The organism is Dokdonia sp. (assembly GCF_039945015.1).
In the GTDB taxonomy this organism is placed as follows: Bacteria; Bacteroidota; Bacteroidia; order Flavobacteriales; family Flavobacteriaceae; genus Dokdonia.
Genome location: NZ_JBDUXP010000020.1, coordinates 1 through 115,343, shown reverse-complemented (window position 1 = coordinate 115,343; position 115,343 = coordinate 1). Strand labels below are relative to the sequence as shown.

Below are 115,343 nucleotides of genomic sequence, written 5' to 3'. Positions count from 1 at the left end.
GCAATCCGTTGATCATCTTTTTGTGTAGACACATTTGCAAAACCGCCTAAATTTAAACAGTAATCATACTCACTAAATAATAACTGATCTCCTATAGGAACCAAAGGAGCTCCTTGCCCTCCCATTGTTACATCTTGCACTCTAAAATCACACACTACTTTACATTTTGTAATCTGTGCTATTTCTGGGAGGTTTCCTATTTGTAATGTATAACCATCATCAGGTTGATGAATAATAGTATGTCCATGAGAGCAAATTGCATCAATAGTTGCCTTATCAATAGTATTCTTTTCTATAAACGTATGAATAGCTTCTCCCAAATACTGAGTATATTCTTTATTTATATGTACTAATTCATCAGCAGTGTTATGTACAGCATTTTGTAATTTTTGCATCCAAATATCTGGATAAGGTACTGTTTCTGCTACTCTAATGACAGCACTATATGTTGGTTTTAATGTGATATCTATATGTGCAAAATCGATACCGTCTAAGCTTGTTCCGCTCATCACACCTATTACATTATAGTTTTTTCTTTGCATGCCATTAAAATTATTGAGAAAAATGCAAGAATCTAGTATCTTTGCAATCTATTTTTACACAATTCTTAAATAAATACCATATTATGGATTTTAGCCTAACCGAAGAACATATATTAATACGTGATGCAGCTCGTGATTTTGCCAGAACAGAATTACTTCCTGGTGTTATAGAACGTGATGAGAAACAGCACTTTCCAGCTGAACTTGTCAAAAAAATGGGAGACTTAGGCTTTCTGGGTATTATGGTAGATCCTGCATATGGAGGAAGTGGTATGGATGCTATTTCATATGTCCTTATTATGGAAGAATTATCTAAGATAGATGCATCTGCCTCAGTTATTGTCTCTGTAAACAATTCATTAGTATGCTACGGTTTAGAATCATATGGTAATGAAGCACAAAAACAAAAATACCTTACAAAACTAGCTACTGGTGAGTTTGTAGGAGCATTTTGTTTAAGTGAGCCAGAGGCTGGATCTGATGCAACTTCTCAAGCAACGACTGCTATAGATAAAGGAGATCACTACCTATTAAATGGAACTAAAAACTGGATTACAAATGGTGGTCGTTCTGATGTGTATCTTGTAATTGCTCAAACAGACAGAGAAAAAGGACACCGTGGTATTAATGCTTTTATAATAGAAAAAGGAATGCCTGGTTTTGAAATAGGTCCAAAAGAAGATAAATTAGGGATACGCGGAAGTGATACGCATACATTACAATTTAATGATGTGAAAGTACCTAAAGAGAATCGTATAGGAGAAGATGGCTTTGGATTTAAGTTTGCTATGAAAACACTTTCTGGTGGACGTATTGGAATCGCAGCTCAAGCATTAGGAATTGCTTCTGGAGCTTATGAACTAGCGCTTAAATATTCTAAAGAGCGTAAAGCTTTTGGAACTGAGATATGTAATCATCAAGCTATTGCTTTTAAACTAGCCGATATGTATACAGAAATCTCTGCTGCACGTCATCTAGTGATGAATGCTGCTTGGGATAAAGATCAAGGAAACAATTATGATCGCTCAAGTGCAATGGCAAAACTATACGCTTCAAAAGTAGCTATGGAACACTCTGTAGAAGCCGTACAAATACACGGTGGAAATGGTTTTGTTAAAGAATATCACGTAGAACGTTTAATGCGTGATGCAAAAATTACTCAGATTTATGAAGGAACTTCAGAAATTCAAAAAATCGTGATTTCTAGAAGTTTGATCAAAGAATAATAAACATAATCTATACGCTTTCGCGAAAGCGTATACTATAATAATATCAAAGCGAATCTCTAAAAGATTCGCTTTTTTAATGGCTTAATTTTTGATACCTACCGCATTACACCTAACAATCAAAAAAATGACAGTAACCATCAAAAAATCATTGCTTTCTTTTCTATATATAACGAGTCTTTTACTGTCTATGTTTTCTTGTAAAAAAGAGCTTCCTAATCAAGAAAACAAAAATGAAGAAGAAAAAGCAGAAAAAGAGGTAATACCTAAATTGCAAGATGTCTATTTATTTGGGGCGTCAAACAACGTTAACGACCTAGAATCCGTAAGTCTTTTGGATTTTTCATTATTAGCAGGCTTACGCGCTCCTCACTACACAAAAGAGATGCGAGGAGATACTTTAGAAATTAAATTACCTGGCATTACGCAATCGCAAATCATAGAACTTATGTCTTTTGGAGAGTCCGATTTTTATAATACGCGCCTGCTTATCCATCCTGAAGATTCTATTTATTTCCATTTGGAAAACGGGAAAGTTACATTTTCAAAAACGCGTTCGAGTGAAAATAACTTCTTCGAAAATATAACGACTCCTGAAACTCAATGGCCCAATTTTAATGGAGATGTTTCAGAGTATAAAAAAGATATTGAAGCAATGCGTGATACTCGTAAAAAAATATTTGACACCTATGTAAAAGAGCATTCGGAAGTTTCAAAAACATTTATAGATATGGTACATGCCGAAATGAAATACGAATATCTATTACAACTAGCAAATCCTAGATCTATAACGCATTCTTCTACGGCTTCAATAAGTAACTTCAATAATGTTGATGGGCTTCTTTCTACATTACAATCTTCTCAATATGATTTTGAAAAAGGGATGTTAGATCTTGCTTCTTATTATGATCAGGTAACTATTGAGGATTTTCAAAAACCTGAGTACATAAACAATGATTACTTTAAGCGCTCTTTAACACAACTTATACGGCATTATTTTGCAGAGTATGAGTATCTCAATTACTCAAAAGAAACATTTCTAGCAGAAAAAGAGTTTATCACTAAAAATCTAGATGGAGAACTCAAAACCTATGCTTTAGGAAGGTTGATTTATGATTACAACAAAAAAGGGTTTGGACGAGGTGCAAAAGATTTAGAAATCATGCGTACTAGCATTTCTGAATTTAAATCAAGAACAGACAAAGATTTGTACCTTGAAAATATACACACTATAGAGACAGCTCTTGAAATTATGGAATCTGGCATTCCTAATCATATCTTAACAGAAAAACTACTTACCACAACACTAGATACCATAACCGTTGGAGAATTATTACAAAGCACCAAGGGCAATATACGCACCATAGATTTTTGGGCAAGTTGGTGTGCGCCTTGTATCAAAGAAATGAAAACCACAAAAACATTTAAAGATGAGTTAGCTACTCAATATGGTGCCGATTGGATATACATCTCTGCCGATGAGATTCAAGAAAACTGGATAAAGAAAACAAAAAAATTACAACCATATATTCCCGAAGACAAACACTATCGTTTTGTCTATCCCTTTAAATCAAAACTACTTAAAATTTTAAAGGCAAGAGATAAAAATAAAATTTACGTACCACGTTATACAATCTTAGACAGCGATAATAATGTTGCACTTGCAATTGCCCCTTTCCCTTCAGACAGTATTACTTTTAAGAAAAATATTCAAGAAATTGTTGGGGAGTAATCGTGTTTTCCTAAGTACACTCCTGCTGGCCGAGCAGACGAGTTTGCAAAAACGCACTATACATCTTCATAAAAAATTAATTTACATCTTGCATTCCTACTAGGGTTATCCTGACCTGCACTAAAAAAAATCTCCTTTCTTGTCATATTTTTCTACCTTCTGTCACTAAGGTAGTAGAAGGTTAAAAAATAATAAGTGAATCAACAAGAAAACCAAGCGTTTGAAAAACTCTTAGAAGACAACAAAGGGAAAATCTATAGGATTTGTCGAATATATGCGATCTCTCCTATAGAGCCTCAAGATCTTTTTCAAGAAGTAATCTATCAGGTTTGGAAATCTTTTTCAAGTTTTAAGGAACAGGCTACTATAAGTACCTGGGTATACCGAATTGCAATAAACGTTTGCTTGCGATCTAAATTAAAATTTGAAAAGAATAGTTTAAAAACGATTCGTTTTGACGCTATACAATTCATGGCTTCTCAAGATACTTCTGACCAAATAGAGGATGAAAAATATCAATTTCTCAGAGATTGTATTTCTTCACTACCTGAAGGCGATCAATCTATCGTCATACTATACCTAGAAGAAGTTGCTTATAAAGAAATTGCTGTAATTACGGGATTAACAGAAAATCACATTGCTGTAAAAATGAAGCGTATACGCAAGTTATTATTTGACTGTATCACTCCAAAATTGAATTAATTATGATAGAACAAGAACTTAAAGATATTTGGAGAAACTCTTCAGAAACTAAAAAAATACAATTTGACATGACACAATTATTAACAAATTTTAAAACAGGGATGGAAAGCAGAGAACGCATTGTTCGGGTAAGAGATCGAAGAGAAATCTTTGGGGCCATTATAGGTATTTTAGGTTTTGGATATATAGCATATCACACCCCTTTCTTAGTGGCAAAAACGGGTGCCATCCTTCTTATTGCATCGTATATATTTTATATATTCAAATTACGAGCAAATAGAAAAAGTAAGCATACACAAGATTTATTTCTATCTATCGAAGAGCAATTGCAACATCAAAAGCAATTTATGGTAAACCAAACAAAATTATTAGGCTCTGTTTTATACTGGATGGTACTTCCAATGTTTGTATCATATATGATATATGTATGGGGAGTAGGAGATCCATCTCAATATGAAATTCCTTCTATATTATTAGAAGCCCTTCCTATAAATCTACGCAGTAAACTTATATGGAGTATCGTTATGATTATTTTATCGATATATGTTGTATGGATGAATAAACGAGCGGTAGTCGTAAACTGGAAACCACTCATAAAGCAGATAGATACCATTATAGATCAATTAAAAAAATAATTCCTATTTTGACCTATATATGAGCCCTAAACAAGAAATACACCCAGACTTCTTACATTATTTAAAACATAAAGATGAAGAACTCATACAATTGTATACTGATGTAAGAACCTTTATTTTGGATTTGTATCCGGATAGTTATGAATTATTATATCATACACATGCATTAACATCGCTCTATACGGTAACAAAAAAAATGGGAGATGCATTTTGTATGATTCCTATATATACCAATCATCTTAATTTAGGTTTTAATAAAGGGACCCTTCTAGATGACCCACATCAACTATTACAAGGAACAGGAAAATGGATGCGACATATTCCTATTACAACTAGAACCGATTATGACACCGATGAGGTACGTACGCTATTAGAACAAGCCATACAGATATCTATAAAGGATGCTAACCTAAAAACTCCTTTACAAGGAACTATCATCTCAAAAATAAAGCGCTAATCATTATTTTTTAAAAGAGTACCTGCACTCTTCATTTATTTACTTTTTTAAAGTTTTAAAAGCCTTTTAGCTGCATGCTATTTTTCATATTTATCGTACTTTCGTAAGGCAAACAAAACCATCCTTGTGGGTAAAGGAATTGTCTATATGCTTATTGCCGCATTCGCCTTTGCGTGGATGAATCTTCTGGCAAAATACCTAGATGATTTTCACCCTTTACAAGTTGTTTTCTTTAGAGCCTTTGGAACCTTTATATTCATCTTTCCTTATATGCTTATTAAGAAAGTCCCAGTTATCGGGAAGCATGTACTCTGGTTAAGTCTTAGAGGTGTTCTTAGTTTTGTATCTCTTGCATTATTCTTTAAAGTTGTTCAAGATATACCGTTAGGGTCTGCAGTAGCTTTACGATATACAGCTCCTATTTTTAGTGTGATTTTTGCATATTTTTTCTTAAAGGAAGTTGTAAAACTAGGGCAATGGATAAGTCTTATTATCTCTATTGCTGGGGCTTTTATTATGAAGGGAGTTGACTTTAGAATAGATTCAACAAGTTTTATTCTTATTATGTTTTCATCACTCCTAGTAGGTGGCGTTTTTGCAATTGTACGTTATTTAGGATCACGCGAGCATTTCCTAACTATCATTAACTATTTTATGGTTTTTTCGATTGTGGGGAGTTTGTTTTTTATTCAGTATTGGCGTATGCCTATAGGTCAAGAATGGTGGTGGGTTTCTATTATTGGAGTATTGGGTCTTATAGGCCAGGTATTCTTAACACGTGCTTTTCAACTTGCAGATACAAGTACAGTGGCTCCTATTAAGTATATGGAACTTGTATATGCATTACTTTTTGGTTTTTTCTTATTTGATGAGAGTTATACCCTATGGCCTATCGTTGGGATGACACTGGTTGTATTAGGAATGCTTCTCAACGTTTGGATCAAAAGGAAAGGGTAATTTTATGGGTACGCTTTCGCGAAAGCGTATAAAACCTTCTTATAGATCTAATTGATAAGGAAGGTACAAATGTACTTTAGTCCCTTGTGATATATCTTCAATAGTATAAAGCGCCTTTGATTTATAACTCTTTGCATACAAGGCTAAGCGTTCTTTAAGAATGGTACCAGACAATGATTGATGACCTAATGTATGTTCTTTACTCTTCATTGTACTAGAATAGCCTACACCATTATCTTCTATTGAAAAATAGAGTACTTGATCTTTCAGTTTCTGATCAACTGTAATGGTTATATTCTCATCGTCTTTACCCTGAAAACCATGATCAATCGCATTTTCTATAAAAGGTTGTAAAAACATAGGGGGAATTAAGATTTCCTCTTTATTAAGAGTACCTATTACTTGAATCTCAAATGTAAATTTCTTTGAAAAATTAGATTGTAATTCTAGGTAGGACGTAATGGTTTCCAACTCTTCTTCAAGAGAAATAAATTCCTCTCGAGAATTCTCCAATATAGAACGTAATAAATTTCCCAATCTTGAAATATACGGTATCGTCTGATCTGACTTTTTTTGAACTAAACCACTCACAGAATTTAAGGCATTAAATAAAAAATGAGGATTGAGTTGAGAACGTAATAAACGTTGTTCTAGATTAGAGGTTTTGTAATGATTTTGTAATCTACGCTGACGATAAAATAAATAACCTAATCCTATAAAAGAAAGTAAGAGTCCGCCTAATATCCAGTTAATCGTATTACGTTGCTTTATAATTGTTTCTTGACTTTGTGTTGTTTTTTCTAGTGAGGCAATAGAAATATCTTTCTCTTTGGTTTTATACTTTACTTCAATATTATCTAGATTAATTTCCGATTGTTTCTTATAGAAATCTTCTAGAAATCTATTAGATTCCTGAGACATCGCTTTTAATTCAGTTATATTGTTTGTCTTTTGGTAAGCTTCTCCTAGTACAAGATAAACCTGCATTAACTGTTCTTTTTCTTCTTTAGAGATTCTTTCTTTTTCATTAATTGCTTCCTTAATACTATTTAAATATTTAATAGAAATATATACATCACCTTCATATAACTCAATAACTCCCTTTAAAAGATTAAGTTGATCAATCGTTGAACTTTGGGTTTCAATAGTATCATCATAATGATTTATAGCTTTTTTATAATAAAACAATGTGGAATCAACATTATTTTCATAATAATGTATATCGCCTAAGTTATTATACAGCACCCATAAATTTCTTTTATAGTTAGATGTTTCTGATCGTTTAATTGCTTCTGAAAAGTATAATCTTGCTTTTTCAATAGCATAAGACTTTGAATAAATTGTTCCAATTCTGGTATATGTAGTGACTGCAGATCTTGCCAAAGTCATAAAAAGAGAATCTTTTGTAGTATCTAAATAATAATCTAATGCGATACTATCATTCCCTATATCCAAATGGTTATTTGCGATAGCAGTAACGATAAAGCTCTTCCATTTATAAGGGTATTTTTTAGTATAATCTAGTGCTATCTGATTACTCTCTATAGCCTCTTCAAATCGTTGTAAAAAACCTAAAGCCCTCCCTTTATAGTAGTAACTATACAGCAACATTTCTTCTTCAAACTCTCTTTTATTTTTTGAATTTTTATATGCTTGTATTCCTCTATCTGCATACTCTACTACAGAGTCATATTGCTTTTTATCAGAAAACTCGATTGCTCTATAAAAATTATAATATATCCAACCAGAAAGTTTATTATTAGACTCCAGCATTTTTTTTAACTCAGAAGCGCTCTTTAATTCTTTAATTCTTCTCCTATGATGAGTTACAATAGTATCTATCATTGCTTGTGTGTAGACAACTTCAGGATCAAAAACTTCTTGGGTAGTTTCCTGAGAAAAGGATATATTAGTTATACAGAAGAATATCAAAAAAAATAACACCTTTACTTTCATTTTGGAATATTTTATAATTTATGAGTCGCCAAATTAACGCAATAATCATTGAAGATAATATAGAAGCTCAGGAATATTTGTCGCATATCGTGCAAAATCATTTCCCTACCATTCGTATTTTAGGATGTGCAACTTCTGTAGAGCAATCTATACAGTTAATTAATAAGACTGATCCAGAATTGGTATTTATGGATATAGAACTTACGGATGGATTGTCTTTTGAAATTTTTGACACGATCAAGGTCCCATCATTTGAAGTGATTTTTATCACCGCTTTTGAAAACTTTATGCAAAAGGCACTTGAGCATTTTGCGCTGAGTTATATTACAAAGCCTATAGACATTCCTAAATTAATTGCAGCTATTCACCATTATTTACAGTTAAAACAACGACTATTTACTATAGAAAAGTTTGAGTTACTAAGAGATCTGACACAAAATAAAAATGGAAAACTCCTTATTCAGACCACCAATGAACATGTACTTATAAAAATAGAAACCATCATAAAACTAGAGGCTGAAGGAAATTACACGTATATATTCCTAGATGATGGAAGAAAGTTATTAGCATCTAAAGCCATGAAATATTATGAATCATTACTTCCTGAGGTTTCCTTCTTTAAAGCACATCGATCTACCATCATAAACATTAATTACATTGCTTCTATTTATAAAAAAGAAACTATTATTTTAACCAACAGTGACAAGGTTCATGTTTCTGTACGGAATAAAGGAAAGCTTATGAAACTTATACAAATGCTTTCATAAACCCAAAAATAAAACACCATCCTTATAGAATTAAAATAGCGTAGTACTCTAAAATAGCAGCTCACTCTATTTTTAATTTTCGCTACATATGTAAGACTATCAATCTTCGATGAGATACGGTAGCCAAAGCTCTACTCGTGTCCCTCCTCCAGTAACTATATCCCCTATAACATAGTGTGCTTTCTTCTTAAATGCTCTTGCATATAGATCTAATCGCTCCTTAAGAATCGTTCCTGATAATGATTGATGTCCAAATGCTTGCTCTTTATTCTTCATCGCATTAGAATATCCTATCCCATTATCTTCTATTATAAAATAAAGGACTTGATCTTTTGATTTTTGTTCAACTGTAATCGTTATTTTTTCATCGTCTTTGCCTTGAAAACCATGATCAATCGCATTCTCTATAAAAGGCTGTAAAAACATAGGTGGAATCAACAACTCTTCTTTATTTAGATCACTAATTATTTCAACATCAAACGTGAATTTCTTTGAAAAATCAGATTGTAATTCTAGATAGGAAGTAATGGTCTCCAATTCTTCAACCAGTGTAATAAACTCTTCACGGGAATTCTCCAATATAGAACGTAATAGATTCCCTAATCTTGAAATATATGGTATGGTTTGATCTGATTTCTTTTGAACCAAACCACTTACAGAATTAAGTGCATTAAATAAAAAATGAGGATTTAGTTGAGAGCGTAATAAACGTTGTTCTAGGTTAGAGGTTTTATAGTGATTTTGTAATCTACGCTGACGATAAAATAAATAACCTAATCCTATAAAAGAAAGTAAAAGCCCTCCTAATATCCAGTTAATCGTATTACGTTGCTGTATGATTGTTTCTTGACTTTGTGTTGTTGCTTCTAATGAAGCAATAGAAATATCTTTCTCTTTGGTTTTATACTTTATTTCAAGGTCATTAAAATTTGTTATTAACTGTTCATTATAAAACTCTTCGAGAAATCTATTAGACTCTTCTAATACCTTCGTTAGACCTACCGTATTATTCGTTTTTTCATAGGCATCTCCTAGCGTACTATAGACATTCATTAATAAATCTTTTTCATCTTTACTTTTAGGCATTTCATCATAGTACATTATAATTTCATTAAAATAATCAATTGCATGATTAGCATCATTCTCATATAATGCAATAGTCCCTTTTAAATAATTGAGTATATTAATAGCAGATATCTGAGAGTCAATAAAATCATCTTGGAAATCAATAGTTTTTTTATAATAAAACAATGTAGAATCAACATTTTTTTCATCCTTATATATATCGCCTAAATTATGATACAATGCCCATAAATTTTCAGTATAACCAGACTCTTTAGAACGCTTAATTGCTTTAAAAAAATACAATTTCGCTTTTTCTATCATATTAAATTTTGAATAAATTACTCCAATTCTTGTATATGAAGTTACTGCAGATCTATCTATAGACATAAAAAGAGAATCCCGAGAAATTTCAAAATAATAATCTAATGCAATACTATCATTCCCAATTTCTAAATGATTATTTGCTATAGCAGCAACAATAAAACTTCTCCACTTATATGGGTATTTCTTAGTATAATCTAGTGCTTTTTGATTGCTCTCAATCGCCTCTTCAAACCTTTGTAAATGCCATAAAGACTTTCCTTTATAAAAATGTGTTTCTAATAAAATTGCTTCATCAAATTCTCTTTTAATTTTTGAATTTTCATAAAACTGTATCCCTTTGTTGGCATAAATCACTGAAGAATCATGTATTCTCCCTAAGCTTTGCTCTTTTGCTTTAAAGTAATAATAATAGGACCATCCAGATAATTTATTATTGGAACTCAATATTTTCTTTAAACCTGAGTAATCTTTAATTTTTCTAGCATTTTTTCTACAATAGACTAAAATAGTATCTACCATTTGTTGCGTATACACAGTCTCTGAATGAAAAACTTCTGGGCTAACTTCTTGAGAAAAAGATAATGTAGTTACACCTGTGAATATCCAGATAAATAACATCTTTAATTTCATCTATTTTTTTGTTCAAATTAACGCAATAATAATTGAAGATAATATAGAAGCTCAGGAATATTTGTCGCATATCGTGCAGAATCATTTTCCTAACATTCATGTATTAGGTTACGCAATTTCTATTACAGAATCTATACAGTTAATTAATCAACAATGACAAAGTTCATATCTCTATACGGAATAAAGGAAAGCTTATGGAACTTATACACTTGCTCTCATAAATTCAAAAATGAAGTGCCATATATAATATACACATAATTAAAATAGCGTAGTACTCTAAAAAGTAACTCACTCTATTTGTAACTTTTGCTATGTTATCAATCTTCAATAAGATACGGCAACCACAATGCTACTTTTGTTCCTCCATCAGTAGCTAGATCTCCAATGACATATCTCGCTTTTTTCTTAAATGCTCTTGCATATAGATCTAAACGTTCCTTGAGAATTTGACCAGATAATGATTGATGACCAAACGCTTGCTCTTTGCTCTTGATCGCATTAGAATACCCTATCCCATTATCTTCTATTATAAAATAGAGGACTTGATCTTTTAATTTTTGTTCAATCGTAATGGTTATTTTTTCATCGTCTTTGCCTTGAAAACCATGATCAATTGCATTTTCTATAAAAGGCTGTAAAAACATAGGTGGAATCAACAACTCCTCTTTATTAAGAGTACCTATTATTTCAATATCAAAAGTAAATTTCTTTGAAAAATTAGATTGTAATTCCAGATAGGAAGTAATGGTCTCCAATTCTTCAGCCAGTGTAATAAACTCTTCACGGGAATTCTCCAATATAGATCGTAATAGATTCCCCAACCTTGAAATATACGGTATCGTTTGATCTGATTTCTTTTGCACCAAACCACTTACAGAATTAAGTGCATTAAATAAAAAATGAGGATTGAGTTGAGAGCGTAATAAACGTTGTTCTAGATTGGACGCTTTATATTGATGCTGTAATTTACGTTGATAATAAACAATATATCCTAAGATACCTAGGACCCCCATCCCTATCACTGTATTGAGTAACCAGGCACGCTGTTTATTTACCTTGACGTTTTCTTGTTCTAGTTCTTCAGTTCCAAAACGAATACGTGCAAATTGATCTTGAAAACGCTTTTCTATCTTTCGTAAACTATCATTTATACGGATATACTCTTTGCTGTACTTTAGAGCTTCTTTGGGTTCATCGATTTCTGTTAATAACTCTAAAGAATTTACAATTCCCTTATTATAAGATATATTTTTAGAAACCATTAATGATTTTTTAACAAAATAATTAGCTGAGTCATTTTTTTTATTTTTCGTATAGTATCTTGCAAGACTTAATTGATTAAGAATCACTCCTTTTATATTCTGAAGACTATCGTGTATTTGTATAAATCTCTTATATAATTTAGGATAGTTTGCATTTTCTCCTAAAAAAAATCTTGCTCTTGTGAGATTACACGATAAACCTGTATGATCTCTTAGTCTTTTATACTGTAAACTATCATACCTAAGTCCTTGCTTATAATAACTAATCGCTGTTGAATATTCACCTAATTTCGAATAGATTGTACCAATATTGTTTAAAGTGGCTGCATTAAGAATATTATTCTTCTTAAGTTTTTCTCGTAATTCAAAAACCTTCTTATACTCTATAATTGCTTCTTCATAATTTTCTAAACTTTTTGAAATTATGCCAAGATTATTATGAGCTGAAGCTAAATGTCTTTTATCCTCTATCTTTTCAAAATATTTAATTGAGTTAACCGTATTTGCTTCTGAACCTACTAAATCGCCCACATTCTTTTGTACAATTGCCATTGCAAGATATACTTGACCTATATTTAAATCACTACTATATTTACGATAGAGCTTGCTAGATTTATAAAAATACACGTATGCGCTATCTAATTTACCAGTAACTGAATAATAACGTGCTATATTATAATACGCATGCCCCAAACCTAAAGAATCTTGGGTACGTAAAGACAAGTCTTTAATTTCATTATTAATCTTAAAGTATGTATCCTGCTTATCAATTACTAAATAAGCTATAGATAATCTTCGTAAATGCTCCCTTTTAAGTGTATCTTCCTTCTTCTTCTCTATTACAGAGTATAAACTATCATATAACCTAAGTTTATCAGGTACAGGGATGTTTTTTTTTCTTATATCAAGTATCAGACTCCAAATTTCATTCTTCTGTATTTGAGTTTCTAAGTCAGTGTCTTGCGAGCATGAAAATATAAAGACAGAAAGTAATGCAAAAACCACGCATATGCTTGGTTTAGAAAATGTGTGTTTTAAGTAATTCATTCGTTCGGTTAAAAAACATTTTTTGAGTTTCCCTAAAATAAGGTAAACGTTTTGAGATAGGAACTCTTATTTAAATGAATATACATAGAATACGCATTTTTATAAAAAACATGAAACCTCTCCTTAAAAATATGCATACACTTATCCAAAAAATCATATCGCTTATCACAACAATACAAACGCTTACATTTTATGTGTAAAATAGGAGTTCATATCTGTTTAATTTTGACATAAGAAATCAGGGATAAACAGGGGAATTATGTATTAACAGTTTAAAAGTAAATCTAGATTATTGGCGTGTGGTGCGCCGCTGAGAAAGAGCTATCAGAAAAAAAAAGATCGATGGCTCTTTTGATATTTATATAAATTACAATTGTTTTAAAAGGTCATCTGTAAAAGCCTGTAATACTTCTTGAGATTGTGTAATCTCATCATCAATACTAGAATCAGAAACCATATCCTTAGTTGTAGCAAATGTTTTCACGTACCAATCACTCCAAGTATTGAGTATTTCTATCTGACTCTCTTTAGACTCCCCACTTACAATAGCGCTCTTACTTAACTCAAATTCTATAATTAATCGATTTTTGGCAACTGCCATTATTTCATCTAAAATCTGACCTGCCGTTACCTCATTGCTATTAAGTAATGTATAAGCACTAACTAATGCAGCAGTTCCTACGTTCCTCATCGTTTCTTGAGATACCTTATCTATTCGATCATTATCTGTATGATAAAACTGATCTGTAAAATGCCATAATAAGATCCCTGGCAAATCTGCATTTAGAAAAGGTGTATGATCACTACCTCCTTCAAAAGGATTTGTTCTCACTTCCCAGTTTGCTCGTTTTCCTTGATTTTGAAATACATTAATTATAAAGTCATTGAGATAATGAGGTCTCATATCTTCTAACTTCATTTGCTCTCCGCCCCACTCCGAATGTTTATCATTTCCTCGAGTCCAGATAGCACTTGGATCTGGCATTTTCTCAATTAAGAAAGTTCCTCCAGTGACTGAAGTATTCTCCCCCACCATATCTAAACTAATCCCCCAATTAATATCAGATGTTCGTTTTTCTTTTTCCTTTATATAACGACGTGTAGAAATAATCTCATCTCCCCATAAAAATGTCAACGTACGTTTAAGGTTTACTTTTTTGTTTTTAATAAGATTTGCAGTAATTAGTGCCATTTCTAGTTGTGTTCCTACTCCAGTTGCATTATCATTTGCTCCTGGTTCCTGGATATGCGCACTAAGAACAAGACTTTCTTTTGGCAATTCTGCCCCTCTTACAGTAGCTACAACCGTAAGCTCTTCTGATGGATATATCTTAGTTTTGATTGTTGCATTTACGTTTACACTTCCTTCAGATAAAGCTTTTTTCAGCCTTTCTTTTGCTTCGTATGACAATGCAATTCCCCAAGCCTTCACCTCTTCATCATACGGAATACTTCTAAACTGAATAGAAGTTACATTTTTCTCTGGTTGTAGATATGCAGGGTTATTATATGTAATTATTCCCAATGCACCACCTTTTACAATAGCAGGGTTATACAATCTATATCCACTCATTTCGGAAAAAACAATCTTTCCTTTTACATCATTCTTTATGAAATCATTTTCATCTTTGATATATACAACTTCTGCAGTAATACCTTCAGAAAGTGTCGAACTTGCATACTGGTAGATCATATTCCTATTGGTCTTATATTGTAGCAACGGTGTTTCTTCTCCTACAATACTAAGACTGGCATCTACAGGCTCCCAAGTTGGTCTTTCCATAGACCGTTTCTCTATCCTATAGGTAAGCATATCTTTATCAGTGGCTTTAGATTCTTCTATATAACCAGCTGTTTCTAGTTTTTCAGTAATTCTATATACTGTTTTATTAAACCCTGTATTACCAGCAACTCTCCAAAATTGCTCAACAAAAGCGGTCGTTTCCATAGCGACATCTCCTTTAAACTCTGGAGTCACCATGTCAAAATAAGCATCAGTAACACTGTTTAAATCTTTCTCTTGAGAACATGCAGAAATTGTACTGCTTATCACTATAAAAATGGCAACAAATTGAAGGTATTTCATAAACGCAGTATCTATTCTTTAATGGCTTCCCTTTTATTTAAAAGAACAGGAGTTCCGTATCCTAATTGCTCTAGTTTTTTAAGTTGTGTTTTTGCATCTCCTACGACAAGATAAATCATCTTATTGGGATTTAGGTATTTATCAGAAAGTGTTTGTATATCTTCTACTGTCATTTCATTTACGGTAGCTTCACGTTGCTTTGCATAATCTACAGGAAGATTAAGTTCTGCTATATTAGAAAGCATTCCAAGTTTTGCTCTTGCTGTTTCAAATGCACGTGCATTACTCTTTATCAAGAAGCTTTTTGAAACCTCAAGGTCATTTTCTGTATAATTCTTTCCATAGTTCTCTAGTATTTCTTTTACTAAGGCTGCACTTTCATAGGTTACATTAGAACGCACCCCACTAGAAATTGTAAATGCTCCAGGAAGAGCCGTTCCGTTAAAATTTGATCGGATGCCATAAGTATACCCTTTTCCTTCCCTTAATTGTTGTGTGAGTTGGGAAGCAAAGCCTCCGCCTCCTAGTCGGTAATTCATCACACGAGCTGGATAATAATCTGGATCTGTCGCAGCTAATGCTGGGTACCCAAAACGAAGTACTGATTGTTTTGCTCCTGGTACATCATAAAAATATATGGTAGATTGCTCTGGACGCGCTGGAACTTCATAGGTAGGAATCACAACTTTTGTCGCTTCCATTTTTGAATTTACACCTGCTAATGATTGGGTCACTCTATTTTGGTTTATAGCTCCTACCACATACATTTTACCTACAGTTGGGGAAATGTTTTTATAAAATGTTTTTAGATCATCTATAGTGATTGCTGTAACAGATGCTAACGTACCTAGGCTATTATGCGATAGAATATGTTTATCTCCATAAATAAGCTTTGCATATTCATTTGCTGCAACACTATTAGGGTTTGCTTGTTGTTGTACAATCTGACTCTTAACGCTTTCCTTGATAAGGTCAAATTCTTCACTATCCCATCGTGGTTGAAGTAGAGTTTCTTCTACTAAAGCAATGGTTGCTTCATAGTTTTTTGCTAATGTATTTCCAGAAACGATAATACTTTCGTCTGTTGCAAATACATTAATAGAAGCTCCTAAGCTTTCTATAGCTTCTTCTAGTTGTGCTGTTGTTTTTGTTGTTGTCCCTTTAGTCATTAAACGAGCAAGAAGGTTAGACACTCCTATTTTAGCAGGGTTCTCTAGTAATAACCCTCCTTCAAAGCTTAATTGGAATTGCACTAATGGTACTTCATCATTTTCTATTCCGTATATTTTTAATCCAGCATCAAGTGATGATTCCCATACTGTAGGGATATTAAGTGCTGGGCTCGTACCATATGGAGGCTCTACAGAACGATCAAAAGAAGATGGTGTTTTCTCATAGGTAGCAACAATACTTGCATCAAAAGCTTCTTCGGCGCCCTCTACAATCTTTTCTTCTGCAACTTCTGCTGGTTCAGAACCTTCTAATGCAACATCTATTTGCCCATTAGGCACAAAACTTGTTGCAATATAGTTCTGTCCTTTAATATATGTATTATATACACGGACAACATCTTCTGTAGTAACTGCTAGTATATTTTCTATATCTTTTTCTATATATCCAGGATCGCCAGCAAATACTTCATATTGAGCTAACTGAAACCCTTTTCCGAGAACGCTTGATAAACCACTATAAAAATTAGTTTCTTGCCCAGCTTTAATTCGATCTAATGCAGATTGTGGGATTCCTTCTAATTCAAATTTCGCGAAAGCGTCATTAATTCCATTGGCTATTTCATCTAAGTCTTTCCCTCCAAAAGCGCGAACTTGTGTACGATACTGTCCAGCAAGCTCTGTCCCATAGTTATACATAGTCACTCCAGAAGTTAATTTCTTATCATCAACTAACACTTGATTAAAAGGTGCTTGCTTACCATCAGATAAATAGGTTGCAAGTATATCTAATGCATAGGAATCTTTATGGTATACAGGAACTGTAGGCCAAGTCATCGTAAGTTGAGGTACACGAGCAAAATTATCTTCGTAATACAACTTTTTGGTTTGTGCAACAGATGTAGGTTGCTTTACAAGAGCTGGTACTTCTGCTCCTCTTTTGATCTCATCAAAATACTTATGTACCCATTCTTTTGCTTGTGCAGGATCAAAATCTCCAGCAATCGTTAATACTGTATTATTAGGTGTGTACCAACGATTATAAAAATCCTTTACATCTTGTAAAGTTGCATTTTGTAAATCTTCTAGAGACCCTATAACTTGCCAATTGTACGGGTGTCCTTCTGGATATAGATTCTTATCTACGACATATTGCACATGACCATATGGACGGTTATCTACACTTTGACGTTTTTCATTTTTAACCACTTGTTTCTCTTTGGCAAGCACAGGATCTGTCACTGTATTTATAAAATACCCCAATTTATCTGCTTCTGCCCAAATCATTTTTTCTAAAGCATCTTTTGGTACTGTCTGAAAATAGTTTGTTCTATCTCTACTCGTAGATCCATTTGCTCCTGATCCTCCAATGCGAGCACTCATTTTATCTAGCCCTCCTTTTCCTAAGTTTTCTGACTCTAAAAATAATAAGTGTTCAAATAAATGTGCAAATCCAGTACGTCCTTCTATTTCTCTTGCAGATCCTACATGTGCTGTTAAAGCAACGGCAACTACTGGGTCTGAGGTATCTTTATGTAAAATAACGGTAAGTCCATTATCTAATGTAAACTTCTCAAAAGGGACATTAAATTCCTGACTCTCTGACTCTTGTGTTAAAGTAGCACCTTTCTCTTTGCAAGAAAAGATGGAAGTCACTAAAAATATGACTGTAAGTAGCTTTATTGTCTTCATAATGGTATACTGTAGAATTTAGAGTTCGAAGATAATTAAAAAGAGAAAAGTCCTATGTTAAGACTACTACAAAACAGCTACTTTTATAATAAATTATACTTGATTTTTAAATTAAAACATATTTTTACTCAACATGAATTCATAATTTATACTTTATATCTGTCATTCTCATTTAAAAGTTTTCAAATGAAAAAATATAATTTGCCATATCTATTAGTCATCTTTTTTTCTTTAAGTATCACCTCTTGTACAAATGAATTAAGGAATTATCAAAATATAGCTTCTGATTATCAGATAATACCTAAACCATTAAAATTAGAACCTTCTCCAGGTAGATTCTTAATTCAAGAAAACACGATGATCATTGGTGATGCTGTTTTATCAAATGAAATTGAATACCTATCAGAAATGCTACAAATAGCTACTGGATATACCATCGCTACATCAAATAATAGTGACAACCACCAAAATAAGAATAGTATCACTCTTACACTTGACAAATCATTATCTGAGGAAGAAAGTTATTTACTTTCTATAACACCAGATAGAATTTTAATATCAGGAAAATCTGCAGCGGGTATTTTTTATGGGATACAGTCATTAAGACAACTCATGCCTTTTACAATAGAATCTAATCAAGAAAATAGTACGGATATAACAATTCCATCTGTACATATAGAAGATCAACCTTCATATGTATATCGAGGAATGCATCTAGATGTTGGTAGGCATTTTTTTCCAGTCGATTTTATTAAAAAATATATAGACCTAATCGCATTACATAAAATGAATACGTTTCATTGGCACCTTACCGAAGATCAAGGTTGGCGTATTGAAATAAAAAAATATCCAAAGCTCACCGAAATAGGATCAAAACGAAAGGAGACTATTCTTGAAAAGAATTTTGATCCTTACAAAGGAGATGGAAAGCCATATGCAGGCTTTTACACACAAGAAGAAATAAAAGACATCGTTGCTTATGCAGCTAGCAGACATATAACCGTTATTCCAGAAATAGAGTTACCGGGACATTCCTTAGCAGCCATAGCATCCTATCCCGAATTAGGAAATACGAATGAAAGACACGAGGTAGGCACACGATGGGGCGTCTATGAACACATATATGCGCCAACAGAAGAAACCTTTCAATTTTTGGAAAATGTCTTAACAGAAGTTATTGCTCTTTTTCCTAGTAAACTTATTCATATAGGGGGCGATGAGGCTCCAAAAAAAGAATGGAAAGAAAGTAAAATAGCTCAAGAATTGATTAAAAAAGAAGGGTTAAAAGACGAACACGAACTTCAAAGTTATTTTATAAAACGTATTGAGAAATTTTTAAATAGCAAAGGACGAGATATTATAGGTTGGGATGAAATCCTAGAAGGAGGATTAGCTCCTAATGCTACAGTAATGTCATGGCGAGGTATTCAAGGTGGAATAGATGCTGCACGACAGCATCACAACGTTATTATGACACCTGGGTCACATTGTTATTTTGATCATTACCAAGTAGATAAAGATATGCAGTCCAAAGAACCACTAGCTATTGGGGGGTATACTTCTGTAGAGAAAGTATATTCATATGAACCTACTCCCAAAGAATTAAGTACTGAATTACAAAAATACATTTTAGGCGCTCAAGGAAACGTATGGACAGAATATATGAAAACGACTGAGCATGTAGAATATATGGTATTACCAAGAATGACTGCACTATCTGAAGTCCTATGGTCTTCCCCAGAATCAAAAGATTGGAATGACTTTAAAGCAAGATTACAGACACTTAAAAAGAGATATAATACTATGGGGTTTAACTATGCTCCTCATGGATTTACCTCAGAATAACAACACAAAAGCGTTACTTATATTTAGCAAGAAAAAACTGTTGCAATTTATAAAAGATAAATCCTAAAAGACTACCCACAATCATTCCTGTAAGTACATCTCCTGGATAATGCACTCCTACATAAATACGGCTATACCCTACAAAGGCTGCCCATAACAATAATATAAAGATGAGGTAACGATACTTAGATTGTAATGCTAATCCTGCAAAGACAGCTGTGGCCATACTACTGGTTGCATGTCCAGAAAAATATCCATAACGACCACAACGAGGCGCTATAAATCGCATGGTTTCTTCCCAAGAAAATAGTTTACAAGGGCGTGGTCTTTGAATATAATTTTTAAAAAAATCTGAAAGTTGATCTGTACAAGTAATCATCGCTGCGACTACAACCATGGTAATCAACAATCCTTTTACACCATACTTCTGATACATAAAAAATAGAAGTAATGCATATAAGGGAATAGATGATAACTTATTTGTAACCACGAGCCAAAAACCGTCCCATGTTTCTGTTCCTAATCCATTAAGAAAGAGAAAGAGTTCTTGATCGTATTCTATCAGAGTTTCCATACGAGTAATTATGCGTCTTCGTATTTTGCTATCTCAGCATCATAAAAAGCAGTTGCCTCTTTAATTGCATTTTCGGTTTCAGTAGCAAGCTCTCCTTCATCTTGTTTATCAAACTCCTCAAACCACTCTATTTCATCTTTTGTAAGATCTATAATAAATCTAGGGAACTCTGTATGTATTACAAAAATAGCATCAGAATGCTCAGAATTATCTCCTATAAGAAATTTTGGAATCGTCATTTTTTATATATTATTTTTATTATTAAAATCAATCTTTTTTATCATCTACTTCGATTGTTTTTAAGCTAGCTGGCGCTCCATGAATCAATTTTTTGCTAAGGTAATTAAATCTAAAATAGAGCATCACTGCAGATGCGGTTAATCCGGCTAGTAACCCTAACCATATACCTTGAGCACCCATTTGATCTTCTTTACCTAAATACCAACTTACAGGAAAGCCAATAACCCAGTAGGCTATAAAGCATATACCTGTAGGAATATTAACATCTTGTAATCCTCTTAATGCTCCTAATATCGTTACTTGAATCCCATCACTTAATTGAAATAGTGCTGCGACAACAAGTAATTGAGAGGCTATCAAGAGTACTTCCCCATTATCTATATATATCATAGGAAAAATATCTTTAAAAAGAATAAAGGCAACTGCAAATACCGCTTCAATTAAAAAGACGAGTACAAAAATTGAAATAGCAATACGTCGTAAATTAGGGAAGTCCTTTTTCCCTTTTTGATTCCCTACTCGTATAGTCGCTGTCACTCCAAAACCTACAGCAACCATAAAGGTCATAGAAATGAGGTTAAGTGCTATTTGATTTGCTGCTTGCGCGTTTGTTCCTAAAATTCCTGATAAGAAAATAGCAGCTGTAAAAATCCCTATCTCAAAAAGCATCTGTAATGCTGTAGGAAAGCCTAAACGAAATAGCTCTCGAAACTCTGACCACTTAATATGTGATAGGTTTGAAATCTGAAAATAAGGTTTGAATTTACGCTTTCGCGAAAGCATAAACATTAATAATCCCAACATAACAAAACGAGAGATCAAAGTACCCCATGCAGCACCTTCTACCTCAAGCCTCGGGAACACCCAAATACCATAGATTAAGAAATAATTAAAAATTACATTAATAACATTTGCTACCAATGTAGCATACATTGCATAACGTGTTTGAGACAAACCATCTGCAAACTGTTTAAATGCCTGAAATATCATTAAAGGAATCATAGAAAAAGCAACAATCTCTAGATATGGTATTGCAAGAGCTACAACCTCTTCTGGTTGATCAAGATAATATAGGATTGGCTTTGCTACTAATAATGCAAGAAATAATAAAATCCCATTTACAGTACACATAATTACCCCATGATGGAAATGTAATCGTCCTTTTTTAGTGTCGTTTGCTCCATCGGTCTCTGCAATTAATGGTGTAATCGCAAATGAAAAACCAATCCCTAATGCCAAGGCTATAAAGACTAAACTATTCCCTAAACTTACCGCAGCAAGTTGAGCAGCACCAAGACGTCCCACCATTAAGTTATCGACAAAAGCTACCAAGATATGACCTAGTTGCCCTAAAGCTATAGGAGCAGCTATGATGGTGTTTTGCCAAAATTCTTTGGAATATCTATTAAATTGCATTATTTTTTTACTCCTAATTATTTATTTTTTTAGCCTAAAAAGCTACCCGATTTTACCTCATCAAAAATAAGACTTGCAAGTGAACTTATAGACTCCCTTCTTACTAACTTATCATTATTTTTTTACGTTATATTTATAGGCAGTTATGCTTAGAGTTCAATTACATAAAAACACAGGAAAAAATGTTATTCTAAAATGTATTAGACAAGACAATAGTATTACTTGGTCTAAACTTCATCCAAATACAGAATATCATGATCTTGCGCATATGGTGATAGAAGAAGTACTTCTTTTTAAAAATTCCTTTTTTGGAATGATATCAAATGGTATCAACATATCAGATTTTGAATTACCAGAACATCAAAAACCCGAAGCATTAAAAGGAAACAATCTTCCTAAAGAATCTCTTGTCACAGAGCATTTAGTAAATTTATTGATGATAGAACACTTTAACGCTACATCTTACATTGATTTTCTAAATCAAGCGCAACATATTCTAACAGAAAATAAATTACCTTTTCCTACTGTACTTACTGAGGAAAAACTTGCGACGATACGTAAAGAATACAAACTATTAATTAACTCTTGGCATGCCATAGAAAATGGTAAACACCTAGAAAAAACATTTGAATTATGATTACAGATCCTAAAGAAATAGACCAAACATTACGTACTATTATAAAGGCACATCTAGGTCCATTACAACTCAGAAAAGATGACGAAAGCGGTTTAGAAGCGGCAGGTACAATTCCTACAATGCAAGGAAAACAAAAAGTAGATGGTATCTATTTTGCCAGTGTAATGCCAAAACCCAAAGATGCACGTCTTTACTTTTTTCCTATCTATACGGATGCTACTCATTTTGAAAATATAGCTCCCGAATTACGTAAATGCCTTAAAGGAAAAAGCTGTTTTCATATCAAAAAATTAGATAAAGGTTTACAAGAAGAAATAACCAAAATGATCGTTACTGGAATTAAAGTATATCAAGAAAAAGGGATATTAACTGCCTAACATACAGATTACAACGCATAAAAAAGTGCTTTTCCTTTAAAATAGTACGTAAAAACCATACTATCTTTAAATATTTTCTTGTAATTCTAATTTTCTTCATTAAAAAATGCAAAAATCATAGCTACTTTAGTGTAAAACAGTACTAAAGGAATGGGTTTTCTATATAAATCATTATTTTTGGGAAAAATTACGACTATGAAATTCAGATTAAATAGCCTATTTCTCTTCTTACTCTTTACCTCTTTTTTCTTAAATGCACAAGTGGGTGTAGGTACCATAGTTCCAAACGGAAAACTAACAATAGATGCTAGTGCAGATACGACTGCCGCATTAGAGTTAGTACCGCAAGCAACTCCAACGACAAACCTTGCCAACGGTCAACTTGCTGTAATAGGTGATAAATTATATATGTATGACCTTACTCGAACTGCATGGTTAAGCGTTGAGAGTACCGCTATTCAATTTGGACGTAATGGTGATACAGCTACAAACAATTTACTATACGGAGGTAATATGGCAAGCGCCACATCTGGTGCTTTGATGCCTTTAGACGGAACGATTGTAGCGATCACAGCTATAGCCGCCTCTGGAGATGATACAGACATTAACATTAGAGCTAGAGATGTTACTAACACAAATTCTGTAAATGAAACATTTACCTTAGCAAGTCTTCGTTACACAGATACTGCTGCAAATTTTGATTTTAGCGCTGGTGATTATATTACTGCAAGAGGAAGAGATGGAGCAACTACTGCTCAAGATGTCACTGTTATCGTTTGGGTGAAATGGAGACAATAAAGTTTTAATACAGACACAAAAAAAGGGAGCAAATTTGCTCCCTTTTTTTGTGTTCGATATCTATCAAATTATTCCTTAATAGGTACTGTAATTAATTTTCCAGGTTTCTGTATATAGTTATCCATCATGTAGATTAAACTAGTCATGGTAGCCGCTCCTAGTTCAAGTTCTCTTTTATTAACCGCATCAAAAGTATCATTTGCAGCATGATGATGATCAAAATAACGTTGAGAATCTGGTCTTAATCCAGCAAGTACAGTTCCATCTCCTTTAAGAGGTCCTATATCTGCTCCACTTCCTCCTCTTACAAAAGAGTGTATATAATAAGGCTCAAATAAAGGCTTCCAACTCAATATCTCATTAAAATTACGGTCATCACTATCAAAAGAAAATCCGCGAGGTGTAAAACCACCTGAATCACTTTCTAATGCAAATACGTGTTTCTCATTTTTATTTTCTGCAACCTCTGCATATTTACGTCCACCTCGCAAACCATTCTCTTCATTCATAAAAAGAACAACGCGTATACTATGTTTTGGTTTATAGTCGATTGCTTTCATAATACGCAGTACTTCCATACTTTGAACAACACCAGCACCATCATCATGTGAACCATCTCCTAGATCCCAAGAATCTAAATGTCCACCTACAACCATGTATCTATTTGGATATTCACTTCCAGTAATTTCCCCTATTACATTATAAGATTGTACATCTGGAAGATTTTTACAAGACATCGAAAAAGAAAACTTTGTCGCTGGATTTAATTTAAGTAATGTGCTTAGTAAATCGGCACCATTTGTACTTATTGCCGCTGCGGGGATACGTTGTGCTTGGGTTAAATTTCCATAGGACATAGACCCAGTATGTGGGTAATCATCCTGACTATGTGTTACCGATCGTACAATTACTCCAACAGCCCCGTAGGTAGCTGCTGCCTCTGCTCCACTATAACGTTGATCTACACATCCACCATATGCTTCAAAAGTATTTATCACATCCGATTGCATTGGTCTATTAAAAAACACGACTTTTCCTCCTATATTTGCTGCTCCCAGACGCTCTATTTCTTCTATACTATGCACTTCAATTACGGGTGCTTTAACGTTGCCGTTAGGTGTTGCTACAGAACCTCCTAAAGCACAAATAGGCACTTGCGTTGTTTCTCCTAACCCTGTTTCTATAAATGCATATTCAGGCAATCCACGAACCCATTTAGGTACCATAACTGGCTGTAACCACACCTTATCCAATCCTACACTATCTAATTGTTCTTTGGTCCATTCGACGGCTTTCTCTGCTCCTAAACTACCGCTTAATCGTGATCCTATTTGATTTGATAAATGACTAAGCCATTCATAGCTATTTCCGTCTTTTAAAGCGGTATCGTATATTTTTCTAATTTGTATGGAGTCTTTTTGCGCTTTCGCGAAAGCGGATACACCAAAAATCAAAATTAAAACTAGTAGTCTTTTTAACATTATTCTGAATTTATTCATTATTTAATTGAGACTTATATTCTTCTATGTTTGCTTTTGTCTTTGCATCCAATTCTGGTTCTTGAATATCTTCATAAGCACTTAATTGCTCTAATAAGATACTCGCTACTGCTAGTCTAGCAGCCGGTTTATTATCTGCTGGAATTACATACCAAGGGGCATGAGGTTTGGATGTACGATTAATAGCGTCTTCATAATAACGTTGATAGTCGTCCCATAGTTTACGTTCTTTCAAATCACCTGCAGAAAATTTCCAATTTTTTTCTTTTTTTTCTAAACGTCGTATTAATCTATTTTTTTGTTCTTCTTTAGAAAGATGCAAAAAGAACTTATAAATAAGAGTTCCGTTTTCTGATATATGCTTCTCAAAGTTATTAATCTGATTAAAACGCGTATCCCAAAAAGCCGCATCTATATCATCTATCGATGTGACATTTGGTAAATTTTCTCCTAAAATATATTCTGGATGTACTCTCGTGACAAGCACATTTTCATAATGAGTACGATTAAATACACCAAATTTTCCTCGTTGAGGTAATGCAATATAATGTCTCCATAAATAATCATGACCAAGCTCTAAAGATGTAGGTACTTTAAAACTATGTACTACGACCCCTCTTACATTAAAATCTTTAAAAACCTCACGTATTAAACTGTCTTTCCCAGAGGTATCCATTCCTTGTAAGCATATTAAAACACTGTACTTCCCATGAGCATATATAGTATCTTGAAGCTTTCCTAATTTTTTACGCACCTTACGTAAGGTACGCTCTAGTTCTTCTTCTGAAAGTTCAGATATTTTAGCTCCTTCTGTATCTTTAAGAGTTATTTTTTTATCAACTCGATAATCATTCGCTTTTTTCATATTGCCTAAAAATATCAACTTTATTTTAATTTTAATGCAATATAGTGTTGTTAAACCTTATGACATCTTAAAATTCTTAACGATTTATTCATATATTAGCTTAATTATAATCATAACAATATAACAACATGAAAAAAACTACTTTATTTTTACTTGCATTTATTGCTGGTATTACTCTTAATGCACAAGAAAGTATTTCGTCCGCAGGATTTGAAATTACTTCTAACATTAATGCGCCTTCAACTACTCAAAATGCTCAAGTAGCTTGTACTACAGAAATAGTTAGTACTAGTATTGATATGGGATTTGGTAACTTAAATGCTACTGAAGTAGCAGATAATTTTGTAATTCCAGATGGGGAGAGATTTGAGGTTTCAACTATTACTGTTTTTGTAATTGCAAATAATGGCGGTGCTGCAGATATATTTTCTGACGTGACTATACGTTTTTACGATAGCGCTGGAGAATTTCCTGGTGCTTTAATTACAGAAGATGTGATTGTTCCTGGAGGTTTTACAAATCTAGGAGCTGTAAATGGAGATCTTGATGCATATCAATTAGACTTAACACTTACTACCCCTGTAGAGTTATTAGGTGCAGATGGATCTGAAACAACATATTGGTTTAGTGTTTTTGGGCCAAACTTCACATCTGCTAGTAATTTCTTAGAAACTACTGATGAGACTGCAGATACTGTAGTTACTTCTTTTAAAGATGGAGCTGATCCAGCAGCAGCTTGGAGCAATATTAATAATGGAGCTTTCCTTCCTCCTGGAGTAGCATATTCTTTAGCTGGAGATTGTAACCCTCTTTCTACAGACGACAACGTTTTTGCAGATAACATCTCTCTTTTCCCTAACCCTACAAATGGAGACTTGAATATTAACTTTACAAGAAACTTTGGTGCTGCTACTGTTACTGTTATCAATATTAATGGTCAAGTAGTATTGACTTCTTCTATAGAAGCTATTGGTAACAATACAATCGCTACAAGCAAACTTGCAAATGGAGTATACTTTGCACAAATTACTGCAGAGAATTCAAATGCTACTGTTAAGTTTATTAAAAGTTAAAAATTACTTTTTTTCATAATAGTAATTTTATAAACAAAAAGTTCCGAGATATTCATCTCGGAACTTTTTGTTTATAATCGTAATCTTCCCCTAAATTAAAAAGATTTATAAGATTGCTAAAAAGTAATCATAGTTCTATTAATAAAGTACTCTTATATTTAGCACCTAGATTATTCAAAATCAATATTATGAAAAAATTATTATTAACATTATTATGTATAGGTACTATATTATCTTGTTCTAAAGAAGAAATAGATATAGATGACGCCAATAACTTCTCTAGTGATTTTAAAACATCAACAAGGATGATGAGTACTTGTTTTTTTGCATCTAATCCTACTTTAACTTCTAATCAATTCGGAAATGCTGCTATTTTAATGTGGGACTTAACAAATGTAATCTTTGATGAAGATATTATTTTCACAACTAATCAAATAGAGGTTAGAGTATATGATGTTGAGTTTTGCAAAGGAGTGATTAACGTCGATCCTACAATTACATTTCATGACATTCCTGATATTTTAAATAGTCCAACAGGCACCTTAACTTTATTTTTTGGTCAAGACTTCGATGAAAAATGTTTTGAATGGAGGATCAATACTATAGGAGGAATATCAACTGATACTAGCCCATTCCAATCTGTTGATACATGTAGTAATAACACACCGTTTTTCTTACATATGGTACAGTGATTCAAATAAAAGGCTCCGAAATATTATCTCGGAGCTTTTTATTTATACATCGATTCTTATTATAAATATTAATCAGATGAATCTTTTGAAATATCATCATTAGAATTTGAATTACTATGAGTTTACTCTAGGAAGAAAACCTAAGTATAACCAAACAGGTATATAAATTTATTTTATACAATTACTTGCTTGCAAATAGCTTCACATCTCCCTCAGAAACTTCTGTACCACTTAAAATAATGAGACGCTCTACGACATTACGCAATTCTCGAATATTTCCTGTCCAATCATAATCTTGTAATAACTTTATAGCTTTATCGGAAAATTTCTTTTCTGATGTACCCTGTTCTCCTGATATCTTTTTTGCAAAATGGTGTATTAATAATGGAATATCATCTCTACGATCATTAAGTGCTGGAACCTGAATAAGAATCACCGCAAGTCTGTGATATAGATCTTCTCTAAATCTTCCCTCTTCAATTTCTTTTTTAAGATTCTTATTTGTTGCTGCAACTACACGTACATTTACTTTAATATCTTTATCACTTCCTACACGTTGCACACGACTTTCTTGTAATGCTCGTAACACCTTTGCTTGTGCAGAAAGACTCATATCACCTATCTCATCTAAGAAGATTGTCCCTGAATTTGCAGCTTCAAATTTTCCTGCTCTATCCTTATTTGCCGATGTAAAAGCACCTTTTACATGACCAAATAATTCACTCTCTATTAACTCAGATGGAATTGCTGCGCAGTTTACTTCTATCAAAGGCCCATTAGATCGCTCACTCTTTTCATGTAACCAATGCGCTACTAGTTCTTTCCCTGTTCCATTTGGTCCCGTTATAAGTACACGCGCATCAGTAGCTGCTACTTTTTCAATCATTTCTTTAATCTGAGTAATCGCTGCACTATTACCTATCATCTCATATTTCTTACTCACTTTCTTTTTGAGTAATTTATTTTCGACAACAAGGTTTTTCTTATCTAAAGCGTTACGTACTGTATTTAAAAGTCTATTTAAATCTGGCGGTTTAGAAATATAATCAAAAGCACCTAGACGCATTGTATTAACCGCTGTATCTAGATCTCCATGTCCAGAAATCATAACCATTGGTGTTTCTGGTTTTAGTTTTTTTGCAGCTTCTAGCACTTCGACCCCATCCATTTTAGGCATTTTAATATCACAAAGTACTAGGTCATAATCAGTTTCTCTAATCTTATTTATGCCCTCCAATCCATCTTCGGCTTCTTCTACTTGGTAATCTTTACTTTCTTCAGAAAGAATTTTTGAAAGCACTCTGCGTATTGCAGCTTCGTCTTCTATTATTAATATTTTAGGCATATTACATTGTTTTATATAGCTACAGAATCAAATACTATTCCTTTTTGTTATACACATGTATATCTCTTTGTGGGAATGGTATAGAAATATTGTTTTCTCTAAATAGCGTGTCTATTTTATATCTTAAATCACTTTTTATATGTGGATCTGCAAAACTATTACTTGTAAAAAAATACAAACTAAATTGCAATGAAGATTCTCCAAAATCTTCAAACAGTACAAAAGGTTTAGGCCTCTTAAGTATTCCTTCTTGACCTTCTAAACTTTTAATAAGTAGTTCTGAGACAAATCGTGTATCACTCCCATAAGCAACTCCAACAGAAACACTCTCCCTTGTTGTTTTATGATTTTGCGTCCAGTTGTATACTTTTTCTGTAAGAAACTTGTGATTAGGGATTACAATAACTTTATCATCTCTTGTTAAAGCCCTTGTCGTTCTTAACTTTATATCAAACACACGACCTACTTTCCCATCATCAAACTCAATAATATCTCCTATATGTAATGTTTGATCTAGTATAATAAAAATCCCCGAAAGTACATCTTGAAAAAGCGTTTGCAGTGCAAAACCTAAACCTACAAATAATGCAGCAGATGCTGTCAAAAATACAGTGACATCTACACCAGAAGCGCTCAATACAGCAATAACAACAAGTATATATATCAGATATCTTAAAAACGCAAAAATGCTATTAAATTTATTGCGATCATCTTCTGGTAGTTTTTTAGATACAAGCTTTCGCGAAAGCCCAAGTAGACGCTTTACAATAATAAATGAAACAATTATAAGTAAAAAAGTTCCTATCGTAATGTGGATTTTTTCTTTTCCAGAGCCAAAGTGAAGTCCCCAATTAAGAAACTCCTTAATACTCCCCCAAACATCTTGAGTGATTACATCTTTTACTTTATCTACCGTATCTTCTTGAATCATATTAATATTTCAACCATTTAAAGAGTTCTTTATACGTAGGTTTTTTACCGTACATTAATATCCCTACACGATATATTTTTGATCCAAACCAAACTGTAAATACAAAAGAGGCTATTAACAACGATACTGACAAGGCAATTTGCCAGGTCGGTACTTCAAATGGGATACGCATCAACATGACAATAGGTGAAGTAAGAGGAATGATAGAGAACACTGTTGCTACAGTACCATGTGGATTATCTATCACCGCAAAAAAGCCTACATAAATAGCAAGCATTAATGGCATGATAATAGGTAACATAAATTGCTGCGTATCTGTCTCATTATCTACGGCAGCTCCAATAGCTGCATAAATAGAACTATACAGAAAATAACCTCCTATAAAATAGATAAGGAATCCAAATACAAGCTGTAACAATGGAAGCTTTTTTGCCTCTTCAATCACTTGGATAAGCATGTTTTGATCCTTGAGTATTTCTTGAACCTCCGTATTCGTCATATTTTCTGTCATACTAGGATCAATTCCTACTATAAGTTGTAATACCACAAGTAATATCCCACCTAACACTACCCAAATAGAAAATTGTGTAATTCCTGCCATCGTAGTACCTAGGATTTTCCCCATCATTAACTGGAAGGGTTTTACCGAAGAAATAATAACTTCTATAATACGATTGGTCTTCTCTTCTATGACACTACGCATTACCATATTTCCATAGATAATAATAAACATCATAAGTAAATAACCCGCTGCTCCTCCAAACCCTGCTTTCACCCAACTACTCACTTTTGATGATTTTTCTCCAGTATAGTTTTCTATAGCTAAGTCTATATTTGTATCTGCGTTTTCTATAACCTTAAGATCAATTCCATTATCAATTAAGGTTTGATTGGTCAATTTATTTTCTATCTTTTCTTCAATAGCATCTACAAGTCCAAAAGAAGGAGTTTCTTTTCCATAAAACCTTACCTGAGATACCATATCCTCTCTATTTTTAGGGATATGAATAAGCCCAAAATAACCAGATTCTTCTGAAACTTCTTTTGCAGTTTCTAGCCCTTGATCAGACAAGTTGATATATGTTGTTTGATCTGTATTCCCAAATTCTGATTCAAACAATCCTGAATCATCTACAAAAGCGATGACACGTTTTGTGTCACTATTTAATTGTGTGAGATAGGTAATTAATAAAATCATCCCTACAACGATAAGCGGACTCAAAAAAGTCATAATTAAGAATGACTTATTGCGAACCCTCGCTTTATATTCCCGCTTTATAATTAATGACAATACGCTCATAAACTCTTATTTACGGTTTGGATAAAAATATCATTTACACTAGGAATCACTTCTGTAAAATGAGTGACTTGTCCATAGGATTGTAATTCTTGTAATAATGCATTAGGGCTTCCGGCATCTCCTAATTTAATACGCAATTTTAATTCATCTCCCAATGATTTGAATGTTGCAGATGTGCTATCAAACTTTGTAGTTATTTCTGATTCTGCTTTCGCGAAAGCGGACTTCTCCATCTCCACCCCTACTTCAAATGTATTGTTTCTGTACTGACGTTTGATCGTATTAATCTCGCCGTCTAAAATTTTATTTGATTTATGAATAAGTGCAATATGATCACATAGTTCTTCTACAGATTCCATACGATGTGTTGAAAAAATCACGGTCGCGCCCTCTTCTCGTAACTGAAGAATCTCGTCTTTGATGAGGTTTGCATTAATAGGATCAAAACCACTAAAGGGTTCATCAAAAATAAGTAGTTTAGGATTGTGCATCACTGTTACTACAAATTGAATTTTTTGCGCTTGCCCTTTTGACAACTCTTCAATTTTCTTTCCCCACCAAGCGCCTATTTCTAACTTTTCAAACCAGTGTTTTGCTCTTTTTTGCGCCTCCGCTTTATCTAGACCTTTCAATTGTGCTAGATATAGCACCTGCTCTCCTACCTTCATCGACTTGTATAAGCCACGTTCTTCTGGCATATAGCCTATATCACGTATATGATGTTGTTGTAATGGAGCGCCATCTAAGGTTACACTTCCCGTATCGGGCATAGTAATCTGATTAATGATACGTATAAGCGTTGTTTTACCCGCACCATTAGGTCCTAGAAGTCCAAAAATACTTCCTTGAGGTACGTCGATAGATACTCCGTTAAGTGCAGTAAAATCTCCAAATTTCTTAGAAACCGTATCTGCAACAAGTAATGAATTCATAGTTAATCTTTAGCGGGCTAAAGATAGGAATAAGAAGGCAGAGCTTGTACCTACTTCACAGTTTTTTAGGACGTAGATTAATTACTGCAATTTCCGTCTATAATGTCTTGCATTGTGGGGTTGTAAGCGTTATTATTAATTACTAAATCCTCAACAACACCATTTATAATTAAATCTTCAATAGCACAAAAATCTGTGAGCATTTCATTATTATTAATCCATAAAGAATTAATTTCTGTAATATTTTCTAAACCAGCTAAGTCAGTTATCACTGGATTTATATCTATAGCCAAAATTTCATTTACTGTTTGCAGTCCTAATAATCCATCTAAAGAGGTAAAGAGATTGTCTAGCTGTAAAAAGACATTATCTGCTGTTGTAATATTATGCAAACCTTCTAAACTTGAACCTTGATATTGATTTATATTAATAGAACCTATACTATTTAAATTAGAAAGAAAAGACAAATCATTAAGCGCCTGTGGAGCTGAGTTAGAACATCCTGCTAACCTTAAAGATTCCAAATATTGTGGGATTATATTTGCTAATATAGAAGCATCTTCAATAAGTAAATTACATACAAGTGATAAACGTCCTCCTTCTTGGATTTGAGCATTCTCGAGACCACTATAACTTTCTAAATTTGTATTTCGCAATAAAAAAATATTTCCAACTGATGTTACATTTGACAATGCTTCAATTGAAGTTAATTCATAATTATCTTCGAATTGAATACTACCTGGCAAACTTGTTAAATTTTCAAGTCCATTAAGATTTGTTAATTGTGTAGCTCCTAATTGAAATATACCTCCTATTGTATTGAGATTGTTTAAGGTTTCAAGAGAAGTACCTCCAAAAATAATTAGATTCCCAGTTATTTCTGCATGTCCCAAAGCTCCAAAAGCATCAATTTCTGCCTGTGTTGCTAAAAAAACATCTCCTTCAAAAACCCCTCCTTGTTGTTCACAAGTACTCAATGTTCCAAAATTAGTTATTTCAGAAGTTATAGGTACAGGTAATAGTCCTGTATCTTCATTTTGGTTCTGATCTATGATTATCATACTATATGAAGTCTGAGCGCAATATGTAAACGTATAGTCCAATACACCATTTTCAATCGCAAAAGGGATCCCTGTAACTTGTCCAGAACCATCTACTAATAATCCAATACCATTCTCAAGAGGCATTCCGTCACAATTGGTAACTGCACCTATGAGTGTTGTTTGATCAACGGTTCCTGTGGGTACAGTTATCACTATTAAAGTATCTGCACTATACGGACCTAATTGTGCTTCATAAATTTGCTCATTGGCACAATCATCAACTCCAAACACTTTTATAGTTATACTTTCATTTGCTGGGAATAATCCACACTCACTTCCATCTTGATTTGTTAATCCTTCAAAAATAACCTGTCCTGTTTCATTACGAATGATTTGTATGGGAATTGCTGCAAGTTCTCCATTATTATCTTGCAAAACCACACAAGCTTCTATGTAATCTATAGGCAAATCACAATTCCACCAAGTAAAATGAGTGACCTCACCTACATATCTATTTCCAACTTTTACAGCCTCGCCTTGTTCTTTCCAGTACCCAACATTTTCGTCAAAAAACCAAAGAGGGATACTCTCTGGTGCTATTGCTATTTGTGTATTATCAACTGGGAATTCAATTGTCGCTGGTGAGTCTTCTGCAATATTAAGTAGATCTCCATTGGGTGAAAATAAATTTACAGCCACCATTCCATACGTTTCCAAACTTCGAGCTTCATTATTCAAATTCTGTGCAAACAACATGCCTGGCATTTGCTCAAAAGTTTCTCTTTGATTCGGTTTTAAATAATGCATAGACACCTCAACTTGACCTGTATACGGATTGTTATTCTCATCTACAAAATCTCCTGTAAAAGAAACACTACTTTCTCCCAAAATTGCTATGCTAGACTCTCCTGCTTGAACAGTAGCAACTATATTCTTCTCTAACAAAGTAACTTGGATATCATTTATTGTATTTATATCGGGAATGAGTGCTCTAGATCCCGAGATATAACCATCTTTACTTACTCTTAAAAAAGCAAAATGCTCAAAAGCGATAGCATCTTGAATAGTAAAAACACCATTATTGTCTGTTTCTGCTATAGTGTTTCCTATTCTAATTTGTGCTCCTAAAACCCCCTCGCCAGACTCATCTATAACACGACCTGCAAAATCTACAATAATAGGTTCTCCAAAATTTGCTGTTTGAAAACTTATATCATTCTGTTCATTTATAGGTTCGGGTATGATATTTTCAAAATCATCTTTATCACAAGAAAATAGAGAAAAGATACATAAGGCACTTAAAAAAAGAATACAATTTTTCATAAAAGGAATGTCATTAGTTATACACTTTAATTGTTTTTAAAAAGAAATTAATTACTACAATTTCCATCTATGAAATCTTGCATGGTAGGGTTGAAAGCATTAAAAAGTATTTCAACGTCTTCCTCTGAAAGGTTAGTTATACTATTTTGAATAGCACAAAGATCATTAAGAATAGGGTTATAACTAGCATTAATACTACCTGTTATTGATGATACATTTTCTAAACCATCTAATGATTCTAATTGATCATTTTGAGATATAAAAACAAAAAGAATGTCACTTGTCACATTACTTAATCCTTGGAGGTTTGTAAGATTTGGAGTTAACCAAACTGAAAGACGATTTACAGAGGTTATATTTTCTAAACCATTAAGGTTTGAACCTTGAAAATTTTTAAGTCGTAACCAATCTACCTCTGTCACATTACTTAAAAATGTTAATGATGTAAATGGTTGTGATTCTGGAGGAGGAAGTCCATTACAGCCTAAAAAAGCACTACACTGATAAAAAAATTCTTGGAATCTTATAACTTCCATAACAGAAGGAAGTCCTGCTTGAATAGCATCTAGATTTTCTAACATATCATTTCCTTCGATGAAAAGACTACCACCAGAGGCGATAGAAATGTTTTCCAATCCTTGTAATGTTTCTATCTCTCTAAAACTATTAATTTCGAGTAACGTTATTGTTGAGTTTATATCACTAAAAGCATCTAGCGATGTGATGTTAGAATTCCCAATTAAACTTAATGCTCCAGTAACACTTGTGAGACTCTGTAAACCATCTAGACTTGTAATATCATAAAGATTGTGTATGTTTAAATCTCCTCCTACAATTTCGATGGTAGATAAACTACTCAAACTAGAGATAGGATCTGGATTTTCAAACTGAGTACTAAGAATTAGGTTGCCTGTTATTTCTGTATATGCCATAGCACCAAAATCCTCTACAGCTTGTTGTGTAACTAATTCGGCATCGCCATTAAAAATATTAGCTATAGGTTCTTGAATAAGATCATCTGTCGCACAAGAATACGTACATACAAATGCAAGTATTGCAATATATTTTTTAAGCATGATGGTTGGTTTAGTGTTAATCTAGTTATTAAAACGAATATCAGAAATTAACAAGAAGGGTAAGGACAAGCCGATAAATGTTTCCTCTATAACAAAAAACAATATGATGCGTACGTTAAACAAAAGGTGTAAAAAACAAAACCCACCCTTGACAAAAGTCTAGGATGGGAAAAAAATTGCTATGAAAAAGAAAAATAACGTTAAATAGTGTTTAACGTTATTCAAATATAACTTTTTTTTATAAACCTATAGTTAAAACCTTTAGAAAAATTGACAATTTTTTAATAAGGCTTATGAAAACATATCCTTTACTTTCTCAAAGAAAGATTTATCTTCTTTCTCAGGATTAGGTGTAAAATTCTCGTCTTTTGCCATTTTCTCAAAGAACTGTTTTTGTTCTTTGGTTAATGTTTTTGGAGTCCACACATTTACATGTACAAGTAAATCTCCTTTTCCATATCCATTTATAGATGGAATTCCTTTGCTTCTAAGGCGAAGTATTTTACCACTTTGTACTCCAGCTTCTACTTTGATACGTACTTTTCCTGTCACAGTATCAATTTCTTTTGAACTACCTAAAACAGCCTCACTTATACTGATGTATAGGTCATAATGTAAATTATCACCTTCTCTTTGTAAGTGGTCATGATCTAACTCTTCTATCGCAACAAGTAAATCTCCTGAGATACCATTACCTGGCGCATCATTACCACGTCCTTGAACTTTAAGTTGCATTCCATCTACAACTCCAGCTGGAATTTTGATACTTACTGTTTCCTCTTCTACAACAAGTCCTTGAGCATCTGCTCCATCTGGACGTTTATCAATACTCTGTCCAGCTCCTCCACAAGTTGAACAAGGCGCCGATGTTTGCATACGTCCTAATATAGTATTCTGAACTCGTGTTACTTGTCCAGCTCCTTTACAGGTTTCACAGGTTTTATAAGTAACACCTGCGGCTTGTTTTTTACGCTTTACCTTAATTTTCTTCTCTACACCATTTGCAATTTCTTCCAAAGTCAGTTTTACACGTATACGAAGGTTACTTCCTTTAACACGTCGTTGACCTCCGCCAAAACCACCAAAACCACCAAAACCGCCGCCTCCGCCGCCGCCAAAAGCGCCGCCGAAAATATCTCCAAACTGACTAAAGATATCATCCATGTTCATACCGCCACCGCCAAAGCCGCCGCCACCTTCAAAGGCTTGATGACCATATTGATCATAACGAGCCTTTTTTTGCTCATCGCTTAATACTTCATAAGCTTCTGCCGCTTTCTTAAACTTCTCTTCTGCTGTAGAATCTCCAGGGTTTTTGTCTGGATGAAACTCAATCGCTTTCTTGCGATATGCCTTTTTAATCTCAGCTTGAGAAGCTCCTTTTGATATCCCTAGTATGTCGTAAAAATCTTCTTTCATATGCATTACCCAGCATGACTGAGTATTTTATTAAATCTTATATCGTCACCAGATAAACTAGTCACTTTTTTATGAGGTATATATCACTTTTGTTCTCCAACAAACACTAGAATATACTACAACTTAACTTCTTATTTCCCAGTTACTACTTTAGGAAAACGAATAATCTTATCTCCTAAACTGTATCCCTTTTCTATAACATCTACAATCTTACCTACCATCTTCTTGTTAGGCGCAGGTATCTGTGTAATTGCCTCGTGCAACTCTGCATCAAAGGCATCTCCTGCTTTTACTTTTGTCTCTTCAAGACCTTTAGATTTTAATGTTTCTCGCAATTTATTACTTATGAGACTTACTCCCTTTGCAAGTTCTTTATCTTTTGCTTTTTCAATCTCATTCATTGCACGATCAAAATCATCTATCACTGGTAACAAAGACTGTATAACTTCCTGTCCAGCAGTTTTAAATAACTCTAAACGTTCTTTTGTTGTACGACGTTTATAGTTTTCAAATTCTGCAAAAAGCCTAAGGAACTTATCCTTTTCTGTAGAAAGTTCATTTTTTAATTGATCTACCTCGCTTAACTCAGTTTCTGTCTCTTGTTGCGCTTCTGTTGCTATATCTTCTGGTTGATTCCCATCAACTTGAATATCTTCTATTTCTTGTGTGTTATCTTTTTTTGCCATAATTGGTCACTACTTCAATTTCCAATTGAAAAGGCAAAAGTACTGCCAATTCTTATAAAATGTCAAAATGTCACAATAGATGCTTTTCTTTAACATCTTATGTATACTAAGTAATGACATGAACATACTTTTTCGCTTTAAGCGAAAAAACACTTCTATAAATACCTGTTTTTTAATCATAAAAAAGCCATTTCAAATAGAAATGGCTTTTTGTCATTTTAATACCTATTATATTTCTGAACTTTATAATAAGTCCTCTATCGCTTTTTCAATAGAGGTATATCCAAAAACAAAACCTGTTTCTTCTATTTTTTCTGAAGACACCATTTGGCTTTGTAAAGCGATAGTTCCCATTTCTCCTAGAAGCATTTTAAGAATCACTTTGGGAACATTTGGCAAGAATAGTGGTTTTTTTAATCTTTGAGCGACTGCTCTTGTCAATTTTTCATTTGTCACAGGGTTAGGAGCCACTCCATTATAAACACCAATTAATTCGTTTGTAAGTACATGAACATATAAGCGTGCTATATCATCTATATGAATCCATGATTGCCATTGCTTTCCAGTTCCGAGAGGTGCGCCTGCATACAGCTTTACCGGTTTGGTTATTTTGGCAAGAGCGCCTTCACGACCATCCAAAACAATACCCATACGAATAATACTCGTTGCAATATCTAGTTGCTGAAACTCAATCGCTGCCTGTTCCCATTCCTGAACAACTTCTCCCAAAAAGTCTGTGGCATAATTTGGGTATTTTTCATTATAAAACTTGGTAGGAGATGAAGGATAACATCCTATCCCACTTGCAGAGATGATATGTTTTACTGTAGATGGGTTTCCATGATCACGGAATCGTTCAAGTGTATCAAATAATAAACCTGCACTCTTAATACGGCTCTCTTTTATGATTTTCTTATTAGAGACTGTCCATTTTTGAGCAATAGAAGCTCCGGCTAGATGTATAATAGATTGCACTCCTTCAAAACATGCTTCATCTATTTCTCCTTGAGCTGGATTCCAATAGAATCCTTTATAATCTTTTTTTGAGATAATTTTTTTCTTAGACGTCGTGAGATAATGCACAACAATGCCTTGTTTTAAACATTCTTGTGTGATAGCCTTCCCTACGAGTCCTGTTGCTCCAGTTATAAGTACTTTCATGCTTTATAAAGATACATACAGAATCTATAGTATAGATTATATTTATAGGAATCTTAACAGCCTATTCTTTACCATCTACATAATCCTGTAGATATGCATACCGTTCTGTCAATTTTCCGTCTTGAGTCATAAGAGCTCGTCCTAAAATACCATCTTTATCGTTATTATAAAAAGAAGGGATCACGTACTTCATAAACATCTCTCCAAAGCCTTCACTTGCATCTTTAGGAAGTTCACAAGGCAAGTTATCTACTGCCATGACAGCTATAGTTCCTGGCGCGTCTATACTCGTTTCTTTTTCTGTAATTGGATCATATCCATAAAAAGGATCTGCAATCGTAGATGGGCGTATAGTAGATGCCACAGGACCATCTATATCACAAGACACATCTGCAACTAGGTGTATTTTAAAATCTGGATGTTTTGCATCTTCGCGTGTAAATAAGAAAGGAGCACCATCTCCATAAAAGTGACCAGCTATAAAGTAATCTGTCACTTTTGCATACTGCATAAAATCGCTTTCATAAGGAGAAGGATCATCATAAAAAGCATATTTATCTCCTACAGTTCCATCTTTACGCCTTGTATACTCCATCACATCTATAAGACAATATACAGGTTCATCAAAATCTTGAGAGAGATATTCTTCATCTGTCACTTCTCTAATCTTAAGGTGGTCTAAAATTTCTTTTGCTCCTTTTGCTACTTTTCCAGTTCCGGAAAGTGCTATTTTCATCACAGGAAGTGCGATTTTATCAAGCTCCTGTTTTACCTCTTCTAGATCTCCTAAGTGTTCTACTTTAGGTAATTTAAAAATCCCATCACGAATCCCTAATAACCTAAAACCATTATAAGCACCTACCAATCCTGCATAACGTCCAAAACCTATTAATCTTGCTCCATTTTCTTTAACGATCACTTCGTGATCATACATTTCTATATTTTTTTCTAGAATAGCACGTAATAACTTTCTGTTATACGGTTGTTTCTTGATAGTATGACTAAAAAAGAAATATTTTTTATGAGGTATAAGTGCTTCTATTGGCACTTCTTTTACCCCTATCATCACATCTGCAGAAGTTACATCATGTAATACGTCAAATCCATTATTTTTATAGGCATCATCAGAAAAAATTCGAATATCTGATGACTCTACTACAAACGTTGCTTCAGGAGATTGTGTACGAGTTTCTGCAAGCATGTCTGGAGAAAATACGACTCTACGATCTGGTGGATTTTTACGTTCTTTAATGATGGCAAACTTCATAGATATAACTTTTATTTTCGGTTTATTTGTCAGGTCTTTATTTTGGTACACCTTTTGACGTTAATTTAGAGAGCAAATATATGGGTTTAAGTCCTATATTTGCAGACTTGTTTTGTTTCCGCTTTCGCGAAAGCATAAACAGTATGTTTCAAGTTTTATTTTAAGATTTGATATTTGTTCTTTTTAATATTGGGGTCGATTTGGTTTTGACAGCGAGATTAACCAAATAGTAAGCACGCCGAGCGCTGGGATATAGCTCGTAAATATCATATTTCAAACTTTTTAAACGGCGAGAACAACTACGCCCTAGCTGCATAATCCGAATTATAGTAGGATAATGCCTCGGTCTACAAGGTAGACAAGCAGGAAGTCACTCGAGAGCCTTGGTTTACGGCAATCGATATAGTGACTTCGTAAAAGTAAACCTAGCCTTTGCAGGGTCTTGATGCAATAGCGAATCTTAATCGAGAATAAGGTAATCCTTGGTAGTTTCTGACCGGTGATTGCACGAAAATTAATTAGAAACTAAACGTGTAGAAAGCTGTTTTGTTACTTGTTTGGACGGCGGTTCGAGTCCGCCCGACTCCACATTATATTATAAAGCCCCTATATTTTATAGGGGCTTTTATTTTTATTGTACAACCAAATTTATTTATTCAGTGCTGTCTTTAAAAACTGTAAACTACTTCCTTCTGATAAATGTATAATTTTCATTTCTCCATTTTCTTTAATTATTTTACGTAATCTTTCATTATGCTTATTTCCTAAACTAACACTTTTGAAGGCTGGTCTACTTGTTACTGATGCTCTCCATAAAATGGATTGCCATAATTTTCTATATTCAACAATTTACTTTTCAATAGAATTTAAGAGCTTTAATTTGCTTTAAAGACATTAAACGAATAGAATCATTATTTTCTTTTTTCAGCTTCTCTACTCTCTCTCTCGTAATATTGCTTTTACTTCTCAAATTTCTTCCTTTTCACAACCAATAATAAAGATTGTTACGGTTACTAAAAAAATATGCCCTTCATTTTATTCTTGTTTTTTAAAGTTTAATTGGTTCAAATTTGAATCTTTTATTTATAAAGATTCAAATTTGCTATTGGTAGAATTTACATCAAGACTCATAACCTCTATTTTTCAATTATTTGATAAAGCTTTCACCAAATCTTTCAAAGTGGCACGTATATCCATTAGGGTTTTTAACCAAATAATCTTGATGATAATCTTCGGCTTTCCAAAATGTAGACCAAGGCTCTAATGTTGTAGCTACTTTACCTTGCCATTTTCCAGAAGCGTCAACAAGTTGTATGATTTCTTCAGCTTCAGATTTCTCTTCTTCATTTTGAAAAAATATTGCCGAACGGTAACTTGAACCTCTATCATTACCTTGTCTATCTACCGTTGTTGGGTTATGCATTCTATAAAAATAATCTAATAAGGCTTTAAATGAAGTTTCTGTCGGGTCATACGTTATTTCTATCCCTTCTGCATGACCTGGATGATTTCTATAGGTTGGATTATCGTTTTCTCCTCCTTGGTAGCCTACTTCAGTATCTACCACTCCTGGGCGTTTTCTAAAGAGATCTTCCATTCCCCAAAAACAACCACCTGCTATGTATGCTTTTTTATATGTGTTCATAGTTTTATGTTTATTATTATTCTTTACAAAATATAACCAAACAACAGTTTCACACGGTCATATACTTCCTCTAATTAGATGTATTTTCCTCACTATTTTTGTTTCTATTTTAAAGCAAAGGATTTTATTTTTTTATTCTATAATATTTTTCCAATAATCATCTCTGTTTTTTACTGCTTTAATATAAGAGCAAATAGCAACAGCTTTATGAGCTTCTTCGGTTAATTTCTCAAATGTTTTTAGTACCAATTCTTTACCAATTCCTTTTCCTCTTAAATTATAAGGCACTTCAGAATGCACTAAATACATTTTATCATTTTTAAAAACATACTCTACTTTAGCCTCTTCGCCGTTTATATTTAAAGTATATTTTTTATTCTCTTTATCGTGTTTTAACTCTAACATACTTGGTATCAATTTATGCATCCATTTTAGGATATCTTCTTTATATGGATTGCGTAGTTTCTTCTTTCCAATAGTTATGGTTGGAAAGTTTAATTTCCTATTTTCATAGAGGTTACGAAGCTCTTCTGCGTGAGCCTTATTGGCCTCTACATCTAAAAACTCATATGGCAGACCTATTTTATCAAGTACCAACTGATAATAGCGAGTTTTATGACAATGGTCTGCACCATACAATTTGATTTTTGGAACGTTTCTTAACATTTTTATTTTACACTTTTTAATACCTCTATTGCTGCATCTACATTTAAGTGAAAATCTGCAAACACGATATTGTTATTTTGATCTATAAGGATAAACCAAGGTGTGCCTCCCGTTTGGTAATTTGTCATTACTTTTGAACGCGATTTTCCGTCATCTCCAGCATCGTGTCCAAATGGAATTTTTAAATCGTACTTTTTTTGCGCCTCTACCATTTTATCATACGTATTGGCATGATGTCCTTCAAAAACGGTCTGTATCGCTACAAAGGCAACCTTATCATTTCCTTCTAATGCATCTACCATTTTTTGAAGATTAGGTAATCCAACACTATGACAGCCAGGGCACCAACTTTGAAAACAGTATACGACTTTAAACTTTCCATCAAAATCAGATAGCTTTACTTGTTCTGTTTTGTTTCCATTAGCATCAATCCAATCTTTCACGTCAAATTCTGGTGCTTTAACTATTTGTTCTTGGGCAGTTTCTCTGTTCATTTTTTTATGTTTTTTTAGATGTTTTAGACACCAAAATACTTGGTAGCATTGCTAGCACAAGGATTAGTAATAATCTCATCTTTATAAAATTTCAAGTAAAGTTAGGGCGTTGCATTAACGCCCTTATATTTTATATATAATAGAACTCATAGAAGTTCTCTTAAGCGGTAACAGTTTTTAATCTATTAGCGTGCATTTTACGAAGTTTTACCAATTTTGGTGTTATTACTGCAGTACAATACCCTTGCGATTGATTATTTGCATAATAATCTTGATGATAGGCTTCTGCAGCGTGAAACTTCTCTGATTCACTAATTTCTGTTGTTATAGAGTTCTCAAAATAAGGTGCTAATTGTTTTACAACCTCTTCTGCAATTTCTTTTTGTTCATTATCGTGATAGTAAATAACTGAACGATATTGTGAACCTACATCTACACCTTGTTGATTTGATGTTGTTGGATTATGACTGGTCATAAAAATCACCAACAGTTCCTCATAGCTAATGATGCTAGCGTCAAAATTTGCTTGTATCACCTCTGCGTGTCCTGTTCTACCAGAACAAACTTCTCTATAAGTTGGCGTTCCTGGAACTGTACCTCCAGTATAGCCAGAAACCACGTTCTCTACACCTTCTATTTGATTAAAAATAGCCTCAATACACCAAAAACACCCTCCTCCAACTGTTATAGTTTGTAAATTATTTGCTTTCATAATTAATCATTTTATTTATTCGTTAGCATTTGTGTCCAAACGCATTGCTTCCGAATTGATACAATAACGTAATCCACTTGGTGCTGGTCCATCAGGAAAAACGTGTCCTTGATGTGCATCGCAAGTATTACACATAACCTCAACGCGAGTCATCCCAAAAGAATCATCTTTTTCATACTTAATAGCATTCTCTTTTATAGGTTGTGTAAAACTTGGCCACCCTGTACCTGAACTAAATTTAATTGTAGAATCAAACAAAGGTGTATCACAACATACACAATTATATTTCCCCTCATCATATATACTACAAAGTGCTCCAGAATGTGCTCTTTCTGTTCCTTTTTTACGTGTAATTCTAAATTGTTCTGGAGTCAATAATTCGCGCCATTCTGCTTCGGTTTTTTCAACACGTTTATCTGGTGTTGGATTCCCTTTTACTGCAAAATGAATGACATCTTTCCACGTTAGTTTTTTGTTGTCCATTATAGTTTCCTTTCTTGTTTTAATTATGGGACAAAATTACGGTAAGAGTCTTATTTTCTACATATCAATTTCTCACATGGTTATATACATTTTCCTCACAATTAACAATTCAGGCGGTTAACCCACTAAAATAACAAGTCTTAAATATTTAATCAAAAACTAATCAATATAGAATAAAAACTCTCATATATTGCGTAAATATAGAGCATAAACATAATTGAATAGATTTACAACTTACCTCAAAAAATATACATTTTACTAAAAATTAAGAGTTACAATCTTTGTATTGTTTTGGTGAGAGCCCTACCTGAGTTTTAAAGAATTTTGAAAAATGAGAAGCCTCTTCAAACCCTAAACTATAGGTTATTTCGTTGATATTCTTATCAGAAAAATCTAATAATCGTTTGCCTTCTAATACAATACGTTCTGTAATAATTTTTAAGGGTGATTTATTAAAATACCGTGCAAATAAATTGGATAATGATTTTGGTGTAAGATTCATTAAATCGGCATAATCACTTACTTTGTGTTTTTCTCTAAAATGCATTTCTACTAGCAAATTAAACTTCCTAATCGTATCTAATTTCTCCTGTGGCATATCTTCTACTGGTAACACTTTTCTTGCAATCCTAACCGATTTTATAAGTAGTCTCTTTAAAAGTACTAAAAGCATTTCGCCCTGTATATGATCTATTGTTTCAAACTCTTCAACAAAAAAGTCATATAATAAATTAAAACTTCGTTGCTCTTTTTCATTAAGTCCTACAACTATTGGCGAGGATGAACCTAAAAATAAAAATCCGTTGCAAGACACCTCACTATCATGATCTCTAATACAATAAAACTCTCTTGTAAATGTATAGACAATAACGTCTTTATTTTCAATAGTAACATCGAGTTTATTTAATGGTGAAGCAAAAAGCAGGTAGTTCTTTTTTAAAAACACGCGATAACCATCTACACCAATAGTAACATCATCGCTCATTGTCCAGATTATTTTAAACAATCCATCCCGTTTTTTTGGTGCTGTATAACTTAACTCTTTAAGATCTATCAAGTTAAATTGACTATTATCTTTTCCTTTGTAATTGAACTCCATAAATGAAAGATAAACAATAATGGACTTGCAACAAAAATCAGAAAATGAGCTAAATAATTATACTACTTGACTCACTTAAAATTAATCGTAATATCTTCATTTAAAAAAGTTCAAAACGCTACCTACCCTACTCCACGATGGAGTACCCTTGTGTTATCAATAAAAGGCATAATCAAAATTGATTAGGATTTTTTTGTTTTAAGATTGCCTGACTCATAGTACGCTTTCGCGAAAGCGTATAAAACATCCTTTTTTTTAGATTATAAACTTTGATTATATTTCGTCTTTCTAACCTCAAAACGACAGACCTCTTTTTACTTGATGTCTTCAGACGAATTATTGTATGCCAATTCTTAAAACCATTACCCTTCATAATACGCATGGGCTTCGCTTAGAAATATGTAATTATGGAGCAACCATTACCGCCTTATACATCCCTAATAAACAGAAAGGAGAGACCAATGTTATTGTGGGACTAGATACCGCCCAAGCATACACAACAACGCCCTACACAGACTATGGCATATGTCTTGGTGCAAGTATAGGCAGGTATGCTGGACGTATTTCTGATTCAAAAAAAGAAACACTTCTTACAAATGATGAATTTACGTATACAGATGGAGTTCATTTGCATGGAGGTACCCATGGATTTGATCAAAAGTATTGGAACATTGAAGAACAAGAAGATCATACAACGGTTACATTATCCTATCTGAGTGTGCATATGGAAGAAGGGTATCCTGGCAATTTAAAAGTAGTTGTTACCTACACATTAACAGAAGACAATGAAGTAGTCATTACATATACAGCGACAACAGATGCAACAACGTATCTCAACTTAACCAATCATGCATATTTTAATCTTGACGGTGAGAGAAATGTCCTAGATCATACACTTCGCATTTCTAGTGATCAATATCTAGAGGTTTTGCCTAATTTAATTCCGACTGGTACTTTAAAAGAAACAGCATATACTCGTTTTGACCGCAAAGAAGTTTCGCAAATTGGACGTCCTGATTTTTTAGGATATGATGATACATTTGTCCTAAACGATCACCCTATTAAAGCATCTTTATTCTCGGCAAAGACAGGTATTCATATGGATGTATATACCAACCAACCAGGCATGGTGGTCTATACGCCCAAACAACTTCCTGAGATTCCATATAAAGAACAAGCTATCTATGGCCCTTTTTCTGCGATCTGTTTTGAAACACAAAATTTTCCAGACGCTCCTCATCACCCTCATTTTCCCTCTGCATTACTTCATCCAGAAGAAACCTATAGTAATGAGAGTCGTTTTGTATTTACACTTATTGGGTAATCTAGTTCTAGAAAACAATACAACACACTCATAATTCTGTAATATCTATTTCAAGTATATTATATATAAAAAAGAAAAGCGGGCTTTACGCCCGCTTTCTCATATTTTCTGTTCGATACTATAGTTGATCTCCAGGAGCTGTACAAATACAAGCTATACACGTTTGTGTATGATGACACTCTTCATCAGAGTGGCAAATGTTTCTAGGAATCCATCCTCCTTCTATTTGTCGTTACGTTGCATTGTCTAATTCTTGAGCTCCTTTTAATTTTAAAATTGATTGTAACATAATTTTTACTATTTTTTGATTATTACTATTCTAAAAATAATAAAAATTATCTGATAATCAACATGTTACGGTTTACCCATACTAATAATAAATAATTCAATAATACATAATGGACTGCAAATCAAATAATTATATTTAATTGATAATCAATTGATTAAATAATTTTGTCCTATAAATCAACATAGTATAACCGTTCTATTTTAATATTTTTCAAAATCTTCTAAATTACTCTTATGGTCTACGGTCAGCAATAAAATATATATCTTCCTCTATATTATATCCAAGTTCAACATGACCATTTCGATAAGAAATACTTGTTGCAATACCATCACTGTCAAAAATCGTAACATGTCTTAACGCGTTACTATGACCATCTACATCTCTACCATAATCTTCTGCAGCATAAGGAAAACTGACTAACCAAGTGTCTTTGCCAATTACAATATATTCCCCAGCATCAAATCTCACTGTGGGCTCCTCGTAATCCTCTCCCCAATATCCAATATCTTTAAGAACTTTCTCTGCTAATGTTATTGCATAATCTTCTGTATAATTCATTGTTTTATTTCTTTTTTATGATATCCTCAATATCTTGATTAATAATTGGATTTCCTCCCGCTCTCCAAACAGTCTTTTTGTAATAATCATAAGAATCTATCAACTCCTGTTTAGTCCATTTTGACTTATTTTTAAGTATTTTAAACCATACACTTTCTTCATGGCTCCAATTAGGAGTTCTTTTATATTGTTCAATTCCTAATCTATCAAGGTCTTCAAGATGCCATACCTCGTGCTGTACTGTTAATTGGGTACTCTTTGGTCTTAAAAACATTATAGGTGGAGGTCCTGGGTTAAAAGATCCTTGTGTATTATCCAAATTCCATCTTTTCAACCTTTTCTTAAATCTAGGAACATTTCTAACTACTTCAACTTTTAAACCTAGATTCTTATATCTAAGCTGAATATCTCTCTTAAATTTGAGTAATTCAGATCTTGTAAGTAGAATACCTCCATCTTTATTACTTTTTTTATTTCTGAACAATTCATCAATATCATCAGAAGTTCTAGTAAAAAGGTCATCAATATTTCTTGATGAAAGCTCTATAGTATCATCTACCTGCTTACGTAATCCTTTTATCCCTCTAGCAGCTCTTTTTACTACCTGAACTCCAGCGTATATAGTAATAATAGTTTCAAAAACCTTAAAGATATCTTCTCCAAGATTTTTAGTGATTACATACTTTGCTTGTGAGCTATCATAGCGTTTACTTATTTTCTCAAAGAATTTTGCTAGTTGCGCATATATATAACTAAAAAAACCAACTTCTTTTAGTTTTTCAAATTCTTTACGTACTGCTTCAAAAACCTGTTCAGAATCACCGCTTAAGAATCCTGCAAAAAAACTAATTATATCTACTAAACTAGCAATAAAATGAATCACTCCATTATAAACTCCTACAAAAAAAGCGTTTAATGTAAATCCTGAGTCAATAAACGATGCAATAAAGTTTTCTAATCCCTCTTTTACAAAATTAATAATGCCTTTAAAAAAATCATAAACCTCTCTAAATATATTTATAAGAATCGTATTCTTTGTCGTGTCTTTAAAGACAATAACATCAGGTTTTCCCTTTAATGTATTGATATTTAGATAATCTGATATAACGGTATCAAAAACCTCAAACTGCTTAATAACTCCATTAAAAAAGAGACCTACCTCTTGAGAAGCTTCTGCTACAGGAAAAATAGGTGTATATTTTGCATCACTTTTAAGATCCCCCGATGCCGTATAGGGTTGCCAGTACTTCTCATCCTCTATCTTAAGCGTACGGATCTCTCTTGCCAAGCTACTGAGAATAGGTTTCCAAAATTCTTGTAAATCTTTTATAAGCTCTTTCTTAATCAGATCTCCTATAAAACTACGTTTAAAGAAATTACTTCTTGGGTTTTCTAGATAATGTGTAAAGGCATCTGAGAGCGCTTTTCTTAAGGCAGAAACATCAGAAGTAGACTCCGTAAAGCTTCTTACAAATTTATCTACATACTCTTGATACAAACGACTATCATCTTCTATCGCTTTTACAACGTCATCTCCAATCACAAACCCCACAATTTCAACAAGATTAGAATACCGTATGTTTGCCAGTCGCAAATCTTCTTTTTCAGGTTTATTATAATCAATAGGTCTTTTATCACCTACAACTAGATACAGTTTGATAACATCATCTGGCACCACTTCATTCTCAAACTTCACTTTTATGTTTCTAGCCGTATCGCTTACAGTCACTACATAACGCACAGATAATGACGTATCTTCTAGGAGTTCATCATCTTTATAAATAGCGGTATCCCAAGAAGCTCCAAATCTACTATTTGCAAAACGACTCGGAAACTCTGGAAAAGATCTCCCATTCGGTCCAACAGCTATAGCATCTAGCGCACTATTTCCAGTTTCTGGAAAGCTAAGAAATCTTACTTCCTCCCTATTTAAATCATCAAAAATATTCATATCATTATCATTCAATTTTTAATTATCACCTTTAATCAAACATATGTAAACATTACGCACCTCTCCCACTTCGAGATACAGTTATGTATTCTATATAAAACAAAGGCATTGTTATATACCCTTGGCAAATCAATGCCATGAAGATGTTACCTTCTATATGTGGTGCTTATTGTATATCAAATGAGTGGGATACCATCTGATTCTTATTTTCAGAAAACGTTTCTAAGAATAATTACTGTAAAGAAACAATTAAATTTTTAATATTATGTTATATAAATACAACTTTTTACAAAATTAATAAATATTTAAGAAATTAATGGTTTTATAGCTACTTCAAAAATAGGTTCTTAAAATGCGTTATTGATTCTTTTCTAAGTACGCTTTCGCGAAAGCGAACCCAACCTCACCCCCTATGAAACCTCAACAACTTCAACACACAGATCATAATATCTTATATATCAGTTTATAGATTCACATTTTATTTTTATTACTAACAAGATTTTACGTAAATTCCTTCTATGAAACAATCAATCATTATTAAAATAACAGCCTATAAATCAGTATATACCATAGACAAAAGAAAATCTGAGTAAATAACAAAAGTGATTTTCAAGTTGCTATCTTCTACGCTTATAAAAGCTAGCCTCCCCTTTTAAGTAGCAATGTCAAAAACCAATCAATCAAAAACCAATCAGAATTCTTTCGTCCGCGGACTATGAGTACTTATTATTCGTATCAAAACATACCTTCACAATCATTTGGCGGTAAAGCCGATGGTTTGATTTCGCTTTCGCGAAAAGGGTTTCGTGTGCCTCCTTTTTATATTATACCTAATCATACCATTCAAGACATCATTACAGAAAAAGTATCAATAGCATCCTTATGTGACGAATGGATAGAAAATGTTACCCCAGAAAAAGAATCCTTATGGGCAGTACGATCTAGTGCTGAGGTCGAAGATGGTAAAGACAAATCCTATGCAGGAATTTTTACGACCGAGATTAATTGCAAACCTGATGAACTAGTAGCTGCTTTTAATAGCGTAATTGCTGGTTTTAAAAACGCCCAAACTGAGCATACAGCATATCATGAAACTGAAGACTTCGGATTTAATATCGTGTTACAAGAAATGATTTGTGGCGAATTCTCTGGTGTTGGATTTTCTGTCAATCCGCTTGAGCAAGTGAGCGAACATCCGATCATCAATATCATTCCTGGATTAGGACTCAAATTGGTTTCTGGTGAAGAAAATGCGATGATGATCAATCTTGGAAAACCGTTCGAAATCATCTCAGAAGATGAGCACTATCATGGTGAACTTTATGGACTGTCTTCAAATTACAAAAGCATTACACTAACCAAGGATGCACTTTTTAAAAAAGTATCTCCGTATCTAAAAGAACTTAGAGAAAGCTTACTTAAAATCGATCAATTACAAGGACATCCCGTAGATACCGAGTTTACGATTTGCGATAATAAAGTATACTGGTTACAAGTACGTCCTATCACCACATTGATCCCTAGAGGAGATTATACTGTGTGGGATAATTCTAATATGGATGTAAATTATCCAGGTGTTGTCATGCCACTTACCATTTCTTTTGTACAACACTCGTATAGCAATGCATACATACAAATGTGTACATTTCTAGGCGCTGGAAATTCCTTTATAAAAAAGAATCATTCCTTATTTAAAAATACGATAGGTGCTATAAAAGGAGGGATGTATTATAATGTGACGGCATATCAACAACTCTTATACCAAATGCCTTTTGGGAAAAAGACAAGCAAACTATTTCCAAAAATGCTTGGTGCCGAAGATGCAACATTTCAAAAACCATCTCAATCGGCTTCATTTATAGCATACATACGATTATTCTTAAATCTTATTAGAAGTGTCCTATTCTTTGGACATTATAAAAAGAGATATACTGCGCAGTATGATAGTATTCAAGAACGGTTTGACAACACTTCTTTAGAAACACAATCGCATGCTGATTTAATCACCCATTTTACGACACTAGAAGCCGAGTTAGGTACGTATTGGTATGCTCCTATCCTCAATAGTCTGTTCAGTATGATAGCCTATAACAGTCTTACTAAGATCATATCTCGATCTAAATTACATCAGGAGTATCCTAATTTCTTAAACGATTCTTTGATGGGAAGTGGTCAGGTAGTTTCTATGGAGATTGTACATACGTTACAAGATCTCACACATCGTTTGCATCAAAATCTTGAAGTAAAAAAAGTAATTCTTGAAAAGGAAAGTGCTCAGGTATTGCCCTATCTTCAGGAGTACCATCCTGACTATTTTGAGAATATCATGTCATACATTCGCAAATACGGAGAACGTTCTGACGAAGGAGAATTAAAAATTGAGACTGTAAATTACAGAGAAGACCCCACCACTTTTGTTGCCTTTCTTAAATCAAATCTATCAGTTCCTCAGTACTCGATAGAAAACAAAAACAAGTTTGATTATCTAGATGTTCTTAAAAAAACATACAGAACTAATCCTATCAAATTATTCTTATTTAAAATGGGAGTCAAGTTCACGATCAAGCGTGTAAGAGATCGGGAGAACTTTCGGTTTATACGCACCAAAACCTTTGACATTGTTCGTCAGATTTACAGAGAGATTGACAGGAAGCTGATACAAAACAATACGATTCTAGCTTCTGGAGATTCGTTATATCTTCATTTTGAAGAACTCATGGATCCAGATCAATATGCATCTCAATACAAAGAACATATTCGTGAGCGAAAAGCAACCTATGCCACTTATCAAGACACAGAACATTCGATACGATATCACAAAGTCAATAACGAATTATACCCTATTGCAGAGAAGCAATCTACTTCAAAAAATGGACTAGATGGTGTTGCGTGTAGCAGTGGTATTACCGAAGGAGAAGTTATATTAGTCACTCCTGAAAATATTCATGAGTTAGACATCTCAGGAAAGATTTTGGTAGCACCTTTTTTCGAACCTGGATGGGTGGGATTATTTTCCAGAGCCGAAGGCATTATTTCCGAACGTGGGAGTTTGCTTTCGCATACCTCTATCCTATGTCGTGAGATGGGAATTCCAGCGATTATAGGTGCAAAAAACAGTACTCAAAATTTGAGTAACGGAGAAAGAATAAAAATGAATGGAGCCACAGGTTCTATAGAAAAAATAGATCATTAATGAATACATTTAAACTCACAGCATTACTGAGTCATATCCAATTGACACCTCAAGAATTGGAGATGTGTAAAGCAGCATTAAAGCCGCTACAATCCAGTATTGATGATCAGCATGCATTTTATGAATATTGCCTTCAATGGAAACTAGCGCCTTGGCTCTATCTACAACTCCAGAAACATGGATTCATCTCATTCTTTGATAAGAAGGTGATCGCACGATTTGAGAATACTTACCAAGAAGTAAAGTTAGAAAACGAGAATAGGAATGTCATTGCAAAGCAATTTCTACAAGCCTTTCACGATCATAACATCGATGTCATTATCCTAAAAGGAAATGCTTTTACACAGACATTTTATGGCGATGTAGGATATAAGAAAATGAATGATTTTGATATTTTAATCAAGTTTGAAGATTGGCCAAAAATCGAGCAGATTTATTACGACTTAGGGTATATCCCTTTAGGATTTGGATGGAGTGGAGAAAAACAAAAACCAGCCAAATATAGCCATACAAGTCTCCCTTTTATTAGCACTGATTTTAAGTGTATCATAGGAACACAATGGGGGTTAAAATCACCTACCACACATTTTACGGTAGATACCAAAGAAATCTGGGATACAGCAGTACCCTTGGATTTTTATGGAATTCCTTGTAAGCAACTCTCTCCAGAATACAACCTCATCCATTTGATATTACACTTGGGAGTTTTCAAATGTGGTACCCGTGATTGTATGGATCTTTATAATTTGATTCAGTCGACGCCTATTGATACAGAAAAACTCTTTGCGATTATAGAAAAATCAAAAGCAATTCAGAAATCTCGATATGCCTTAGAAATGTGTCGTCTGTGTTCTGACTATATTCCAGAAGAATGGATTCAGAGATTACCCGAAGGAAAGCCATCATTTATCAATACACGGTTACGCAAACGACTTGTGATGTTTGAAGAAGTAGGTGACATGCACGGATCATACAATGATTATTTTCAGGACATTGAAAAAAATGTAATTTATTACAATCTCTTTCCGCAGTTTCATAAAAGAATCTACTTCTTTGCAAAAATATTACGTCTTCTTTATTTCCCAGAGATTAAGTTTGCGTTGAAGTTTATTGACAAATCACATCAACCGACACTCCTTAATAAGTTAAAAGCAAGATTGCTCGGACCATGGTTTTCATTCTCTATGATTGCGCAAGAAATTGGCTGGAAAGTCACCATCTTACTTTTTGTAAAACTATGTATTGACACTCTTATATCCCCACTAAATTATTTTACCTCTAAAGAATCGTATTTTCAATACCTGAAGAAGAAAGGCATTGAAGCACATCAAATTAAAAAACTAGTACAGAATGTCCAATAAGAAGCCAACTATCATTTGTGTTACAGGTCCTGATGGCTCAGGAAAATCAACCCTTGTTGAACACCTCGTACATGCATTACCACATGCAAAAGAAGTCACGATATGGGATGCATTGGATAATAAAGATGCAGCTCTTTTTAGCAGCAAAAAAGATGTAGATACGTACCTATGCATTCTCTCGCCAGAAGCAAGATTATTATTCATGGCACATGCGTTGCGATATGCTGTAGATACTGCTTTAGCATCAGGAATAGAAACCATCTTACTCAATGCTTATTATTATAAATACTTTGCATCAGAGGCAGCAATGGGCGCTGACCAACATTTAATAGATACGCTAGCCGCTACATTTCCAACACCAGATAAAACCATCTTCCTTTCGCTCTCGCCAGAAATAAGTGCTTCTAGAAAAAAGTATTTGTCAAAATATGAATGTGGATGTAGAGAAGCTACTGTAGAAAATTTTATTGATTTTCAGAAGAAAGCAGATAAGGAATTTGAAACTTATATCCAACCAGATTGGCATATTCTGAATGCAGAAAATTCTCCTGAAACTTTAAAAGAACAAGCACTTCAAATCATAGCGCCATGATCAAAACAATTCTCATTACAGGTTTGGATGGTTCTGGCAAAAGCACCTTATTTTCTAAACTAGAAGCAGCGCAACTTGATCACGTGACATTGATCACCTTACCTCATGTAGATGCGCAAACATTACCTGATATTTCTCCATTAAAGCATCCGATACAGCTTTTGAATGCGATGAGTCAGGAAGCCGATGAGAACCATTGGAGTGATCTCAAAGCTTTGGCACTTTTCTGTTCGATGGTGTTGTTTAACCAACTCGTCAAAGAACAAACCACAACAGCCACTCGGTATATCATCTGTGAGCGACATCCGTTGATTGATACCTTTGTGTATGCACAATTTTATCTGCCACGTCTAAGTTCTGGTGGGATGAAACCAGAACAAATTGGGTATTACAATACAAAATACGAGGCGTTATTTTCTTTTATTTTAGAACAACTCCCTGTCGGGAAAAATGATACAGGTGCAATCGCCATGTTTACGTTTATCAAGACCTTTTTTGCGGGTAAAACATCCCCAGATGAAGACACCGCAAACTTATTTCACGCAAGTGTACCAAACCATATTTTCTTTTTAAAAGCAGATCCCGAAATCCTTATGGAAAGAATCTCTTCTAGAAAAGTGATGGAGCCTCATGAAAAGGTAGGCGTGCTATCTCATTTTAACACTGCCTACGACACCTTATTTAAAACGATAGCACAAGATCACCAAACAACGATCGAGAACATTGACGCGGCATCATTTGACAACCTGAATGCTTTTTACACAAGACTAACGACCGAAATTATCACCTAATATGGAAAATTATCCTATCGTTCCCGGTAGAGGATTAGTAACTCCTTATTCTACCAAATTACGTTTAGAATATCTAAACAAGGAAGCATATGATACCACTCAAGTATCTATGTCTGGATTGTCCCATACGGAGGTTCAAAATAAGATTGAGTCCTATATTGGTTCGGTGGAGATTCCTATTGGATTGGTGGGGCCTTTATTACATCTTCAAGATGGTGTAGAAGAATTAGTGTATGCGGGTGCGGCGACTTTGGAAGGTGCGCTTGTGGCGAGTATGAATCGAGGCGCCAAAGCAGCGAGTTTAAGTGGTGGTATTACGACTACCTTTGTACATCAACGGATGGTGCGTTGTCCGATGTTTATTTTTCAAACTCCAGAAGATGCTTTAGCATTTGCCAAGTGGCTTCCCTCCCATTTTGAGGATATCAAAAAAGAAGCCGAACAACATTCCAACCATGCACAATTGGTGGCTATAGATCCGGTCATTATAGACAATACCGTGCATACTCGCTTTTACTACACCACAGGCGATGCTTCTGGGCAGAATATGTCAACAACTTGTACGTGGCATGCGATGCTTTTTATTGTCGAAAAATTTACCGAAGAAACACAGATTGAGATAAAAAATTATGTCATTGAAGGCAATGGGTCTTCAGATAAAAAGGTCTCGAAGCATGCGGTTGAAAAAGGAAGAGGGATTCGTATCGTTGCTGAATGTTATTTAAAAGAAACTGTCATAGAAAAAGTACTCCGTACAACCTCTGATAAGTTGATGGAATGTTTTACTCCTTCGGTAGCGCTTACAAAGATAGATGGGATGTTTAGCTACAATATCAATGTAGCCAATGCGATTGCTGCCATATTTGCAGCAACGGGACAAGATTTAGGGTGTCTTCATGAATCCTCTGTGGGGATCTTACAGCTAGATAAAAAAGCCGATGGACTCCTATTTACACTTACGCTACCTACATTGGTCGTGGGTACCGTGGGTGGTGGTACTTCGCTCCCAAAACAAAACGAAATGTTACGTCTCATGAAATGTGAAGGCAATGGGAATGTACAGCGATTTGCACAACTCATTACCGCATTTGCACTCTCTTTAGAGATCTCCACCTTTGCAGCTATTGTAAGTGGGGAGTTTGCAAAAGCACATGAGAAACTAGGAAGAAACAAGCCTGTGAATTGGCTCACGAGATCAGAATTAACACCAGAATTCATTAGCCGTATTATGGGGCAAACTAATCCCAAGTACAAAGAACTTTCGATTCATTTTGATCAAAAGGATATGGAGAATGGTATCATTACCAATCTCACCGGAAGAACCTCAAAAAAAATGATGGGCTTCTTTCCGTTTCAAGCAAAAAATGAACATATAGATGTTTCGTTATTAATCAAATCCAAAGCATTGGATATGGATGTGATTAAAGGCTTGCACAGTATGGCAGCCTCTATTGATCCTTCTTTGTCCGATCTGATTTATAGATATCGTCATCAGACGGAATATTTTAATTGCCACGTCAAGGAATTGTTTGTCTATGAGGATTTACATACGCATGGATTTACAAATACACCCACTTATTACGGCAAGAAGGAAAACGTCAACCGAGAGTTATTCTTGATCATCATGGAATATCTAGACAGCGATGCCATGTCTCATTTTAATAGCGAGAATAAACCTGAATTATGGGAACCAACTGACATAGAACACATGATTGCTGAGGTTACCTCAGTACATAAACATTATCATACGCGTATCGATACGATTGACGATTTGCTGATACAGCCTTTTCAAGCTTCAAAAGCTAGCGAACTCTATCGAAAGCTCATTGACATTATCACCAAAGAAGAGGATGATCCTGTCCGTAAAAACCAATTTAAAAGCCTCAACGGTTTCCTCACAGATATCACTGATCATACGCCAAGTACTTCCTTACCGATCTGTGTGATTCATAATGATTTTAATCCTAGAAATGCAGGAATTCGTTCCAATGGAGAAGTCTGTATCTATGATTGGGAATTGGCAGTGAAGAATATTCCACATCGTGATATTGTCGAGTTTCTGGCATTCACCTTGGAAGCACCTCTGGATACCAATCAACTACAAAGTTATCTTGAATTTCATGCCGCATTATGGGATCGTGACCTCAATGATGCTGCCTGGATGTATGGGTATGTCTATGCCTTAAAAGAGTTTTTAGTCTGTCGTATGTCCCTCTATAAAGCTGCTGAAATCTTGATGAAATTAAAATTTCCAGACCGAGTGATTGATACTTGTTTTACAATGATTGCCTATATCAAAGAAGCCTATCCTATAGTAACAGAAAAGGCGCGTACATGATGCCGTCTGCCAAGAAATATCTATATATATTTTTAGGATGCTTCTTTATCGTCTTATCCTATTTTGGGATCATTATGCCTGGTATTCCCGCCATTCCTTTTATCCTCCTCGCAGGATGGTGTTTCTTACAGAGTTCTGAACGCCTCTATAACTGGATGCTTAAACGGAAATACATAGGTCCTATGCTCCAAAAATACTTCTCAGGTGAGAAGGTATCCAAAGGCGCCATTTGGTTTGTCATCTCGCAATTGTGGCTCTCTGTTATTATTTCGCTCTTTGTGTTTCCGCTGAACACCATTGCCAAAGTCAGTATTGTGGTTATTGGGGTATTGAGTAGTATTGTTATTTACCGATTGTTGGATAGGAAGTCAGGAAAAGAGTAGATTGTTGTTTTTTTACGCTTTCGCGAAAATATACTCAACACACCATAGAACTACTCGTCATTTCGACAGAGTGAGGCACGAGCGACGAGAAATCTCATAACAATGAACACTTCAAAACCACTATTCTCTTAGCAACTTGTGTGATCTCTCCTAAGGTCGAGATGACTCTTGGTGTTTTCTTGAGTACACCTCTGCCTGTCGGCAGACAAGTTCGCGAAAGTGTAAGTAGGAATGTTTTTAAATAGATTATAAATAAGACATTATCGGGCGTTACTTCTGTTCTATTTAAACCCCATAATTTGAGTATTATTAATTATTAATTTTTTATCTATGTTAAAAAATATATTAAATCTCGACGGGATTCAGTCGTTAAGTAAAAATGAACTATTAGCTGTTAATGGAGGTGATTATACAATAGGATGTACTTTTCCTGATGGATTAGGGTATGAACTAACATACGCTTATGGTTCAGAGGGTAATGCGGTAGATGCACTCTTATATTGCCTTGACAATGGAGGTGAATACACACTAGTAATAACTTCTGCTCCCGATTAAGGTTTTGTCGAGAAAAATAGCATATTTAATGGTTGTCAAGCATGAATACTACATGTCGTTTCGACAGAGCGAGGAACGAGTGACTAGCCAGCCTGCCGTAGACAGGAAATCTCATAACAATACGTATTGAGCTTCTTGTGTGATCTCTCCGAGAGTTTATCCTGAGCTTGTCGAAGGGTCGAGATGACTATAATTCGTCATTTCGACAGAGCGAGGAACGAGCGACGAGAAATCGCATAACAGTAAGCACTCCAAAACTACTTAAGAAACGTTATGTTGCTCCATCAGCCTTTGTTAAAAGTCTCGGAAGAAAAACCCGAGTCCCTAAATACCCTTCAATAAAACCTATAATAAGAAAATACATAATTAGAGACACTACATAAGCAGAAGAATCTCCTAGTAAATTTATAGAATCACTAATATTTTCAGAGATAGTGATTAACCATTTATATAATTTTTCGACTTCTACAAGACCAATTCCAATAATCATTTTTGTAAACCAATCAGATATCTCTTCTAAATTAGTATTGGCTATATAACTGACATTTCTTGTTTGTTCTATTTCATCTTTAGGTATGCCTTCATCTATTTCATTTTTTTTAGGAATCCCAAACAAAAGCCCTCCAAGTCCTCCACATAAGAAAGATGCACCTCCTACAAGTAGTAACATACTTATAGCTCTATATTTTAAATTTATATCTGGTGCTGTTAGAGAATATAAGATAATTAATAGAACACCTATACTCGGTAGTAAAATAGTTAAAAGTCTTACTGTTTTTTTACTTAATGCATTCATGACTAAAAAATTAAATTAATATTGATTGACTCATAGTTAAAAGCCTATGATATGGTATTACTTGAACTATAGGAGTCCCGTTTATATGTTGTAATTCGCCATTCCAAACTTTTTGATATAATGTTTTTAGATCTGATTTATCAGATGCTGTAAGTTCAGATTCATGACCATAATTCATAATACTAAAAGGCTTATGCTCTCCGTATATTTCACTAGCCCATCTAGTCTCACTTATATTGGCAAAAAAATGTCTTAATCCAAAAATATGCCCAATCTCATGAATGAAAGTATCTACTTGCTCTTTTTTACTTTGTGTAAACATTTTAGGGTAAATCGTTAATTCATGACGTCCACTATCTGGAAAAAAAGCACTAGCAAGTGTACAACCAGCATTATTACAATTATCCGAATGTCTTATCACAATTTCAAAATCCCAAACATCTTCATGTTCACTAAATTTAATAGGTGCTGCATCTCCCCATTTTAGTAACGCTTCTGCAAAAAGTTCTCTTATAGCATTCTTTGCTCCTTCTGGGTTATGAAAATAGGTCAAAGAATTTCTATTAAACCTCCATCTAAGATTTACTTCTTTAGCCCATAAAGGGATAAACCCTTCTGAAGCATGAACCACTATCTCTGCTGGATTCATATTTTTAGGGGTAGCATACCCTTTAGAATCTGTTAGACATACACTTTTTGAGTATACATGTATATCAGTTTGAGCTACTTTAAAAGCATCATTTATTTCTCTTGGAGAAAAGACACTCTTTTTTCTTTTACTAGTAGTTACTGTTGCCATAATCAATTTATTTTTAATGTACTACCTCAAAGTAACTCGTATATAACAGCGCAATCAATACCCATTACAAGGTATATTTAAGAGATTATATATAGAACCTCTTAAACATGAGAGTAAAATGATATATTTTCATGCTATCTCCCTCTTTACTATAATGAATTCAGCCCAGGCGCTTCCCTTTTCTCAAAAGAGAAGGAACTTATTTAGGAGTTAAACATGAGTTTCCCCTCTAGTAAGAGGGGAGTAAGGGGTGTGTACTCATTGAGAAAGATATATAGTACCTAACACTAATTATCAACACCTCTCTATCCTTCCTTTCTAGGAGGGAATTATATGTATTTCTCTATTAGCTAAGAACTAACAGCTATTTTATAAGATAAAACTCACTTAGACTAGTATATAAATATCTATTTTTACAACACTCCCCTATCCCATCCATTTTGTATATTTGATCCTATGAACGTACGTTTGACCAAAGAGCAAAAAATACAAGTGCTCAACTCTAAAGATATCTACTTTGTGATGCAACAGGTATTGTTGCGAGAAAACAAAATACGAAGAAACCAAGAACACTTTTGGGTGGTAGGTCTAGACAACAATCATAAAGTCCTTTTTATAGAATTAATTGGTCTCGGTGCTGTAAACCGTGTGAATGCCGACCCGCCAGATGTGTTTAGAATGGGGATTTATAAACTAGCGGTCAAGATGATTTTAGTTCATAATCATCCGAGTGGTGTTCTAGATATCTCAAAAAACGACTCCAACTTTACCGACCGTATGTATAAAGTGGGAAAACTCATTAATATAGAAGTCGTAGACCACCTCATCATTACCGAAGAATCTTATACTAGTTTTGCAGACAAGGGTGTGATGAACCAACTCAAAGAATCTGGACTCTTTGAAGTGGTAGGTCCAGAGAAAAAGGCACTTGAAGAATGGAAAATCGATATTGAAAGAAAACAGGCGGTTAGGCAAAACAAACTAGATATTGCCAAGAAAATGAAGAAGGATGGTGTTGCGATTGATATTATAAAGAAGTATACTGGGTTGAGTATTTTTGCTATTGGGAAGCTGTAGGGGTTTGTTTGTAATCGTGTTTGAGTTGGGTTCTATTACAAATTTAATCACGATCTTAACTCTATCATCAGTTTTTCAACTATTTGTTTATAAGCATTATTTATTGACATATATCCTCCTTTTCCCCAATCTTCTAGGGCTAAAATAGCTTCAGCACCATTTGCATTGTAATAAGGCAAAAATTGAAATCTACTCAAATCAGAACTTCCATCTCCTTTGAAACTTTCATCTAATATCGGCCATTGATTCCAAGTACATTCTCGTACTAAAACACACATAATTTTTTTTGAAGGATCATTTTTTGCTAACTCAATTCCTTTTTGCACCTCATTATCAACAATATAATCAGAGGCCATAAAACTAGCTGAAACCATAAAGATCATAATATCAGCTTCATCTAATTCTTCCTTAATTTGTTTATCCCACTCTCCTGCCCTTATTTTTGAGCAATCCCACGCATTAACTAAACTAGATCTTTCTAATGGTTTTAAATGAATTAATAGGTCGTTTTTAAAATCGACATCTTTACGAGAATAAGAAATAAATATTTTTTTCACGTTCGTTTCTGGTTTTGTTTTATTAAAAATTTTACCCAAAAAAGATTGTTCAACTTCTGGAAAGTTATCTTTACTTAAACTAAGAGTATCTTTAAAATAGGAATTGTACTTACTGTACTCTATTTTAACTTTTTGATAGGTTTTAACCCATTTTCTTATACTTAACAATTTTCCTAATTTCAAACAAGAAGATTTATTTAAAGAGCGTTTAATGACATCAAGAAAAGCAATTAGTGAATTTTCTGAAAATTCATCAAAATCTATAAATAATTGAATAATATTTTCTGATAGGTTTTCTTTATTAGGTACACTAATAAATAAGTTCTTATTTTCTATTTCTTTTATTAATTCTATTTCAAGAGTTATAGAAGATAAATCTAAAAGTTTTTTATTCAAACACTCTTGTGCTGTAGATTTAAGAAAATTAGACAAAGTTTCCCCTTTAAAGTAATTCCAAATTTTATTCCTGTTTTTATAATCGCTAATATCAGAGTATCTTGATTGGGAAATTAACAACAACAACTCCTCAGGGATATCATTACCAAATATTAAACTTTCTAATAGTGAAAAGAGTGTCTTTTTTGGAGACTTAAACCCTTTAAAAACATCAACAGTAGTATATCTAGAATTCCAAATTTCTAACCAAGTTAAATTATTCACATCCAAACTATTAATCAAGAGTGGGTTCTCTGATGTTAATTTTGCGGATAATTTAATTAATCGTCTCTCAGGGTTTTCCACAACTTGTTTAATAAAGCTATCTGAAGGAAAATTATTACAAATAAATTCTAAACCTTTAGTATATGTTTTGACTGTATCAATTTTCAACTGTAATGCTAATGCTTCTGATAATAAAAATATTTTAACAACAACACTTGCGTGTAATAAGTACCATTTCTTTTTAATTGATAAATTAATTAACTCAAAACCTAATTTATCGTTTAGTTTTTGCGGAAAATGCTGGGCAATATTTTGCTCCACTTTCTCATCATTTGGAATATAATTTTTAATAAGATCTAATTTCGAGATATCCTTTGTAATCAAGTTCCAAAACATTTTTGAATGCTTTTCACTCCAATCATTAAAACATTCCATTAAACCATTATCTATAACATCCTTCCACCATTTTTGAACGTCTTTATTTATAACTGAAATAAATAATTGTTCAACCTCTGTCTCAAAATTCCAATTTTGGAGTATTATTTTTATTCCTTTTTTAATAGAAGTTATTTCTTCAATATGCTTTATCTCAACATTTCGAAATGCCAGAATATTATTGATATCACCTCTTTTAAGTTTGGAGTTCGTTTTTTCAATAATTTCTTTTTTCAACTTTTTCCCAGATTCTTTGCTAGGAAGTAATTGTGCTAGAAGTTCTATTGAATTTAGCAAATTATCGAAACTATCGTCGTTAAGGAATTTATTTAGTAAAACAACTTTTTTTATATCAAAAAATGAAGAAATGTTAATCTCTAATTCTAATATATAATTTTTAATTGGGTTATTTTTAGATACAATTTCAATTAAATATTTAATATCGTCAGAGTATTCCTCAACAAAAAGATCTTGTTCATTTATAACAAAATATTTTTCCCATTTACCTTTTAATCCAACAGGGGAATAAACAATTTGCTCATTAGTTTGTTCAATATCTTTAGGTCCAAAACTAACTCGAAACTGAAATTTAGATTTTAATATAGGGCTTAAATTATTCCAAACTATCGATATTGTTTCTACAAACTTTTCTTGGCCTAACCATACAATAGGCATTTTGCTATTCAGTAAACCATAAGCTACTTTTTTTGCCTTATCTAAATTTCCCGATTTATTAGTAACTCCATTTTCTGATTCTATTTCAATAGATGTTACTAAATATTCTTTATTAATTTCATTTGGTAATAAATCAAAGAGATTAGACAAGTCATTAACATGCTCTAAGTCATAGTTTTTGATAAACAAACTATAAGAATAAACAAAACCACTTCTTTGCGCTGAAGAATCAGGAAAACTCTTAATTAGGACATAGTATTCACTAGTCGAAATTGCAGAGCAATAAAAATTATAGGAAGGAAAAGAAGTGTGACCTGATGGTAAATCAGTTTTTAATGATATCTGATTTGGTGTTTTAGATGATTCAAAAGAATGTTTTAAAAGTGAATGACCCCGATCTTTTTCACCAAACACAGCTTGTTCTAATTTAATTTTCATCCAAAACAATTTTTAATATTGAAGTTAGATCATTGTTTTTCTCTCCATTTGAGTTAATTATAAACCCTTCCTCTTCAAATAAGTATTCTTCATCACCATTATTTTTATCAAGAGACCTTCCTTGAGATGAAATACCTATTACTTTAAGCGATGTTTTGACCCAATTTTGTATCAAAAATTCATAAAATAAAGGCAGATGTTCTTTTAATAATTCATTAGGCTTTTTTTCTTCTTTATTCTCAATCTCGTCCCAACAAGTAAGTGTTACAATTAATTCAAGATTGCTTATCTGAGATGTAAAACCAATTTCTTTATAGAATAAGAGCATTTGAATTAACTCAATATAATATGCCTGATCAGAAGGTAGCTTTTCTTCTATTTCATCTTTACTCTTTTGTTCACCACTCTGGACAATTTTTGTAAATTTTTGAATGGGATCATAAGATTTGTTTAAATCACTCAATCTTATAAACAAAATCCATTCATTTGAATTTTGGATTGCAGAATACCAATTGTTACCTAATCGTCTATTCTCAACCAAGTGGTTTATTTGTTCACCTCCATAGTCAGGATATATGAGTTTTAGAGATTTTTGATCTGCATGTATTGATAATTCAATTTTATCATAGTCACCAACTGGAGTATGTTCTAAAGCTTTCCCTTCGGCATATCTTGAAGTAACTTTATCTAATGCTATTTTATTTTCTGGAGTTTTTAAAAGCTTAGCAAAATTCCCTTCTTCGGCATATTCTAATCGATTATATAGTTGTCCAAAAAAACCTGATTTACCAGAATTTGGTTTACCTACAACTAATATTGAAATATTTTCTTTACTCATAATTCCCCTCTATATGAAATAAAAAAATCATCACTTTTAGAACTTGAAAATTCAAATACTGTCGATTCTTTTTTTGAAATAATTTTTTCTAGTAACCAAGCCACTGACTTCAGAATATTTTTATGATATGAATTTCCCTTTCCGTGATGGATACTAACCTGAAACTCCTTTTTAATAGGGATTTTACCAATTTCATTTGAAATTATTCGTTTGATTGAATCTTTAATTTCACTAAATAAATCCGCTTTACTCCATATAATAGCAACAGGTCTTCCTTTTAAATCATTCAACAATCTATTAATCAGAGCTCTTGTTTTAAGTCTATATTTTCCAGGTTCATTAACAAGTGCTTCACAATCAATAAAAAGAAAAAAACCTCTTGAGTTTTCATGAATCCAATTTGCATTACCTGTACCCGTACCACTAACATCACTAGACCAATTTGTAAACCATTCTCCTGGAACATCTGTAAACATTAAATCAAAAAGAGATTGATTATTCAATAAACCTAAATGTAATAAACCTACATCTCTTCCTCCAAAACTACTTGTATGTGGGGGGAATTCTGATTTATTCCCAGATTGATAACGTAAATAATTAGCGATATACTCCCATCCTAATATTGAATACGAATTAGAAAAATTCCAATCTTTAATAAATTGTCCATCATTAAGTAAAAGATATAGTAATCCTAAAAATGTTGTTTTACCTGAATTAGCTTCTCCAATCGATCCAAAAAGCATGGAATTAGTTCTTTCAGTAAGAACATTAATGTCATCCATTCCCATTGAACTACCTGACCAGGAAAGTAAATGCGAATTACCTTCGGGAACATCAAATTCTTCTTTTGTATTAGATTCAGTTTTACCACTCTTCCAATGTGAACAATCCTTTTTATGAGTATGCCCTACTGGACAACGTAAATCATCATAGCAACTATTTCTTGAGCAATCTCCAGTCATAATAAACTTAGTTTAATGAAACTCTATATGCTTGAAATTCATGAAATAACCACACTGCTAATTCTTCAACTTTAAGATTGTTTTTAGAATCAATACCTAAGTTAGCCTTCAACTTTTCTGAACCTGTAACTTCATCATTTCCTAGAGCTGTAATATAATTAAGTAATGATATTCTACTATCAGAATAAGTATGTTTTATTCCTAAATTTTGTAAATACTCTTTATGTTTACTTAAATTTTTAATGAACGTATCAAATGAGTATTCTTGTTCAGAAAGTTTTATATTTCTCAAGGTTTCTTTAAGAATATAATCAACACTTACTGGATAGTTTTGAGTAACTATAGTGTACAGATCAAAAGCTATAACTAGCGCCAATATTTCTATAGGAATATCACGATAACTTTTTTTCATAGAAGGAGAATAAAGAGATTCTTTCCACCATAATAATTGACTTCTATTGTTTACAGAAGAAACCCCTCTTATTGCTTGAGAACTTATTTTTTCAAAAAAAGGAGTAAGACCAGACATATATTCATTTATCTGTGTAGATATTTCGTTTAAAGTATCACTTTGTCTTTTTATTGAGTTTTTAACAAATTTTGAAATACTTTCTGTTCCAGAATCATTTATATTATTAACCCATGGTCCTATATCACTACCATACACATAATTATGACCAGTATTTCCTTTATAACTAAATGCAGCTTTAAATTCTTCTTTAAAAGTATTAATGTGGGACTGAATGTTTTTAGATGATTTTATCTTTAAATCAAAATCATTTATATCATCAATTGTAATACCATTAATTAAAGACCATTCTTTTATAGCCTCTTTCTCTACAATTTCTCCTATTTCAGTTAGCATATTGTGTAATAACTCTTCTTCATTGCCTAAAGAATAGTAATTTATGACGTTACTCCCTATGTACCAAAATATTCTTGCATAATCTATATCGTTTAACGCTCTAGTGTAGAGTGATTCTAAAATAACTGCTCGCAGAATAGTTCTTGGCGTATCATTTGATTGTGAAAGAACAGTAGGGGATTGTTTTATTACACGAGTTTTCGTTTTTTCAAGACAAATTTCATTTGCATCTATATTCGGATCAAACGCACAAAGGACGTAACTTGATACATTTTCTTTTTTCTTTAATTCATTTTGAGAAAGATTAGTTGCTGCGTCTTTTAATTTTTGAAATTCATCATCATTTTTTAATTGTATTAATTGAGAATCAATAAACTTTTGTAAAATAGTACTCATATATTATTAATGCTTTTATAATAAATAATTAAATTGATTTTAATATAAAGGAGAATTTAAATATACTAAGTTTTGTAGGAATTAATTTCAACAAAAATTATAAATATTTGATTATCAATTAATATAAAGCTAATCTCATATTTTTATGTTTCCTTGTATATTATAGTAAAAGAGTATCTCCATCACAAACTCTAAAAATAACTCACCCCCAACAACAACCCTTACGGAAAACCGTAAACACAAAATAAACTTCACCACAACCCTCTTTCGCGAACCTGCCTCACCGGCAGGCAGGAGCGAACATAACAAAACCTCAAATCACCCCAACAACCACCAATTCTTAAGTAAAAAACAACCCTAAGAAAATCAACACCCCTATTTTAAAGCAAACCACAATGTTTATTGTTATATTTAAGCATCTTTGATGATAGATACCATTGTAGACTCGTATATCATATAAACACGACCATAATCATTCATATTCCCATGTTAAATAGATTCCTATGACTATACTATATCATTCACGAGATTTAGACGGTTGGTGTAGTGCTGCCATTGTACAAAAGTGGTTTTATGAGCAAGACCGTCAGGATCCGGAAACCTTACAACTCATAGGTTGGGATTATGGAGATCCCATCCCCATCATTGAGAAGGGAGAACCTGTTGTGGTCGTAGATATTTCTTTTGAAGCAGAGGTTATGAGCCAACTCAACAACACAAATAACCTGATTTGGATTGATCATCATATTTCGGCTATCCGAGACATGGAAGCGCATACTATTCACCCTAAAGGGAAAAGGGATGCTAATTTTGCTGCTTGTGAACTAGCGTGGACTTATTTTTTTGAAGACCCCATGCCAGAATTTGTAAGGCTTCTTGGTCGTTACGATTGTCTAGCTTATAAAGACATGGAGGAGGCTCAACAAATACTAGAGTTTCAGTATGCAGCCAGAGCGTATTTTAAAAATCCTGAAGATTGTTTTCACATGCTACAACAGCATCCTGATGCCTCTATAAAAACCATCCCAGAGTTATTCAAACTAGGAAAAGGCATTTACAATTACCTATGTACTGAAGCTGCATTAGATTATAAAAATAGATTTACCATTGATTTTGACGGCTATACATTTGCTGCTTTTAATAAGAAGAGATTCAATCCTATCCATTTTGGAATAGCGTACCATAACGACACAACAGACGATGGTTATTATTACGATGGGGTTTGTAGTTTTTGGTTACATAACGGGAAATGGAACTTTAGTCTTTACAATGACAATGGCTTAGTAGATTGTTCTGAAATATGTAAAAAACGTGGCGGTGGCGGTCATGCCGAAGCGGCAGGGTTTCAACTAGATATTCATGAGATTGCTGCTCTTATTAAAAAGACTTTATAGTTATCGTCGAGATGACTGTCGTTGTCATTTCGACAGAGCGAGGCACGAGCGACGAGCCTGCCTGCCGTAGGTAGGAAATCTCACACAATGAATACTTCAACAACTTGTATTCTCTTAGTTTCTTGTGTGATCTCTCCGAGAGTTTATCCTGAGCTTGTCGAAGGGTTGAGATGACGCTTGGTTTCTTTCTGTATACGCTTTCGCGAAAGCGTATATCTCAAAACCCCAATTATAAGAACTTGCCTAAATTCTTATTGACTGTTTTCATCGGTTCATTAAAAAAACAGCCACCTCCATTGATTCTTTTTCTTCTTTATAAAGGACACGCTTACATTCGTGTTCATTATGATAGACATCAACACCTTAGGATATCGGTATTCCAAGAAAACGCAAATTTTTAGTGACCTCAACGTGACTTTTTCGCCTGGGAATATTTATGGATTACTAGGAAAGAATGGGGCTGGGAAATCCACGCTTATTAAGAATATGACGGGGATGCTTTTTCCCACAGAAGGAAGCTGTGAGGTATTTGGTGCTACGCCTAAAAAAAGAGACGTTCACTTTTTAAAAGACTTATTTTTTGTTCCTGAAGAATACTACTTACCTAATGTCACTATCCAAGAACTCGTCAAGATCTATAAAAACTTTTACCCCCATTTTGATTGCAACCAATTTGACACCTATACCAAGGAGTTTAAGATTGATCCACGTACAAAGACTAGCCAATTGTCTTTAGGACAGAAGAAGAAAATCTTATTAGGTTTTGCCCTATCTGCCAACACTAAGGTTTTGATCATGGATGAGCCTACCAATGGGCTGGATATTCCGTCTAAAATCACGTTTCGAAATATGATCAAAGATTCTTTTAAAAAAGACCGTATTGTCATCATCACTTCGCATCAAGTCCGTGATCTCGACGAATTGATAAACGCCATCATCATTATGGATCAAGGTCAAATTCTACTAGATCATGATAAAGAACATATCGCACACCGATTACATTTTGAACTGTCAGACACACCAGAAAACGAATCCCAAGTCATCTATCAAGAGAAAGTAAGTACTGGATTTGCGTCCATCAAAGAAAATACCGCCAACACCACTGGTTATGTAGACATCGAGTTATTGTTTAACGCCGTACTCGCAGATCATAGTAATATCACGGCTGTATTAAATCACCCTTCGGGCTAACAGATTCAGGATCGCTACGCTTCAAGAATCAGGAAACAAGACCTTACCTGTCCTAAGTCCTAAGTCCTAAGTCCTAAGTTTATATATAAAAATTAAATCACATCTCTAGAAACATAATCAATAAACATCTATGCACATTTCAACCATATCATTATTAATCAAACGGCAATTCCGAGAGCATTCTAGGATGTACGGTATTGGGCTGTTAGTTCTTCTTGCGTTCTTGTTTTTTATGTTTCTCATCGTGCATCAATGGCAAGACAGTTTTTCTGGAGCCGTACAAAATGGCGTGTTTATCATCGGTTTATTTGTGGGTGGTGGCGTGTTTTCCAATGCGATGTTCCACGAGTTTTCGAGTCCGCAAAGTGGCATGTGGTTATTGAGTATCCCAGCAACGCACGCAGAAAAAGTAGTGACGAGTATTCTTATTTCTGTAGTATTTTTTCTGGCGATATACATTCCGCTGTTTTACCTCGCCGATGTTTTATACCTAACATTTACAGGTACATTTTCCATAGAAGCTATCCTAAATCCTTTTAAAGACAACTTCTATCAGTTCTTCTTTTTGTATTTCATCTTTAATGGAATCATGCTACTAGGCAGTGTCATGTTCAACAAACACAGTTTTATCAAAACCCTACTCGCAAGTGTCTTACTTTTTATAGCCTTCAATTACGTCAACGGATTGATCCTAGGGCTTCTTATTCCAGAAGCGTCGGTGGTGTCGAGTATTCCTTTTGACAGCTTTTTGTTTTCGCATCAAGGAGAAAATGTAACGGTCTTCTTAACTGAAAAAACAGAACTATGGACTTCCCTATTTGTAAAGGTCGTGTTACCGGTCTCCATTTGGGTCGCAGTATGGTTACAACTAAAAGAAAAAGAGATTTAGACGATGAAAAAAGGCAATCTATTTTTAGTGATTTTTGGTCTTATCCTATTGACGGGTATGTATGCCACCAATCACACATTGGCAAATGAGTATCAGAACATTGATCTCACAGATCGGTATAAGAATTACGTATCTATCCCATCGGAAGCCTATTCGGTGTTGGCAATTTCTGGAAGTAATGGCTATCCCATAGAAATTGCACATGCCCAAACAGACGCCATTAAAGTACTTCGTTCTAGAGTAGATCATTTTAAAAGCAACCTTATAAATGACACCCTATTTATCGAGTTTACCGGCTCCAATATTCCTATGGAACAACGATTCCATTCGGATACTCCGTCAGGAATTATCATTGAGAAAAATACACTGTCGAGTATCTTGAACATCAATACGCATCAACGTATTTCTGGCTTTTCAAACCAAGATCTAACGCTGATTCTAGAAGGAAATGCATTTATCGAAGTCAGCAATTGTGATGTACACACCCTAGACATTGACATGAAACATCGTAGTCAGATTGGATTTTCGCACAAGAACACTGTCGATTCTTTACACATAAAAATGGTAAATACTTCCATTGCGAGGCTTCAAGAAATAGAGTTTAGAGCGATACAACATACCCTAAGTGATAGTATAACTGTGGTATTGTCTAAGGGTGTTTTTAATAGGGTTTTGGAATAAAAATAAAAGCTCCTCACCTCTTTGAGGGGAGGTGGCTGAATTGAAGGAGGAGATTTAGACGGAGGGGAGTTTTACTTTATTCTTCTAGTCCTCAAAGAGGGGATAAAAATAGGTTTCTTGTTCATTTTCTTTGCTTGTCCAAAGAAAACGAACCAAAAGAAAAGACACTTTTTCTTAGGTCTTTTTTCGCTTAAAGCGAAAAATCACAAAGAGTTCCCTAAATTTTTTCCAAGGCTTCAAAAATTTTTAACGGGAACACATTGTTAGACTGGAGAAAAAGAAGAAAAACACACTAACAGATGTATTTGTTTTTAGAATAATATAATTTAGAATCATCCGCTTTCAAGGAACATCGTGACGCAGAAGTTTATACTGAGCATAGCCGAAGTACGAAAGCGTATATAGAAAGATTAAACTTAAAAAAGTATCTTGTTAAAAGATTATGACATTAGATGATATCATAGAAAAAAGAAACACCGCTAGAATTCCTAGAATAGTATCGCATGTGCTTTTTTGGATGGTGCTTTATACCAGTTCGTGTTTTTTAATTAAAGCATCGCTAGGTCCATATACAGAAACGCCTTTAAGTTACTTGACACCTTTGCGAAATACGATAGGGCTTGCCTTGGTATTTTATCCGTTAATGTATGTTTTTGTCCCTCGGTTTCTGAAACAAAAACGATGGCTTGCGTTTATTCTTTCCCTAGCTGGACTTACACTTCTCTATATTTTTATAGAAGCTCTAGGCGAAAAATTGGTCTTTCATTTTTGTGATAGCTGTCGTACCATGGCAGCAGAAAAGAATCCTGATTACTTGAGTGTGATCCAGAAAAGTCTCGGTGATAATATCTTATTTAAAGCGTCTAATTTCGGATTATTTTTTAATCTATTTTCGAGTCTTATCTTACCCATTGCCATCAAAAGTAGTGTAGGTTATTATCAGGTACATAATAGGAATCTACAACTAGAAAAAGAGAAAGTGCAACTAGAACTCAACTTTCTAAAAGCGCAGGTGAACCCACACTTTTTATTCAACACCTTAAATAATCTGTATGGACTCATCATTCACAAGCGTGTAGACGAGTCGGCAGAAACAGTGACACGGCTTTCAGATTTTATGCGATATTCTTTGGATAATGCACATAAAAAAGAGATCTCCCTTTCTGAGGAAATCACACTCATCCAAAATTATATAGAACTCGAAAAGCTTCGTTTAAATCATACCCAAGTTTCTTTTACTACGGATATTGATAACGAGCATAAAAGCTTGCCTCCGTTATTGTTTATCCCGCTTATTGAAAATGCGTTTAAGTATTCGGTAGATAAAAAAGATACAGACATTCACATAGATTTAAAGGTACAGGATAACGAACTCCGCTTTACCATTCGGAATACATTTGATCCTCATAAAAGGAATCATGACATGGGTGGTTTAGGGCTATCCAATCTACAGAAACGTCTGGATGTTTATTTTTCAGACACCTATGTGTATGATGTAACGATGGAAGATTCGGTATATACAGCTTATTTAAAACTTGTTTTAGCATGAATATGATACGCGCTTTAATTGTAGATGATGAACCTCTTGCCAGAGAGATTATTGAGACGCATATTTCCAAAATCCCGAATTGGACAGTTACTGCAACCTGTATCAATGCAGAGGAAGCGTATGAAGCGCTTTTAACGCATGAGATTGATGTGGTGTTTCTAGATATCCAAATGCCTGTCATTTCTGGCGTGGAGTTTTTGCAGTCGTTACGTAATCCGCCTTTGATTATTTTTACTACTGCTTATAGTGAGTATGCCGTACAAGGGTTTGAATTAAATGCTGTGGATTATCTATTAAAGCCTATTGCCTTTGGCCGTTTTTCTCAAGCCATCGAAAAAGCAACGACAAAACTAGCCACACAACACGAAGACCCAAAAACAGATCCAAAAGAGGTCACCTATGTTTTTGTGAAGCACGACGGGAAATTAGTAAAGATTAATTTTGCAGACATCCTCTACATAAAAGCGGAGCAGGAATACAGTCATATTTTCACACAAAACAAGAAGCTACTCGTCAGTATGCATCTAAAATTATTAGAACGTATGCTCCCTGAAAAATCCTTTACAAGAATCCATCGATCGTATATTATTCCTCAAGAAATTGCCACTTCTATTGATGGTAATACCATCCAAATAGGAGATGATATTAAACTCCCTATTGGAAGTACGTATAAAGAAGTGCTGCTTCAGAAGTTAAAGATTAAATAAGGGTTCTCCCCTCATTACTGAAACGAGTTCAGCACAGGCTCTAGCCTTCTCCCAAAGGAGAAGGGGTTTGTTTTGAAACAGAAATAGAGTACTACTCTAAATTAGAGTGTTACTCTATTTTGAATACTGAATAAAAATAAAAGCATGAGTTTCCCCTCTAGAGAGGGGATTAAGGGGTGTGTTAAAGTAGCGTGAACTATACACCACACCTCCCTTATTCCCTCCTTGATAGGAGGGAAACTCATACACTTAACAAAGTTCCTCACTTCTTAGTTTCTTGTGTAATCTCTCCTAGAGTTTATCCTGAGCTTGTCGAAGGGTCAAGATGACGATAGTAGTCATTTCGACAGAGTGAAGTATGAACGACGAGCCTGCCTGCCGGCAGGCAGGAAATCTCATAACAATACTTCTTGAATTACTCTTAGCTTCTTGTGTGATCTCTCCTAGAGTTTATCCTGAGCTTGTCGAAGGGTCAAGATGACGATAGTAGTCATTTCGACAGAGTGAAGTATGAACGACGAGCCTGCCTGCCGGCAGGCAGGAAATCTCATAATAATACCTCTTGAATTACTCTTAGCTTCTTGTGTGATCTCTCCTAATGTCGAGATGACTATTTATTGTTATACGCTTTAACGCTACGCTCTCCCTTTGGTCGTGAATCTCACAAGTTCGATTTCGCGAACCTGCCTGCCGGCAGGCAGGAGCGTACTCAAGAAAAACCCAATTGTATACCTACGTATCAAATGTTAATACCTCTTAAAAATTCCTTAACGAGTCTTAAAAATTTCTCATTTTATGGTACTTTGATCGTTCATTCTAGATAACCACTAGATAAACCAATATATATGAATCGGAAATCACTACTCTCACTATTGGTGATCGTCTGTATGTGCTATATAACCACAGCACAAAACGACTATCGCAATGGACAACAAGTCACATCGGCACTCAAAAGTCTCGCATCTCAAAATGCGAATGCCAAACTCACTTCACTTACGAAGACCAGCGGCGGAAAAGACATTTGGATGCTTACCCTCTCAGATGGAGCTCCAGAAAATCATCCTGGTATCGCTATTATGGGTGGTGTACAAGGTGATCATATCTTAGGGACAGAACTCGCCATAAAAATGGCAGAAAATATCCTGAAAAACCATCCAGATGTATTGTCTAAAACCACTTTTTACATCTTCCCAAATTTAAGTCCTGATGCTACCGAGCAGTATTTTTCAGGTCTCAAATTTGAACGTCAAGGAAATGCTGTACAAACTGATGATGATCGCGATGGAGAATTAAATGAAGATCCTTTTGAAGATCTGAATGGAGATGGCATGATCACGATGATGCGTATCGAAGATCCTACAGGATCATATCAAATGCTGGAAGAAGACAATCGTATTATGGTCAAAGCAGATGCCAATAAAGGAGAACGAGGTTCGTATAAACTCCTTACCGAAGGTCGTGATAATGATAAAGATGGGACGTATAATGAAGATGGTAATGGTGGTGTATATTTTAATAAGAATTTTACGTATAATTTCCCGTATTTCACGAAGGGATCTGGAGAGCATCCGGTATCTCAAATAGAGCATCGTGCATTATTAGATTACTTATACACACAGTGGAATATCTATGCGATATTGACCTTTAGTGATGCCAATAATCTATCAAAGCCTTTGAAATACAATAAAGGAGGTGCTTCCAAAAGAGTGGTGACTAGTATTTTAAAGAATGATGAAAAGATTAATAAAATGCTCTCAGAAAGCTATAATAAAGTCATCAAAGAAAAAGAGGCTCCAGAAGGAGGTGTGACTGGAGGAAGTGCTTTTGGATGGGCGTATTTTCATTTTGGAAGACTCGCGATGAGTACACCTGGATGGTGGCCCAAAAAGTTTGAAGGAGATTCTATCAATAAAGCACCAAAAAATAAAACCGCCAACTTCTTAGCGTATGCAGAAAAAGAAGGAATTAATGCTTTCACCCCTTGGAAAGAAATACAACATCCAGATTTTCCTAATAACAAAGTAGAGGTTGGCGGAATTCATCCTTTTGTGATGAAAAATCCTCCTTATCAACTGGTAGATAGTATTGCGTCTAAGCACACCAATTTTATATTGAGCGTAGCAGATATGCAACCCGAATTACAACTGGTAAATCTCAAACAAGAAAAAGTGGGTAACAATCTTACACGTATCACAGTAGATTTACACAACAACGGTTTACTTCCTACACATACGGAGATGGGCGATAAATCGAGATGGCTACGCAAGATCAATGTATATATGAGAACCAATGGCAAGCAACAACTCATTTCTGGAAGACCACGTCAAGTCATCGAAAAAATAGATGGCGATGGTACGATAACATTGAGTTGGCTCATACAAGGATCTGGAAATGTGACTCTAGAAGCAACGGTTCCGCAAGCGGGAACAGCAACAACAACCATTAATCTATAAACGTATCAAGATGAAAAAGTATATACTTACGATAGCGTGTGTGTGTGTTGTTTTTGCTTTCGCGAAAGCGCAATCACCACAAGACATTTTTCAAGCTGCTGGAACGCCTTCTAATCCGAAGGTGAAAGTAGCATTTAATCAATATTACACCTCTGAAGGGCTTGCCGATATCGGTAAGAAAATAGCCGATGCACACCCTAATTTGGTCAAGCGTACATCTATTGGAAAATCGACGCAAGGAAGAGATATGTGGCTTCTTGCTATTACTGATTACAGTACGGGAGATGCCGATAGGAAACCTGGATTTTATCTAGACGGAAATATCCACTCTAACGAAATACAAGGAGGAGAAATAAGCACGTATACGGCTTGGTATCTTACTGAAAGTTTTGGGAAAATACCGTATGTGACAGACATGCTGAAGGATCGTATTTTTTATATCGTTGCAACGATCAATCCTGATGCGCGTAACAATTATATGAAAGAACCAAATACTGGGAATACACCAAGAGCAGGAATGATCCCGCTAGATGATGATAGTGATGGGCTTTTTGATGAAGATGGTTTTGATGATCTGGATGGTGATGGATCGATTACACAAATGCGTCGTAAAAGTGCCACTGGTAATTTTATTTTGGACCCTCGTGATCCTAGAAAAATGATTCGCATTACACCAGATGATGTAGTAACTGGACAACGTTATGAGCGATTAGGTGGTGAAGGAATTGATAATGATGGGGATGGTAGTATTAACGAAGATATTCCTGGATATTATGATCCAAATCGTGATTGGGGATGGAAATGGCAACCTGATTATGTACAACGTGGTGCCTATAAATATCCATTCTCTGCTCCAGAAACAAGGGCTGTTGCCGATTTTGTAAAGTCGCATCCTAATATTGCGGGTGCACAAAGTTTTCATAATAGTGGAGGGATGATCCTTAGAGGTCCTGGCGCCGAAGAAGATCTTGCAACTTATAATCGTGCTGACGTGGCTATTTATGATGCCATTGGTAAGAAAGGAGAAGAGCTACTTCCTGGGTATCGTTACTTGACGGTGTATAAAGATTTATATTCTGTTTTTGGTGGGGAGTTAGATTGGTTTTATGGTGGTCGTGGGATCTACACATTTACCAATGAGATCTTCACAGGGTTTGCTTATTATAAAGATAAAAATAGAGGTCGTGATCAGATATATGATGCAGGGAAAGATCTTTTATTAGGCGATGGATTTACTGCCTATAAAGAATACAATCATCCTACTTATGGAATGATAGAGATAGGAGGTTTTAAAAAGAATGTAGGTCGTGCAACGCCTGGATTTATGCTAGAAGAAGAAGCACATCGCAATATGGTGTTTGTGTTTTATCACGCCTTCCATATGCCACATCTTTCTGTAGGAGGTGTGACAGTAAAATCACTACCTAATGGGCTTAAAGAGGTAACTGCTACGATCGTAAATGATCGCTTAATGCCTACCCATGCAAGTCAGGATTTAAAATATACTATAGAACGTCCTGATTACATTACACTTTCTGGAGGGAATGTTCTTGCTGGAATGATTGTAAGAGATGCTGACTTTAATGTTACTGAAGAACAAAAAAACAATCCTGAAACAATCAAAGTAAAAAACATTCCTGGGAATAGTACTGTGATGGTACGTTGGATTGTAAAAGGAGGAAATAACTTAAAAATAAAAGTAGATAGCGCCAAAGGTGGCTTGATTGAAAAATCAATCTAAAACCATTTTTGACTCTAAGTATATTTAAAATATAGAAAGCGCCTAAAAAGTGCATTTGACTTGCCAATCTGAGCGTGTTGAAGTTTTAATCATTTGATTATTAAAACTCCTTCGACAAGCTCAGGATGACAACTTTCAATTTTAGCACTTTTTAGACGCTTTTTCTATTACTATTATTTAAAAATGTAACCTAAGAAAAACACTTGATACTTTACTAACAATACAATCTTTTATGACTCCTTTCTTTTTAAACAAACTTAAAAAGTATCGGTGTGTTTTTCTTCGGCTATTTTTAATTTATGTATTCATTACAGAGCTACTTTGATAGTATAATCTCTATCTATTAGGAATACAGTTCTCTTTTTCATATTCTAACAGATATCTGCACGCGATCCATGACTTCTATTTAATGTTACTGAGTTACTACCTACTACACTTAATATAATACTAGATTGAGTACTTTCATCTCCACTTGCTACGTCTAATCCAAATGAATATATTTTAGTTTCGGATATAGTCTCATTTATATCTGACACCACAACTGTACCGTTACGACAAACACTTCCTCCGCTGTATCCTGCCATTCCTAATCTTGTTATAGACACTTCTCTTGTTTCCCCTTCAGGAACATTTACACTTACTGACATACAAGACTCACAACTGGTTTCCTCTATAGATCCTATTATTTCAGCATCATCATCGCCTGTTGAAATATCACAGTTTGTAATAGAAGTAATTATTCCAGACGCATTAATATTATAGCTGTTATTATCCATAAGTGGATCTGGTAGCGCCGAAAACCCTAATCTATTAGGAACCGATACTGGACTATATGGGTTATTAAAACTACTATCCGTATAAAGTATGTCTCCTATAACTGGTATATAAGAATCTGCTACATTTCCACTAGGAGTCCAAACAGCTGTCCAATCTGCAGGTGTAACTTTACATTTACCCAGTCCAACATAAAACGAATCAGGAACTGTAACTTCTTTCTCTACTTCAATTTGTACTGTATCAGTACTTGTCGCTAGATTATTATCTGTGACTGTTAATTGAAATACATGAGTCCCTACTGTCAAACCTGTGACTGTTGTAGAAGGATCAGTAGGGTTTGTTATAATTGCTACTGATTGTGTCGCTTTACTCCAAGAGTAACTAGTTATTGATCCATCTTGGTCATCACTATTAGAACCATCCAGTGTTACTGTACTTAGAGGTAATGTTATTGTTTCATCAGGACCTGCATCTGCAACTGGTGCAACATTTGCTCGGTTAACTGTTATTGTAACTGTATCTGTATCTGTAAGTCCTAAATTATCTGTAACTGTTAATTGGAACATATGTGTCCCGAACACCAATCCTGTTACTTGTGTAGAGGCATTGGTTGGGTTTACTATTGTTGCTGATGCTGCTGTTATTTTACTCCAAGAGTGACTAATTGATCCATCAGAATCAGAACTACCAGAACCATTAAGGGTTACTGTACTAGTAGGCAATGTGATCGTTTCATCAGGACCAGCGTCTGCTGTTGGCGCTTTGTTTTGGTCAGGAATAATTACGTCTATCGTTTCACTACAACCATTACCCGATACTAAAACGCTTATTTGATTTGGTATCACTTTAAGAGCTCGACTGTAAGAATAAGTTACCACTCCATTTACTGGAACTTTAGGCACAAAATTACCATTGTTTAAAAAGTCCCATTGGTATTCATAATCATTTATATCACTATCATTTAGACTTGTTATCGTAAAGGTTACTACGGTTGCTAACAGATTTGTTACAGTAACGCTAGTTGCTTCAATTTGAATATCTAATTTTGATAGCACTCTGATACTTGCATCTGTAGGTTTTCCATTTACTGTAAATGTAATCTCCTGATCGAGTAATGAACTATCTACTACGGATGGATCAAACATATACTGTTGTCCTACTTTTACAACTCCTCCATGTATTCCTTCTGAAACTACAGCTGCTACGACTCCATCTAGAGGTGATACTGTAAAAGGAATTGGTTTACTTCCCACACATATCTCATCAAGAGGAAGACTTAAATCTACATCTAGTTTTGGTCCACAGCATAGGTATGGTAATGAAAAATCTGCAATGACTTCAGGGTTAATTTCTGATTGATATACTATCACAAATGTCCCTCCTGGTTCTACTCCAGAAGCATGTTCTATCCCTGGATGTTTTTCTACATATTCTTTATAATAGGCTTTAGAGAGATCTTTATTATCTTTTAGTTCTTCCAAAGAAAGTGACATCACATCAAATGATAATTGATGTTCTTCTTTCTTTGCGTTAAGCTCACTAGCAACAACATCATATGATTGTGATTGATGTCCTTCTATTCTATAAAATGTATTTTTTTCTAAATTAAATGTAATTGCTTCTTGTATAGACAAATCATCTGACAACAAAGGGCTTAAATCATTGTATGTTAAATTTCTATCAGAAATTCTATGTCTCGTTTTATCATAACTCCATCGTTTAAAAAACTCTTCATCAAGTTCGTAGTAAAATGGTATTGCTTTACTTCCTAATTGTATTGATTTTCTTGACGGTGTAATATTTATTACACGTGCTTTTTTATTAATTTCTGGTAATGGTGCTGTAAACTTATCGATCAATTGATTAAATCGTTGAATCAATAGTTTTACTTTGTCTGCTATCTCCTTATCATCTAGTACAGGAGAATTATAGAATTCATGTCTGTAATTTTCTGACGTATTACTTACTACTTTCCCAATCATCAGGTGTTTAGGGAATGCATTCATATCTGGAAAACAGTTTGTAAATGATTTTGGTAATAATGCTTTTATTTCTGTATACGTTTCTACCAAATCCTTCACAAAATCATAAGCATATTGAAACCCTAAAATACTATCGTCATTAAGTGCTATAACACTCTCTAATAATGTTGTGATTGAAGCTATATTAAAGTTATTTTGCAATCTAAAATGAGATGTAATCGCAGATATCCCGCTAGACATTTCTCCTAATAAATCCTGGTCCAAAACAATATCAGCATATATATTTTTAAAATCATCGATACTATTTAATTCTGCATTGGCAAGTGCTCTTTTTAATCTCAACTCAGGAGAAGCTGCATGTAATGAATGTCTATAGAGTGTATCTTCTTTGGCTACAATATTTTTAATTCCTGTTAAGGTGGTAAAAAGTACTTTTACATTCTGCACTTGTTCTAATCCATGATTATCACAGTCTACTCCTCTACAAGGACGTACTTCTTTTTCATACGATTCAATATAAATGAGTAGATATAATGCATTTAAAATTGAATCACTTGACTCACTAACAGGCGTATATTCATTTGCGCTATTATTAGTTTCTGATAATTCCCAAAGCGGAATTTGATTTCCATCATCATCATAAAAAGGAGCATAATTTGCTTTACTATTATCATATGTTTTAGAGTATGAATACAGTTTACTGTTTATATCTATTGTTTTAAGATCACTTCCTCCTAATTCATCACTTACTTTTGAGATATCGCTTAGGGTAATAAGATCTCCATCGGTAGTAATTCCAACTCCTTGAGAGATTTCTATGCCATCTACAATTTTTGCACCCTTGCTTATTCTTGTATTAACATATGTAAGTTGGTATTCAAACCCACAAGCAAGTCCTACACCTCGCAATAACGTCTTAGAAAGACGATCTTGATCTTCAAAATAATCTAAAAACTCGTTAAACTGAGTATGCTCTATATATTGCCCTTTACTGAATTTTCGGTATTGGGTTGTTATATTATTTAATTTGTTCATTGTAATTGAAATTTTTAACGGTTTGTTAAACTTTTTTATAACCCTTTATGAAATAAATACTCATAAAGGGCTATTACTAAATATCACTACTGCCATTTGCATTAGCACTATTTGCGACAGGACATTTTCCTTGAACATTCCAAGCTGTGCCACCTAAAGGAGCTTGAACAGTAATTTTTGCTTTTGTTGGAGTCGACTGAGTTTTATTAAATGTCAACGTTCCTGACCCTGTACTTGGACTACCTGTGTTAATATCAGATTGAGAAACACCCGCTTGAACAAGACTTGTATTATGAGAACTAGACCCTACAAATCCACTATCTGCTACTATATTTCCATTCCATTCTATAATAAATCTATCTGGCACACCGTATGCATTATAATCAATTCCTGCAGTACCAGTTTCATTTCCAAAATCAATAAAGTAAAAGAAATCTCCTGCTCCTCCTGAATGATTGAAGGTTTGATCACAAGGTACGCTTGGTGCACTAATATCTATTTCTATATTTTTCTGAGTGCTACAACCAGTAATTCTGTTTGTAATAGTAACTACTACATTATAAGTCTCGTCATTATCAGGATCTACAGTATAGGTTTTTAAAACAGTTCCATTAGCGATAGCAGGGTTTGTAGTAGATGTTTGACCATCTCCAAAGTCCCAGTTATAGTCATAACTAGCATTACTTCCTATAACTTCAAATATTACATCTGCTTCTGCATTATCATTCTTAAATGTTGTGCTTTGCTCTACGATATCCACTTCAGGAATTTCGTGTACTGTAAGTACTGTTTCTACAGGATCATCATTTACTGTAAAGGATATAGTGTTGCCTTTACTTGTTGCTGGCACTAAACTAGGATCAAACATATTTTGTCCTCCTGAAGTTGTAATTCCTGTAATTTGTGTTAAACCATCAAAAGCTTTAATCTCTCCTTCAAACGGGATCACCGTCATTGGGATAGGCGCATCATCTTCACAAAGTTCAGTTACTGCTAATACTAAGAATACTGGATCTTTTTTATCACAACATAAATATGGCAATGAAAAATCTGCAATAACTTGTCCTTTACTTTCTGATTCGTGTACAAGGATAAATGTACCACCTGGCTCTACACCTGCAAAGTGTTCTAACCCTGAGTGTCTTTCCATAAAGTCACTCAATAATTCACTTTCTATTTCGTCATCTTCTTGTGTCACTACAGTCACGCCTCCATCTTGTGGTAACTGTGGTTTTGTCAATGCTTCAACTTCATTTAATAAATTCAATTGATAATCTAAATTAGCAATCGTATCTAATGTCTCTTGTTGATTATCTCCTGTATTACTTACAAAAGCTGTAGAAACTTCTAACAATTGTCTTCTTAAATCTTCTATTGAAATTTCTGTTGTTTCAGAGGTTTCTGTAACCTCAGAAGTTTCTGCTGAAATTCTTCCTGTACTACTTGAGGTATCAATAAGTTGATTGGTCTCACTTGATGTTTTAACAAGCTGTTGTTCTATTATGCTTGAAAGACTCGACACTTCAACAGACTCTGCAGATACAGGAACCGCTTTAACTAGCGATTTCTTACTTAACATTAATGTTTTAATGTTAAAAGGCAATCCATATTTTGTTTTTATCGCATTGATATTTTTATAAGCAATTTGATAAGATTGTCCTAAATGACCTTCTATTCTAAAGAAATTATTATCATCTATTGAATAATTTAATGGAAATTGGATAAAATTATCATCAGCTAAATTTCCTATATGGTAACTTAAATTATGATCTTCTTTATCGTTTTCTGTTTTTTCATAATTCCAAGTTTCTAATAATGCATCTGTTACATTATAATAGAAAGGAACTGCTTTCTCTCCTAGATCAGTATCTTTCTTAGAAGGTGTTACTTTAACAGGGCCAATGAATTTGCGGAAGTTTTGAATTTTTTGTGCAAAACGATTTGTTAATAATACAACCTTTGCATAATTTTCGTCTTCCTCAGTAATAATAGGCGACTTATAAAAGTCATGACGGTATGCTGTATTTTCTCCTAATTCTAAAGGTGCATCTACAGGACCTAGCATTAAATGTTTAGGAAAAGAATGAATACTAGGACAACAGATTGCTTTTAAATGTAAAAGCAAGTTTTTAATTTCGTTATACGTAGCTACTACATCTTTTAATAAATCATATCGATATTGAAAATCCGTATCTGTAGTTTTTACAAGATTAGATAACAACACTCCTAATGTTTGTCCACCTAAGTTTATTTCTACATTAAACGCTTGACTAATCGACTCAAAACCAGCACTTAATTTGCTTACAATATTATCTCTTTCAATAGCATTTGTAAACTTTGCTCTTACTTGAGCGGTCGTAGTGACATCATCTGTTAAAAACGCTCTACTTACTTCAATATTAGGTAAGGCATCGTATAATACTTCATATTCATTATGTGTATTATAAATCGTGTCTTCTGTATTTCCATTTATAATTTTCTTAGCATCGCTAGTACTCACTAATAATACTCTTAACTCTGACACCTGTTCATCTCCTTGAGAATCACAATCTACAGTTTGACAAGGACCTCCTTCACGAACGTAGCTTTCTAAATATAGAAGTACCACTTTCCCATTTAATATTGCCGGATCTATTTTAGTAAAATCTGCTTCTTCACCTATAATATCTACTTCATTTCTTAATTCAATAAGACTAGTTTTAGTCAATTCTGAAAAGTGTGGATAGTTATAGATATCATCATACTCCTTATAGTAATTAAAGATTTTTCCATCAAAATCTATCGAAACTTCTTTAACTCCCTCTTGTGAGTTTCTTAGAGTAATTAGATCTCCATCTGTAGTAACTCCTACTCCTTGACTAATTCCTAGGCCATTTAGGTCAGGCCCAGCTACAACATTGGCAAATCCAAATGCCGAATTTGTTGAAAAACCACATACAATACCTGTACCACTAAGTCGTGTTCTAGATAGGCGATCTTGATCTTCAAAATAGTCTATAAATTCGTTCAACTGGTCTTCTGTAAGCGCCTGGTTCTCGTTGAACTTTCTATACTGTGCTGTTATATTATCTAATTTAGTATTCATCTTTTATTTTTTTTAACGCTTTTATATGTTTGATTGTCCTAAGATTATTTTTCCGTTTAAGTCATCACTACTATCTTGATCACAATCTAGAAGTCTTCCTGGAGGGTAAATATTATTTAAGTTATTCATTGCTAGAATGAGATCTCTTGTACTTTCGGCTAGGCTTGTAAAGTCTTCTGTAGATTTATCAGAAAGGTATTTTTTATACACTTTTTCAAAATCATACAAATCATTTGCTGCTGTTGTTCCATCTTGTCTATCTCCTACCCAACAAATTTTTGCAAGCACATGAGCAGGAAGTTCTTCTCTAATAACTGTCTCTGCATATTTTCTGAAATCAGGGTTAGAGAAACGATACGTATACCCAGGAAGTATAATGCTCACTCTATATGAATAAGGATCAAATACGTTTACTTCGCATCCATCTTCGCAAGAAGTCATAAACTCATCATCTCCAACAACATTTGATGTTTTATCATCAAAGGCTACTCTAAAAGTGCTATCAACATCCATACAACCAATTCCCAAAAGTTCATAATCAGTGTATGTTCTTGGTTTTAATAGTAAGTGCTCTACTAAGAATATTCCTTCTTCCGTAAACTCATATTTGAAGTAATTAATAAGCCCACGAATAACATCTTCTAATTCTTCTTGAGTAAAATAAGAAGGATTATGAACAGCTATTACTTCTCCCGGATCAAGACTGTCTACTGTTTCTCTTTTAACTACTTTGAAATAATACCTATCTGCAGCAGATACACATATTTTTAAGTTTCCAACAAAATCACCATGTGCTAAAGTTCCTTCAAAAGCAGTATCAAGATCTTCCTCATCTATTTGTATAGAATGGAAAACTGCTTCATACATTTCTTGTAAAGCTGCATATTCTAATACTTTTGTGTTTACAGATGAAAGTGCAATATTTCCATTTGCATTTTTAATTTTCCAAGTATATATAGTATCCCCTTCATCATTTACAGCACTATTAATTATTACTGGTGAATCTGACAAATACCTACGATCATAATTTTTTACACCTAATAGTCGTGCGATTCTTTTTTGTGCTCCAGAAATATTTGTAGTATCCCATAACTCTGACGCTGGTTGTTTATGATAATTATACCCTAAACCTCTTTCTGCACTAATATCTTTGTACTCTTTTAGGAAGTCTTCTTTATTATTTAGAATAATCTCATCTGCAGATATCCCATAAAGCGTTTTCATTAAAAAAGTGTACTCATTAAACTGCTCAGAAAATCTTGAAATAAGATGATCTAGAATTTGATTTCTTCTTTCTACACTATTATCTAATTCTTTATAAAGTGTATCGGTAAGTATATCGTCATTAGACATTTCATAGTTGTCATCTACTAATTCATCAAACCCTTTAATTCCTTTTATTGCTTGTGTAAAATAGGTGCGTTTTAATGTACCGTTAATACTCAATAGCTCTTTCACTTTACCTAAATGTTGGAAATAACTTGCTAGCATTTTATCAAAGAATAATAAATACCCTTTTAATTGTTTTGCGAGTGCTTGTCTTTCTGGAGTTGACTTAGATATGATCCCAGATTCTCCTATACCATATGTATCTGGAAAATCATTTAGAATTGTTGAGTAGTTCTCAATATCAAAAGGTGTCCCTTCTGGCGTATCTAATTCTTTATTCAGTCTTGCATTTTCTCTAGCAAGTGCTTCTTCTTCTTTAATTAATTGTTGAAAAACCTCTACTTGAGCTGTATTAATATTGAGTGGTAATGTTCCTTTACTATAACTAAAAGAGCTCAACTCACATAAAACAGGCTTCTTACCATAATCTACACAAAGCAACCAGTTATCAGTATTGACATTCCCTTCACAATTATTAATTGATATCTCATTAATGGCCTTTACACCTTCTACAGACATAATTTCTTTAATAAGATCAGAAACGCGTATCTCTCTTCGTAACTCGCTATTTTGTATCTCTTCTGTTTTTATAAACCCATTATCTAGAATTGGACCTTCAAATATCTCATCTGTTGTATATCCTTCTTCTAATAATTGATTTAATGAATAAAAATGAATCTCTGGTGACAGGTAATTATTAATTACTTTTAACACGTGTGCGTGTACTAACTCTTCATCGGCATTATTTTCTACTTCAATTCTAGCACAAACAGCTATATCTTGTGTAGGTACTTCTTTTATTTCTATAAGATCTTCACATAGATTTCTATTATCATGAAAACGGCTTAACGTTTCTGAGATCACATTAGATCTTCCACAATCGTCTACCTCATCATCATAATCAATCAAGATGTCATATAATCCTTTTACATTAAAAGTTTTAGGATCATCGGTACTTAAATCTTCAGTGTCAAAGGCAATATCTCCCGTCTTACAATCTACATATAAAGATTGCTCTCTTGGGATTATCCAACAGTTCTTTACTAGCCTATTTTCTTGTTCTCCATCTCCTATATCTAATATTAATTTTCTATAATCGATTTGTGTCAAAGGTTTGGCTGGTAATATTTCGGAAGCCTTAAAAAATTGGTTCTGAATATCTAGATCTTCATTTTCTGATGCTAAGATATCTGCGGTATCTAGATCCATTCTCATGCCTAGATCAGTTATAGCATAACTCAACACTTCTAATATGGTAATACCTGAATCATGAGAATTAAAATCAGTCCAAAGTTTACTCCCTAATTGCTCTATATAATTAATACCTGTTCTTCTCAAAAATTGAAAATCCAAGTCATCTTGAGTCTCCACTTTTTTAGGTATACTGATATGCTGATTTTCTAACATTTATTTATGTTTTTCTAAGTACAGAACAACAATTGCACGTACTTGTAATTAATATTTTTTTTGCTTTCGCGAAAGCGTAAACAACTACTATAAATTCTTTTATAGCTCAATAGTTGATTTTTATGATATCTTTATTTTGTTCTCTTGCTCGTACTAGAAACACACGTTTTTTGAGTAATTGTTACCTGGTGTTGTTTTGCTGAAACCAAAATAGATTTAGGATCTGCAGTAATCGAAGCACTACTTTGCAATTCTCCATCTACATACACTGCAACACTATCTATATAATCTACATAGTCTAAATGCTCTACATAGTTTAATAACAGATTGGTATTAAAAGAAACATCAAAAACAATCTCTCTATCTGCATCAAAAGCCCAAGGCGAAATGTATTTTTTAATGTCTTGATCCATTTGTTTTTTATAAAACTCTTCGTCATATTGCTCAAAGAATTTTACCGCTATAGCAACTTCTAGTTCTTGATAATTTGGATTTATTACAGATGCATTTACATGTGCCGTATTTAAACCATTGATATACGCTGTTATCGTACTTAAAGTATTTCTACTCACTCTAGGTTGATAAATATCAAAAGCGTTCTTATTTCTAGTATCTGGCATTACTACCAATGTCACATATCCTGGAGCCATAAAAGAACTCTCTGATGTATGATTTAGACATTTTACTTTAAACACCTCTGGGAAGTTTTGTAAAATAAGTTGTTCATAATCCCAAGAAGTAATTGCTCTATTTTTATGTCTTAAACGCTCACTAATTCTTCTATAATACTCTCTATCAGACTCTTCATATACTCCTCCAAATGAGTTGTAATGTTGATTTACAGATTTAACCTTAGGAATTCTTGTAATTAACTTACTGATCGTTTCTGCCGCTAGACCTGTTTCTAGATGTGATACATCATTATCATTATTTTCAAAAGTTGTTAAGATTGCTTGTGTAAAAACACCTTGTATTTTACAAACTGCATCATAACTTTTATTCATACTAGCTCTTATCCAAATAAGATCCTTAGGAAGTCTCGTATTGTTTACATCTATATCTCTAGGAATATCAAATTTTACAATTCCTGATCTCAAAAAATTATTGGTATCATCTTCCAAAATATACTCAGATAAGTCTATCCAAGTGTTTCCAGAAAGTACTTCCCAAGCTATTTTTTCGCGATCTTCAAAAGTGTCTACTAATGGGTTTTCACTTCCTGCTAGTGTTTGAATAAGCAATGATATTCTTTGATTTGGCACTGCTTCTAGTCCTATGTAAGACTGACCTCCAGGAAGATAAAAAGGCACTAACTCTTTAGAATTAATTGACTTTTTATATTGTCCAAAAACATCTTCGCAAAACACGGTTATTTCTTTATTTATTGATAGCGGCGCCACTTTTTTACTATTAGATAAATAAGAATACGCAACATCTGTAGCAGTATAATTTATTTCTATGTTTTCGGCTATTGGAATATATGGTTCATTAGGTAATAATGCATCAAATGCTACATCAGTATCTAATAATGCTAGTGTATATAACTGAGGATACACATCTTGTAATGCTGTTTGATTTAAAGACAATCGTATCGCCTCTGCACTATCTACTTCACTCGTTGTATTTGTAATTGTAAAGGCAGTATTATACCCACTTTCTGATTGATTAAACAATACAACGTTTTCATTTTTCAGGCTCCATTCCTTTCTATCGTATAGAAATGCGTTTGCTTTAAAATAAGCATCTGAACTTACAACAGAATTAGATACCAATGCTGTTGATCCTGTCGAACTACTACTTGATGCTACATCATCAGAAGTTGCTCCATTAGCTCTAAAAGCAATTTTTGAAATATTATCTCCAGAATTAAACACATATGCCTTATAATGATCTCTTATAGAATCTGGTGTATTTTTCCAGTTTATTTTAACATCAACATGATTCCAATTCTTAGAGAATATTTCAGGATGTTTAATATAAAAATTTCCTCCTTTTGTAGGCTGAGCAGTAAATGGATAGTATGGCTTTTCTGCATTTAACACTCCATTATCATTCTCAATTATAGCAGTAGTAATCCCTTCTACATTTACCGTTACTGTTATATTTTTAACAGCTTTTTCAGATAGCGCCTGGTATAATTCGTAATGCTTATTCCCTTTAATTAAAAAACGTGCTATTGGAAATTCTGTATCAAAATTTTCTAATAATACTTCAGGATTATAGTTTACAATTGCTGGAAAGTCTTTTGCCAATTCAAATGAGAGTGTCAATGACTTACTAGCATTTGTAACATTCTTTAATGCAATATCAGACAACCATTCTTCTTCTCCACTACATTGAATTTCGATATTGTTTCTAAAGTCATTTGTAGTAAAGTCTAAAACGCCTCTTGAGGAGGTTTCATAATCAATCTTTACAATAACTTCTCTTGTTCCTTCCTGTAAGTTCAATAATGAAGATGCAATAGAAAACCCAAGATTTGCGTCTGGAAGTTCTTTATAATTTGCCTCATCTGAGTTATATCCGAAAGGCCACCAGAAATTACTTTCTTCTGGCAATTCTTCTTCTAAACCGTCTAAAGTGTCTGCTTTTTTAGCAATCTTAAGTTCTTCTTTAACTTCATCATTTAGAAAGCTTTTGATCTCAACAACCTTTGCTTGATTTGCAATAAGTTCTTCATCAGTTTTATATACTCGTTTTTTTCCTTTAATATCTTTTTGTGCATCTAGTGATGTTCCTGCTGGTATTTTTTCTTGTATTGCCTTTTTAGCTAGTTCAAAAATGATATATGCTTTATCAGCAACTGCTCCTTTTTTTTCTATTTTTAGTATTTCACCATAGTAAAAATCAAGATGTCTCTTTGTTAGATTATTGAACTTTTCTTTAGAGAAATCTAGAAGTTTAATAAAGCATACAAAAAGACTTAAATGTGGTGTTAGTGTTCCTTCATCTTCAAAAGATGATAATACACTCAAGACATTTTTTTCTAGCTTTTTATATGCAATGGTTTCTCTTCTAGGAATACTTTCTTGGTCAATTTCAAAATAGTTAAAGAAGTCTTGCCAATTTCCTTCTGGAGTTGCATTATTATCTTTTTCAAAGTAATTCACATGCTTTGCAAAGTTGTAAGCAAAAAGCAACCAATCTGCCATGTTTAAATCATGAAGTTTGAAACTTTTCGGATCTAATTTATCTAAAAAGCGTTGCGATTGTGATTTACCGTCGCTATAGTGTGAAAATGTATCAGTTTGTTTCTTCATTTTTTTAGATTTCTGTTGCTTCTCCTTTATAGAAAGGGAAGACGATATTACTTCTTGTATTTGTGTTTCTGACCTCATAGTCTACAACGATTAGGATTTCTCCTTCTAGTCCATTTGTGCTATCGATATCAATACTTAAAATATTTACTCTTGGCTCGTGATAAAGAATAGCTCTTTCTACTATCCCTTTTATCTGTGTGACTAGTGTAAGCGTGAGCGGTTTAAACAATAGCTCCTCTAGATCGCATCCATAATCAGAAAGCATCACACGTTCTCCTAACCGAGTAGAAAGCAATATGATTAAACTATTATTGATGTCTTCTACATCTGTTGTCATCGTTACCTCTTTCTGAGTCTTATTAAATTCAGGAGGAAAACTCCATCCTCTTCCTAAAAAATCTCTATCTATTTTCATAATTATCCTCCTATTAAAACCGTTGCTTCGCCTGCTACTATCATTCCTCCGTGAGCTGTAGTATCTCCTAATCTGGCTGCAGGTTTTCCGCCAATTAAAACGGTTGTCGATCCTATTGCTATTGTATCTGGAGGGCCTGTACATAATGCTTTATCTCCTACTCTGGCCGCTGGTAATTTCCCTATCAAAACGGTAGGTTCTCCTGCTGGCAGTATAGGTCCTCCAACATGTGGAGTCGTTCCTGTAACTAAAGGACACGTATGCATATCTGTAATTCTGGCTGCTGGTTTCATTTATTATTTTTATTAATTAATTTGTACTTGAGAACCTTTAACTACGGTGACTGCTCCCGATGATATCTCTGCTCCAGCACTACCTTCAACTTTTAATTGTGCATTTGCTTTCCCATTTATATTCATCCCTTCTATATTAACATCGCCAGTAGCCTTTATGTTGATCTCCCCTGCACTTTCCATAGTAATTCCATCACTATTAAAAGTCAGAATGTTTGCATGTTCATCTTCTATTTGAACAATTCCAGCATCCTCATCTAAGGTTACTTTTTTACCTGCTGGGGTTTCTAACACATAGGAAACTTTATCATCATTAAAGATCATTTTCATTTCACTTCGTGTGACTAATCCCTTTTCATGATTGTCGTCAGACGCTGTAAGTGGAGCAGGTTTAGTGCTACTATTTAGCATCCCTAAGATGACAGCATCATTAGGATCATCATTAATGAAGCCTATAATCACCTCATCGCCGATTTCTGGTCTAAAGAATGATCCCCTATTTTCTCCTGCGTCTAGTGTTGCGATACGTGCCCAAATACCTTGTTCTTCATTATTGATGATCGGAATTTGCACTAAGATTCTATCTTCTCCATCAGGATCAGATTCTAACTGTGTAGTCACTCCTATATGCAAGCCACTAATGGCTGGCATAATACCAGAACCAGGCATCTCACTAATATCATAAACCTCAGAAAACCAAGTTGGACATAATCCAAACTGAGCATCTACTAACCAATTTCCATCAACAATTTCGTGACGTATTCCAGTCACATAAATGTTCCCGTTATAGCGATTTCCGACACCTTCTAGTTGTAATGTAGTTCCTGGTTTTACCGCAGGAATTCCTTGAAATTTCACACGACCTCTGGTCTTTGCTAGTTGTTGATATACTGCTTTTGCATCACTCCAATCTTGTAATTCATCCTGGGAAAGATTTCCTCCATGTCTTAATTCTAGATTTTCTAATTGTAATACATTTGCTAAATCGCTTGAAGCTATATCTCCATTAAGAGAGAGTCCAGGATCTTGTGCTTCTGATTCTAACAATTCTTGATCTGAATAACTCCAAGAATAGGATGTAATACTATCGAACTGATCTCTAGCATCTATTTCTCCATCAAACTCTTGAATCGATGATCCAAAAACGACAGTCTCTACAGTATCTCCTAATTCTGGTGCAGCAACTGTTATAGTACCGTCATCAACAAAGCATAACTTTCCATTAACTTGTGCTCTTGTCACCATAAAGTCCCAATCACAAGCACGGTATTGCACTAATTCTTGATGTTCATTTGCAGTAGCTTCTACATCTGCGGTCAACCCTTGATTTCCTATAAGTTCCTCAATGATATCACTATCTGTGCTCTCATAGAAATACTTACTTTTCCTACCGACAGTCATTTTTACAGCTTTGTCTTTACACTCAATAATGAGATAAGACACGTTATCTCTAACCTTGATATTATGCTTAATGACAATTCCTTTAAAAATGGTTTCTTCATCAAGATGATATCCTGCTGTAATTTCAATTTCTTTACCTGGTATCAATAATTCTTCATTACTCAATTCAAAATCTTGATCTGGACTACTTCCATCTATAATAACAATCTGAGCATGAGGAATTCTATTAATCTCCTTTTCTACTACAATGCTTTTTACACCATATTTCCCAGGTAATTCAGTTCCTCCAGACAGTACTTTAAAAGTTACTAGGTCAGGATTTTTTGATGTTTGTATGTATCCGCTATTGTTCATATTTATGATACTTTTTCAATCGGTGGAAAGAAAATTTCTGTCCCTGGTTGTAATTGTCTAAAACTTGTGATATTGTTGATTCTGGCTACTTCTAGATAATATTTATCATCTCCATAAATACGTTCAACCATTAATGGCAACGTATCTCCTGCTTTCACCATTCTTGTATGTGTAAGGTCTGGGGAACTACTTTTAGCTTCAGCTTCAGCTAATTCAGGACTAATTGATTCATGAAATTTAGCTTTCCCTATAGCTCTAAGAGGTTTTCCATCTGGAGTAAACATCTTATAATCAATTGTTAATTCCAATAAGACTCCTTTAAACTCAAAATCGCCCCAACTTATGATTACATTATATGGTTTATGAATAGTCCCTTCATATTCTCCAGTAGCCTTTATGAATTTATCTATTTGACCTTTTACTGTCTCTTTAACAAAATCACTACCTCCACTAAGTATATTTAATAATCTATTCCCACTGTTTTGTTGTACGACTCCCGTGCCGTCAAAAAGAAATTCTAAATCTAAATCTGGTGAATCAGATGAGGTATACTTATAGTTATCCTTTTGTTGACCTACACTACGCTTAGTATCAAAATTATTCTTAAAACGCACAGAATAACTTTGTGGATTTATGAAAGCATTAAATGCATTACTCCCAACTTTAGTTTTATAACCAGAGTCCGTATAAGTAGCTATTTCTAGTTTTGCTAATTCTCCTTCCATTATCTTTCTTTTTTACGGTGTTGTGTATTTATAATTTGTTCTACATTCTCTTGTATCAATCGCGTCACATTCTTTTGATCGACGGTTGTTACACCAGAACTTCCTGCATTATTCTCGTCCACATTAATTTTAATGTGTAACTCTTTAATTTCTATTGGCATATTGTTTTATTTAATTGTGTTCTCTTTCTCTTTTTAAAACAACATCTTCAAAAATCAAACACATAGCGCGCCCTTTCAGCATCACGGAATTCTCCATGAATCTGTATGTATTATTCAAAAAATGTTTTTGATTTACCTTCTGTGAATCAGCGCCCTATGTGTTGTTTTATGATCACTTATAAGCCAAAACTAGCGCTAGGTATCGTAAAATATCTGTATTTCAACTCTACCGTTTCTATTGCCAGTTTGTTCTCTTCAGCATTAAACTCAGAGACATCCCATTTTACAGGATATGCGCCTATTACATTCCACACCATTAAAGGGGCTGTAGATTCTGCGCCTCCATTGAGGGTTATAATAAGATCCCGAGGCTCAAACTGAAACTTCTCCATAGCATCCCTACTCCATTTAATCAATCCAGAGTTTGTAATCAATCCTCTTTTTAAAACTAAGTTGTTATACTTAGGTCTATTGGGAAGTTGATGTAAGAATCTGTTTTCTCCACCTTCGGCATACTCTTCAACTCCAATCTCAGTTGTAAGTCCTGTTACTGATTGAAATTGAGAGTCAATACCTTCTAAAGTAGAAATCCCATTGACTATAAAAGAGAAACTAGTTGGTGGATATATTGCTGCCATGGCTTAGTTATTTTCGATGACTAATCCTTCGTGAGCGATCTCAATAGACTCTACGGCTACTTCGTTTCCTTCTGCTTTTAGATCTGTAGATTGCACTTTGATTGGAAATGCTTTGTTTATTTTCCAAGTAATCGCTGGTGTTCCTTCTTCATTTAATAATGAGATTGTAATGGTTCTACGCTCTACTGTATTAAGTTGGATAGAATTAAACCAATCGAAGTATTCATTATCTCCTGCAAACGATCCTCGTTTTAAGGTAATGTTACTAAACTTGGTCATACCAGGCATCTTGATCTTTGTGAAGTCAGGGCTTGCACCTTGACGATATTCGATAGGTTCTACTTCGATATCTAGACCTGAAACTTCTTGGAAACCTATTTGTGTTCCTCCCCAATCTACTTCGAAATAAAACTTTACTAATGGGTATTCATTCATAACTTTATGTTTTAATTTTTACTATTTAATTATTTTAATGTAACGTGTGATAAAAAATATAAACGATGGGTAAAGAGGCTGTTTACGCTTTCGCGAAAGCGAACTAATTCACTAATGAACAGCAACATACATTACCATCTATATCTCCCTATCTGTTTAAATTATGATTATGATTCCTGAAGTTTGTGAGAAAAACGTAGGATGATAAATTCTGCTGGACGTACCGCAGCCATTCCAATCTCTACAATCATTCTTCCTTCTAGGACATCTTGTGCAGACATGGTTTCTCCTAATCCAACACTTACATAGTATGCATCTTCTGGTGAAGCACCTGCTAATGCACCTGCTCTCCATTGTAGGTTTAAGAAATTCTCGATCATAGCACGTACACGTACCCAAGTATTTGCGTCATTAGATTCAAAAACAAAACGTTCTGAAGCTTTCTTTACAGACTCTTCTACCATATTAAAGAAACGACGAACTGATACATAACGCCACTCATTGCTGTTACCGTCTAGTGTTCTAGCTCCCCATACTAAGGTTCCTTTTCCTGTGAACGTACGGATCGCATTTACTGATTTTCCTGCTACAGCATCTACATTTAAACCTTCTTGATCATCATGTGATACCTTTACTGTAGGCGCTGTTACATAGTTTAATCCTACGTTTGCTGGTGCTTTCCAAACCCCACTCGTACTATCTACTTTTGCATACACTCCAGCTATTGCAGATGACGGTGGTAAAATAACACGTAACGATGATGCAATCTCATTTTTAGCTGCACTGTATGCTCCTGAATTCTCTGCTTTTAAAGCAGCCAAATCTTCTGCTACTATAGCGACACCGTCACTATTTGTACTTGCGTTAACAACAACATCTACATCATTATATTCATAATTTAAGATGGTTTGCAAGTGTGGGAAATACGCTGCACCATATTTTAAGTCTCCAACTAATGTTTCTCCTCTGAAATCATTTACTCCATCTAAGGTATTGTCAGCAATATCCATAATGACAAAACGATCTTGTAAATCAGTACATTGTTGTAAAGCACTTCCATATAATACGTAACTATCATCTTCTAAACTAAATGCATCTGGGAATACTAGTAATGTAGGCTCATCTTCTTTTGCTACTTCAGCTAGTCCTGCTTGTAATTCTCCTAATACGACTCCCCCACTATAGTTTCCTACAGATACTATATAACAAGGACCACCTCCATTTGCAAAATACATCTGCATTGAGTAATTCATTTTAAATGCAGCTGGGGTTGCATTATTTGAATTTACTAAAGCTGTTGTTGCTACTCCATCTGTAATTGTTACAGAGATTCCTGTTTGAGGTTTTGCGCTTCCAAATAGTGCTTCGTATTCTAATAAAGAAGTAATTCGAGTAGGCTCGTTTAGCTCTCCCTTCTCAGTATATCCTATAAATGCAGGAATTGCTGTTTCTACTTGTGCTACTGAAGGTGGAAATTTTGATACCTCTTCTATGTATGCACCTGGTGTTTTATAATTCATAATATAAAATGTTTATTGTTTATTATTTAATTTGTTATTGCTATTAATTGTTTTCTATTACTAATCCTTCATGAGCTATCTCAATAGACTCTACCGCTACTTCGTTTCCTTCTGCTTTTAGATCTGTAGACTGCACTTTAATTGGAAATGCTTTGTTTATTTTCCAAGTAATTGCTGGTGTTCCTTCTTCATTTAATAATGAGATCGTAATAGTTCTACGCTCTACAGTATTTAATTGGATTGTATTAAACCAATCGAAATACTCATTATCTCCTTTAAACGATCCTCGTTTTAAAGTGATGTTACTAAACTTGGTCATGCCAGGCATCTTGATTTTGGTAAAGTCAGGACTTGCTCCTTGACGATATTCAATAGGCTCTACCTCAATATCTAGACCTGAGACTTCTTGGAAACCTATTTGGGTTCCTCCCCAATCTACCTCGAAGTAAAACTTTGCTAATGGGTATTCATTCATAACTTTCTGTTTTAATTTTTACTATTTAATTCTTTTTATGATTCTTGTAATTTGTGAGAAAAACGAAGGATGATAAATTCTGCTGGACGCACTGCTGCCATTCCTATTTCTATAATCATTCTTCCTTCTAATATGTCTTGAGCAGACATCGTTTCGTCTAATCCAACGCTTACGTAGTAAGCATCTTCTGGAGTAGCACCTGCTAGTGCACCTGCTTTCCATTGTGTGTTTAAGAAGTTCTCAATCATGCCTTTTACTTTGACCCACGTATTGGCATTATTTGCATCAAAGACAAAACGTTCTGAAGCTTTCTTCACAGACTCTTCAACCATATTAAAGAAACGACGAACAGATACGTAACGCCACTCGTTACTGTTACCATCTAGGGTTCTTGCCCCCCATACTAAGGTTCCTTTTCCTGTAAATTTTCGGATAACATTGATAGATTTTCCAGCATTGGCATCTACATTTAATCCATCTTGTTGGCTGTTATTTACCTTTTCTGTAGGTCCAACTACATAATTCAATCCTACATTTGCAGGGGCTTTCCATACACCTCTTGTACTATCTGTCTTAGCATATACTCCTGCCATCGCGGCCGATGGTGGTACAACTACTGGAGTTGCATTGATTAATGCTTGAATCTCGTTGTATAAAGTGGTTCCTTTTAGATCCTCTAGTTTTTGACCACTAGCGGCTCCTATATCATCATCTCCAATATCGCCTAATAGATTGTTCATGGCTATTGCTAATGCCGGTGAATCTACCGCAGATTGAACAGCAGATAGATCTATAGGTATATCATGAGTTTCATTTATACCCATAAGTACCTCTAAAGCAGCAGCTCTATGTTCTTCTAAATTATCTCCATCTGGATCAGCATTTATCTCAACTAACAAATCATGTAAAAATGTATCTTCAGCTCCATAGTCATACCCCGTTCCATTGTGTACAATAATAGCATCTTCAGCAAACTCATAATTTAATATGGTCTTTAAGTGTGGGAAATATGCAGCTCCGTATTTATCTCCAGCAATAGCTGTTCTAAATTCGTCTATATTATTAATAATTGTAGGAACTCCTTCTACATCAATTTCAGTTTCAGTTTCTCCTCTATAAGTATCCATAATCACAAAGCGATCTTTTAAAGCATTGGCCTGTGATAATGCATCTTGATAGATTCCATAAAAGTTGACTTCAGAAAGTGTTTTTGTGGCATCTGGAAATACAAGAAGTGTTGGTTCATCTTCCAATGCAACAGCATCTAAACCTGTCTTTAAAGCGTTTTTTGCTGTTGCTAGACTATAAGTTCCATACGTTCCTGTAGAGACTATATAACAAGGTCCACCTCCGTTAGCAAAATATAATTGCATCGCATATGGCATTAAAAAAATAACATCTGGTGTCACTAATTCTGTTCCTCTCGATAAGTCATCTTTTAACGTTAGCTGTTCCTTTTTTGCTCCTCCAAAAAGAGCTTCATACTCCAACATAGATGTAATTCTTGTTGGTACCTGTAGTGAATCATCATCTACCTTTCTTGTCGCTTTTTCAGTAAACCCTATAAATGCAGGAATTGCTGTTTCCACTTGTGCAACCGAAGGAGGGAATTTTGATACCTCTTCTATGTATGCACCAGGTGTTTTTAATTGTGTTAACATATTTATCTATTTTAAAAAAATTCTTATTTTACTTTTTATCCTGGTTGTATTTCTGCTCCTATTCCTATTCCTATTTCTCCTCCTTCTTCTTCTTCTTTGTATATATATACTTGAGTTTGTATAGGCAGGCCACCGTTTGTTTGATATGCAAAAGCATCTGAAGGGGTCGCCATTCTGTATGGAATAGCAACACCCAATCCATTTCTAGGTATAATATTCCCTTTATGCATAAAAGGTTGTGGTGTTCCTGTTTGTGATACTAAAGAGCCATCTTTCTGATCTAGATATACCCATATTGTTTTTCTGTTCTTTAGAACTATTTTGAGCTCTGTAGGAGTATCCTCTACAATTCCTCCCGGTATTAATTGATCTAGTTTGATAGAAACTATTCCAAGTAGAGAGCGTTGTTCTCTACCATCTAGAGCACTTAAAAGCTCTTCATACTTATCTGAAGTTGCTAAAACTTTATATTGTTCTAGATCTGTAGCTGTTGCATCCGTTAAAACATCAATTCTATCTCCTGTGTGATCAATATCATTTGTAAAGAAATAAATGCGTTTAGGGCTCGTTTCGAGATCTGTATACTTTTCAAACAAAGTATCTCTACTATAAATTAATAGATCCACTGTTACATCTGTAGCATCAATTACTGGTTTATCATCTTGATCTACTGAGATAAAACAAGTGGTACCATTTGTTGTTGTTTTAAACACGACTCTATGGTTCTTAAGAACTCGTTGTGTTTTTTTACTTGGCACTACTCGAAGAAAATCAGACACATTATATGTTGATAATACTTCAGGTTTTTCTGTATCGTCAAAGACTACTACATTGCCATTATCTATTGTATCCAGAAAGTAATTATGTAAAATATTCAAGTTGAATATTGGTAGATATTTAATTGTACTACTCATCTTCTGTAAAATTTTGTGTTAGATTTTTTGTGAGATTAAGTGTGGTTTCTTCTATGGTAGTTATTGCCGGTCCTACACCTTTTACTATTTTCCTTTGTACTTTTACAATACTCACCTTGTATAATGCAGAAGGCATTGTTCTTCCTCCCAATACGGTCCAAGCATAACTAAGCTCTTCAATACGAAGGGATTTGAGATCTACCATAAACTTGAATTCTTCAAGATCTGATTCTGTATTGTTGTTTGTAAAAATGGCCTTGTCTTGAAAAAACTCAACTACTTTAGAAATATCTTGAAGTGACATTTCATACGTAGTTCTATTGGCAGCTACCATAACATATAAGTTGAGATAAGCAGCACCACTTTTGTAAATTTTGGATCCATTTTTAATCTCGTGTCTTGGCGTATTTTTGAGTGTAGATTCTTCTTCTGTACTTAGTAAAGTAATAATCACATTATTATTTAATGAAGTATCGTTTGCATCTTCTGCCTTAGCCATATTGTCTAATACCACTAGATCTTCACTACCCTCCAGATAGTTCCCTATTTCCTTTTTGAGTATGTTTAATACATCGTAGATCATGTTCCTCTTTTTATTGGTTTATTTTTATCGAAAAGCATTCGTTATTTTGCTAGCTTAACTAGCCTATTTTTTGTCTTTAGCTCTAGATTTTAAGACGGTTGTGATGTTGTAAAAGAGAAGTACTTCTTATGTCATTTCTTAATCACCCTACAAACATACGCCGAGAAGCAAGTAAAACACAAACAATTGAGGGAGTCTAATCGGTAGTTTCAGTAAGTACAATGTCGATATTTCTTAAATATCTACAAATCAATACATTAAACTTTGTAATATTTTATTTAAAATATCACATTTTACAGATTTATATGATTGTAATGAATTAGAAATAGAATAATTATACAAGGAATTATTTACCTGATTACCAAGGAGAATATATACGCTCCTGCCGGCCGAGTAGGCGGGTTCGCGAAAGCGTACGCAGCAACACTCTTTTTTATAATGATATGTACAACAACTATTTTAGAGTGCTTTATGTAGAATCACACAGGCCGGTTATAATGCCTTTTAAAGAATGAAAAAGTCCATACCATCATCAAAGCAGACATCACTCTATAGCATCGTTATATTGCTTCTAAAACTCAAGAAATCACTACAACATTGATCTATTTTCTGCATTCGCTAATCATCGAGAATAACACACAAAAAAACCGACAGATATCTGTCGGAGTTTTTAAATAGTATTGTTTATTACACTCTGTCACATCCAGTTTATAACTGGTGGAGGTTTGAGAGAGAAATACTCACCCATCAATGTATAAATTATACCTCAACAATACTATTTTCTTTTTACGCTTTCGCGAAAAGAAAAACCCCACAGGTTACTGTGGGGTTTTGAATATAAATTATTATTTCTTATAACCTAATAAGTAATTCCAAACTCTTCAAGATCTGGCTCTATATGAGGAAATATTACTGGAAAAAATCGTTTCATAAGTTCATAATTTGGAGCTTTATCTCTTAAGCAATACACTAAGTTCCAATAGTTAAAACATTTAGCTTTATACGCTAAATCTAAATACTTCTCAAAAGTAATTCCCATATCATGTAACTTTACTGGAAATTCTCCAAAGCCTGTATACAGATATATATTATCTATTAATTCTCCATCTTCATGTTTCATACAAGCTATAGCAAATTCGTTTGTATCTAGTGGTAATAAACTACCTGCAGTTAGACCTACTTTTGTGGCAGCAGCATACATCCCTGTTGCTTTTATAAATTCTATATCTATAAGATTTTTAAATTCCGGAATATTTAAACTTCCACTTAAAAGAATCCTAACAGCTTCCCAACTATAATCTTTATCTAAAAGATTTTGCTTTATCCATATATCTCTTTTAAAAATTGCTTCTCGTTCTATCCCATTACGGTGCCTCTCATTAACAATTTCCCAATTTAAAGAGAGCTCAGTAACTTGTTGATAAAATTTCTTTACAGATATAGGTAAAGAAAATTCACTTTGTTTTAAAATATTTTCTAATTGTTCCTCTTCTAGAGCTTCATTAGATCTGGTAATAGCACCAGAAGAGGTCAAATAGTTAGAATCATAAACCTCTTTAGATAAACTACACTTTCTATCTCTAAATTTTTTACTAATATTTATCATATAATTATTTTCAGTATTTTAATTTACCACTATCCGTTAAAATATCCAATTTATCGATATGAATATCTTTAGCTATTCCATTCATACGATTTTCAACATCATTTATATTTTCAAAAGCACCATTCTTTTTTTGTTCTTTTACTAAATTATTAAAGAAAGTTGACATTCCTGAAACTCCATTTTGTTTAGCAACTTCATTTAATCTACTAGCACTATCACTATTTATATTAACAATATAAGTTTCAGGCGCCCTTAAAGTTTCATTATAAACAGGTTCTAACAGTTTACCCCTAATACCTTTTTCTAAATCATATTCTCCAAACTCAACTTTAAACGAAGTAGGAAAATCACCTCCACTATAAGTAAGATTAGCTTCATAAAAATAAGCTTTATCATCATTTTTCCCAATAGCTTTTTTTGCTGGAGATTCTATTTTACTCTCCATATCGCTATTTATCGTTTTAGGAGCTGGAAACAAATTCCATTCCACACCTGGTCCATGTAAATTATGATTTAACAAATGTGCTCTTACCCAGAAATTTTTACGTTCTTCAGGGTTTATTCTTTCCCACCCTACAGGTACACTACTACCCGGTGAAGATCCATGAGTATTGCCCGGAATTTTTGTTAAAGGTTCTGCTATAACTTGCTTTGCCTTTTTACCATTAGTAATATGCTTCACTTTTGTTGGAACTAATGAGCTTTCATTTATATCTATACCAACAATTTCTAGAGAACTAGTCATTGACTTAAAAATCCTCACCATAGAATTGTATTCATCCTTAACATTCGCACTATACTTCCTTTCTTGCTTTCCTTTATACTTTGATAGTTCTTTTCCAAATTTCTTTTTATCTGATTTTAATTCATTTATAGCCTTTTGTTTTTCATTATAATCTTCTGCATTTTTATTCTCATGAATTTCTTCTTGCTTTAAATTAATTATTTCATTTAATCCCTTCTTTCTACTATATACGGCTATTTCTCCTTCATTTTCAAATTTTAATTCATGTCCTCCATCCACTTGAATTTCATGTGAATCATTTCTAAGTTTAGCAAATAATTTTTCTTTACCATCTGGTAATTGACTTGTATCCTCTTTTTCTTCTTTCTTCTTCTTCCCAAATCCAATTTTCTTCAAGAACTTCTTCGCCAACTTCTTAATCTTCTTCCAAAGCTTTACCAGTGCTTTTTCTACACGCTTCTGGATTTTCTTAAAGAGTTTGATTACTTTTCGCGCCAAGCCACCTATACCTAATATAGAAGCTAAGAGTCCTATCACAACAGGAACTGCTTTTCCTAATGCTTTTTCTATAGCACCGGCTACCGCTCCTACTTTTCCAGAAGCTATCGCAGAGACAGAGTCCATAAAGGCATTTACAAGATCTGCGATTTGAGCGGCTCGTTCTATAAAGAACTTCACGACATCTATAATCGCCATCACTGCTTTTACAAAGGCGCCTACTGGAGATAGTAATCCTAATAACCACTTGATCCCTGCTTGTACGACTTGTGTCTGAATCATATCCATCACAGCTCCCATAATGGTTTCCTTAATATCCTGGAATTGCTCTTTTAAGTATTCCCATAATCCTGCAACACCTTCTGTACGCAGGATGTTCACCAATTCAAATCCTGTTTCTAAGGCTTTCATTACCGGTTCTCCAATTACTCTGGTTCCTACTCTACGTACGGCTTGCCAGGTAAAGCCCATAATTTGTGAAGACAGAGAGAAGATTCCTTTCAGAGAGAATACATCTTCTGGCATGGTGATACTCAGACCACTCATAGCTCCTGTAAGCCAACTTATCAAACCGCCTTGTAAATGCTTCACAATATTAGACGCAAAGTTGGAAATTCCTTGTCCTACGCCTGCCATCATATTGGATAAGAATCCTATAGGGTCTGCAATAATTGCGACAACCACTTCTACAATTTTTGCAAGAAGCGTAGTTAACGTATTTTTCACTTTGATAATAAAATCAAAGACTCCTTTTAAGGCTCCTAAAGCTTTACTTACCAGTCCTTCATTTGCTGCTTTCAGTTCTTCGATACGCGCATCAATGCCTTCTACATTAGCTGCATATTGTTCTGCTAGCGCTTCAATAAGAGTATCTTTCTTATCGTTTACGGTTTGCTCTAGGCTATCAAACTTATCCTCTATAGCTGTGGCTGCTTCCTTACCAAGTTTACGTAGGTTTGGAGATAAAGAACTCACATAGTCTTGTACTTCTTGTTTCCCTTTTGCAATTTCTTGTTTTGCTTGATTCAGTTTTGTTGCTACCGTATTTGCAATGGTCTCGATATAACCATCCATGGTTTTGATATAGACTTCACGTCCTGTGACAAAGAATTCATTGACTTCTTCTGGTAATCCTACAAAGAAATCACCCACGCGACGGAATTGCTTAAAGCTAAATATAGAATCGCCATAACGTTCTTTTTTATAGGCAGTCATTTTGGTTTCTATATGATCTTCAAAAGCTTTTTTGGCTGCCATAGATCCTTTGACAAACTCCTTGGCTACATCGGTATCTAGTTGGTCTAATATGCCATCTACTTTTGATTTGGCTGTTTCATACTTCCCATTGATCGCATCGGCGATACGTTTACGTTCTACCGAGTCTTTGGAAGCGGTTTGCTTTTGATCTCCAGCTACTTTATTAAGTCCAGAAACTCTAGCTGCATTCATACCACCAACTCCTGACGTAGTTTGCTGTTGTGCGCTTTGCTGTACTTTTTGTTGCTCTTCTTCTTCTTGTGATCTAAATTGTTGTGTGGCTGCATCACTTTGTGCTTTGGCTGCATCTTTCTCTGCCAATGCGCCTGTGAAGGAAGCTTCGTTGGAGTTGGCTAACATCGTATCTGTTACGCCATGTGCTGCCATCTCATTATCTACCGTGCTATTTTGTTCTTGTAGTGGTTGTTCTACCTCGGCAGCTGTACGTGTAGGAGGCATAGCTTTACCTGCTCCGCCCACACTTGGTTTTTTACCAAATCTAGGTGTTGGCATTTTTGCTACATGTCGTTTTGGTGTTGCTGCTGTATTTGGTTTTGCAGAAGTAGCACCTGCAATAGCTCCTGAAGATTCTTGAGTAGCTCCACTCACATCTCCCATCGCGTTTTTATTTACTTCTGATATATTATTATTTTCTTCAAAGTTGTCTGCTTCGTCTTCATCTTTTGGTAATTGCATTTCTGCAATACGACTTTGCAATTGGACTTTAAAAGCGGCGGCACTAAACTCACCTGCTTCCTGTTCATCCATAATATCTACTTGTCTAGCTTGCGCTATACTCTCACGTTCATTACTTGGCGATGGTGCAGCTGCTTGCGCTTTAGAACTTGCTTTACTAGACGACTCATGCTGTTGTTGTGCAGTGGCTGTTTCTCCTACTTGTGCTTTTAATGCTTGGAAGTTTTCGTTTTCTTCTGGTGTTTTTGCAATGGTTACTTGAGCAGCACCTTCCTTACCTTCTACAGCTGCTTTTGCTGCTTGCGCTTCTCCTGCTACAGCAGGTGTCTCTGTCACACTTTTTGCTCCTGAAGCTTTCTTTACTGTTGGTTCTTTTACGGTTGCTGGACCACTTTGTGTTGCCGTAGGCACGTCAACAAGGCTTACAAATTGTGCGTCTAATATGTCTGGAACTCCAGCAGTAGGATCGGCTGCCAGTTGTCCTACTTGTTTTGCATTAAAGTCTGTATCCTGAATACCCGTTGTGCTTATTTTTTGAGGTGCTCCAAAGAGTGCTTCTTCTAATGAAGGAGGAACTCCCTTAACTGCGTTTTGCTGTTGCTTTCCTTTGGTCGCAACAGCATTTTTTGATTTCTTCTTATTCTGAACAGCGCCTTTTTGAGGCGCTTTTATTTCGGGTTGTGTTGCTGTTCTCATCGTATCTTTTATTATGGTCTTTTAAAATATGTCATGACATATATCCTTTCTTACGGTTATCTATTTATCATTTTTGCGTGAGGGATTGCAATGGAAATCCCACAGCCTGACTGTAAGGAAGTGCGAGGAATTGTAGTGAAAAGCCCGACCTTCACCTTGAAAGAAATTCAAGGTGAAGGTCACGCCCTCTTAAAAATGTGTCATCATTTAAAATACCTTGTCTTCTTTATGGTATTCTTTCTTAATACTTTCTAATACCATGTCGTGTGTTAGTATTCGGTCTTTATTTGCCAGAGCCTTTAAACTTACATCTTGGATACAGTTCATAATATTAGAACCGTTCAAGACATATTTTGAGGCTATTTCTTCTAGTTTTAGTGAAGGATGTTGTTCTAGTTTTTCTGGAATATTGTGTTTCCAAATGCGCAGACGTTCTGTTGCTTTTGGTAATTCAAATTGAATAATCGATTGGAAACGTCGCATAAATGCATTATCAATATTCTCCTTATAATTAGAAGCTAGAATCACCATTCCTGGATATGCTTCTATCTTTTGTAGTAAATAAGAAACGCCTTGATTGGCATACTTATCATGGGCATCTCGGACATTGGTTCTTTTTCCAAAAACAGAATCTGCTTCATCAAAAAAGAGAATCCAATCTTTCTTTTCTGCCTTGCTAAATAGGTTTGCCAAGTGTTTTTCTGTCTCGCCTATATATTTAGAAACTAAGACAGAGAGGTCTACTCTAAACACTGATTTTCCTGTGTATTTCCCTAGCAAACTAGCGGCGAGTGTTTTTCCTGTTCCTGGAGCTCCATAAAATAATACACGGTAGCCTGGTTTTAGGCGTTTTTTCATGCCTAATTCTTCTAGTAAGGTATCGTTATGTTCTAGCCATACTTTACTGTTTTGTAGTTTTTGCAAAGTGCCATTTGATAGGATGAGGTCATCCCACGTCATTTGTGTTGTGATTTCCTGAGCTGGGAATTCTTCACTTAGTTTAGGTGTTATAATACTTCCTAATACAATCTCTTGAAATGCATCTTCATAGATGAGTAATTTCCCGCGCATGGCAGGTTCTGATTTTTCTGTAGATGCAATATGTAGTGCTTTTAGTTCATTAAATAATCTGTTGGCATGTATAAACTGATGTGCTGTGATTCTTCCTGCTACATCATCTCCTGCAAGCGCATATAAGATGGTCTCGCCTGTAGGGTCTGCATTTTTTTGATCTGATCTCGTTTCTGAAAAAAAGTAAAGCACGCCGTTCTCACTTTCTATACTAACATCTCGTAAAAATGTAGGATACACATGGGCTACTAAGGATAGTAAAAGTGCTACTCGTTCTTCTTTATTTAAAGCATGCTTTGCTATATAATTACCCAAAGGACTGCCTTTAAATTTTTTAGACGTATACTCCAAAGGACATTCCTTAAGTGGTGCTTGAGGATGCTCTAATCGCCAAAGAATAACTTCTTTTAAATAGTTAAAAATTTGTTGTGTGCCCTTCTGTTCTGAAAGCATAGTTGTCTTTTATTTAAATTATATGTTACTTCAAAAAACGCAAGATGATAGTGCGTTCTATTCCTCTTTTAAATCGCCTATAATCAGATTACAAAGATGTCTTGATGTTCATTCAAAAACAAGGAATTTGCGTGTTTGGATCTGTAGTTTCAGTAGATTCTGTTTTGATATAAGCGGCTATTTATCCCCAGTTTACATAGATAAAATCCTTCTTCCAAGGGAGTCTAATAAGTCCCATTCCCCAAGAGAGTTTACGCAGTAATATGTCTTGCGTTTTATGCTCCATAACGATTGTTATCCCGCTACTGTTTTTTTCTATTTTTCCAAGACGTTGTAAGAACTCATTACGTAATAATGCATGAGATGATTTTTTTAAAGCGCCCCAATTTTCGTTAACCGCATTTAAGAGATTATGTGCTTGCTCTTTGTGTTTTTTTGTAATTATCACTTGTCTATTTATAGGCTGATTTATGGGAATATTGCATAAAAACTTCTCAAAAACCATGTCACTTTCTGCTTGCTTGGTTTTTCCTGTTGCGATATAATGCAACAAATGCGCACACTTTTCTGGGTCTTTTAATTGTTTGTTTTCATCTAGTAAATCACAATGACCAAAGAAGTGCTTTAAAAATGGATGTATGAGTACGAGTCCCGCATTTTGAGTATATTGATTTACTATTTCTACGCTGTCTTCTACTTGTTGGTAATGCTCTTCTTTTAAAATTTCTTTTACAGCTTCTTTAGCAAGTCTCTTTGCTTCTATCTCCTCTGGTTGTTTTGATGCTAGTGTTGGAGTTCTAGTGTCTATATCACTCTTTGTTTCTTTTTCTTGGCTTATTTTAGTTACCGCTACTTTAGATGTACCTATTGCATTCTTAGCGGTCTCTATTAAGGTTTCAATAGCTATCGGTTTTTGAGATGCTATAGCCGCAAGTATCTCTTTCCAAATATGCTGTTGTTGTATAACTGGGCGTTTTTTTATTTTCTGTACAATAGCATCGGAGATTTCTAGAATATCATTTTCTTTTGCCATTGCCACACATAACTCCTTTATAGCTTCTCTTGTGAGCTGATTTATGATGCGATTTCTCACCTTTTTATCTCCAAGGACTCTTAGCATTCTTCTAGAAAAATCACGCGTTGCACGTAGTCTTTCGAAGCTTTTAGGGGTGAGTAACTTTGTTATAGATTCCTGACTCCACCATGGATTTGTTCCCGTTTTTAAAAAATGAATAAAGGTTTCTAATTCATGTTCGTTCTTACGTAAGAGTTTTCCATTTTTAAGTGGTTCTGTATGTTTTTGTGCATCACCAATAGCCTTGATTGCTTTTTGTGTTTCTTCCTCTATAGTTTCTACAATCGTATACTTTAAATCATCATTTAAACGAAGTCCTTTTTCTGTAATCTCAACATGTACTTTATCTAACTGAATGGCATATTCAGACATCCCATGATCCATAGCATCGATTTGCTTTTCTAGCAATGGAAATACTTCTGTACTAAGGAAACTACCTATATTATCTTTTAACTCATGAGCTTCGGCGACACTTGATGTAGTGAGTTCTAGATAGACGTTATGTATAATATGATTCTTCATACCTACACTGTACTATTTTACATCAAACTCTCCTCCCCAAAAACCAGCTGGACACTTGCTGTATTTTGATTTCTGTTTTGCACTTAATCTACATCCACATCCTCTAATGAATCCTTCTTTACTAGCCGTGATTGTTTTCATCGTTTCTGGATGAATCCACAGGTTACTATTGCAGGAGTTATTCTTTTTTAATGGACAGTCATCACATATTTTCTTACGTAATTCAAATACGCTTGCATCGCTTTTATTTGCCATACCTGTAAGTGCATATAACTCATTCATATGCCCATTAAGAATCTCTTTTCTCTTCTTATAAATTTCTCTTAATTCCATGATATATTGTATTGTTTTTGTTATACAAATAACTCTGTATCTACTGATTTTATGAAATAATTTGAGCTAGGAAATCGGTCTTTTCAGTCGATTTATAATTGTTGTTTTATATAGTAAATGTATATTCAAAACAAGTTTTTAAAAAGACAGTAGTTTCATCATTTTAATCTTCAAATATTTTGATTCTGCTATTATTTTTTTTATGAGATATACGCTTTCGCGAAAGCGTACTTAGAATTATTTTAACTTAAAAAGTGGTCAAGAATACTCAGTACTTATCGCATTCAATATGCTACAAAAAAACCCGTAAAAACACCCTAATAGGATATATCAAAATATTTTAGATTTATCACAAACACTATAAGAGGCAGATATAATACCTGACCTCTGTATTTGTGTATCATAAAACTAACCATCATAACAGTATGAAAAATTCACTAATCGTATTATGTAACCCCCTTCTAACATCAAAACTTAGAAACCTATGTATGTTATTTGCTGTGGTTCTTTTATGTATAGGTTGTGATGAACTTACTTCTAAATCAGCATCAGAAGAGAGTCCAGAAGAAATAACTGAAGTTGAAGCTTCTTCTCCTACAGATAAAATACATGTTGCCTTCGCAGGAGGCGGATGGAGAGCTCACACCGCACATACTGCATGGACGATGTCTTTATTGGAGAATAATGGAAATAAACTAGAGAATGCATTTAAAAATGTAAACACCATTTCCTCAAATTCAGGTGGAAGTTGGTTTAGCACCATGCTTATGTATTCTCCAAAATTTGTTACAGATATTGAAAAACCCAGAGCTATTGATACCTGGAAAAATACAACAAGTGATGGTGGGTGGCTTGGTGGTCAACAAAATATTTTTGATGGAGCAACACTCTGCACAGAACACTCGGAAGGTCCTGCTTTTGCTCCTTGTGTATTTAAAGCATACGGAGATGCAACCGAATGGGACAGAATCGTTAAAAAGATTGTATATAAAGATTACCCTCTTAATGACACACTAACTCTTAATAGTTCACGTCAGAAATGGGCAACAAACAAGTCATTGCTTCTTGCTGGAAGCATGTTAACTAACAATGTTGTTCTAAATGAAGATCCTAGCACCTATGGTGATTATTATGGATATTACCAAGCTTGCCTCTCACCTCTAGATCCTAAATCTGTTACAGTAAATGGCGAACATGGAGGTTCTTGCTCTTATGGAGCAAATCCTGATGTAACCCCAGTCATTTTTTCTAGCATACCATCTAGTTCAAATATGATTGCCCCTCCCTTTCTTCCAGCTGCAGGTGCACATTCTAAAGGACTCGTATTTAATGTGGGGTATTCTAACAATTTTTCAAGTTCTGATATACATATAAAATCTATATCTAATCCATTATCAAGCAACAACTTGTCTGTTAGAATTGCTGCGTCCGCCTCGAGTGCTGCTTTAGGTTTTGAAGCCAGTAAGAACTTGAACGTCTTTGGAACTTGGGGAAAAACATATGATGCAGAAGATTTAGCATTGAATTTTAGTTTAGTTAATCCAGATGTAGAATTTATAGGGACTGACAACAAAACTATTAAAGAACTAGCTGATAATAAGATGGTACGAATTGCAGACGGCGGTGCTGTAGATAATTCTGGAATTGCGCAATTGATCCCTTTTTTACAAAAGAATAAGCAGAAGAATGGCTTTAACATTGTAGCTTTTGACAATGTTCAAGAACAACCTTTTCTTCCTGGAGTTGATAAGGTTGAAGCTGGGGGTGATATAGCATTGTTATTTGGTTATGGCCTTTGTGAAGGTAATAAATTATGTTTAGCAAGTTGCAGTATATCTTGTGTACATGTCCCTGAAATTCAGATTTTTGAAGCAAGTGCACTTGGTACTCCGGCGACTTGGAGTTTCCAAAATACCCCAAATAAGTATACAAATACTCCAAAATTGATTTATACAAAGTATACTGTTACTACAACTGCAAATGCTAGTTTTGATATTACACCTGGCTTAACAGGAACCTTACATGTATTTACGTGTTACTACCCTAGTGCGGGTACGCAACCACAAAATTATACTACAGATGGAGATTTTAAAGCCTATAATAATATGATGCATTTTATTAATGACGGTTTAAAAGCAAATAGTAATGAAGGGTTAACTCATCTTGAAAAAGCCATGGGGCTTAAGTAAATCATGTACATGTTAAAAACACAAAATGCACACTCTCAAATTCAAGAGAGATGTGCATTCAATATAAGTCTAGGAGTACCTCGCTAAGCTCGGTAACTCCATAAAGCGTCGCTTTGATAATATAAAAAAGGCACTAAAAAAATAATTTCAAGCAAGCATGAAATTATTTTTTTAGTGCCTTTTTTATTCGTGACCCTGAATATTCAGGGTTCAAACTTTTTGATAAACGATTTAATTGAAATTGAAGGTTTTATGAAAAGCATTAATTTATCTAGAGATTCTATTAAATGATATAATTCAACGCTAAATTATACCCAATCTAATAGGGTAAGTCCAGTAATCGATTGTTTATAATATTGGATAGTGGTAATACATTAGGATCTTTCATTACAGAGAAATGATTTCCTGAAACTTGCCTTAGATCAAAGTTTACAAAAAAGTGTTTCAACTTTTCCTTATTGGGAATAGCTCTTGATTCGTTTGGCCAAATATATAATGTTCTAGCCTGAATTGAATTCTGAATAAAATACCCTTCTGATGCACTAAGCAATAATCGAATTTTATTTACTGCATCAAAGAATTCTTTTTTATCCATATTCAAATAACTTGGAATGAGTTCCTTAATTTCATTTGGGACCACGTTACGTAACTCTTCAATGGATTCTTTTTTGAAAATTTCCGAACTCGAAAATTCCGACCATAGCTCATATAATGAATGAATACTTTTTTGATTTTTTATACAGTAATTGAATCTTGATTCAAGAAAACGTGTTTCTGAATCAAGATCAAATATGATTGTTTCTGTTGGTTTATTAAAATTGAAGGATGAATCCACAATAATAAGATTCTCAACCTTCTCACCTTCATTCTCTAACTGTACTGTTATTTCTTTTGCAATTTCACCGCCTAAGCTCCAACCAAGTAATTGATAAGGTCCAACTTCTTGAACTTTCTTTATTTCCTTGATAAACTTTGAAGCAATTTCAGCAATTTCAGGAGCCTTAACCATCTCATCAAACAAACCAAATTTGATTCCATAGCATGAATACCCTTCAATTCTTCTCGAAAGTTCAAGGTAACCATCGATCTCTCCACTACCATCGTGAATCATAAATAGCTTATCTTCTCCTTGAATATTATTTATTGGTATTACAATTTCATCATCTTGTCTCTCACCTACTCCTTCTTTTAGTTTTTCAGCTAGTGAAAGAATCGTGGGAGTTAAAAAAATTCCAGAAAGCGGAAGCTCTACACCATACTCTTTATTAATGAGATATCTTAGTTTCATTGCCAACAAGGAATGCCCTCCTAATCTAAAAAAATCAGAATTGACACTAATTTTTTCTTCCTCTATACCTAGAACTTCAGACCAAATTGCAACAAGCTTCTCCTGATCCTTATTTGTAGCAGCTACATACTCATCGCTTGCTATAAGATCTGGATTTGGCAACCCTCTCTTATCTATTTTTCCATTTGCATTCAATGGAAAAGAATCCAACCAGATATAGCCCGTCGGAATCATATAATCAGGAAGTCTAGACGACAATATTTTCCTAACTTCATTCTGATTCAGCTCCTCTTCACCACATAAATAAGCAATCAATTGCTTATTATCTTCTGATCCATGAACAACCGCTAAGGCCTGACTTACAAAATCAATACGTTCTAATTGAGATTCTATCTCGCCTAACTCTATACGAATACCTCGTATTTTAACCTGATCATCTATCCTACCAAAAAACTCTATGGTACCATCTGGATTCCAACTTGCTGCATCTCCTGTACGATAAATTCTTGATCCTGGATTTATAGGATTCTCTATAAATTTGTCCTCAGTTAATTTATTATCATTCAAATATCCTTTGGCCAAGCCTTTACCAGAGACACAAAGCTCTCCTACTACCCCAACAGGGCATAATTGTCTATCTCTATCTAGTATATAAACCTGTCTATTTGCAATAGGATTACCAATACATGAAGTATTCTCAAGTGAGCTAATTTTATGATATGTAATACAAACTGTGGATTCTGAAGGCCCATAAGTATTGAATACTTCATAATTACTTATTAGTTTATCAATATGCCTTGGAAGCAATAAATCTCCTCCACTAATAATAAGCCTTAAACTTCTTAAATCATCAGCATAATTATTTAATGTATTAAGAACAATTGGCACTGTACTTAGTACTGTTGCTTTAGTTAGCTTAATACCTTCAATAAGAGATTCAATATTTCTCCCACCTTCTGGCATAATTACAATAGAAGCTCCAGATAATAGTGCAGGAAAAACTTCTTCCACCACGGTATCAAATGAAGGTGAGGCTTGTTGAATAACCTTATCAGAAGATGTTAATGAAAAATATTCCTTGAAAGTAATACTATAATCTACCAGAGAGTCATGCTCTATAACAACTCCTTTTGGTCTTCCTGTACTTCCTGAAGTGAAAATAATATACGCAGGATCACTACCTTTTATTACAACTAAAAGATCATTATCCGGCATTTCTTCAATATGTGATGCTTCACTTATCAAATCCACAATTTTTATAGAAGGTTCAATATTTAATAGATCATCATGCAAGTTGGTTAAAATAAGTTTCATCTCTGAATCCTCGATCAACATATTAATTCTATCTGAAGGGTTTTCTGGATCAAGAGGAACATAAGTAGCTCCAGATTTTAATATGGCTAAAAATCCAATTATCATTTCTGGTGAACGACCTAAATATAAACCTACTTGATCACCATTTTTAACCTTCGTTACATCAATAAGATAATGAGCGAGCTGATTAACCTTTCGGTTTAACTCACCATATTCCATTGTATATCCTTTAAAATACAGAGCTATTGCCTGTGGATTAAGTGAAATCTGGGTTTCTATTAAATCAACAATGGTATTCTTGATGTTATAATCTACTTCAGGGGTATTAAACTTATAAAGAATTTGATCCTTTTCTTCCTTCGATAGAATATCGATTTCTGACAACTTAACATTTTTATCAGACACCACTTCTATTATTATTTTCTCTAGATATTTAGAGAATTTTCTTATTGTTTTCTCTTCAAATAAGGATAGACTATAACTAAAAACTATATTAAAGTGATCTCCTTGGTCTATGACATCAAGTTCCAAATCAAACTTAGCTACCTTATAAGCGGCATAATGACTTACAATCTTAAGATCTGAATCACTTAATGTTACATCATCAGACTGCTGATGAAAAGAAAATAAAACATCAAACAATGGATTGCGACTCGTATCCCGGGAAAGATCCAATGCATCTACCAACTCCTCATACTGATACAACTGATGATCAAAAGCCATTAACGTATCTTCCTGAACAGTAGCCAAAAAATCATTGAACGACAATCCTGAGTCTACTTCATTACGTAAAGCCAAAGTATTG

At 34.1% G+C, this 115,343-nt stretch carries 90 protein-coding genes and 1 other RNA gene (1 of these 91 running past the window's edge); 34 read left to right on the top strand and 57 right to left on the bottom strand.

Going from position 1 to position 115,343, the window contains the following annotated elements; all coding sequences use genetic code 11:
• A protein-coding gene (locus tag ABJD27_RS15715) for an anhydro-N-acetylmuramic acid kinase (RefSeq protein WP_348165749.1) crosses the window boundary here: on the bottom strand, nt 1–542 show its 5' portion. Its footprint begins 532 nt before the window's first position; the window shows 542 of its 1,074 coding nt (coding positions 1–542); the start codon lies at nt 540–542; its stop codon lies off the left edge, out of view.
• 83 nt (nt 543–625) lie between these two features.
• On the opposite strand from ABJD27_RS15715, the gene ABJD27_RS15710 reads away from it, so the two are divergent.
• The 6 genes from ABJD27_RS15710 to ABJD27_RS15685 all read left to right on the top strand — a co-directional run bounded on the left by ABJD27_RS15710 (nt 626) and on the right by ABJD27_RS15685 (nt 6,251).
• Entirely contained in the window at nt 626–1,768 is a 1,143-nt protein-coding gene (locus ABJD27_RS15710) for an acyl-CoA dehydrogenase (protein ID WP_348165746.1), read from the top strand.
• A 127-nt stretch (nt 1,769–1,895) separates the two neighbouring features.
• Complete coding sequence (locus ABJD27_RS15705) at nt 1,896–3,500, top strand: thioredoxin-like domain-containing protein (RefSeq protein WP_348165743.1); 1,605 nt, start codon at nt 1,896–1,898, stop codon at nt 3,498–3,500.
• A 195-nt stretch (nt 3,501–3,695) separates the two neighbouring features.
• Nucleotides 3,696–4,202, top strand: a complete 507-nt coding sequence (locus ABJD27_RS15700) for a sigma-70 family RNA polymerase sigma factor (protein ID WP_348165740.1) — start codon at nt 3,696–3,698, stop codon at nt 4,200–4,202.
• Between the two features lie 2 nt (nt 4,203–4,204).
• Nucleotides 4,205–4,837 (top strand): hypothetical protein, encoded by a 633-nt coding sequence (locus ABJD27_RS15695; protein ID WP_348165737.1) that lies wholly within the window; start codon nt 4,205–4,207, stop codon nt 4,835–4,837.
• 19 nt (nt 4,838–4,856) lie between these two features.
• A complete protein-coding gene (locus tag ABJD27_RS15690) occupies nt 4,857–5,294 on the top strand; it encodes a DUF1801 domain-containing protein (protein ID WP_348165734.1) in 438 nt (145 codons plus the stop codon).
• 126 nt (nt 5,295–5,420) lie between these two features.
• Nucleotides 5,421–6,251, top strand: a complete 831-nt coding sequence (locus ABJD27_RS15685) for a DMT family transporter (protein ID WP_348165731.1) — start codon at nt 5,421–5,423, stop codon at nt 6,249–6,251.
• Nucleotides 6,252–6,290: 39 nt separating this feature from the next.
• Here ABJD27_RS15685 and ABJD27_RS15680 read toward each other — a convergent pair whose 3' ends face one another.
• Nucleotides 6,291–8,207, bottom strand: coding sequence for a histidine kinase (locus ABJD27_RS15680; RefSeq protein ID WP_348165728.1), 1,917 nt, complete (start codon nt 8,205–8,207; stop codon nt 6,291–6,293).
• A gap of 20 nt (nt 8,208–8,227) precedes the next feature.
• Between ABJD27_RS15680 and ABJD27_RS15675 the strand changes: the two genes are divergently transcribed.
• The gene (locus ABJD27_RS15675; RefSeq protein WP_348165725.1) at nt 8,228–8,974 is read left to right on the top strand and encodes a LytTR family DNA-binding domain-containing protein; all 747 of its coding nucleotides are present in this window, start codon (nt 8,228–8,230) and stop codon (nt 8,972–8,974) included.
• Nucleotides 8,975–9,073: 99 nt separating this feature from the next.
• On the opposite strand, the gene ABJD27_RS15670 is transcribed toward ABJD27_RS15675, so the two are convergent.
• From ABJD27_RS15670 to ABJD27_RS15655, 4 genes are all read right to left on the bottom strand, one after another.
• Nucleotides 9,074–10,993: a histidine kinase gene (locus tag ABJD27_RS15670; protein ID WP_348165722.1), complete on the bottom strand. Its 1,920-nt coding sequence runs from the start codon at nt 10,991–10,993 to the stop codon at nt 9,074–9,076.
• Nucleotides 10,994–11,310: 317 nt separating this feature from the next.
• Nucleotides 11,311–13,302, bottom strand: coding sequence for a histidine kinase (locus ABJD27_RS15665; RefSeq protein WP_348202067.1), 1,992 nt, complete (start codon nt 13,300–13,302; stop codon nt 11,311–11,313).
• A gap of 367 nt (nt 13,303–13,669) precedes the next feature.
• Nucleotides 13,670–15,388 carry a M28 family peptidase gene (locus ABJD27_RS15660; RefSeq protein ID WP_348165716.1) on the bottom strand — a complete coding sequence of 573 codons (1,719 nt, stop codon included), beginning with the start codon at nt 15,386–15,388 and terminating at the stop codon, nt 13,670–13,672.
• Between the two features lie 11 nt (nt 15,389–15,399).
• Nucleotides 15,400–18,249 carry a pitrilysin family protein gene (locus ABJD27_RS15655; protein ID WP_348165713.1) on the bottom strand — a complete coding sequence of 950 codons (2,850 nt, stop codon included), beginning with the start codon at nt 18,247–18,249 and terminating at the stop codon, nt 15,400–15,402.
• 186 nt (nt 18,250–18,435) lie between these two features.
• Here ABJD27_RS15655 and ABJD27_RS15650 point away from each other — a divergent pair, with 186 nt between their 5' ends.
• Complete coding sequence (locus tag ABJD27_RS15650) at nt 18,436–20,094, top strand: beta-N-acetylhexosaminidase (RefSeq protein WP_348165711.1); 1,659 nt, start codon at nt 18,436–18,438, stop codon at nt 20,092–20,094.
• A 13-nt stretch (nt 20,095–20,107) separates the two neighbouring features.
• Here ABJD27_RS15650 and ABJD27_RS15645 read toward each other — a convergent pair whose 3' ends face one another.
• From ABJD27_RS15645 to ABJD27_RS15635, 3 genes are read right to left on the bottom strand one after another with little or no spacing between them, the layout of a single operon-like run.
• The gene (locus ABJD27_RS15645; RefSeq protein WP_348165708.1) at nt 20,108–20,668 is read right to left on the bottom strand and encodes a phosphatase PAP2 family protein; all 561 of its coding nucleotides are present in this window, start codon (nt 20,666–20,668) and stop codon (nt 20,108–20,110) included.
• 8 nt (nt 20,669–20,676) lie between these two features.
• Nucleotides 20,677–20,907, bottom strand: coding sequence for a hypothetical protein (locus ABJD27_RS15640; RefSeq protein ID WP_348165705.1), 231 nt, complete (start codon nt 20,905–20,907; stop codon nt 20,677–20,679).
• Nucleotides 20,908–20,935: 28 nt separating this feature from the next.
• Nucleotides 20,936–22,324, bottom strand: coding sequence for an MATE family efflux transporter (locus ABJD27_RS15635; RefSeq protein ID WP_348165702.1), 1,389 nt, complete (start codon nt 22,322–22,324; stop codon nt 20,936–20,938).
• A 145-nt stretch (nt 22,325–22,469) separates the two neighbouring features.
• Between ABJD27_RS15635 and ABJD27_RS15630 the strand changes: the two genes are divergently transcribed.
• The 3 genes from ABJD27_RS15630 to ABJD27_RS15620 all read left to right on the top strand — a co-directional run bounded on the left by ABJD27_RS15630 (nt 22,470) and on the right by ABJD27_RS15620 (nt 24,136).
• The gene (locus ABJD27_RS15630) at nt 22,470–22,961 is read left to right on the top strand and encodes a hypothetical protein (RefSeq protein ID WP_348165699.1); all 492 of its coding nucleotides are present in this window, start codon (nt 22,470–22,472) and stop codon (nt 22,959–22,961) included.
• Nucleotides 22,958–23,338 carry a hypothetical protein gene (locus tag ABJD27_RS15625; RefSeq protein WP_348165696.1) on the top strand — a complete coding sequence of 127 codons (381 nt, stop codon included), beginning with the start codon at nt 22,958–22,960 and terminating at the stop codon, nt 23,336–23,338. The genes ABJD27_RS15630 and ABJD27_RS15625 overlap by 4 nt, the downstream gene beginning before the upstream one ends.
• Before the next feature lie 195 nt (nt 23,339–23,533).
• Nucleotides 23,534–24,136, top strand: coding sequence for a hypothetical protein (locus ABJD27_RS15620; protein WP_348165693.1), 603 nt, complete (start codon nt 23,534–23,536; stop codon nt 24,134–24,136).
• A gap of 68 nt (nt 24,137–24,204) precedes the next feature.
• Here ABJD27_RS15620 and ABJD27_RS15615 read toward each other — a convergent pair whose 3' ends face one another.
• Complete coding sequence (locus tag ABJD27_RS15615; RefSeq protein WP_348165690.1) at nt 24,205–25,617, bottom strand: M20/M25/M40 family metallo-hydrolase; 1,413 nt, start codon at nt 25,615–25,617, stop codon at nt 24,205–24,207.
• 10 nt (nt 25,618–25,627) lie between these two features.
• Nucleotides 25,628–26,500: a PPK2 family polyphosphate kinase gene (locus tag ABJD27_RS15610; protein ID WP_348165687.1), complete on the bottom strand. Its 873-nt coding sequence runs from the start codon at nt 26,498–26,500 to the stop codon at nt 25,628–25,630.
• Nucleotides 26,501–26,628: 128 nt separating this feature from the next.
• On the opposite strand from ABJD27_RS15610, the gene ABJD27_RS15605 reads away from it, so the two are divergent.
• Nucleotides 26,629–27,573, top strand: a complete 945-nt coding sequence (locus ABJD27_RS15605) for a T9SS type A sorting domain-containing protein (RefSeq protein ID WP_348165684.1) — start codon at nt 26,629–26,631, stop codon at nt 27,571–27,573.
• Between the two features lie 188 nt (nt 27,574–27,761).
• Nucleotides 27,762–28,265 carry a hypothetical protein gene (locus ABJD27_RS15600; RefSeq protein WP_348165681.1) on the top strand — a complete coding sequence of 168 codons (504 nt, stop codon included), beginning with the start codon at nt 27,762–27,764 and terminating at the stop codon, nt 28,263–28,265.
• Between the two features lie 181 nt (nt 28,266–28,446).
• Here the strand turns inward: ABJD27_RS15600 and ABJD27_RS15595 are convergent, their stop codons facing one another.
• From ABJD27_RS15595 to ABJD27_RS15550, 10 genes are all read right to left on the bottom strand, one after another.
• Nucleotides 28,447–29,610: a sigma-54 dependent transcriptional regulator gene (locus ABJD27_RS15595; protein ID WP_348165678.1), complete on the bottom strand. Its 1,164-nt coding sequence runs from the start codon at nt 29,608–29,610 to the stop codon at nt 28,447–28,449.
• 34 nt (nt 29,611–29,644) lie between these two features.
• Nucleotides 29,645–30,541 carry a mechanosensitive ion channel domain-containing protein gene (locus tag ABJD27_RS15590; RefSeq protein WP_348165675.1) on the bottom strand — a complete coding sequence of 299 codons (897 nt, stop codon included), beginning with the start codon at nt 30,539–30,541 and terminating at the stop codon, nt 29,645–29,647.
• 1 nt (nt 30,542) lies between these two features.
• Nucleotides 30,543–31,841 carry an ABC transporter permease gene (locus tag ABJD27_RS15585; RefSeq protein WP_348165672.1) on the bottom strand — a complete coding sequence of 433 codons (1,299 nt, stop codon included), beginning with the start codon at nt 31,839–31,841 and terminating at the stop codon, nt 30,543–30,545.
• Entirely contained in the window at nt 31,838–32,773 is a 936-nt protein-coding gene (locus tag ABJD27_RS15580) for an ATP-binding cassette domain-containing protein (protein ID WP_348165669.1), read from the bottom strand. The genes ABJD27_RS15585 and ABJD27_RS15580 overlap by 4 nt, the downstream gene beginning before the upstream one ends.
• Nucleotides 32,774–32,850: 77 nt before the next feature.
• Nucleotides 32,851–35,139, bottom strand: a complete 2,289-nt coding sequence (locus ABJD27_RS15575) for a carboxypeptidase-like regulatory domain-containing protein (protein WP_348165666.1) — start codon at nt 35,137–35,139, stop codon at nt 32,851–32,853.
• Nucleotides 35,140–35,186: 47 nt separating this feature from the next.
• Nucleotides 35,187–36,215, bottom strand: coding sequence for a hypothetical protein (locus ABJD27_RS15570; RefSeq protein ID WP_348165663.1), 1,029 nt, complete (start codon nt 36,213–36,215; stop codon nt 35,187–35,189).
• 291 nt (nt 36,216–36,506) lie between these two features.
• The gene (dnaJ, locus tag ABJD27_RS15565) at nt 36,507–37,634 is read right to left on the bottom strand and encodes a molecular chaperone DnaJ (RefSeq protein WP_348202066.1); all 1,128 of its coding nucleotides are present in this window, start codon (nt 37,632–37,634) and stop codon (nt 36,507–36,509) included.
• Between the two features lie 131 nt (nt 37,635–37,765).
• Nucleotides 37,766–38,320 (bottom strand): nucleotide exchange factor GrpE, encoded by a 555-nt coding sequence (locus tag ABJD27_RS15560; RefSeq protein WP_348173875.1) that lies wholly within the window; start codon nt 38,318–38,320, stop codon nt 37,766–37,768.
• 243 nt (nt 38,321–38,563) lie between these two features.
• Nucleotides 38,564–39,481 (bottom strand): TIGR01777 family oxidoreductase, encoded by a 918-nt coding sequence (locus ABJD27_RS15555; RefSeq protein WP_348173873.1) that lies wholly within the window; start codon nt 39,479–39,481, stop codon nt 38,564–38,566.
• Nucleotides 39,482–39,542: 61 nt separating this feature from the next.
• A complete protein-coding gene (locus ABJD27_RS15550) occupies nt 39,543–40,748 on the bottom strand; it encodes an NAD(P)-dependent oxidoreductase (protein ID WP_348173871.1) in 1,206 nt (401 codons plus the stop codon).
• A 191-nt stretch (nt 40,749–40,939) separates the two neighbouring features.
• Here ABJD27_RS15550 and ssrA point away from each other — a divergent pair.
• Nucleotides 40,940–41,339, top strand: a transfer-messenger RNA (tmRNA) gene (ssrA, locus tag ABJD27_RS15545).
• A 556-nt stretch (nt 41,340–41,895) separates the two neighbouring features.
• On the opposite strand, the gene msrA (ABJD27_RS15540) is transcribed toward ssrA, so the two are convergent.
• From msrA (ABJD27_RS15540) to ABJD27_RS15515, 6 genes are all read right to left on the bottom strand, one after another.
• On the bottom strand, nt 41,896–42,393 hold the full coding sequence (msrA, locus tag ABJD27_RS15540) for a peptide-methionine (S)-S-oxide reductase MsrA (RefSeq protein WP_348173869.1): 498 nt from the start codon (nt 42,391–42,393) through the stop codon (nt 41,896–41,898).
• 132 nt (nt 42,394–42,525) lie between these two features.
• The gene (locus ABJD27_RS15535; RefSeq protein ID WP_348173868.1) at nt 42,526–43,059 is read right to left on the bottom strand and encodes an N-acetyltransferase; all 534 of its coding nucleotides are present in this window, start codon (nt 43,057–43,059) and stop codon (nt 42,526–42,528) included.
• A gap of 2 nt (nt 43,060–43,061) precedes the next feature.
• Nucleotides 43,062–43,553, bottom strand: a complete 492-nt coding sequence (locus tag ABJD27_RS15530) for a TlpA disulfide reductase family protein (RefSeq protein ID WP_348173866.1) — start codon at nt 43,551–43,553, stop codon at nt 43,062–43,064.
• Between the two features lie 160 nt (nt 43,554–43,713).
• On the bottom strand, nt 43,714–44,265 hold the full coding sequence (gene msrA, locus ABJD27_RS15525; protein WP_348173864.1) for a peptide-methionine (S)-S-oxide reductase MsrA: 552 nt from the start codon (nt 44,263–44,265) through the stop codon (nt 43,714–43,716).
• 15 nt (nt 44,266–44,280) lie between these two features.
• A complete protein-coding gene (gene msrB, locus ABJD27_RS15520; RefSeq protein WP_348173862.1) occupies nt 44,281–44,748 on the bottom strand; it encodes a peptide-methionine (R)-S-oxide reductase MsrB in 468 nt (155 codons plus the stop codon).
• A 265-nt stretch (nt 44,749–45,013) separates the two neighbouring features.
• Nucleotides 45,014–45,847 carry an AraC family transcriptional regulator gene (locus ABJD27_RS15515; protein ID WP_348173860.1) on the bottom strand — a complete coding sequence of 278 codons (834 nt, stop codon included), beginning with the start codon at nt 45,845–45,847 and terminating at the stop codon, nt 45,014–45,016.
• Between the two features lie 343 nt (nt 45,848–46,190).
• Here ABJD27_RS15515 and ABJD27_RS15510 point away from each other — a divergent pair, with 343 nt between their 5' ends.
• A complete protein-coding gene (locus tag ABJD27_RS15510; protein ID WP_348173858.1) occupies nt 46,191–47,171 on the top strand; it encodes an aldose epimerase family protein in 981 nt (326 codons plus the stop codon).
• 520 nt (nt 47,172–47,691) lie between these two features.
• Here the strand turns inward: ABJD27_RS15510 and ABJD27_RS15505 are convergent.
• Together ABJD27_RS15505 and ABJD27_RS15500 are read right to left on the bottom strand one after the other, a co-directional pair.
• Nucleotides 47,692–48,018, bottom strand: a complete 327-nt coding sequence (locus ABJD27_RS15505; protein ID WP_348173856.1) for a hypothetical protein — start codon at nt 48,016–48,018, stop codon at nt 47,692–47,694.
• A 4-nt stretch (nt 48,019–48,022) separates the two neighbouring features.
• Complete coding sequence (locus tag ABJD27_RS15500; RefSeq protein WP_348173854.1) at nt 48,023–49,969, bottom strand: zincin-like metallopeptidase toxin domain-containing protein; 1,947 nt, start codon at nt 49,967–49,969, stop codon at nt 48,023–48,025.
• A gap of 715 nt (nt 49,970–50,684) precedes the next feature.
• Here ABJD27_RS15500 and ABJD27_RS15495 point away from each other — a divergent pair.
• The 7 genes from ABJD27_RS15495 (at nt 50,685) to ABJD27_RS15465 (ending at nt 59,182) form a co-directional block, all read left to right on the top strand.
• Nucleotides 50,685–53,162: a PEP/pyruvate-binding domain-containing protein gene (locus ABJD27_RS15495; protein ID WP_348173852.1), complete on the top strand. Its 2,478-nt coding sequence runs from the start codon at nt 50,685–50,687 to the stop codon at nt 53,160–53,162.
• Nucleotides 53,162–54,523: a nucleotidyltransferase family protein gene (locus ABJD27_RS15490; RefSeq protein ID WP_348173850.1), complete on the top strand. Its 1,362-nt coding sequence runs from the start codon at nt 53,162–53,164 to the stop codon at nt 54,521–54,523. The genes ABJD27_RS15495 and ABJD27_RS15490 overlap by 1 nt, the downstream gene beginning before the upstream one ends.
• Nucleotides 54,513–55,115 carry a hypothetical protein gene (locus ABJD27_RS15485; RefSeq protein ID WP_348173848.1) on the top strand — a complete coding sequence of 201 codons (603 nt, stop codon included), beginning with the start codon at nt 54,513–54,515 and terminating at the stop codon, nt 55,113–55,115. The genes ABJD27_RS15490 and ABJD27_RS15485 overlap by 11 nt, the downstream gene beginning before the upstream one ends.
• A complete protein-coding gene (locus ABJD27_RS15480) occupies nt 55,112–55,906 on the top strand; it encodes a hypothetical protein (protein ID WP_348173846.1) in 795 nt (264 codons plus the stop codon). The genes ABJD27_RS15485 and ABJD27_RS15480 overlap by 4 nt, the downstream gene beginning before the upstream one ends.
• 1 nt (nt 55,907) lies before the next feature.
• Nucleotides 55,908–58,244, top strand: a complete 2,337-nt coding sequence (locus ABJD27_RS15475) for a phosphotransferase (protein ID WP_348173844.1) — start codon at nt 55,908–55,910, stop codon at nt 58,242–58,244.
• Entirely contained in the window at nt 58,241–58,627 is a 387-nt protein-coding gene (locus ABJD27_RS15470; RefSeq protein ID WP_348202065.1) for a YbaN family protein, read from the top strand. Before ABJD27_RS15475 ends, ABJD27_RS15470 begins: the two co-directional genes overlap by 4 nt.
• A gap of 330 nt (nt 58,628–58,957) precedes the next feature.
• A complete protein-coding gene (locus ABJD27_RS15465; protein WP_348173881.1) occupies nt 58,958–59,182 on the top strand; it encodes a hypothetical protein in 225 nt (74 codons plus the stop codon).
• 271 nt (nt 59,183–59,453) lie between these two features.
• On the opposite strand, the gene ABJD27_RS15460 is transcribed toward ABJD27_RS15465, so the two are convergent.
• Together ABJD27_RS15460 and ABJD27_RS15455 are read right to left on the bottom strand one after the other, a co-directional pair.
• Complete coding sequence (locus ABJD27_RS15460) at nt 59,454–59,978, bottom strand: hypothetical protein (RefSeq protein WP_348173883.1); 525 nt, start codon at nt 59,976–59,978, stop codon at nt 59,454–59,456.
• Nucleotides 59,979–59,988: 10 nt separating this feature from the next.
• Complete coding sequence (locus tag ABJD27_RS15455) at nt 59,989–60,777, bottom strand: matrixin family metalloprotease (RefSeq protein ID WP_348173885.1); 789 nt, start codon at nt 60,775–60,777, stop codon at nt 59,989–59,991.
• A 456-nt stretch (nt 60,778–61,233) separates the two neighbouring features.
• Between ABJD27_RS15455 and ABJD27_RS15450 the strand changes: the two genes are divergently transcribed.
• The gene (locus ABJD27_RS15450) at nt 61,234–61,854 is read left to right on the top strand and encodes a JAB domain-containing protein (protein WP_348173887.1); all 621 of its coding nucleotides are present in this window, start codon (nt 61,234–61,236) and stop codon (nt 61,852–61,854) included.
• A 47-nt stretch (nt 61,855–61,901) separates the two neighbouring features.
• Here ABJD27_RS15450 and ABJD27_RS15445 read toward each other — a convergent pair whose 3' ends face one another.
• The 4 genes from ABJD27_RS15445 to ABJD27_RS15430 are packed head-to-tail and all read right to left on the bottom strand — an operon-like array spanning nt 61,902 to nt 67,680.
• Complete coding sequence (locus ABJD27_RS15445) at nt 61,902–64,619, bottom strand: TIR domain-containing protein (protein WP_348173889.1); 2,718 nt, start codon at nt 64,617–64,619, stop codon at nt 61,902–61,904.
• On the bottom strand, nt 64,609–65,457 hold the full coding sequence (locus ABJD27_RS15440; protein WP_348173891.1) for a hypothetical protein: 849 nt from the start codon (nt 65,455–65,457) through the stop codon (nt 64,609–64,611). Before ABJD27_RS15440 ends, ABJD27_RS15445 begins: the two co-directional genes overlap by 11 nt.
• Entirely contained in the window at nt 65,454–66,419 is a 966-nt protein-coding gene (locus ABJD27_RS15435) for a hypothetical protein (protein ID WP_348173893.1), read from the bottom strand. Before ABJD27_RS15435 ends, ABJD27_RS15440 begins: the two co-directional genes overlap by 4 nt.
• A gap of 7 nt (nt 66,420–66,426) precedes the next feature.
• Entirely contained in the window at nt 66,427–67,680 is a 1,254-nt protein-coding gene (locus ABJD27_RS15430; RefSeq protein WP_348173895.1) for a GTPase-associated system all-helical protein GASH, read from the bottom strand.
• Nucleotides 67,681–68,183: 503 nt separating this feature from the next.
• Here ABJD27_RS15430 and ABJD27_RS15425 point away from each other — a divergent pair.
• From ABJD27_RS15425 to ABJD27_RS15380, 10 genes are all read left to right on the top strand, one after another.
• Complete coding sequence (locus ABJD27_RS15425) at nt 68,184–69,074, top strand: DHH family phosphoesterase (RefSeq protein ID WP_348173897.1); 891 nt, start codon at nt 68,184–68,186, stop codon at nt 69,072–69,074.
• 345 nt (nt 69,075–69,419) lie between these two features.
• Nucleotides 69,420–70,265, top strand: a complete 846-nt coding sequence (locus ABJD27_RS15420; protein ID WP_348173899.1) for an ABC transporter ATP-binding protein — start codon at nt 69,420–69,422, stop codon at nt 70,263–70,265.
• Nucleotides 70,266–70,395: 130 nt separating this feature from the next.
• On the top strand, nt 70,396–71,154 hold the full coding sequence (locus ABJD27_RS15415) for a hypothetical protein (protein WP_348173901.1): 759 nt from the start codon (nt 70,396–70,398) through the stop codon (nt 71,152–71,154).
• A 3-nt stretch (nt 71,155–71,157) separates the two neighbouring features.
• Nucleotides 71,158–71,835, top strand: a complete 678-nt coding sequence (locus ABJD27_RS15410) for a hypothetical protein (protein ID WP_348173903.1) — start codon at nt 71,158–71,160, stop codon at nt 71,833–71,835.
• A 442-nt stretch (nt 71,836–72,277) separates the two neighbouring features.
• On the top strand, nt 72,278–73,384 hold the full coding sequence (locus ABJD27_RS15405) for a histidine kinase (RefSeq protein WP_348173905.1): 1,107 nt from the start codon (nt 72,278–72,280) through the stop codon (nt 73,382–73,384).
• Nucleotides 73,381–74,091, top strand: a complete 711-nt coding sequence (locus tag ABJD27_RS15400) for a LytTR family DNA-binding domain-containing protein (RefSeq protein WP_348173907.1) — start codon at nt 73,381–73,383, stop codon at nt 74,089–74,091. The genes ABJD27_RS15405 and ABJD27_RS15400 overlap by 4 nt, the downstream gene beginning before the upstream one ends.
• A 358-nt stretch (nt 74,092–74,449) precedes the next feature.
• Nucleotides 74,450–74,572: a hypothetical protein gene (locus tag ABJD27_RS15395; protein ID WP_348202064.1), complete on the top strand. Its 123-nt coding sequence runs from the start codon at nt 74,450–74,452 to the stop codon at nt 74,570–74,572.
• 29 nt (nt 74,573–74,601) lie between these two features.
• A complete protein-coding gene (locus ABJD27_RS15390; RefSeq protein WP_348202063.1) occupies nt 74,602–74,724 on the top strand; it encodes a hypothetical protein in 123 nt (40 codons plus the stop codon).
• A gap of 212 nt (nt 74,725–74,936) precedes the next feature.
• Nucleotides 74,937–76,544 carry a M14 family metallopeptidase gene (locus ABJD27_RS15385; RefSeq protein WP_348173909.1) on the top strand — a complete coding sequence of 536 codons (1,608 nt, stop codon included), beginning with the start codon at nt 74,937–74,939 and terminating at the stop codon, nt 76,542–76,544.
• 10 nt (nt 76,545–76,554) lie between these two features.
• A complete protein-coding gene (locus ABJD27_RS15380; RefSeq protein ID WP_348173910.1) occupies nt 76,555–78,285 on the top strand; it encodes a M14 family metallopeptidase in 1,731 nt (576 codons plus the stop codon).
• Nucleotides 78,286–78,656: 371 nt separating this feature from the next.
• Here ABJD27_RS15380 and ABJD27_RS15375 read toward each other — a convergent pair whose 3' ends face one another.
• The 21 genes from ABJD27_RS15375 to ABJD27_RS15275 all read right to left on the bottom strand — a co-directional run bounded on the left by ABJD27_RS15375 (nt 78,657) and on the right by ABJD27_RS15275 (nt 109,747).
• Complete coding sequence (locus ABJD27_RS15375) at nt 78,657–82,079, bottom strand: PKD domain-containing protein (RefSeq protein WP_348173912.1); 3,423 nt, start codon at nt 82,077–82,079, stop codon at nt 78,657–78,659.
• Between the two features lie 76 nt (nt 82,080–82,155).
• Nucleotides 82,156–85,164, bottom strand: coding sequence for a hypothetical protein (locus ABJD27_RS15370; protein WP_348173914.1), 3,009 nt, complete (start codon nt 85,162–85,164; stop codon nt 82,156–82,158).
• 21 nt (nt 85,165–85,185) lie between these two features.
• Nucleotides 85,186–87,960 carry a hypothetical protein gene (locus tag ABJD27_RS15365; RefSeq protein WP_348173916.1) on the bottom strand — a complete coding sequence of 925 codons (2,775 nt, stop codon included), beginning with the start codon at nt 87,958–87,960 and terminating at the stop codon, nt 85,186–85,188.
• Between the two features lie 131 nt (nt 87,961–88,091).
• On the bottom strand, nt 88,092–91,220 hold the full coding sequence (locus ABJD27_RS15360; RefSeq protein WP_348173918.1) for a baseplate J/gp47 family protein: 3,129 nt from the start codon (nt 91,218–91,220) through the stop codon (nt 88,092–88,094).
• A gap of 4 nt (nt 91,221–91,224) precedes the next feature.
• Nucleotides 91,225–91,635: a GPW/gp25 family protein gene (locus tag ABJD27_RS15355; RefSeq protein WP_348173920.1), complete on the bottom strand. Its 411-nt coding sequence runs from the start codon at nt 91,633–91,635 to the stop codon at nt 91,225–91,227.
• A 2-nt stretch (nt 91,636–91,637) separates the two neighbouring features.
• Nucleotides 91,638–91,928, bottom strand: a complete 291-nt coding sequence (locus tag ABJD27_RS15350; RefSeq protein WP_348173922.1) for a PAAR domain-containing protein — start codon at nt 91,926–91,928, stop codon at nt 91,638–91,640.
• 12 nt (nt 91,929–91,940) lie between these two features.
• Entirely contained in the window at nt 91,941–93,683 is a 1,743-nt protein-coding gene (gene vgrG, locus ABJD27_RS15345; RefSeq protein WP_348173924.1) for a type VI secretion system tip protein VgrG, read from the bottom strand.
• A gap of 2 nt (nt 93,684–93,685) precedes the next feature.
• On the bottom strand, nt 93,686–94,408 hold the full coding sequence (locus ABJD27_RS15340; RefSeq protein ID WP_348173926.1) for a LysM peptidoglycan-binding domain-containing protein: 723 nt from the start codon (nt 94,406–94,408) through the stop codon (nt 93,686–93,688).
• Nucleotides 94,408–94,569, bottom strand: coding sequence for a DUF5908 family protein (locus ABJD27_RS15335; RefSeq protein ID WP_348173928.1), 162 nt, complete (start codon nt 94,567–94,569; stop codon nt 94,408–94,410). The genes ABJD27_RS15340 and ABJD27_RS15335 overlap by 1 nt, the downstream gene beginning before the upstream one ends.
• A 176-nt stretch (nt 94,570–94,745) precedes the next feature.
• Nucleotides 94,746–95,207 (bottom strand): phage tail protein, encoded by a 462-nt coding sequence (locus tag ABJD27_RS15330; RefSeq protein WP_348173930.1) that lies wholly within the window; start codon nt 95,205–95,207, stop codon nt 94,746–94,748.
• Between the two features lie 3 nt (nt 95,208–95,210).
• Nucleotides 95,211–95,642, bottom strand: a complete 432-nt coding sequence (locus tag ABJD27_RS15325; protein WP_348173932.1) for a phage tail protein — start codon at nt 95,640–95,642, stop codon at nt 95,211–95,213.
• A 167-nt stretch (nt 95,643–95,809) separates the two neighbouring features.
• Nucleotides 95,810–97,162, bottom strand: coding sequence for a phage tail sheath C-terminal domain-containing protein (locus ABJD27_RS15320; protein WP_348202062.1), 1,353 nt, complete (start codon nt 97,160–97,162; stop codon nt 95,810–95,812).
• Nucleotides 97,163–97,205: 43 nt separating this feature from the next.
• A complete protein-coding gene (locus tag ABJD27_RS15315; RefSeq protein WP_348168542.1) occupies nt 97,206–97,637 on the bottom strand; it encodes a phage tail protein in 432 nt (143 codons plus the stop codon).
• A 35-nt stretch (nt 97,638–97,672) separates the two neighbouring features.
• Nucleotides 97,673–99,298, bottom strand: coding sequence for a phage tail sheath C-terminal domain-containing protein (locus ABJD27_RS15310; protein WP_348168539.1), 1,626 nt, complete (start codon nt 99,296–99,298; stop codon nt 97,673–97,675).
• A 35-nt stretch (nt 99,299–99,333) separates the two neighbouring features.
• Complete coding sequence (locus ABJD27_RS15305; RefSeq protein ID WP_348168536.1) at nt 99,334–100,212, bottom strand: hypothetical protein; 879 nt, start codon at nt 100,210–100,212, stop codon at nt 99,334–99,336.
• On the bottom strand, nt 100,205–100,795 hold the full coding sequence (locus ABJD27_RS15300) for a DUF4255 domain-containing protein (RefSeq protein ID WP_348168533.1): 591 nt from the start codon (nt 100,793–100,795) through the stop codon (nt 100,205–100,207). Before ABJD27_RS15300 ends, ABJD27_RS15305 begins: the two co-directional genes overlap by 8 nt.
• An 859-nt stretch (nt 100,796–101,654) precedes the next feature.
• Complete coding sequence (locus tag ABJD27_RS15295; protein WP_348168530.1) at nt 101,655–102,401, bottom strand: hypothetical protein; 747 nt, start codon at nt 102,399–102,401, stop codon at nt 101,655–101,657.
• 10 nt (nt 102,402–102,411) lie between these two features.
• A complete protein-coding gene (locus tag ABJD27_RS15290; RefSeq protein ID WP_348168527.1) occupies nt 102,412–106,293 on the bottom strand; it encodes a hypothetical protein in 3,882 nt (1,293 codons plus the stop codon).
• Nucleotides 106,294–106,500: 207 nt separating this feature from the next.
• A complete protein-coding gene (locus ABJD27_RS15285; protein ID WP_348168524.1) occupies nt 106,501–107,817 on the bottom strand; it encodes an ATP-binding protein in 1,317 nt (438 codons plus the stop codon).
• A 181-nt stretch (nt 107,818–107,998) separates the two neighbouring features.
• Complete coding sequence (locus ABJD27_RS15280; RefSeq protein WP_348168521.1) at nt 107,999–109,414, bottom strand: contractile injection system tape measure protein; 1,416 nt, start codon at nt 109,412–109,414, stop codon at nt 107,999–108,001.
• Between the two features lie 12 nt (nt 109,415–109,426).
• A complete protein-coding gene (locus ABJD27_RS15275; protein WP_348168518.1) occupies nt 109,427–109,747 on the bottom strand; it encodes a hypothetical protein in 321 nt (106 codons plus the stop codon).
• Nucleotides 109,748–110,172: 425 nt separating this feature from the next.
• Between ABJD27_RS15275 and ABJD27_RS15270 the strand changes: the two genes are divergently transcribed.
• Nucleotides 110,173–111,936, top strand: a complete 1,764-nt coding sequence (locus ABJD27_RS15270; protein WP_348168516.1) for a hypothetical protein — start codon at nt 110,173–110,175, stop codon at nt 111,934–111,936.
• 319 nt (nt 111,937–112,255) lie between these two features.
• Here the strand turns inward: ABJD27_RS15270 and ABJD27_RS15265 are convergent.
• On the bottom strand, nt 112,256–115,343 hold a 3,088-nt coding region (locus ABJD27_RS15265), incomplete at its 5' end, for an amino acid adenylation domain-containing protein (RefSeq protein ID WP_348202061.1).

What these genes read in the sequence shown, in the direction of transcription:
- ABJD27_RS15710 (WP_348165746.1), top strand. Translation starts at nt 626, where the DNA reads ATGGATTTTAGCCTAACCGAAGAACATATATTAATACGTGATGCAGCT.
- ABJD27_RS15705 (WP_348165743.1), top strand. Translation starts at nt 1,896, where the DNA reads ATGACAGTAACCATCAAAAAATCATTGCTTTCTTTTCTATATATAACG.
- ABJD27_RS15695 (WP_348165737.1), top strand. Translation starts at nt 4,205, where the DNA reads ATGATAGAACAAGAACTTAAAGATATTTGGAGAAACTCTTCAGAAACT.
- ABJD27_RS15690 (WP_348165734.1), top strand. Translation starts at nt 4,857, where the DNA reads ATGAGCCCTAAACAAGAAATACACCCAGACTTCTTACATTATTTAAAA.
- ABJD27_RS15680 (WP_348165728.1), bottom strand. Translation starts at nt 8,207, where the DNA reads ATGAAAGTAAAGGTGTTATTTTTTTTGATATTCTTCTGTATAACTAAT.
- ABJD27_RS15675 (WP_348165725.1), top strand. Translation starts at nt 8,228, where the DNA reads ATGAGTCGCCAAATTAACGCAATAATCATTGAAGATAATATAGAAGCT.
- ABJD27_RS15670 (WP_348165722.1), bottom strand. Translation starts at nt 10,993, where the DNA reads ATGAAATTAAAGATGTTATTTATCTGGATATTCACAGGTGTAACTACA.
- ABJD27_RS15665 (WP_348202067.1), bottom strand. Translation starts at nt 13,302, where the DNA reads ATGAATTACTTAAAACACACATTTTCTAAACCAAGCATATGCGTGGTT.
- ABJD27_RS15660 (WP_348165716.1), bottom strand. Translation starts at nt 15,388, where the DNA reads ATGAAATACCTTCAATTTGTTGCCATTTTTATAGTGATAAGCAGTACA.
- ABJD27_RS15655 (WP_348165713.1), bottom strand. Translation starts at nt 18,249, where the DNA reads ATGAAGACAATAAAGCTACTTACAGTCATATTTTTAGTGACTTCCATC.
- ABJD27_RS15650 (WP_348165711.1), top strand. Translation starts at nt 18,436, where the DNA reads ATGAAAAAATATAATTTGCCATATCTATTAGTCATCTTTTTTTCTTTA.
- ABJD27_RS15645 (WP_348165708.1), bottom strand. Translation starts at nt 20,668, where the DNA reads ATGGAAACTCTGATAGAATACGATCAAGAACTCTTTCTCTTTCTTAAT.
- ABJD27_RS15640 (WP_348165705.1), bottom strand. Translation starts at nt 20,907, where the DNA reads ATGACGATTCCAAAATTTCTTATAGGAGATAATTCTGAGCATTCTGAT.
- ABJD27_RS15635 (WP_348165702.1), bottom strand. Translation starts at nt 22,324, where the DNA reads ATGCAATTTAATAGATATTCCAAAGAATTTTGGCAAAACACCATCATA.
- ABJD27_RS15630 (WP_348165699.1), top strand. Translation starts at nt 22,470, where the DNA reads ATGCTTAGAGTTCAATTACATAAAAACACAGGAAAAAATGTTATTCTA.
- ABJD27_RS15625 (WP_348165696.1), top strand. Translation starts at nt 22,958, where the DNA reads ATGATTACAGATCCTAAAGAAATAGACCAAACATTACGTACTATTATA.
- ABJD27_RS15620 (WP_348165693.1), top strand. Translation starts at nt 23,534, where the DNA reads ATGAAATTCAGATTAAATAGCCTATTTCTCTTCTTACTCTTTACCTCT.
- ABJD27_RS15615 (WP_348165690.1), bottom strand. Translation starts at nt 25,617, where the DNA reads ATGTTAAAAAGACTACTAGTTTTAATTTTGATTTTTGGTGTATCCGCT.
- ABJD27_RS15610 (WP_348165687.1), bottom strand. Translation starts at nt 26,500, where the DNA reads ATGAAAAAAGCGAATGATTATCGAGTTGATAAAAAAATAACTCTTAAA.
- ABJD27_RS15605 (WP_348165684.1), top strand. Translation starts at nt 26,629, where the DNA reads ATGAAAAAAACTACTTTATTTTTACTTGCATTTATTGCTGGTATTACT.
- ABJD27_RS15600 (WP_348165681.1), top strand. Translation starts at nt 27,762, where the DNA reads ATGAAAAAATTATTATTAACATTATTATGTATAGGTACTATATTATCT.
- ABJD27_RS15595 (WP_348165678.1), bottom strand. Translation starts at nt 29,610, where the DNA reads ATGCCTAAAATATTAATAATAGAAGACGAAGCTGCAATACGCAGAGTG.
- ABJD27_RS15590 (WP_348165675.1), bottom strand. Translation starts at nt 30,541, where the DNA reads ATGATTCAAGAAGATACGGTAGATAAAGTAAAAGATGTAATCACTCAA.
- ABJD27_RS15585 (WP_348165672.1), bottom strand. Translation starts at nt 31,841, where the DNA reads ATGAGCGTATTGTCATTAATTATAAAGCGGGAATATAAAGCGAGGGTT.
- ABJD27_RS15580 (WP_348165669.1), bottom strand. Translation starts at nt 32,773, where the DNA reads ATGAATTCATTACTTGTTGCAGATACGGTTTCTAAGAAATTTGGAGAT.
- ABJD27_RS15575 (WP_348165666.1), bottom strand. Translation starts at nt 35,139, where the DNA reads ATGAAAAATTGTATTCTTTTTTTAAGTGCCTTATGTATCTTTTCTCTA.
- ABJD27_RS15570 (WP_348165663.1), bottom strand. Translation starts at nt 36,215, where the DNA reads ATGCTTAAAAAATATATTGCAATACTTGCATTTGTATGTACGTATTCT.
- dnaJ (WP_348202066.1), bottom strand. Translation starts at nt 37,634, where the DNA reads ATGAAAGAAGATTTTTACGACATACTAGGGATATCAAAAGGAGCTTCT.
- ABJD27_RS15560 (WP_348173875.1), bottom strand. Translation starts at nt 38,320, where the DNA reads ATGGCAAAAAAAGATAACACACAAGAAATAGAAGATATTCAAGTTGAT.
- ABJD27_RS15555 (WP_348173873.1), bottom strand. Translation starts at nt 39,481, where the DNA reads ATGAAAGTACTTATAACTGGAGCAACAGGACTCGTAGGGAAGGCTATC.
- ABJD27_RS15550 (WP_348173871.1), bottom strand. Translation starts at nt 40,748, where the DNA reads ATGAAGTTTGCCATCATTAAAGAACGTAAAAATCCACCAGATCGTAGA.
- msrA (WP_348173869.1), bottom strand. Translation starts at nt 42,393, where the DNA reads ATGAACACATATAAAAAAGCATACATAGCAGGTGGTTGTTTTTGGGGA.
- ABJD27_RS15535 (WP_348173868.1), bottom strand. Translation starts at nt 43,059, where the DNA reads ATGTTAAGAAACGTTCCAAAAATCAAATTGTATGGTGCAGACCATTGT.
- ABJD27_RS15530 (WP_348173866.1), bottom strand. Translation starts at nt 43,553, where the DNA reads ATGAACAGAGAAACTGCCCAAGAACAAATAGTTAAAGCACCAGAATTT.
- msrA (WP_348173864.1), bottom strand. Translation starts at nt 44,265, where the DNA reads ATGAAAGCAAATAATTTACAAACTATAACAGTTGGAGGAGGGTGTTTT.
- msrB (WP_348173862.1), bottom strand. Translation starts at nt 44,748, where the DNA reads ATGGACAACAAAAAACTAACGTGGAAAGATGTCATTCATTTTGCAGTA.
- ABJD27_RS15515 (WP_348173860.1), bottom strand. Translation starts at nt 45,847, where the DNA reads ATGGAGTTCAATTACAAAGGAAAAGATAATAGTCAATTTAACTTGATA.
- ABJD27_RS15510 (WP_348173858.1), top strand. Translation starts at nt 46,191, where the DNA reads ATGCCAATTCTTAAAACCATTACCCTTCATAATACGCATGGGCTTCGC.
- ABJD27_RS15505 (WP_348173856.1), bottom strand. Translation starts at nt 48,018, where the DNA reads ATGAATTATACAGAAGATTATGCAATAACATTAGCAGAGAAAGTTCTT.
- ABJD27_RS15500 (WP_348173854.1), bottom strand. Translation starts at nt 49,969, where the DNA reads ATGAATATTTTTGATGATTTAAATAGGGAGGAAGTAAGATTTCTTAGC.
- ABJD27_RS15495 (WP_348173852.1), top strand. Translation starts at nt 50,685, where the DNA reads ATGAGTACTTATTATTCGTATCAAAACATACCTTCACAATCATTTGGC.
- ABJD27_RS15490 (WP_348173850.1), top strand. Translation starts at nt 53,162, where the DNA reads ATGAATACATTTAAACTCACAGCATTACTGAGTCATATCCAATTGACA.
- ABJD27_RS15485 (WP_348173848.1), top strand. Translation starts at nt 54,513, where the DNA reads ATGTCCAATAAGAAGCCAACTATCATTTGTGTTACAGGTCCTGATGGC.
- ABJD27_RS15480 (WP_348173846.1), top strand. Translation starts at nt 55,112, where the DNA reads ATGATCAAAACAATTCTCATTACAGGTTTGGATGGTTCTGGCAAAAGC.
- ABJD27_RS15475 (WP_348173844.1), top strand. Translation starts at nt 55,908, where the DNA reads ATGGAAAATTATCCTATCGTTCCCGGTAGAGGATTAGTAACTCCTTAT.
- ABJD27_RS15470 (WP_348202065.1), top strand. Translation starts at nt 58,241, where the DNA reads ATGATGCCGTCTGCCAAGAAATATCTATATATATTTTTAGGATGCTTC.
- ABJD27_RS15465 (WP_348173881.1), top strand. Translation starts at nt 58,958, where the DNA reads ATGTTAAAAAATATATTAAATCTCGACGGGATTCAGTCGTTAAGTAAA.
- ABJD27_RS15460 (WP_348173883.1), bottom strand. Translation starts at nt 59,978, where the DNA reads ATGAATGCATTAAGTAAAAAAACAGTAAGACTTTTAACTATTTTACTA.
- ABJD27_RS15455 (WP_348173885.1), bottom strand. Translation starts at nt 60,777, where the DNA reads ATGGCAACAGTAACTACTAGTAAAAGAAAAAAGAGTGTCTTTTCTCCA.
- ABJD27_RS15450 (WP_348173887.1), top strand. Translation starts at nt 61,234, where the DNA reads ATGAACGTACGTTTGACCAAAGAGCAAAAAATACAAGTGCTCAACTCT.
- ABJD27_RS15445 (WP_348173889.1), bottom strand. Translation starts at nt 64,619, where the DNA reads ATGAAAATTAAATTAGAACAAGCTGTGTTTGGTGAAAAAGATCGGGGT.
- ABJD27_RS15440 (WP_348173891.1), bottom strand. Translation starts at nt 65,457, where the DNA reads ATGAGTAAAGAAAATATTTCAATATTAGTTGTAGGTAAACCAAATTCT.
- ABJD27_RS15435 (WP_348173893.1), bottom strand. Translation starts at nt 66,419, where the DNA reads ATGACTGGAGATTGCTCAAGAAATAGTTGCTATGATGATTTACGTTGT.
- ABJD27_RS15430 (WP_348173895.1), bottom strand. Translation starts at nt 67,680, where the DNA reads ATGAGTACTATTTTACAAAAGTTTATTGATTCTCAATTAATACAATTA.
- ABJD27_RS15425 (WP_348173897.1), top strand. Translation starts at nt 68,184, where the DNA reads ATGACTATACTATATCATTCACGAGATTTAGACGGTTGGTGTAGTGCT.
- ABJD27_RS15420 (WP_348173899.1), top strand. Translation starts at nt 69,420, where the DNA reads ATGATAGACATCAACACCTTAGGATATCGGTATTCCAAGAAAACGCAA.
- ABJD27_RS15415 (WP_348173901.1), top strand. Translation starts at nt 70,396, where the DNA reads ATGCACATTTCAACCATATCATTATTAATCAAACGGCAATTCCGAGAG.
- ABJD27_RS15410 (WP_348173903.1), top strand. Translation starts at nt 71,158, where the DNA reads ATGAAAAAAGGCAATCTATTTTTAGTGATTTTTGGTCTTATCCTATTG.
- ABJD27_RS15405 (WP_348173905.1), top strand. Translation starts at nt 72,278, where the DNA reads ATGACATTAGATGATATCATAGAAAAAAGAAACACCGCTAGAATTCCT.
- ABJD27_RS15400 (WP_348173907.1), top strand. Translation starts at nt 73,381, where the DNA reads ATGAATATGATACGCGCTTTAATTGTAGATGATGAACCTCTTGCCAGA.
- ABJD27_RS15395 (WP_348202064.1), top strand. Translation starts at nt 74,450, where the DNA reads ATGAACGACGAGCCTGCCTGCCGGCAGGCAGGAAATCTCATAACAATA.
- ABJD27_RS15390 (WP_348202063.1), top strand. Translation starts at nt 74,602, where the DNA reads ATGAACGACGAGCCTGCCTGCCGGCAGGCAGGAAATCTCATAATAATA.
- ABJD27_RS15385 (WP_348173909.1), top strand. Translation starts at nt 74,937, where the DNA reads ATGAATCGGAAATCACTACTCTCACTATTGGTGATCGTCTGTATGTGC.
- ABJD27_RS15380 (WP_348173910.1), top strand. Translation starts at nt 76,555, where the DNA reads ATGAAAAAGTATATACTTACGATAGCGTGTGTGTGTGTTGTTTTTGCT.
- ABJD27_RS15375 (WP_348173912.1), bottom strand. Translation starts at nt 82,079, where the DNA reads ATGAACAAATTAAATAATATAACAACCCAATACCGAAAATTCAGTAAA.
- ABJD27_RS15370 (WP_348173914.1), bottom strand. Translation starts at nt 85,164, where the DNA reads ATGAATACTAAATTAGATAATATAACAGCACAGTATAGAAAGTTCAAC.
- ABJD27_RS15365 (WP_348173916.1), bottom strand. Translation starts at nt 87,960, where the DNA reads ATGTTAGAAAATCAGCATATCAGTATACCTAAAAAAGTGGAGACTCAA.
- ABJD27_RS15360 (WP_348173918.1), bottom strand. Translation starts at nt 91,220, where the DNA reads ATGAAGAAACAAACTGATACATTTTCACACTATAGCGACGGTAAATCA.
- ABJD27_RS15355 (WP_348173920.1), bottom strand. Translation starts at nt 91,635, where the DNA reads ATGAAAATAGATAGAGATTTTTTAGGAAGAGGATGGAGTTTTCCTCCT.
- ABJD27_RS15350 (WP_348173922.1), bottom strand. Translation starts at nt 91,928, where the DNA reads ATGAAACCAGCAGCCAGAATTACAGATATGCATACGTGTCCTTTAGTT.
- vgrG (WP_348173924.1), bottom strand. Translation starts at nt 93,683, where the DNA reads ATGAACAATAGCGGATACATACAAACATCAAAAAATCCTGACCTAGTA.
- ABJD27_RS15340 (WP_348173926.1), bottom strand. Translation starts at nt 94,408, where the DNA reads ATGGAAGGAGAATTAGCAAAACTAGAAATAGCTACTTATACGGACTCT.
- ABJD27_RS15335 (WP_348173928.1), bottom strand. Translation starts at nt 94,569, where the DNA reads ATGCCAATAGAAATTAAAGAGTTACACATTAAAATTAATGTGGACGAG.
- ABJD27_RS15330 (WP_348173930.1), bottom strand. Translation starts at nt 95,207, where the DNA reads ATGGCAGCAATATATCCACCAACTAGTTTCTCTTTTATAGTCAATGGG.
- ABJD27_RS15325 (WP_348173932.1), bottom strand. Translation starts at nt 95,642, where the DNA reads ATGAATGAATACCCATTAGTAAAGTTTTATTTCGAAGTAGATTGGGGA.
- ABJD27_RS15320 (WP_348202062.1), bottom strand. Translation starts at nt 97,162, where the DNA reads ATGAATTATAAAACACCAGGTGCATACATAGAAGAGGTATCAAAATTT.
- ABJD27_RS15315 (WP_348168542.1), bottom strand. Translation starts at nt 97,637, where the DNA reads ATGAATGAATACCCATTAGCAAAGTTTTACTTCGAGGTAGATTGGGGA.
- ABJD27_RS15310 (WP_348168539.1), bottom strand. Translation starts at nt 99,298, where the DNA reads ATGTTAACACAATTAAAAACACCTGGTGCATACATAGAAGAGGTATCA.
- ABJD27_RS15305 (WP_348168536.1), bottom strand. Translation starts at nt 100,212, where the DNA reads ATGAGTAGTACAATTAAATATCTACCAATATTCAACTTGAATATTTTA.
- ABJD27_RS15300 (WP_348168533.1), bottom strand. Translation starts at nt 100,795, where the DNA reads ATGATCTACGATGTATTAAACATACTCAAAAAGGAAATAGGGAACTAT.
- ABJD27_RS15295 (WP_348168530.1), bottom strand. Translation starts at nt 102,401, where the DNA reads ATGATAAATATTAGTAAAAAATTTAGAGATAGAAAGTGTAGTTTATCT.
- ABJD27_RS15290 (WP_348168527.1), bottom strand. Translation starts at nt 106,293, where the DNA reads ATGAGAACAGCAACACAACCCGAAATAAAAGCGCCTCAAAAAGGCGCT.
- ABJD27_RS15285 (WP_348168524.1), bottom strand. Translation starts at nt 107,817, where the DNA reads ATGCTTTCAGAACAGAAGGGCACACAACAAATTTTTAACTATTTAAAA.
- ABJD27_RS15280 (WP_348168521.1), bottom strand. Translation starts at nt 109,414, where the DNA reads ATGAAGAATCATATTATACATAACGTCTATCTAGAACTCACTACATCA.
- ABJD27_RS15275 (WP_348168518.1), bottom strand. Translation starts at nt 109,747, where the DNA reads ATGGAATTAAGAGAAATTTATAAGAAGAGAAAAGAGATTCTTAATGGG.
- ABJD27_RS15270 (WP_348168516.1), top strand. Translation starts at nt 110,173, where the DNA reads ATGAAAAATTCACTAATCGTATTATGTAACCCCCTTCTAACATCAAAA.